The sequence below is a fragment of the Enterococcus montenegrensis genome (assembly GCF_029983095.1).
GTDB lineage: Bacteria > Bacillota > Bacilli > Lactobacillales > Enterococcaceae > Enterococcus_C > Enterococcus_C montenegrensis.
Map to the genome: position 1 here is coordinate 1,160,343 of NZ_CP120467.1, position 115,343 is coordinate 1,275,685.

Below are 115,343 nucleotides of genomic sequence, written 5' to 3' on the forward strand. Positions count from 1 at the left end.
TTTTTAAAGCGGAAAGTCACAATCATCCGTCAGCTGTTGAACCTTATGAAGGCGCAGCTACCGGGGTTGGTGGAATTATTCGCGATATTTTTAGTATGGGAGCACGTCCGATTGCAGTTTTAGATTCTTTGCGTTTTGGCGAGCTGAATAATTCCCGCACAAAATATTTATTAGAAGAAGTGGTCGCTGGAATTTCAGGTTATGGTAACTGTATTGGAATCCCGACTGTCGGCGGCGAAGTAGCCTTTGATCCTTGCTATGAAGGCAATCCGTTAGTTAATGCTATGTGCGTTGGGTTAATTGAGCACAAAGATATTCAAAAAGGCCAAGCTAAAGGTGTCGGAAATGCAATTATGTACGTGGGGGCCAAAACAGGACGTGATGGTATTCACGGCGCAACCTTTGCCTCAGAAGAATTTGTTGAAGGCCAAGAACAACAACGTTCAGCTGTTCAAGTAGGCGATCCGTTTATGGAAAAATTATTGCTAGAAGCTTGTCTAGAACTAATTTTAGAACACCAAGATATTTTAGTTGGCATTCAGGATATGGGGGCGGCCGGTCTGGTATCTTCCAGTTCAGAAATGGCTTCAAAAGCTGGTTCTGGTTTAAAACTATATTTAGATGATGTACCACAACGGGAAACGGGTATGACCCCTTATGAAATGATGTTATCTGAATCACAAGAGCGCATGTTAATTTGTGTGAAAAAAGGACATGAAAAAGAAGTTGAAGCGCTCTTTAGTAAATATGAGTTAGATGCAGTCACGATTGGTGAAGTAACTGATGATGGTTTATATCGTTTGTATCATCGTGGTGTTGAAGTAGCGAATTTACCTGTCGATGCGCTAGCAGAAGAGGCACCGACCTATCATAAAGCATACGCAGAACCAGCGCGAATCAAAGAATTTGCGAAAATGGCTGATTTTACGCCAGTAGTAGAAGACGCTACGGCTACTTTATTACAACTTTTACAACAACCTACTATTGCTTCTAAAAAAATGATTTATGAAACTTATGATTCACAAGTACGTACGAATACCGTAGTAGCACCAGGAAGTGATGCTGCTGTTTTACGGGTACGTGGGACAAAAAAGGCTTTGGCGATGACGACGGATTGTAATGCGCGCTATTTATATTTGAACCCAGAAATTGGCGGACAAATTGCCGTTGCCGAAGCGGCACGAAATATTGTTGCAAGTGGTGGACAGCCACTTGCGATTACCGATTGCTTAAATTATGGCTCGCCAGACAAACCAGAAGGATTTTGGGAACTATGGACCTCAGCTGATGGAATCAGCGAAGCTTGCCGCACTTTGGATACGCCGGTTATTTCGGGGAATGTTTCTTTATATAACGAAACAGACGGCAAAGCAATTTATCCAACGCCAATGATTGGAATGGTTGGTTTAATTGCTGATAGTAAAAATATTACTACCCAAGACTTTAAGGACGCAGATGACTTAATTTATCTTGTGGGGGAGACGTTTGCTGATTTTAACGGAACTGAAATCCAAAAAATGCAAAAAGGTCTAATTGAAGGTAGACTTATGAATTTTGATTTAGCAAATGAAAAAGCCAATCAAGCTTTGGTTTTAAATGCTATTCAAAAAGGACTTGTAGTCAGTGCACATGATTGTGCTGAGGGTGGTTTGGCGATTGCGTTAGCCGAGTGCACGTTTAAAAATGGTTTGGGAATTTCAGTTGATGTTTCAATGCCAAAAGAAAACTTATTTTCAGAAACACAATCTCGTTTTGTTTTATCAGTGAAAAAGACAGCTCAAAAAGATTTTGAAATGTTAGCAAAAGATAAAGCAACTTTGATTGGGACAGTCACTAATGATGGAAAAATTAAAATTAATGCAAATGACGGCAACATTGCAGTTGCAACGCACACTGCCAAAGAACTTTGGGAGGAAGCAATTCCATGTCTTATGAAGTAAAAAGTTTGAATGAAGAATGTGGCATTTTTGGCGTCTGGGGTCACCCAGACGCTGCGCGTGTCACTTATTTTGGTCTCCATAGTTTGCAACACCGCGGTCAAGAAGGAGCGGGAATTGTTTCAAACGATGCCGGCAAATTGTACGGCTATCGTGAATTGGGGTTATTGTCTGAAGTTTTTAAAGACGATAGACAGCTCGCACAATTAAAAGGAAATGCGGCGATTGGCCACGTGCGATATGCGACGGCCGGTAATGGTAGCGTTGATAACATCCAACCCTTTTTGTTTAAATTTTATGACTGTTCTGTCGGTCTTGCCCACAATGGTAATTTGACCAATGCTTGTAGTTTACGGACAGAATTAGAACGTGATGGCGCGATTTTTCATTCTAATTCTGATACTGAAATTTTAATGCATCTGATTCGGCGGAGTAAAAAAGAAACGTGGTTGGATCAATTAAAAGAAGCGTTAAACCAAGTTAAAGGCGGTTTTGCCTACATTTTAATGCGGGAAGACTGCATGATTGCAGCGCTTGATGCCAATGGGTTTCGTCCTTTGGCCATCGGGAAGATGAAAAACGGGGCTTATGTGGTGGCCTCTGAAACATGTGCTTTAGAAGTTAGCGGGGCAGAATTTGTTCGTGATGTACAACCCGGAGAAATTATCATCATTAATGATGATGGGGTTAAAATCGAACATTTCACTAAAGATACCCAACATGCTATCTGTTCGATGGAATATGTCTATTTTGCGCGACCAGATTCCAATATTGCCGGAGTAAATGTTCACACAGCAAGAAAAAATATGGGGCGAAATTTAGCCAAAGAAGCACCAGTAGCAGCCGATATGGTCATTGGTGTGCCCAATTCTTCTTTATCAGCTGCTAGTGGCTATGCAGAAGCTTCAGGTATTCCTTATGAACTGGGATTGGTGAAAAATCAATATGTAGCCCGCACGTTTATTCAACCAACTCAAGAATTAAGAGAGCAAGGAGTGCGGATGAAATTATCAGCTGTTCGAGGAGTAGTTGCTGGTAAAAAGGTAATTATGGTGGACGATTCGATTGTAAGAGGAACTACCAGCCGCAGGATTGTGGATTTACTAAAAGAAGCTGGTGCCAAGGAAGTGCACGTCAGAATTGCTTCACCACCTTTAAAATATCCTTGTTTTTATGGCATTGATATTCAAACAAGAAAAGAATTAATTGCGGCCAATCATTCGGTAGAAGAAATTCGTCAAGTGATAGGAGCCGACTCGTTAAGTTATTTAAGCGAAGAGGGTTTGATTAACGCCATTGGATTAGATTTTGATGCCCCATATGGCGGTTTATGTATGGCCTATTTTAACGGGGACTATCCAACCCCTTTATACGATTACCAAGAAAAATATCAGGCTTCATTAAAAGAACAAACTTCATTTTTCTAAATAAAAGGAGCGAAAATAAGTGGCCAATGCATATGCAAAAGCTGGCGTTGATGTGAACGCTGGGTATGAAGTAGTAGAGCGAATCAAAAAACATGTGAAAAAAACGGAACGTCTAGGTGTGATGGGTGCGCTAGGTGGTTTTGGTGGTTGTTTTGATTTAAGTAGCTTAGGTGTAAAAGAACCCGTTTTAATTTCCGGGACTGATGGTGTCGGGACTAAACTAATGGTAGCTTTTAAAGCGGATAAACACGACACTATTGGTATTGATTGTGTGGCGATGTGTGTAAATGATATCGTTGCGCAAGGAGCAGAACCTTTGTATTTCTTAGATTATTTGGCAACTGGCAAAAACGAACCTGCTCGCTTGGAACAAGTAGTTGCAGGTGTGGCAAACGGGTGTCTTGAAGCTGGTGCGGCTTTAATTGGTGGTGAAACTGCTGAAATGCCAGGTATGTATGCAACAGATGAATACGATTTAGCTGGCTTTGCAGTAGGTGTAGCCGAAAAAAGTCAAATAGTAACTGGCGAAAATATCAAAGCAGGCGATATTTTGTTAGGATTGCCCTCAACCGGAATTCACTCAAACGGTTTTTCGCTCGTTCGAAAAATTTTCTTTACCGAACATAATTTAAGTGAAGCTAAAAAGATTGCTGCGCTAGGGGATAAACCGTTAGGCGAAGTTCTCTTAACCCCAACTAAAATTTATGTGAAATCAATCCTCCCGCTAGTAAAAGAAAATTTGGTGAACGGCATTGCCCACATTACCGGTGGCGGTTTTGTAGAAAATATTCCGCGGATGTTAAAGGAAAATGTTGCTGTTGAAATTACAGAAGGTACCTGGCCAGTTTTACCAATTTTTGACGTGTTGGAAGATTATGGCAAAATCAATCACGCTGAAATGTTTGAAATTTTCAATATGGGAATTGGTATGGTATTGGCAGTAAGTCCCGAAAAAGTGGAACAAGTTAAGCAGATTTTAGCAGCTTTAAATGAACCTTGTTATGAAATTGGTCGAATTGTCGAAAAAACAAAAGACACGCCTTTACTTACGATCCACGAGGAAAAAAAATGAGGATTGCAGTTTTAGCTTCTGGGAATGGGAGTAATTTTGCTGCTATTGCCGATTATTTTCAAAAAGAAAGCGTAGCAGCGGAAATCGCCTTCGTTTTTAGTGATAAAAAAAATGCTTTTGTGCTGGAACGGGCCCAAAAAATTGGGGTTGCAACGTTTCAATTTAGTCCTCAAGACTTTCCAAGTAAAAAGGATTATGAAAAAGCGCTGTTAGCGTTAATGCAGCAAGAAAAAATTGATTTAATCGTTTTGGCGGGTTATATGCGCATTATCGGCCCCCAACTTTTGGCGGCTTTTCCTAAAAAAATTATTAATATCCATCCGTCATTACTACCGGCTTTTCCTGGTCTTAACGGCATCAAAGATGCCTATGATTATGGCGTCAAAGTAACGGGGGTAACGGTACATTACATTGATGCCGGTGTGGATACTGGTCCGATTATTGCCCAAGTTCCTGTTTTAATTTTAGATGATGATCTGACCAGTTTGGAAGCCAAAATTCACCAAGCCGAGCATCAATTATACCCCACCGTTTTAAAACAAATTGTACAGGGGCAGCAATAAAGACTTGGCAATCGTTACACTTTAATACCTATTACGGAATAAAAATCAATTAAGAGGAGTTTATGAAATGAAAAGAGCTTTAATCAGTGTTTCCGATAAAACTGGTGTCGTAGAACTGGCAGAAGGATTACTACAGGCTGGCTGGGAAATTATTTCGACTGGCGGCACGCAAAATGCCCTTACAAAAGCTGGTATTGCGACAATTGGAATTGAAGAAGTAACTCATTTTCCAGAGATGATGGACGGTCGGGTTAAAACATTACATCCTCTTATTCACGGCGGGCTATTAAGTCGTCGTGATAATACTGAACACGTCAAAGCTATGACAGACCATAATATTCAGCCAATTGATTTGGTAGTGGTCAATCTTTATCCTTTTAAAGAAACTATTTTAAAAGCGGATGTAACGACAAAAGATGCCATTGAAAATATTGATATTGGTGGGCCCAGTATGTTGCGCTCAGCTGCTAAAAACCATGAATTTGTAACGGTTGTGGTTGATCCGTTAGATTACGGGAAAGTTTTAGCCGAAATTAAAGAAAATGGGAAGACAACTTTTGCAACCAGACAAAAATTAGCCGCAAAAGTTTTTCGACATACGGCTGCTTATGATGCGTTGATTGCAGGCTTTATGACAGAGCTTGTGGCAGAAAAAGAGCCAGAAAAGTTAACTTTAACTTATGATTTGAAACAAAATTTGCGTTATGGGGAAAATTCTCATCAAGAGGCGGCTTTTTACGCCGATGCATTACCGGTCAGCTACTCGATTGCGCAAGCCAAACAACTTCATGGTAAAGAGCTGTCTTATAACAATATTAAAGACGCCGATGCAGCAATTCGGATCGTAAGAGAGTTTAAAGAGCCAACGGTAGTAGCGCTAAAACATATGAATCCTTGTGGCATCGGCTCAGCTGATACCATTGTAAAGGCCTATGATTTTGCCTATGATGCCGATCCAGTTTCTATTTTTGGAGGAATCATTGTTTTAAATCGAAAGGTAGATCTGGCGACCGCTGAAAAAATGCACAAATTATTCTTGGAAATTATTATTGCTCCAAGCTTTGCTACAGATGCCTTAGAATTGTTAAGTAGTAAGAAAAATATTCGTTTAATGACACTAGATTTTAGTGAAGTCAATAAAGCTGAATTACCAGAAAAAGTTTCCGTTTTAGGTGGATTACTCCTGCAAGATCAAGATGTAATAAAAGAAGAGGTAAATGATTTTAAAGTGGTCACTAAAAGACAACCAAGTGCCCAGGAGTTAAATGCTTTAGCTTTTGCCTGGAAGGCCGTAAAACATGTAAAATCAAATGCAATTGTGTTGGCAAATGAACATCAAACCGTTGGGATTGGTGCCGGTCAGATGAATCGTGTTGGTTCTGTTAAAATTGCAATTGCGCAAGCAGAAAATGCTGGCAAAATGGACGGTGCAGTTTTAGCCAGTGATGCATATTTTCCAATGGGAGACTCAGTGGAATTTGCCGCAGAGCATGGCATTAAGGCAATTGTACAACCGGGTGGAAGTATTCGTGATCAAGAATCAATTGACATGGCGGATAAATACGGTGTTGCAATGGTCTTCACGGATGTTCGTCATTTCCGTCACTAAGAGAGGATATTAAAATGAAATTATTTATTATTGGTGGCGGTGGTCGTGAACACGCCATTGCTAAGAAATTGTTAGCAGATGAAAAAGTGGAACAGGTATTTTGTGCTCCGGGAAATCCAGGGATGAAGCAAGATGGGATAATAACTGTTGCCATTGCAGAAAACGAGCATGAAAAACTCATTGACTTTGCTAAGAAAGAAAATGTTACGTGGACTTTTGTTGGGCCTGAAGCCCCGCTACAAAGAGGGATTGTCGATGATTTTCAAAAGGCAGGTTTACTAATTTTTGGTCCGAATCAAAAGGCAGCGCAGATTGAAAGTTCAAAAGATTTCGCCAAACAAATTATGGTAAATAATCAGATTCCAACCGCAGCTTATAAAACTTTTTCTGATTATCAAAAAGCGGCGGCTTACGTTGAGGAAAAAGGTGCCCCAATTGTCATTAAAGCTGATGGATTAGCGGCTGGAAAAGGTGTAGTCGTAGCTGAAACAATAGAAGAAGCACTAACGGCGTTAGCCGACATGTTAGAGGGAAATCGTTTTGGTGAAAGTGGTGCTAAGGTAGTCGTCGAAGAATTTTTAGCTGGAGAAGAATTTTCCTTATTGGCGTTTGTTAAAAATGAAGAAGTCTATCCTATGGTTATTGCCCAAGACCATAAACGCGCCTATGACGGAGATAAAGGACCAAATACCGGCGGCATGGGTGCATATTCCCCTGTACCGCAAATCAGTGATGAAATGGTGACAAAGGCAGTTAAAGAAATTTTGGAACCTGCGGCTTATGGCATGGTAAAAAACGGCACACCTTTTACTGGAATTTTGTATGCTGGCTTAATAGCGACAAAAGATGGGGCCAAAGTAATCGAATTTAATGCACGCTTTGGTGATCCAGAAACACAAGTTGTCTTACCGCGCTTAAAATCTAGTTTAGCAGATATTATTACGGCACTTTTAAAAGGGACAAAACCGGTGGTGACGTGGCATGATCAGGCAGCATTTGGGGTAGTCGTTGCCGCACAAGGCTATCCTGGCGATTATCAAAAAGGTATGGTATTGCCACAAACTACAACTGAAAAGACAGAATTATATTATGCTGGGACAGCTAAAAAAGCTGAAAACTTAGTCGCAGCCGGTGGTAGAATTTTCTTAGTCGCAGCCCAAGCTAGCGATTTGAAAACGGCCCGCGATGAGGTTTATGAAGCGCTAGCTCAAATGGACTTGCCGCAAATGTTTTATCGCAAGGATATTGGCGCAAGAGCATTCAAATAAATTCAGAACAACAGCAGGATATATGTTTGTAAAACAGCAGGTGGGACAAAATGTTTGTCTTGTCTGCTGTTTTTATTTGTGGAGGATTTTTTAAATTAAGTTGTTAGCGTTTTCTCTAAGTTGTGTTAAAATTTAACAGGAAGCAATTTTTAATGAATTATATTTGCAAATTTGGAGGTTACAAGATGAAACAAGTTAACTTTGGACCAAATGAATTAGGTGTCTCTAGTGTCGTCTTAGGTTGTATGCGAATTACTGAGGCCAAAGATCCTGTCGCGGTGATTCACGCAGCCGTAGAAAATGGCATCAACTTTTTTGATCATGCGGATATTTACGGGCAAGGAAAATGCGAAGAAATTTTTGCAGAAGCTTTTGCTAAAACCGGCTATAAAAGAGAAGATATGTTTATCCAAAGTAAGTGTGGCATTGTCCCAGGTAAAATGTTTGATTTTTCAAAAGAACATATCATATCTTCAGTAGAAAAAAGCTTGAAACGCTTAAATGTCGACTATCTAGATGCACTATTACTACATCGCCCAGATACATTGATGGAGCCAGAAGAAGTAGCGGCAGCTTTTGATCAATTGGAGTCAGAAGGTAAAGTAAAATATTTTGGGGTCAGCAATCAATACTCACGCCAAATCGAATTGTTAAAAAAATATGTGCGCCAACCCTTAGTTGCCAATCAATTACAATTTGGAATTATGCATACGGGCATGATTGATTTTGGCTTACATGTGAATATGACAGATTCTCGTAGTGTTGATCACGACGATGGTATTTTGGAATTTTCACGGTTGAATGATATGACAATTCAAGCTTGGTCACCTTATCAGTATGGATTTTTTGAAGGGGTCTTTATTGGTAACGAGAAATTCCCTGAATTAAATAAAAAATTAACAGAAATGGCTGAAAAGTATAATACGACACCAACTGGTATTGCGTCAGCCTGGATTTTACGTCATCCGGCCAATATGCAAGTGATTGCTGGTACTATGAATCCGCAACGAATTGAAGAAATCGCCAAAGCTAGTGATGTGGTAATGGCAAAAGAAGATTGGTATGACATTTATTTAGCAGCAGGAAATGATTTGCCATAAATTAATTATAATTTCTGATAATAAATAGCGTGAAAACGATAATCGTTCGGAATTTCCGAACGATTTTTGTGTTTTAAGAAAATATTTACGATTATTCTGTTGCATTTCTGAATAAGATGGGCTAAATTACATAGGGCGCAAAAAATGTGACCCAAATAAACAAATGGAGGCTATTCATTATGTTTGATATGAAAGTTTTTGATTATGAAGATGTTCAACTGATTCCAAATAAATGTATCGTAAGTTCTCGTTCCGAGTGTGATACAACGGTAACCTTAGGGAAGCACTCGTTTAAAATGCCGGTAGTACCTGCTAATATGCAGACGATTATCGATGAAAATATCGCGGAATTTTTAGCTGAAAATGGCTATTTCTACATTATGCATCGTTTCAATGAAGATGCCCGTATTCCTTTTATCAAAAAAATGCAAAGTCGTAACTTGATTACGTCAATTAGTGTTGGCGTAAAACCTCATGAGTACACTTTTGTTGAAGAATTGGCAGCAGAAAATCTAGTGCCAGACTACATTACAATTGATATTGCCCATGGGCATGCTAATGCTGTGATTGAAATGATTCAACACATTAAACGTTTATTGCCAGAGACATTTGTCATTGCCGGTAACGTGGGAACACCAGAAGCAGTTCGTGAATTGGAAAATGCTGGTGCGGATGCAACTAAAGTTGGAATTGGACCAGGTAAAGTTTGTATCACTAAAATTAAAACAGGCTTTGGTACAGGGGGCTGGCAATTAGCAGCTGTGCGTTGGTGTGCAAAAGCGGCCAGAAAACCAATCATTGCCGACGGCGGAATTAGAACCCACGGAGATATTGCAAAATCCGTTCGTTTTGGTGCTACCATGGTTATGATTGGCTCGCTGTTTGCTGGGCATGAAGAATCTCCAGGGGAAACCAAAGTACAAGACGGTGTTGTCTTGAAGGAATATTTTGGTAGTGCTTCTGAATTTCAAAAAGGTGAAAAGAAAAATGTAGAAGGTAAGAAAATTTGGATTCCTTACAAAGGTAAGCTTGCAGATACCTTGGTGGAAATGAAACAGGACTTACAGTCATCGATCTCTTATGCGGGCGGCAAAGACTTAGAAGCAATTCGCAAAGTCGATTATGTGATTGTGAAAAACTCTATTTTTAATGGCGATACGATTTAAGTAGTATTTTAACCACGACTGTCGACAGTCGTGGTTTTTTTCATCTTGTTACAGGTTATGCTAGAATGAAGACGAAGGATTAGATGTTATTTGTGATCGAAATTTATTATTTTTTTTGAAAGAGGGGATAAAATGACAATCAAAGTCATGTCGATTTTTGGTACACGACCAGAAGCGATTAAGATGGCACCAGTTATTAAAGCGCTGGAAAAAGATACGCGTTTTGAATCAATTGTCACTATAACAGCACAGCATCGTGAAATGCTAGATCAAGTGATGGAAATCTTTTCGTTAAAAGCGGATTTTGACTTGGATATTATGAGTAACGGGCAGACGTTGACTGATATTACGACCAAAGTTTTATTGGAATTACAGCCAGTGTTAAAACAAGCACGACCAGATATCGTGTTAGTTCACGGGGATACTACAACAACGTTTGCTGCGGCAACTGCCGCTTTTTATCAGCAAATTCCAATTGGTCACGTCGAAGCCGGATTAAGAACTTATAAAAAATATTCGCCTTATCCAGAAGAAGCCAACCGTCAGTTGACGGATGTTTTAAGTGATCTTTATTTTGCGCCGACTGCCACCAGTGCGGAGAATTTGCAACAAGAGCATCATTTATCTGATCATATTTATATCACGGGTAATACAGCAATTGATGCCATGAAATATACGCTGAAAAAAGAATATGGGCATCCTGCACTTTCAGCAGATAAAAAACAGATCCTAGTTACCATGCATCGACGGGAAAACTTAGGGGATAAAATGGCATCGGTATTTCATGCATTGCGCCGCTTAGCCACGGAATTTCCTGAAGTTTCGATTGTTTTTCCGATGCACAAAAATCCATTAGTACGACAAAATGCACGAAAACAGCTGGGGGATTTGGCAAATGTGGCGTTAATTGAACCACTAGATGTAGTGGATTTTCATAATATTGCTGCTAGAAGTTATTTGATTATGACCGACTCTGGTGGGGTGCAAGAAGAAGCCCCCTCACTTGGGGTACCGGTTTTGGTGTTGCGGGATACAACGGAGCGACCAGAGGGAATAAAAGCTGGAACGTTGCGCTTAGTGGGGACTGATGAAGAGCAAGTTTATGAAGCGGCTAAAAATCTTTTAACCAGTCAAGAGGCATATAAAAAAATGGCTCAGGCGAAAAATCCATATGGCGATGGAAAAGCGAGTGAGCGAATTTTAAATGCTATTGTTGCGTATTTTACAAAAAATAATGAAGGGATATAAAAAGTTTTAACAAATTAGGACCAAAAGCCACCATGGCTTTTGGTCCTAATTTGTTAGGTTGTTATTTTTCAAAAGAGGAAAAATTAAGAGAAATTCCCTTAGGCAGAATGTTTGTGGGCAGTTACTTGTTGTAAAGCCGACTCGATTTTAAGAAAGTCGTGAAAATCAGGTATCGGTTTAATCGTCACGATGGGAAGATGACCAAACATTTCTTGCGGCGAGAAGGTTGAGATGATTAAATCATAAGCTTCAAATTGTTCGTGCATCTTTTGGTGATGTGTATTGACACAGTCGATTAGTTCGAAATCGGTTTGGTTAATAAAATGCTGTTGTAACTTTTTTTGTAAGTAGTGGGGATGTGCTAAAGAAACGTCGGATAAAATTAACGTTCGGGTTTTAAACTGCCAATATTCCAAAACTTGAGGCAGTAAAGTAATGATAAGAAATAGTTGATGGTACATATGGTCAATCGTGATTTGAATGTTGTTTTTAATTCCATAGTCGCCAATAAATTGCTTCAAACCAGCAATAATATGAGGGAACTTTTTCTCGTAATTCAAAACAAAGCCACGCCTTGAATTGGATAAAATCGCAATGAAGTCACTGTTTTTTAAGTAAATATATGATGCAGCTATGAAAAAGCAGCTTGAAATTGATGAAGCACGCACTCAGTTGGCAAACTTCCGCCAGAAAGTGAAAGTTACACTGTTTGATGGCAGCCCAGTGCCTGAGGTAGAGAAGCCAGATGAAAAGCCAGTAGCGAAAGACGGCTTACAAATTACAATTGTGGAGGCAGAATAATATGGGATTATTTGACTTCTTCACTAATAAACAGGCAGAAGCGGAAAAGCTGACTGATCCAGAGTACTTGAAAATGGATGTAGAAATTGCAATCAGATTGAAGAAGCGGTTAACCTCTCTTGAAGGAACTGTGAAGGAAATGAAGGCGCATGAAGCCAAACTGAAACAGGAGTTACAACAGGCTGAAGCATTCAAGTATGGCAGAGAAGAAAAGCCAGATTACACTGGCAAGGGATTTGCAGCCTTTCTGACAGCTTCCGCAGGCTTTGCAGAAGCAAAACACACTGCAAAAACACAGGAACAGGTGCGAACAGAACAGCAGGAGTTTGAGCGCTATAAAGAACAGTTTCTTTCTGAAAAGTTGCGTGAGATTGAAGCAGACTTGCACAAGTTGAAAAGCCAGCAAACTGACAAACTGCGTAAGATTGAGGATACATTTGAGACAGCTGCAAACACAGCGGATATTGATGAACTGTATGTGGCCATCACTTCAGATTATCACAGCTTAATGTACCGCACTAATGCCGTTGCGCAGTATTGCCCAAGGTATTATTTCAGTACCGTCTGGGAGCGCATTGAACGGCATAGTCCGGCGGTGAAGGAAACACTGGCTAAGCAACGGGCAATTAATGATGCTGCTTATGCGGCAAACTACAATGCAGCTCACAGTGGAGGTAAGCAGTGACGTTGCAGAATTTAGTTAACAGCAACAGCCCGACTACGCAACAAAAGCAATTTATTGAGCTTTACACTGACCCAGACGGCCGGGCATCTTTGCAACAAATTGCTGCAGAAGTTGGCGTTTCACGACGTACACTTCACCGTTGGCTGCGGGAGCCAGAGATCCAGAAGGAAATTATTAAGATAGAGCGGATAAGAGCAATGAGTCTCCTGCCAAAAGCTGTGACAGCTGTTGAGGATCTTTTAACTAACGGTGGTGACAGCGCAAGAGCAAAAGCTGCGGCTTTAGTTTATCAAAGTACAGGTCTTCTGGTAAAAGATAGCATTGACGTAACGCTAAAAAAACAAGAGTCTGTCATTGATCTAGATGTGGTAATGAAAAAATATGGCATTGATAACGGTAAGCTTGAAGAAAAAATTGAGGCTAATCAGTTAGAGCCACCTCAAACTTTTGAAGAAAAACGAGGGCTAAAAAAAGGTGAATAGATCAGTTATTATCTTCAGCAGTTTTATAGTACTTTGGCTTTATTGCTGAAAATTATGCTAGCTTCTACAGCTTTGCTTATCTCAGTTGCCGCTATTTTTGTAGTAGCAGTAAAAATAAAGAAGGACAGTAGTTAGTGCAGCCATCTGTTTATGAAGATGGCAGTGCTATTAAACGTTGTTTTTCACAGTTAAACAACAATACTAAAATGCTAAGAATTGAAGCTAAACAACGTTTAATAGTGCTGTTTTCAGCACTATACTGTCATAGTTTTCTTTCCTTTTTTGAATCAGAATAAAAACAGCGGAAATTGCCCCTTGCATTTGCAGCTTATTGCTGCGCCTTGCAGGGGGCTTTTTGTGTTGCAGAAAAAACGGAGGTGTTAGCATGTTTTATTTGGATGGTGAGTTAGTGAAACTGAAATATCCACTACAAAGTTTTTCTGTGGCTGAACAGCAAGGAATTAAGTTGCCTTCTTTGTTTAAGCCGGAAAAATTAGAAAAACGTCATATTTATACGTGGATTTATGTGGGGTTATTGGCAGATTGTTCTTACATTTCAAGAAAGCAAGTTAAACAGAATTTTAAAAAATATAGTATGAATGAACTATTAGAAGCTGTATATACAGCACTTAATGTGAATATGAGAGAAAAAGGTAGTCTCAACAAGCTGGCTGATTATATGGAAGAGGTAAACTAAATCAGATGGCTGTAAGTAGCATCAAATTTGATATAAGAGTAGACACTTCACAAGTGTCTACCGCGCTACAAAACGTAAGTCGGTCAACTAAGCAGACAACAAGCAACTTTCAGCAAGTAGCTAAAGCCAGCCCCTTCTCAAAGCTAACAGGGGCAGTAGGTAATTTTGGCAAGAGCTTGGCAAAAGCAGGTACCTATGGCTTAGCAATCAAAGGCGTTTCTGCAGCAGTTGATATGGTTAAGGGTAGTGTTTCCGGAGCCATATCACGTATAGACACACTGAATAACAGTCAGCGAGTCTTTGAAAATATGGGATTTTCCGCAAAAGCAAGTAAGGCAATGATGGAAGATTTAAGCGGCAGCATTAAAGGGCTGCCTACTAGCTTGGATAGCGCTGTGAAAGGAGTACAACTGTTAGCTTCTAGCACGGGCGACATTGGAAAATCACAGAAACTTTTTGCTGCGCTGAACAACGGCATACTGGGCTTTGGTGGTACTACCGCACAAGTAGAAAACTCTATTGTTCAACTATCCCAAGCATTTTCTAACGGTAAAGTAGACGCTGAGACATGGAATTCAATGATTGATGGCGGTCTTGGGCCTGCGTTGAATGCTTTAGCAAAACAAATGGGCCTTACTACTGGTCAATTCAAGTCAGGTCTATCAGATGGCAGTATTTCTGTTGAAAAGTTTCAGTCAGCGCTGATCAATCTGAACGAAAAAGGCGGCGGAGGGCTAAAAGCACTCAGCACTATTGCCAAAGACTCAACCGCAGGAATTGGCACGAGCATTGAAATCATGAAAACTGCTGTTATACGTGGTGTAGCAGAAGTGATAAAGGGTTTTGACGCATTTATCCAAGGTGTAACAGGCATGGGACTTGCAGACATCTTCGCAAGCATTGGCAGTGGCATGGAAGCGGGACTAAAAGCTATGGTACCGCTATTTGAGAAGCTGACACCAATTGCAAAGACTGCCTTTGAAGCACTGCAAACTGGGCTTTCTGCAGCAGTAGAGTTTTTGCAGCCTGTCATTGCTAAAATTACGGAGTTTGTCGGTGGCTTTCTTAAAACAGAAGAAGCAAGCACAATTTTTGGCGCAGTTGTTGAAGGTATTAAAGGTTATATAGCTGCGTTGGTTGAATATTGGACAGGGATTTTTAGCGGTGATAATTCTGTTTTTAATAGTTTTGTACGGGTTTTTAACGCTATTAAAGATGTGGCCGTACCCATTTTGCAAGATGCAATTACATTTATTCAAAGTATTGTAGGGCAACTAACAGCCTTCTGGCAAGCTAACGGTCAGACAATTATTGAAGCAGTAAAGAATGCGTTTAGCATTATAGCAAGTATTATTGAGTTTATAATGCCGGCGGTTCAAGTGGTGATTCAAACTGTATGGGAAAATATTAAAACAATTTTTCAAGGTGCGCTGAATGTAATTTTGGGTGCCATTAAAGTGTTTAGCAGCCTGTTTACGGGTGACTGGTCAGGTGTTTGGGCTGGAATTAAGCAGATAGCTGCAGGTGCTTGGACGTTTCTCACTGCTGGAATCAGCAATGCTTGGAACGCTATTAGAGCACTTACTTCTGTTGTTTGGAACGGTATTAAATCAGTCACTGTTTCAGTTTGGAATGGCATTAAGGCGGCAATCTCAGGAGCTATTAATGGCGCTAAATCTATAGTTTCATCTGTAGTAAACGGTATTAAGTCAACAGTTTCCAATGTTTTCAATGGTATCAGAAATATTGCAACAAATGTCTGGAATGGCATCAAGTCTGCAATTACTAGACCAATTGAAGCCGCAAAAAATACTGTGCTTAATATTGTTGAGAGAATTAAGAGCGCCTTTATCTTTAAATTAAAATTCCCTTCAATCTCTATTCCGCATATCCCACTGCCACACTTTAGAATCAGTGGCTCCTTCAATCCACTAAAAGGCAAGATTCCAAGTATTGGGATTGACTGGTATGCGACTGGTGGTATCTTCACTGGCCCATCTGTTGTTGGTGTTGGTGAGGCAGGGGATGAAGCTGTTGTGCCACTTTCAAATAAAAGCAGAATGGCTCCTTTTGCCAAGGCAGTTTCTGACTTTATGAAAGATGACAAGGAACCAGTGGAACATAGAGAACGCACAACACCGCAGACTGTGCAGACACATATCTTTTTCAATGATAGAGAAGTTGCTAAAGTTATCACGCCTGCTGTGACTACAGAGCAAGACAGACTATCCGCAAGCAGAAACAGGATGCGAGGCAAGCGTTAATAGAATACAGTATCACAAAGCACAGTCTTTACAGCTAATTACTGTAAGGGCTGTGTTATTTTTTTGTTGTCGGGGCAGTTTTTGCAAGGGTCTTAACCTTGTACGTGTTGTGTCACAATTAAGGGTCACCGTGACATGCTGTAATTGAAGGCAATGCAGATTTTTAACAGAAGTCATTTCAGTTTATAGAAGTATGCTAACTGTTGCTGTAACAATACTTGTGTGCTACTGTTAGTCAGATGATGAACAGAGAGGATACTCTGCAAACATTAAGCAGACACTTTTCTTGTATGGCGCATTTTATAAAAGGATAGCACTGCTAACTGTGGGCATTGCTAGGTTTACTCCGTCTTTAATAGGTTGAATTTATGTGTTATTTAATTGCTGTCGTTCTAACTATGATAAACTGTATAATTAATGCAATGTTATACAATAGATAACAGTGAAGTATCTGTTTATCATAGAGAATAAAATAATATACATAGTTTTGTATTTGATTACAGCAGTAACTACCGTAGAGAATACTGTTACTTGTTGCTGCTAAGCTGTTATAAGCAAGTTTAATCTATTAGCTTCGCATTAGATACATTATGTAAACTAAATAAACATTCATTTTATTGTACTTTGCAATTACGCTCATTCTTCTTTTAACAGTTATTTAACGTTGGGTTCTATTTAAGTGATTTAACTTTCTAAGAGCTGGTCATCATACCCCCCCACAGGGGAGGCACCCCTTTTCTCAGCTACCCCCAAGCAGTTCCACAATACACACAGTAAATTTTGAAAGCTGGTTATGATAGTAAATCATTGTAGCTTAATGCTTTTTATGTGTAGTCAGTAGCAGGCAATAGGATTACACTAGATAATAGTTTAACTGTATTTTTCTATTAAGCTACAATGAAATATAGAGTTAAAATGCGGCATCCTTGCTTATATAAACGTGGTGCCAGAAATAAATACACATTAAATTTTAGAAATGTGTTAGCAAGGTAAGTTGGTTGTTAGTATGCTGTAGATGCTCCCGTAGATATAAAAAAAGCCAGAGTTTCCAACAGACAGGCATTATGCTTGCTGGGGATCACTCTGGCTTATTGTTTTATTGTTCATTCTGTAGTTCCTGGTTTATGAACTCCTGTAATGCTTGTAGCTCTGCTGGGGATAGATCAGCGACATAACTCTGCAAGGCTTCTGCAGAGACTGGCTTACCCAGCAGGTAATCTACTGAAACATTGAAAAGCTCTGCTAGTTGCAGCAACTTGTCAGTAGAGGGCTGCATTTCACCAGATTCATATTTTCTTACCGTTCTCTCTGAAACATCCAACGTCAAAGCAAGCTCTTTCTGAGTAATACCCCGCTTGCCTCTGAGTTTTTTCAATGTGTCTGCAAAAAACATCTTTTCACCTCTTGACAGGACTAAATAGTTCCTCTATACTTTGCGTTGTTTGACAGGACTAAATAGTTCCTGCTGATTATCAAACAAAAAGCCAGAGTGGCGACTCTGGCAATCAAGCAACAGTTAACAGTTGAACTGTCTACTTGTAGTCAAATACAAGATTATTATAGCAGTTCCTCTGTTTGTTGCCAATCACAGGAGGAAGAAAAATGACAACAGCAAGCGATACAGTAGTGAACATGGTAGAGCAGTATAACGTAAGCAATGATTATGAACTTTATTTAAAATTATGGCTTGAACAGTATGAGCATAGCCTAGACGTATTGAAAGAAATTTATAATGAATTACCTGAGTCTTACTGCGACACTGATATGGATGCAATATTTGACTATGCACTGAAAATTACTATTGATGAATGGCAAGACGGTAATGACTCCGCCTTTACTGCAGAGGTAAACAGAAATTTACGCTGTACTGGCCATGGTATTTTATTTGCAGAGCAGCAAAATAAAACAGAGTATTATCCGTTAGAACTTGCTATCCATGAAGTAGTGTCGGACTTAACACAAGATGTGCAAGTGTCAATGAATTGCTTGAATGCTTTCAATCAACAGGAACATGAAATGTGCTTGCTGCTTATTTTTGATGCTATGCCCTATTTATCTGCAAAGGATAAGCAAGAGTCTATGAAATTTTTAGCAAGGACGTTCCTTGTGGCAGACATTGAACTGGAAATAAGTGAAGCACAGAAAGCATTTAAAGCATTCTTTAAGGCGTGGGAAGGTGAAGTGGCGTGAAAATTACATTAATTACATTAGATAAACTTCTTAAACAGTATCAAACAGGAAACAAACTTATTTTCAGTTCAATCTATACTTATGATTGCATTACGCAACAGCGACAAGAGCTAAAAAATTACTTTTTGGACACAGAAAGCTATTGTGATGCTGATTGCCCTTTATCTACAACGCAGATTACTGCCCTGTTGGATTGCGCATTGTTGTATGCTGTAGAAACATGGGAATCAAATAGTAATATGGTAGAAAGTTTTAGTTTATACGCTATGACTTTATTTGACGCAGTTCTGCCAAAAGACAGCACAGCCTCAAATAAAAATTTAAGTGCAATCAAGCAAAGTCTCAAAAAATTCAGCAACATTTCAACACGCTTTGCTGCGTATGCTGCTTTAATAGAGGCTGACTTGAACTTGATAGAAGGTTGCGAGGATTTGGAAACAGAGTTGAAAGAGCTTGCAAGTGCAGGCAATACACTGCAACAAACTGCATGGGCGTTTTTCTGCATGTATCTTAGTGTAAAAGGTAAAAGTATTACAGCCAAGTAGTCATAAACAGTGAAAATATAAATAATAGCTAGAGTTTCCAACTGTTAAATGGTAGAAGGTACTCTGGCTATTAATTTACTGAAAACAGCATAACTTTTAGATGGTAGTTAATTTACGTTAAGGGCGTTTTTGTGAAGTTAACCCCTGCTAGATCAGCATTCCCATTTTTTTACTGTTATATTATTCACCATGCGTTCTCCTGAAAATGCAGCCTTTAGTTGGTAGCAGCAGAAATTTTTTGCGCATTGATTGTTGACAACTGTTGTTGCACTGGGTTATATTAGCTGTAGCTAAGAGAGGAACTTTTAGCTGGTAGACTATAATTAAATATTTGTTAGGTGAGGCTCCTATATGGACACAAGCTGCTGCCGCGAAAGAATCGAGAGACTCTTAGTTGGTAGAACAGGAATGATCGTGAAGGTTATTCATAACGCAGCTGATAGCAGATGCTATCTACGCCCTATAGTGCTAAAGCTCAACATGAACATACGCTTATTAAACGCGTGCTCATTGTTGAGCACGCGTTTTTTCTTTTTGACAAGGCAGTCTTTTTGACAGGGTGGTCTTTTCAAAAATGATGTAAGCAGATTTTTTTGGTTACGCTTTGCCGGCTAAATATTTGAAATAAAGTTCAGAAAGGTTGATTGACATGGAACACCCCAGTCCCTCGCGACAGAAACTAAATAAAAATGGCTAGGGAAGCGGGAGTCTTTCCTAGTGGCAAGGAGAGAAAACATGTTATTTACAAAAAACACAAAAGAACAAGAATTAAAAAAATTAGCACTTTTATCAGAACGAGAATTATTTATGGAGCTGAGAACCTCTATTAACGGGTTATCTTCTGAAGATGCAAGAAAACGGTTAGAAGAGTATGGTGAAAATCGGGTAGATGCGCAAAAACCGACACCTGCTTGGCTCTTGTTTTTAGAAGCCTTTAAAGATCCTTTTGTTTTGGTTTTGGCGGCTTTGGCCATTGTATCATTTGCAACGAGGGATTATGAGGCAGCCATTGTTATGATAGTGATGATTTTAGCTAGTGTCATTATTACCTTTGTGCAAGAATATCGCTCTCAAAAAGCAAGTTTAGAATTAAAGGAATTAATCGAAAATACTTGCGCAGTAACACGAGATGGGCTCACCAAAGAAATTCCGATGGATGAAGTGGTGCCAGGCGATATCGTGACCCTTGCAACAGGTGACATGATCCCAGCTGATGCTGTTTTGATTTGGACCAAGGATTTATTTGTTAATCAATCTTCTTTGACTGGTGAGTCAATGCCAGTGGAAAAATTTGTCGAAGCTGGTGTTAAAAAAGATGAAGATGTTTCTGCACTAGACTTAGATGATTTAGTATTTATGGGGACGGATGTATTAAGTGGTCAAGGAAAAATTATCATTTTAAAAACGGGACAACAAACTTTCTTTGGCGATATTGCCAAAAATGCAACGAGTAAACGTGGAAAAACAGCTTTTGATATCGGTTTGACTCGGGTTAGCAAGTTGTTATTACGGATGGTAATGGTTTTATTTCCGGTAGTCTTTTTTATTAACGGCCTAACAAAAGGAGATTGGACTTCTGCGTTCTTTTTTGCAATTGCCGTAGCAGTGGGCCTAACGCCTGAAATGTTACCGATGATTGTGACGAGTAATTTAGCCAAAGGTGCACTTGCATTATCCAAACAAAAAGTCATTGTAAAAGAGTTGCCTTCTATTCAAAATTTAGGCAGTATGGATGTATTGTGTACGGATAAAACCGGTACAATCACTGAAGACCGTGTAGTTTTGGTGCAACATTTAAATCCAATGGGAAAAGAAAATCAAGCTGTTCTAAACATGACATATCTTAATTCTCACTATCAAACCGGTTGGAAAAATTTGATGGATATTGCCGTTTTAAATTATTTTGAAGAAAATAGTTGCCAGTTGCCTTTTGAAAATGTCGTTAAAATCGATGAAATTCCTTTTGACTTTTCTCGTCGTCGGTTAACTGTCGTGGTAAAAGCTGATAATCATCAAATCATGGTAACAAAAGGTGCTGTGGAAGAGATGGAACAAGTTTGTAAATATGCTGAAATTGATGGTGAAGTTGTTCTCTTAGACGATGAATTAAGAGAAAAAATGCGCAACGTGAATATTAAGATGAACGAACAAGGGATGCGAGTTTTAACCGTGGCGGTGAAAAGAGATGCCCACAGTGATGCGAATTATTCGGTTTCAGATGAAAAAGATATGACCTTAATCGGATTTATGGGCTTTTTAGATCCAGCCAAAGAATCGGCGATTTCTGCCATTAAGTCGCTACATGCACACGGTGTTTCAGTAAAAGTTTTAACCGGCGATAATGCTATCGTTGCCAAAAAAGTTTGCCAAGATGTAGGCATTGGTGTTACCAATATTTTGTTAGGGACAGATGTTGAAGCTTTATCAGATGAAGAATTGATGGCGCAAGTGGATGAAACGAATTTATTTGCCAAATTAAATCCCATGCAAAAATCCCGGCTAATTGAAGTCATTCAACGAAAAGGTCACACCGTTGGTTTTATGGGGGATGGCATTAATGATGCACCAGCGTTAAGAAAAGCTGATGTTGGTATCTCCGTGGATACAGCAGCCGATATCACCAAAGATGCCAGTTCAATTATTTTGTTAGAAAAAAGCCTAAATGTGTTGGAAACAGGGGTCATTGAAGGCCGTCGGGTTTTTTCTAACATGATGAAATACATTAAGTTTACGATCAGTTCAAACTTTGGCAATGTCTTTTCAATTTTAGTAGCAAGTGCTTTTTTACCTTTCTTGCCGATGCTTTCGATGCAATTATTGGTACAAAATTTGATTTATGATATGGCACAATTGACAATTCCTTGGGATAATGTAGATGAAGAAGAGTTAGTAAAACCTGTGCGTTGGGAAATTGGTGATTTGTTTAAATTTACCGTTTCCATCGGTCCGGTTTCTAGTATTTTTGATATTTTGACTTTTTTGGTAATGTGGTTTGTTCTAGGTGCAAATACAGTTGCAGAACAAAGCCTTTTCCAAACAGGCTGGTTTTTAGTCGGTTTAACGACGCAGACCTTAGTTGTTCATATGGTTCGCACTAGAAAAGTACCCTTTATTCAAAGTCGGGCTTCCTTACCAGTTATTTTGACTAGTCTTTTAGCAATTGTAACAGGTTTTGTATTAGTTTTATCCCCATTACGAAGTGTTTTTGATTTTGTGATGTTACCTGCGAATTATTGGGGTTGGTTCATTTTAATCATCATAGGTTACCTGATTGTGATTGAAATTGCGAAACGACTTTACATTAAATTCACTTCTGAGTGGGTATAAAGAAATAAATGCGGCAGTTACTTCTGTAACTGTCGCATTTTTAATATCTTGCTGTATTAGCAATTAATTGGATTTTTGTCAAATGAAATCTAGAATTTTTAAAAGCGCTTCACAAATGTGATGGAATTCACAAAAATAATTTGATATTAAGCTGTTTTAACGAATTTTTATTTCGTGATTTAGTGAGCGTCTTAGTTGTATTTATTTCAGATAAATGATAGCTTAGTGATGTAAGTTTTACGAATTACCTAATACAGAATATTATGCTGTTATACTTAGGGTCATTTATTTAGGAGAGGAATGGATAATAAAATGGCAAAGAATGTAATCGATTTCCAAAAGATTTTGGATGAGATCAATGCTGATTTTCCAACGTATCAGGCATTAGACAAGGACGGTAAGGTGGTTAATAAAGATTTAATCCCTGACTTAAGCGATGATGAATTAGTTGCGTTGATGACACAAATGGTGTGGTCACGCGTTTTGGATCAACGTTCAACTGCATTAAACCGACAAGGGCGTCTAGGCTTTTACGCACCAACTGCAGGACAAGAAGCAAGTCAATTAGCAAGTCACTTTGCTTTTGAAAAAGAAGATCGCCTGTTTCCAGGTTATCGTGACGTACCACAACTTGTGCAACACGGCTTACCATTGAAAGAAGCATTTTTATGGTCTCGTGGACATGTTGCAGGTAATTTATATCCAGCAGATTTACATGCAATGCCACCACAAATTATTATTGGGGCACAATATGTACAAGCTGCCGGTGTTGCCTTAGGTCTTAAAAAACGCAATAGTAAAAATGTTACGTTTGTATACACTGGTGATGGTGGTTCATCTCAAGGTGATTTTTATGAAGCAATCAACTTTGCAGGTGCTTACCACGCTAATGCAGTTTTCTATATTCAAAATAATGGTTTTGCCATTTCAACACCGCGGGAAAAACAAACCGCTGCAAAAACATTAGCACAAAAAGCAGCAGCTGCTGGTATCCCAGGAATTCAAGTAGACGGTATGGATGCACTTGCTGTTTATACAGTTTCTAAAGCTGCTAGAGAATGGGCCGCTGCTGGTAACGGACCTGTTTTAATTGAAACATTAACGTATCGTTATGGTCCGCATACTCTTTCTGGGGACGATCCAACACGTTACCGCTCAAAAGATTTAGACAATGAATGGCAACAAAAAGATCCATTGATTCGGATGCGTAACTATTTGACTGAAAAAGGACTTTGGTCAGAAGCTAAAGAAGAAGAAGTCATTGAAAAAACAAAAGAAGAAATCAAAACAGCTATTGCTGAAGCTGACCGTGTACCAAAACAAAAAGTTTCTGATTTCTTGAAGAGTATGTATGAAGTACAACCTCAAAGTATTAAAGAACAAATTGCATTTTATGAAGCGAAGGAGTCGAAATAGTCATGGCGCAAAAAACAATGATCCAAGCGATCACCGACGCATTGAGTTTGGAATTAGGTGCTGACGAAAATGTCTTAGTATTTGGTGAAGACGTAGGTAAAAATGGTGGGGTGTTCCGCGCAACAGAAGGTTTGCAAGAAAAATATGGTGAAGATCGCGTTTTCGATACACCGTTAGCAGAATCTGGTATTGGTGGTTTGGCTTTTGGTTTAGCTCTTGAAGGCTTCCGTCCAGTCCCTGAAATTCAGTTCTTTGGTTTTGTTTTTGAAGTAATGGATGAAATCGTAGGCCAAATGGCGCGGACACGTTACCGTATGGGCGGGACACGTAATTTGCCAATCACCATTCGTTCTCCATTTGGTGGTGGTGTGCACACACCTGAACTTCACTCAGATAATTTGGAAGGTTTAATGGCGCAATCTCCTGGTTTGCGGGTCGTTATTCCATCAAATCCTTATGATGCCAAAGGTTTATTGATTGCTTCAATTCGCAGTAATGATCCCGTTGTCTTTTTGGAACATATGAAACTTTATCGTTCATTCCGTGATGAAGTGCCAGATGAAGCTTATGAAGTTCCTTTGGACAAAGCAGCTGTAACTCGTGAAGGTAAAGATGTTTCAATTATTACTTATGGTGCAATGGTTCGTGAAGCAATTAAAGCTGCAGACAATTTAGCTAAAGAAAATATCGATGCTGAAATTATCGATCTTCGTACTGTCGCACCTTTAGATATTGAAACAATTATCGCATCTGTTGAAAAAACCGGCCGCGTCGTTGTCGTGCAAGAAGCACAAAAACAAGCTGGCGTTGGTGCTCAAGTTGTTTCTGAAATCTCTGAACGAGCTGTTTTATCTCTTGAAGCTCCTGTTGGTCGCGTTTCAGCGCCAGATACAGTCTTCCCGTTTGGTCAAGCTGAAAATATTTGGTTACCAAATGCTGCGGATATCGAAGCAAAAGTAAAAGAAATCGTCAACTTTTAATTAGACGTAAGCTTATGAATTCTATTTTCAGGAAGGAAAGATTATAAATGGCTTTTCAATTTAAATTACCGGACATCGGCGAAGGTATTGCAGAAGGCGAAATCGTAAAATGGTTCGTTAAACCTGGCGATACAATTAACGAAGATGATACGTTATTAGAAGTACAAAATGATAAATCAGTCGAAGAAATTCCGTCACCTGTTACAGGTACAGTTAAAAATATTATTGTACCAGAAGGAACAGTAGCAAATGTTGGCGATGTATTGGTTGAAATCGATGCTCCTGGGCATGAAGATAATGAAGGTGATAGTGGCGTAGCTGCGACGGAACAAACCCCAGCGCAACCTGCTGCGGTACCTACCGAGCAAACTTCAGCAGCAAGTAGTGGTGTTTATCAATTCAAATTACCAGACATCGGCGAAGGTATTGCAGAGGGCGAAATCGTAAAATGGTTTGTTAAACCTGGCGATACAATCAATGAAGATGATACATTATTAGAAGTACAAAATGATAAATCAGTCGAAGAAATTCCATCACCTGTTACAGGTACAGTTAAAAACATTCTTGTCTCAGAAGGGACAGTAGCAAATGTTGGGGATGTATTAGTTGAAATCGATGCACCAGGACACAATGATGCACCGAAATCTGCACCTGCAGCACCTGTAAGTGAAGCTGCAACTCCTGAAGCTTCACTTACAAGTAGTGTTGTCAAAGCAGCTGATCCGAATAAACGTGTCTTAGCGATGCCGTCAGTTCGTCAATATGCTCGCGAAAAAGATGTTGATATTACACAAGTAACAGCTACAGGTAAAGGCGGACGTGTAACAAAAGAAGATATTGATAACTTCTTAAATGGCAACACTTCAGCTGCAGCTGCCGCAACGACTTCTACACAAGCAACTGACGTACAACAAAGTCAAGTAGCTGCTAAAGCGGCACCGGCACCAAAAGCCTTCACTTCAAACATGGGCGACATGGAAGAGCGCGTTGCTTTAACACCAACACGTAAAGCAATTGCTAAAGCAATGGTTACAAGCAAACAAACAGCACCTCATGTCACATTACATGATGAAGTAGAAGTTTCTGCACTTTGGGATCACCGTAAGAAATTTAAAGAAGTAGCTGCTGAAAATGGCACTAAGTTGACATTTTTACCTTACGTTGTCAAAGCGTTGACTGCTACGGCTAAGAAATTCCCAGTTTTGAATGCTTCTATTGATGATGCAAAACAAGAAATTGTTTACAAACATTACTATAATATTGGGATTGCAACCGATACAGATCATGGTTTATACGTACCAAATGTTAAAAATGCAGATCAAAAAGGTATGTTTGCAATTGCTGATGAAATTAACGACAAAGCCCAATTGGCTCATGACGGTAAACTTGCTGCTGATGATATGCGTAATGGCACAATTACAATCAGCAATATCGGTTCGGTTGGTGGAGGATTCTTTACTCCGGTTATTAATTACCCAGAAGTTGCCATTTTAGGTGTAGGTACAATTGCACAACAACCAGTTGTTAATGCTGAGGGTGAAATCGTAGTTGGCCGCGTTATGAAACTTTCATTAAGTTTTGACCACCGCATCGTCGATGGCGCGACTGCTCAAAAAGCAATGAATAATATTAAACGCTTGTTAGCTAACCCAGAGCTAATGTTAATGGAAGGATGATAGACTCATGGTAGTTGGAGATTTCGCTATCGAATTAGATACAGTTGTAATCGGAGCTGGACCTGGTGGCTATGTTGCCGCCATCCGGGCTGCCGAAATGGGACAAAAAGTTGCCATTGTGGAAAAAGAATACATTGGCGGTGTCTGCTTAAACGTGGGATGTATTCCTTCAAAAGCGTTAATTTCTGCTGGACATCATTATCAAGAATCATTGGACTCTAAATTATTTGGTGTTTCAAGCGAAAACGTGACATTAGATTTTGCTGCTACCCAAGAATGGAAACAAAACGGTGTTGTGAACAAATTGACTAGTGGTGTTGGTTTCTTACTTAAAAAACACAAAGTTGAAGTTTTGGAAGGCGAAGCATATTTTGTTGATGATCACACGTTACGTGTAATGCATCCAGACTCTGCGCAAACATATTCTTTCAATAATGCAATCGTTGCGACTGGTTCACGTCCAATTGAAATTCCTGGTTTCAAATTTGGCGGTCGCGTATTAGATTCTACTGGCGGTTTAGCATTAAAAGAAGTACCTAAAAACTTTGTTATCATCGGCGGTGGTGTTATTGGTGCTGAATTAGGTGGCGCATATGCTAACCTAGGCGCGAATGTCACTATTTTAGAAGGTTCACCACAGATTTTACCAACTTATGAAAAAGATATGGTTAAAATTGTTGAAGATGAATTTAAGAAAAAAGGTATGACGGTTATTACCAATGCAATGGCTAAAGAAGCGGTTGACAATGGGGATAGTGTTACAATTAAATATGCTGTGGATGGTAAAGAAGAAAGCATCACAGCAGACTATGTAATGGTTACTGTCGGTCGTCGTCCAAATACGGATGAATTAGGTTTAGAACAAGCTGGTGTTGAAATCGGCGAACGAGGCTTAATTACAGTTGATAAACAAGGAAGAACGAATGTTTCCAACATTTTTGCTATTGGTGATATCGTTCCTGGAGCCGCTTTAGCGCATAAAGCGAGCTATGAAGCAAAAATTGCTGCTGAAGCAATTAGTGGTAAAAAAGTTGCGGTTGACTACAAAGCAATGCCAGCCGTTGCCTTTACAGATCCAGAACTTGCTTCTGTTGGGATGACGATTGCTGAAGCAAAAGAAGCTGGTCTAGAAGCAAAAGCCTTTAAATTCCCATTTTCTGGCAATGGGCGTGCGTTGTCTTTAGGTAAAACAGAAGGCTTCATCCGCTTGGTAACAACGGTTGAAGATAACGTTTTAATCGGTGCACAACTTGCTGGTGTGGGTGCTAGTGATATGGTTTCAGAACTTGCTTTGGCAATTGAATCTGGCATGAATGCAGAAGATATCGCCTTGACGATTCATCCACATCCATCACTAGGGGAAATTGTTATGGACGCGTCAGAACTTGCTTTGGGTATGCCAATCCATATTTAAAGTAAACTTTAAAACGCTTAAATTGGAGCTGCGCCATATCTGGTGCAGCTCTTTTCTTTGTATCATCTCCTATGCTAAACTAACCTAGAGGTGAAATATATGCGGGAATATCAATATCCTCTTGATTTGTCTTGGACAACACAGGAGATGGTGGTTGTCATGAAAATGTGGGAAACACTAGAAGTTGCATACGAAAAAGGCACTACAGCCGAAAGTTTTTTGGCGGTTTATCAACAGTTTAAAAAAGTTGTTCCAAGTATTGGAGAGGAACGTCGCTTGGGCAAAGAATTTGAAACTTTATCAGGGTATTCCTTATACCATACAGTAAAGGTGGCCAAGGAAAATCCCAAAGGAAAGTTGAAGGTGACCAATTAGATATGGAAGCAATGGTAAATGAAATTAAAACTTGGATTTATGAAGCTGGCGAAGTTATCAAAAAAAGTTTTCAAGCAGATGATTTAGTCATCGATACAAAGAGCGGTCGCACAGATTTAGTCACAAATTTGGATAAAGCAACCCAAGAATTTCTGACACAACGAATTATGAATTTTGATCCTGAGGCAAAAATTTTAGGCGAAGAAAATGGGAAAGATAACCTAGATGATTTTAGCGGGCGTGTTTTTGTCATTGATCCAATCGATGGTACGATGAATTTTGTTTTGGAACAAGAAAACTTTTGTATTATGGTAGCAGTCTATGAAAATGGTGTAGGAAAATTGGGCTTTGTTTATGATGTCATGAAAAATGAATTTTTGTGGGGCGGTCGCGGTATTGGTGTGTATTGCAATGATAAAAAAATCGATGCACCAAAAGATATTGCCTTATCTGAAGGCTTAATTGGCTTAAACCACGTAATGTATCAAAAAGACAGTTGGCACGTGCAAAAGATGGGAGAAATTGCCCTAGGCGTACGTATGACAGGTTGTGCAGGCTATGAGTTAATTGGTCTGGCAATGGGAAGAAGAGCGGCTTATATCTCACGTTTGGCTCCTTGGGACTATGCTGCCGGCGGTGTTTTGATTGAAGAATTGGGACTACGCATGTCTAATATAAATGGTGAAGCCTTAAAACTGGCGGGCCGGGAACTTTTTGTCGCAGCAACTCCCAAAGCTTATGAAAATATTATGGAAATTAAGGGTTGAAAACCCCAGAACACTAGGCTTTTTTTAACAGATTCACAAAACTTAGCGATAAGATTGCGTTTTTTTGAAAGTTTTCACTATATTTCAGAAAGATAATCTGTTATAATGAGCCGTCAGATTATACACAAGATTAAAGGAGCCAGATAAATTGAAATTAAGAAATGATATTCGCAATGTGGCCATTATCGCCCACGTTGACCATGGTAAAACGACACTCGTAGATGAATTATTGAAACAATCCGATACCCTAGACAGCCACACACACTTAGAAGAGCGTGCCATGGACTCCAACGCCTTGGAAAAAGAACGTGGTATTACGATTTTGGCAAAGAATACTGCCGTCGAATATCAAGGTACTAAAATTAACATTATGGACACACCGGGACACGCGGACTTCGGTGGTGAAGTAGAACGAATCATGAAAATGGTTGACGGTGTTGTTTTAGTTGTTGATGCATACGAAGGTACCATGCCCCAAACACGTTTTGTGTTGAAAAAAGCTTTAGAACAACATTTAACACCAATTGTAGTTGTAAATAAAATTGACAAAGACTCAGCACGTCCGGCAGAAGTTGTCGATGAAGTTTTAGAATTATTCATCGAATTAGGTGCAGATGAAGATCAATTGGAATTCCCAGTGATTTATGCTTCTGCTGTAAACGGAACTTCTAGTTTATCTGATGATCCAAGTCAACAAGAACATACGATGTCGCCAATTTTTGACACAATTATTGAGCACATCCCAGCTCCAATTGACAACAGTGATGAACCATTGCAATTCCAAGTTTCTTTACTTGATTATAATGATTACGTTGGTCGTATCGGAATTGGTCGTGTCTTCCGTGGGAAAATCGCGGTTGGTGATCAAGTATCTTTAATTAAATTAGACGGTACAATTAAAAACTTCCGTGTTACTAAATTATTTGGTTTCTTCGGTTTGAAACGTTTGGAAATTAAAGAAGCTAAAGCTGGCGATTTAATTGCGGTTTCTGGTATGGAAGATATTTTCGTCGGTGAAACAGTAACACCGGTTGAACATCAAGATGCGCTACCTATCCTGCACATTGACGAACCAACTTTACAAATGACTTTCTTGGTGAATAACTCACCATTTGCTGGTCGTGAAGGAAAATGGGTAACAGCTCGTAAAATTGAAGAACGTTTGATGTCTCAATTGCAAACTGACGTTTCTTTACGAGTAGATCCAATTGCACCAGATGCTTGGACTGTTTCTGGTCGTGGTGAATTACACTTGTCTATTTTGATTGAAAATATGCGTCGTGAAGGTTACGAGTTGCAAGTATCTCGTCCTGAAGTTATTGAACGTATCGTAGATGGCGTAAAATGTGAGCCTTTTGAACGGGTACAAATTGATACTCCAGAAGAATATATGGGTTCTGTGATTGAAGCGTTGGGTCAACGTAAGGCAGAAATGCAAGATATGATTCACGTCGGCAATGGTCAAATTCGTTTAGTTTTCTTAGCGCCTGCTCGTGGTTTAATTGGTTTTACAACTGAATTTTTATCCATGACACGAGGTTATGGGATTATGAACCATACGTTTGATCAATACTTGCCAATGATTCAAGGTACAATTGGTGGACGCCACCATGGTGCTTTGGTTTCGATGGAAAACGGGAAAGCAACAACTTACTCTATTATGTCTGTTGAAGAACGTGGAACTGTCTTTGTTGAACCAGGTACTGAAGTATACGAAGGTATGATCGTCGGTGAAAATTCTCGGGATAATGACTTAGCGGTTAATATCGTTAAAGCAAAACAAATGACTAACGTCCGTTCTGCAACCAAAGACCAAACTTCTGTCATTAAAAAACCACGTATTTTAACATTAGAAGAATCTTTAGAGTTTCTAAATGATGATGAATATTGTGAAGTAACGCCAGAAAGTATTCGTTTACGTAAACAAATCTTAAATAAAAACGAACGTGAAAAAGCTGCGAAAAAGAAAAAAACTGCAGACAAATAATTTTTTAGCCAAACCTTTTCTTGAGGTTTGGTTTTTTTGTGGAAAAGTTTTTGGTGTTAAAAGTTAATTTAACAATGTTTTTGCGTATATTGTTAGATTAGGAAGTTTATTATTCGGTTTTTTGTTCCACAAACAATCATTGTTTCACGATGTGTGAGATTAGAAACGACGAAGAGAGTTTTGCGGAAAATGTTCGGCTTTATCATGGCTTTCGTGAAAATTTTACGAAGCTTTCCAGTATTTTGTCCCAATCAATTGGGGATTATGCTATAATAATGAAACTAAGAAAGAAAGGTTGGATTAGAGATGGATTCAATTTCTCATGAATTTGCTTTGGAATTATTGATGCAAGATGCCGACCGCATTAAAAAATTAATTCGCAATCAAAAAAATAGTTTATGTATTTCTCAATGTAAAGCTTTTGAGGAAGTGGTTGATACACAAATGTACGGCTTGTCTCGTCAAGTAACCTTCGCGGTGCGCCTAGGCATCATAAAAAGTGATGAAGGGCATCAGTTATTGAGTGATTTGGAAAGAGAATTAAATCGCTTATATTCTGAGGTTTACGAAGATCAAAAGACGAACAAGGAGGCGTAAGCCTTGCCACAAAAAATAAAGAAACGTCACCTGTTGGATTATAGTATTCTAATTCCTTACCTCATTTTATGTGTTTTGGGTTTGGTGATGGTATTTAGTTCAACTTCTTATCTTTTAGTTGAACAAGGTCAGAATTTTATGAGTTCGGTCATCAACCAAGCTGTTTTTTGGCTTTTAAGTTTGGTGGCCATCAGTTTTATTTACAAGATGAAAACAGATGTTATTCGCAATAAAGCATTTGCCTCCATGGCAATGATCATTGTGATCGTATTACTTTTAGTCGTTTTAGTAATTGGTAAAGAAGTTAATGGTGCAAAAGGTTGGTTGTCTTTTGGTCCGGTTAATATTCAGCCAGCAGAGTTTTTTAAAATTACAACGATTTGGTTTTTAGCGTTGAAGCTTTCAACGCGGCAAAAAACTATTCAAGGTCAGACTTTTTTAAACACAGTTTTTCGACCATTAGTCTATGTTATTTTCGGGTTGCTTTTAATTGCCCTATTGCCTGACTTTGGGAATGCGGCTGTCATTACCCTGATTGCTTTTTCTGTCATTATGGCAAGTGGGATTAACTACTTGTATACATTAGTTTTAGGAATTGTTGGTGTAGTGGGCTCTTTTGGTGTGATTCAGTTGATTAATTTGACTAAAGGTAAATTAATCCCAGCACATGTTTATAGTCGCTTTGCGATTTATCAAAATCCCTTTAAAGATGAGTTTAATTTAGGGCATCAAATGGTAAATGGTTATTATGCCATTTATAATGGGGGACTTTTTGGCCGTGGTTTGGGCAATAGCATTCAGAAAAAAGGCTTTTTGAAATTTGCCCACACCGATTATATTTTTGCAATTGTAATAGAAGAATTAGGTTTGATTGTAGCGTTGTTGGTTTTAGCCTTGTTGTTTTACATGATTGCGCGGATTTTTCTAGTGGGAATCCGCTCAAGTGATGCCTTTAATTCGATGATGTGTATTGGGATTGGCTCACTATTTTTGATTCAGGTTTTTGTTAACTTAGGGGGAATTACCGGTATCATTCCTTTGACTGGGATTACTTTTCCCTTTTTAAGTCAAGGGGGATCATCGCTTTTAATGCTTTCTATCTGTGTTGGTTTTGCACTAAATATTAGTGCGGATGAAAAGAAAAAGCAGTATGGTATTACAACAAGTAAGCCGATGAAAAAAAGGTTACCGCAAAAAAATGAGTTAAGCTGATTTTCAGCTAACAATAGATTAAATCTCAAGGAGTGGTTTGATGAAAAAAATTCTCGTTGCTAACCGTGGTGAAATTGCCATTCGTGTTTTCCGTGCCTGCTCAGAATTACAAATAGGGACGGTGGGTATTTATGCTGCCGAAGATGAATACTCAGTTCATCGTTTTAAAGCTGATGAAGCTTATTTAGTTGGCAAGGGGAAAAAACCAATCGATGCGTATTTGGATATTGAAGATATTATTCGAATTGCAAAAGAATCCGGTGCAGAAGGAATCCACCCAGGTTATGGCTTCCTTTCTGAAAATTTAGCATTTGCCAAACGTTGTGCCGAAGAAGGATTGGTATTCATTGGGCCAAGCGTTCACCATCTTGATATTTTTGGTGACAAAATTAAAGCCAAAGAAGCAGCGATTGCGGCTGGTATTCAATCGATTCCTGGGACTGATGGACCAGTAGCTTCAATTGATGAGGTTTTAGCGTTTGCTGCAACTCATGGCTATCCGATTATGATTAAAGCTGCTTTAGGTGGCGGCGGTCGTGGAATGCGGGTAGCTCATGATGAAAAAGAGGCAAAAGATGGCTATGAACGAGCAAAAAGTGAGGCCAAAGCCGCTTTTGGTAGTGATGAAGTCTATGTTGAAAAATATATTGGCAATCCTAAACATATCGAGGTTCAAATCTTAGGAGATAATCATGGCAATATTGTTCATTTATTTGAACGGGATTGTTCTGTTCAACGACGCCATCAAAAAGTAGTAGAAGTAGCACCATGTGTTTCTTTAAATGACGCTAAACGTGAAGAAATTTGTCAAGCAGCTGTGCAGTTGATGAAACATGTTGGCTACATTAATGCTGGGACAGTTGAGTTCTTAGTTGAAGAAGATCAATTTTATTTCATTGAAGTTAACCCTCGTGTTCAAGTTGAACACACCATTACCGAGATGATTACAGATATTGATATTGTCACATCTCAAATTCTAATTGCAGAAGGTAAAAATTTGCATACAGAAATTGGAATTCCAAAGCAAGAAGCAATCACTTATAAAGGTGCAGCGATTCAATGTCGGATCACAACAGAAGATCCGGTTAACAATTTCATGCCCGATACAGGTAAAATTGATACGTATCGTTCTCCTGGTGGTTTTGGCGTGCGACTTGATGTAGGCAATGCCTATGCTGGTGCGATTGTTACGCCTTACTTTGACTCGTTATTGGTGAAAGTCTGTACACACGCTAGTACTTTTGAACAGGCAATTCAAAAAATGCAACGTTGTTTGCGGGAATTTCGGATTCGCGGTGTGAAAACCAATATGCCTTTTATGTCAAATGTCATTAACCATCCTGAATTTCAAAGTGGTGATGCGAAAACGACCTTTATTGACAATACACCGGCATTGTTTATTTTTCCTTCAACACGAGATCGTGGGAATAAAACAATGAAGTACATCAGTGAAATTACCATCAATGGTTTTCCTGGTATTGAAAAAAATAAAAAGAAATATTATGGAGAAGCGAGACTTCCCCATAAATTGATTGAACCTAAAAAAAATATTTTAAGTGCCAAAAACATCTTAGATGACAAAGGCGCGGATGCTGTCGTTAATTGGGTTAAAGATCAAAAGAAACTATTATTAACGGACACGACTTTTCGAGATGCTCATCAAAGTCTTTTAGCAACGCGGGTAAGAACCCATGATTTTGAAAAAATAGCAGCTAAAACCCAAATTGCTTTACCAGAATTGTTTTCTGCAGAGATGTGGGGAGGCGCTACTTTTGATGTCGCCTACCGCTTTTTAAATGAAGACCCTTGGGTACGCCTAAAAACATTGCGCAAATTAATGCCAAATACATTATTTCAGATGTTGTTTAGAGGCTCCAATGCGGTCGGGTATTCTAATTATCCAGATAATGTTATTGCTGAATTTATTAAAGAAGCCGCTAAGCAAGGAATTGATGTTTTCCGGATTTTTGATAGCTTAAATTGGTTGCCGCAAATGGAAAAAAGTATTCAAGCAGTCCGCGACAATGGCAAAATTGCTGAAGCTGCGATTTGTTATACAGGGGATTTAAACGATCCAAGCCGTGCTAAATATAATGTGGATTACTATAAAAATATGGCCAAAGAATTGGAGCAGGCCGGAGCGCATATCATTGCAATCAAAGATATGGCGGGCTTGTTAAAACCACGAGCAGCTTATCGTTTAGTCAGTGAATTAAAAGCTACCGTTTCTTTGCCAATTCATTTGCATACGCATGATACTAGCGGCAATGGTATCATCACATATTCGGCTGCGACACAAGCCGGCGTTGATATCGTGGACGTTGCCACCAGTGCAATGAGTTCTTCAACTAGTCAGCCAAGTATGAACAGTTTGTACTTTGCTTTAGATCAAGATGAAAGACAGCCAGAAATCAATATTGACAATGCCCAACAGTTAAATCATTACTGGGAAGATGTTCGCATGTTTTATAAACCTTTTGAAAGTGGCTTAAATGCACCACAAACAGAAGTTTACAAACATGAAATGCCAGGAGGTCAATATTCCAACTTGCAACAACAAGCAAAAGCAGTTGGTTTAGAAGAGCGCTGGGATGAAATCAAAGAGATGTATCAAACCGTTAATTTAATGTTTGGTGATATCGTGAAAGTAACCCCATCTTCAAAAGTTGTAGGGGATATGGCGTTATTCATGGTACAAAATAATTTAAGTGAAAAAGATGTTTATGATCGTGGTGATGAATACAACTTCCCAGAATCAGTGATTACGTTTTTCCAAGGGGAGCTTGGGCAACCAGTTGGTGGATTCCCAGCAGAGCTGCAAAAAATCATCTTAAAAGGCCGGCCAGCCTTCACAGTACGTCCAGGATCATTAGCTGAACCTGTCAATTTTGAAAAAGTCAAAAAAGAATTAGCAAAAAAAATTGGCTATGAACCAAAAAATGAAGAAGTATTGAGTTATTTAATGTATCCGCAAGTTTTTCTAGATTACCGTTCTGCTTATGAAAAATTTGCTGATATTACGGTTTTAGATACACCAACATTTTTCCAAGGCATGCGCTTAGGAGAAACAATTAATGTCGAAATTGAAAAAGGTAAAATTTTAATCATTCGCCTTGATGAGATTGGTGAACCAGATATTGAAGGAAATCGTGTTTTATTCTTTAACTTAAACGGACAACGCCGGGAAGTAGTGGTTAAAGATACATCAATTATCAGTTCAGTCCAAACCAAACAAAAAGCAGAACCAACCAACAAAGAACAAATTGGGGCTACGATGCCTGGTTCGGTGTTAGAAGTTCTAGTGAAAAAAGGCGATAAAGTGAAACAAGGTGATACCTTATTGATTACAGAAGCCATGAAAATGGAAACGGCAATTGAAGCCCGTTTTGATGGTGTCGTCAAGCATATTTATGTGTCTAGTGGCGAGCCTATCGCCCAAGACGATCTATTAATTGAAATTACTGAAAGTTAGAAAGTAGGACTTGCTGTGAAACGAAGACTTATCTTTTTATTGCTATTGTTTATAGCAATACTTGTAGTCTATTTACAACCGGTCTTCTTTCCACGGCAAGCTCCCGCCTATGATAATCAGACAAACAAAGATGTGAGTCAAACGAGTTTGAAATATGAGCCGATTAAAGTTTCGGGTTATGCTAGTTTAATTGGTAAAAATTCAAGCGAATTAACGAATATTTTAGGTAAGCCACTGGTTAGTTATGACAGTGGCTTTGGCTATCGTGTGAATACGTATAAGACCGAAAATAAAACCAGCTACATCGCGGCCAATATCCGTAATGGTAAAGTTGCGGCAGTTAAAGTTGCCGGTAATGATGATAAGCATACCACACCGTTTAAATCAGGAATGACCATGAATGATTTAACCAAGGTGACGATGTTATATCCTAATTTCTCACTGGACTATAATGGCGAGAAAATTCAGTTTGAATTGATGGAAGAAGATATGAATTATCGTCCCTTAGTCGCTTTTACCAACGATACCTTTGCTATTCTTTTTTTCAATCAAAAAAAATCACAGCTGATGGGAATTACCTATCTGGATAAACAAATGCTACTAGAGTTAGCTCCATATACGTCCATTGATGGACAACTTCCCAAAGTTCACAAAACGCAGCTAACAGATTGGGATGAAGTTAATCGCTTAAAGGAGACCTCGGCTTTTGAATTGTTAAACGTCTTGCGGCAATTAGAAAGTCGCTCTATCTATACAACCAACTTTACATTACAAGGTCGCGCCGACGATATTAATGCCGACTTTTTAAAAGAGCCCCGCAAATATTTGAATGAAGAACGTTTTAAACAATTTGAACGTATGAAAGATGTTACAAATCCACAACCTTTTTTAATTGTTAGTGATGAATTTGATCAAATGTTAAAAAAAATGAAGATTCCGGCTGTTGCAGGTTTTTATTATCGTCCCATGATGGATACGATGTTTCAAATTATGTCCTTTTATAGCGATCCATATTTGCATACGCGCTTTTTAAGTGAAGGGCAACAAAAAGTTGGGGTTGGCATTGCAGAAGACAATATGGTAATCTTGTTAGAGGATACTGAAGAAACTGAGGATAGTGAATAACGTGATTTACGATGAAACAACCTTACATTTAGTACAATTGTGTGAGAATTTAAGTGATAAGATTTGTCAAAGTCTTATCTTTCAACAATATGAGCAAACCCGTAGTGAGATGCAACAAGATGAAAAAGCTATTGCTGCTAGAAAAACTTTTCAAAAAGCAAAAGCAAGTTATGAAGAATTAAGTCGTTTTGGCTCCTATGCGCCAGGGATTAAAGAACAAACAAAAACACTCTATCAAAAAAAAAGGCAGCTAGATATGTGTGAAACAGTGGCGGACTTTCGCCAAGCTGAAACCCAATTGCAAGCATTACTTGATGGTGTTTGCCAACAAGTTGCCAACAGTTTTTCTGAAGAGATTAAAGTAGCATACGGAAATCCCTTTTTTGAAACTAGAAAGTCTGATTGTGGAGGAAATTGTCATGCAAGTTGATACAACAATTGAATTTAAACCAAAACAAAGACGTGGTCTGATCGTTTGGGTCTATAGCTTGCGTCAATTAAAAAATTTGAAACGCTATGGCTTGGTGCATTACGTTTCCCGCAAACTAAAATATGTTGTGCTATATTTAGACGAGGCAGGTTTTGAAGAAACCATGGCAAAAATCGAACATTTGCATTTTGTTCGTAACGTTGAGCCATCTTATCGACCAGATGTTGAAATGAATTTTGCTGATAAAATTGGGACTAAAGCTGCTTACCAAGTCGCCGATGATGATGGTTTTGACGTAGAAGAATTGAATACAACCATTCGTTTAGCTGAAAATGTCTAAAACTTTGTGCTACCTTTTAAAGGTAGCACTTTTTTTGTGCTAATTTTTCGATTATCACGAGTTTTGCTGTTTTATTAGGCTAACGCTACAGATTTATTCATACGTTTAAACAGTTTTAAAAATAGTGTGGCAGTTGTAAGTTGTAGGAGTCAATACTTGTCAATTATGGTAAAATATTGTGGATATGATTGATGAGGTGAAATAATATGAGAGTCGTGGCAGGAGAATATGGTGGCCGAAAATTAAAAAGTTTGCCAGGGGATAATACACGTCCCACAACAGATAAAGTGAAGGGCGCTATATTTAATATGATTGGACCTTTTTTTGATGGTGGCACTTGTCTGGACTTATATAGTGGTAGTGGCGGTCTGGCGATTGAAGCGATATCCCGTGGAATGGCGCATGCTTATTGTGTCGAGCGTAATTTTAAAGCAATGCAAGTCATTAAAGATAATGTCGCAATTACCAAAGAACCAGAAAAATTTACCCTCTTAAAAAAAGATGCCAAACATGCTTTGGACCAATTTATTGCAGAAGAAAAACAATTTGATTTGATTCTTTTAGATCCGCCTTATGCCAAGCAGCAGTTGATTGCGGAGCTTGAAGCGATGGTCAAAAATAATCTATTGACCAATCAGGCAGTAGTGGTTTGTGAAACAGCAAAAGAAGTTATTTTACCAATTCAAATTGCTAATTTAAACCAAATAAGACAACAAAATTACGGTATCACTAGCGTAACAATTTATAGAAATGAGGCGTCTCATGCGTAAAATAGCATTATTTCCTGGTAGTTTTGATCCTTTTACCAATGGGCATTTAGATACAATTGAACGAGGATCTGACCTTTTTGATGAAATTATCGTTGGTGTTTTTGTGAACACAAATAAAAAGAGTTTGTTTACCCCAAAAGAACGTAAAGCTCTGGTTGAAGCTTCGGTGGCCCATCTGCCTAATGTGCGTGTGATGGAACAAGATAGTGAACTAACTGTAACCAGTGCGAAAAAATTAGGTGCAAATTTTTTATTACGAGGAATTAGAAGCGTAAAAGATTATGAGTATGAAAAAGAAATTATGACGATGAATCATCATTTGGATAAAAAGATTGAAACGGTATTCTTATTGGCTCGCCCTGAGTATACCCATATCAGTTCCAGCATTTTAAAAGAAGTCATTGCTTTTGGCGGTGATGTCAAAGAATATTTGCCAAAACCAGTATTTGAAGCATTAGTGAAGAAGAGTGATCATTATGAAGCGTAAAGTGCCAATAAAACGCCTTTTACTTTTATTGTTGGCGTTAGTTTTAATGGCCTGTGTTGCATTACCGATTCCGTATTATATCGAAGCACCAGGCTCAACGATTAAGTTAGATACATTGGTGAAAGTTAACGGCCAAAAAGATAAGTTTAGTGGCTCGTTTTCCCTGACGTCAGTTGGGATCAGGCAGGCAACTGTTGCTACCGCATTATTTGCTAAAACGCAAACTTTTTCTGATTTAGTGACAAAAGAAGAGCTGATGGGCACTGCCAGTGATGATGATTATAATAGAATTCAAAACTTTTACATGGAAAGTTCCCAAAATAATGCGATTACAGCAGCACTTTATTTAGCTAAAAAGCCTTTTAAAATGGATTATCTTGGTGTCTATGTTTTAGGCATAGAGGAAAGTTCTGCTTTTTATGGCAAAATTAAAATTGGTGATACCGTTGTAAAGGTTGATTCAAAACCTTTCAAAAGTAGCGATGATTTTATGAAATACGTTCAGAGTAAAAAAGTTGGCGATCAGGTGACGATTACCTATTTGCAAGACGGTAAAGAAAAAACGGCGCAAGGTGCATTGATTAAGTTGCCAAGTAATAACAAAGCAGGAATCGGCATTACACTGACTGACCACACACAGGTGAACAGTCAAGAAAAAGTTCAATTTGATGTTGATAATATAGGGGGTCCTTCAGCGGGCTTAATGTTTACCTTGGAAATATACCAACAATTAATGAATCAAGACTTACGAAATGGTCATGAAATTGCAGGTACGGGAACTATTGATAGTCAAGGTAATGTTGGCCAAATTGGTGGTATTGATAAAAAGGTCGTTAGTGCTTCTGAAAGTGGAGCAGAAATCTTTTTTGCACCAGCTGATTTAGAAAAAGGTGATACGAATTATCAAGAGGCTAAAAAAGCGGCTGCAAAAATTAAAACAAAAATGAAAGTGGTATCCGTAAAAACAGCACAAGAGGCAGTGGATTATTTAAAAAAACATGTCACAAAATAAGTTTTTAGGCGCAGATGACCCCAAGTAATAGTAAGTTGTAAAAATCAAAAAAGCATATGCTATACTAAATAACAAGAAATGTATTAAAGGAGGAACAAGAGTGGAAATTAAACGTCAAAAACCAGTGGTAGCTGCTTATCACTATGATCAACCCAATCCCGAACAAGCTTATGAAACGCAGTTGCAAGTAGGATTTACCCCATTAAATACAGAAGATCCCAATTATCCAAAAGAAAATTCAATTATTCGGTGTATTTTAGATTTTCGTTTGGTTTTTGAAGAATATGTGATTTCTGGTCGTGTCAGTCAAATTAACCATGTCGTTGACCGTAAGATTGCAAGTCAAGCAGATGTGACCGAAGAAGAGGTTAATGAAATTGTGGCCCCGTTGTTTGATATCGTAAAGCGGATGACCTATGAAGTAACTGAAATTGCAACTGACGAACCTGGATTAACCCTTAATTTTCAAACAGAAGCATAGGAGAAAATGATGTTTACAGAAGATATTCAAATTATGTTATACGTTGATGATGTCCAAAAAGCGGTGGCATTTTGGCAAGCCTTGGATTTTGTCATCCTTGAAGAACAAGCAGTAGATGGTACCCGGGTCGTTGAAATTGCAGCCGCAAAAGATGCAAAAGCACATTTTGTCTTATATGATCGTGAGTTTATTGAAAGCAATTCACCTGAAGTTGCCACCAATTCACCATCCCTGATGTTTTTTAGCCAAGATATTTACCGTCTTTATAAAAAAATCGGTGAACTTGACGTTCCACTAGGAGAAATGATTTCATTGGGGGATCGAGAAGTCTTTAATTTTGCAGACCCTGATGGTAATTATTTTGCCGTTTCAAGTATCTAAGAAAAAGGATGTGACAAAACAGTAAAGTTTTGTCACATCCTTTTTCATGCTGTCTTATTACTTGCGGTAAGCGCTTTTTTTCACTTTTCGTAAACGGCGGAAAAAAAGCAACCTCTGCGACAATAAGTTGAAATTCACCAAAAATTTGGAAAACAATTTTAGGTAATCTTATCTTATTGCTTGTGGCTAAGCACTTTTTTTCTCTTTTCGTAAACGGCGGAAAAAAAGCAACCTCTGCGACAATAAGTTGAAATTCACCAAAAATTTGAGAAACAATTTTAGGTAATCCCATCTTATTGCTTGTGGTTAAACGCTTTTTTTCCGCCTCTTTTATTAGCCTTTATCCCGGGCGATGGCACCGGTATCTAGGGCTTCTTTCAAATCTTTTTTAAACTGGTGGAAAAATTTTGACAACTTATTCATAACGCAAGGCCTCGATTGGATCTAGCCGTGCTGCTTTGCGGGCGGGATATACACCAAAGAAGATTCCGATTGCACTGGAAAATAGTAGCACAAAAGCAATTGAGCCTAATGAAAAATGTGCGGTAATATTTAAAGCATTGGCCACAATCAATGCCAGTGATGCCCCTAATAGTAACCCAATCAGGCCACCGATTAAGCACAAAATAACTGATTCTGTAAGAAATTGGAACAAAATATTGTTGTTTGTCGCACCTAATGCTTTTCTGGTACCAATTTCGCGGGTTCTTTCGGTCACGGAAACTAACATAATATTCATAACCCCAATGCCACCAACTAGTAATGCAATTGCAGCAACTGCAGCAATAAAGTTAATAAATAAACCTAAGACATTGTTTACTTCATCTAACGCTTGCAAAAAGTTGGTTGCAGTATAAACTTTATCGCCAACGGCATCGTGGCGTACGGATAAAATATTAACAATTTGTTTTGAAACTGTATCGATGTCATCTTTTGAATTGGCAATTACAGTTAATTCGCTCATTTTTGTTGCATCTGTTTGTAGTGTCACAGCAGTTGTTAGTGGCATTGCCAAATAGCCAGGCATTTTTTCACTATCAAAAGCTCCCATCATATTTTCCATGGTACCTTTGGTAACACCAAGAACACGCAATGTGACTTGGCCGTTTTGATTTTTAACCGTAATTTTTTCACCAACAACATTATCGCGCCCATTAAAGAAGTAGCGAGCAGTATCAGCACTGATAATGGTTACTTTGGCATTTTCTTCGTATTCCGTTTGATTAAAGTAGCGACCGTAAAGCAGTGTCTTATCCATCATTTGATTGGTGTACTGCAAATCGGGCATACCTGCAATTGCCATCCCAAATTTACTTTTGTCGTTTGCAGTGAAATTTGCTTGGATAGTGGTAACAGGAGAGATGTGGGCGATATTTGGAATACTGCGTTTTAAAGCTACTACATCTTGACTCGTAATTTTTTGACTGTCGCTTGCCTCTTGGCTGGTTGAAACGGAGATAGTCGAGGCCCCCAAATCACTAAAAGTTCCGTTTATTTCTTTTGTTGCGCCATTTCCTACCGCTAAAATTGCAATAACGGCACTAATGCCAATAATAATTCCCAACATGGTCAAAAATGACCGCATTTTATTGGCTAAGATACTATCTAAGGCCATTTTAAAGCTTTCGCTGATTCCCATTTTTGACCCTCCTTATAGTGTTTTTCGTTTTTTTACAGAATTATCGGCAATAATTTGGCCATCTTTAAAGGAAACGATTCTTTTGGTGTATTGGGCAACATCTGGTTCGTGGGTAACCATAACCACAGTTGTCCCTTTATCGTTTAGGTCTTGGAAAATTTTCATAATTTCTAATGTTGTTTTGGAATCTAAATTTCCAGTTGGTTCATCGGCCATTAAAACCACAGGATCATTGACAATTGCCCGTGCGATAGCAACCCGTTGTTTTTGCCCACCAGAAATGGCATTGGGACGATGGTGAACGCGATCAGCTAAACCTACTTGTTCTAGTGCCTTGAAGGCTCTAGTTTTTCGCTCGGATTTAGCAACGCCGGCATACACCAATGGCAGGGCAACATTTTCTAATAGTGTCATCCGGGGCATTAAATTGAAAGACTGAAAGACAAACCCGATTTCTTTATTGCGTACTTTGGCACTTTCTACATCAGTCAGATGGGTGACGTTTTGTCCATTTAAAAGATAGGTGCCATCATCAAAACGATCTAACAAGCCAAGAATGTTCATCATAGTCGACTTACCAGAGCCGCTTGGGCCCATAATTGAAGTGAACTCACCTTCAGCAATATGAAGATTGACATTTTTTAAAGCTACCAGCTCTTCGCCGGCAGTACGATAAATTTTTACCACGTTTTTTAAATCAATCATTTCATCACCTACTCTTTAGTAACGGCACTGCCGTCTTTAAGGCTAGAAGTAGGGGATAAGATGACTTGATTACCGTCAGTTATTCCCTTTTTAATCACGATAAATTGGTCAGATTGAATGCCCGTTTCTACTTTTGTAATTTTTGCTTTGTCATCTTTTATTTCATAGACGATGGGCTCATTTTTGTCGTTATACGTTAAAGCTTCAATTGGAATTGCTAGCGCATTTTGCTCAGTTGCAATGGTAATGTCTACATCAGCTGAAAAGCCAGCATATAATTTTTCTGGTTTATCATCAAAAGTTACAACAGCACCTAATGCGGCGCTCGTTGTTGCTTGCGTGGAAGTAGCGGTAGGATCTTTTTCGGTGACTTTGCCAGCATAATTATGACCACCAGAAGAAATAACTGCTTTTTGATCCACGTTAACTTGACGAGCCTCGGAATTTGATAAAGCGAGTTGAACTTTTAAATTATTCAGGTCAGCAACAATAATAGAAGCCTTACCTTGTTGGGCAGCTGTATCGGCTTGTCCTTTTTTTATATTGACTTCCGTTATCGTCCCGTCTATTCCTGCCGTTAAGCTTAGGCCGCTATCGTAGTTGGCTAATACTTGATCTTTTTTTACTACGTCGCCAACTTTTACATTTAAATCTGTGACATTACCAGTGCCAACTAAATTTTCTGTATTATTTGGAATCAAAGTTCCAGTTGTGCTTAAAGTTTCTGTGACAGTCATTTTTTTGGCAGTTGCACTGCGAATGGTGATGGTGTCATCTTTTTTAGTACTATTATTAAACAAAGCAAAACCGATAGCACCCACGACAACGACGCCTGCTAATAATATCCCAATTGTTTTTTTCTGCATTATCTTCACTCTTTTCCACGTAGATTGTGACATGGTGTCGTGTTCATTCTAAAGCTTTTTATACTTGGTGTCCAAATATAGCATTTGAAAGTTTTGTGAAGATTTTTGGTATACTAGCTATGAGGTGAGTGTGATGAAAAAATATGTTTATGCCATTGGTGATATCCACGGAGAATATGAGTTGTTTAAAAAACTTTTAGCATATTTTGATTCCAAACAACATCAACTTGTGTTAATGGGTGATTTAAATGACCGCGGTAAACGCAGCAAAGAGTGTCTTTTACTAGGAAAAAATTTGGTAGAAACATTTGGGGCTATTTATTTGCGAGGTAACCATGAAGAATACTTTTTACAATTTTTAACCAAGCCAGAAGAATGGTTTGCTTCTTATTTACACAATGGAGGAAAAGAGACAATTGAAAGTCTTTTGCATAAAGGGGCTTGTGAGGAGTATTCGCCAACTGAAATTGCTATGATGATTCGTAGTCGTTATCGTGATTTAGTCGATTTTTTAACACAACGACCTTTGTATTATGAATGGGAAGATTATATTTTTGTTCACGCCGGGGTGGACTTAACTAAAGAAGATTGGCATGATACTGCTCCTGCTGATTTTATTTGGATTCGCGAACCTTTTCATAATGGAAAAAATAAGACTGGCAAAAAGATCGTCTTTGGGCATACCATCACACCAATGCTTCACGGGGACATGATGACAACGGACTTGTGGCTTTCAGATAATAAAATTGGAATTGACGGCGGCGGTGTCTTTGGGGGTTCCATTCATGGGGTCGTTTTTGGTAAATCGGGTATTGTCCAAGATATTGAATATCAGAATTTATCAGGACCTTGGCAACCTGATTTTTAAGTGTTTGAATAAAAAAGACGCGATACTTGTTTTCTTTTATAGTAAAAAAGGGTAGTAAAAATAAGTTGATTTTTTATGAAACTTTAAAAAGATTTTTTAAGGTTGTTTTATTAATAAAAAAGGCTGGGATCTATAGGATTCCAGCCTTTTTTTGCGGCTAAACGGTGGACAAGAAGTAGCATTTTTTAGGATAAGCAAAAATTTTGGGAACACCAAAAGTAGACCTAAACAGCAACATTACAAGCAGTGTATTGTTGAGTCATTTGGATAATTTCTGGCTTATTGCTGTGAGATAGGCGATAGCTGATGTAAAAGAGACCTGTCTGCAGTTCAAAGCACACCACTTCTGCTTCAACTTTTTTTCGAATTGAATAGTATTTTCTATGTTAAAATAAATGGGGTCAAAAGAAAGGTGAGATGACATGACAGCCGCAAATCAAGATTTATTAATGTTATTGCAAGCAGAGCTTACAAATTATTCCAAAAAACAAATGCAACAAGTTTTGGACTTGTTATTAGACGGGAATACTGTTCCATTTATTGCCCGTTACAGAAAAGAAGCCACTGGTAATTTAGATGAGGTTCAAATTCGTGAAATCGAAGAACGTTACCAATATTTAGAAAATCTGGAAAAACGCAAAAGCGAAGTGCTACGTTTAATTGAAGAACAAGAAAAACTAACGCCAGAACTTGCTGCCAGTATAAAAGCTGCCAGCAAAATGCAACAAGTAGAGGACTTGTATCGCCCTTATAAACAAAAACGTCGTACCAAAGCGACGATTGCAAAAGAACAAGGGTTAGAACCGTTAGCAAAATGGTTGTTACGTTTTGCCGATGAAGCTGTGGCGACCAAAGCGACAGAATTTATAACCACAGAAGTTCCCGATGTCACAACAGCTTTAGCTGGTGCCCATGAAATATTAGCCGAATTTTTTTCTGATTCAGCTAAGTTTAGAACTTGGATTAGACAGAAAACATTTGATAAAGGAATTTATACCAGCGCAGGAAAGAAAACAGAAAAAGATGAAAAAGGCGTATATGAAATGTATTATGCCTTTGAAGAGCCCGTTAAAAAGATGGTTTCTCACCGGATTTTAGCCACAAATCGGGGCGAAAAAGAAGATATTTTGAAAGTTAGTATTTTAGCACCAGAAGATGAAATTTTAAATTATTTAAAGCGCCAAATTATAAAAGGTCAAGGTGAAGCGGTGAGTTACGTTACTGCGGCCTATGAAGATGCCTACAAACGCTTTATTGCACCGGCAATTGAGCGGGAGATTCGCAATGAATTAACAGAAAATGCCGATGAACAAGCTATCGCGGTTTTTGGTGAAAATTTACGCAATTTATTATTACAGCCACCATTAAAGGGAAAAGTGGTGTTAGGCTTTGATCCTGCTTATCGGACTGGGTGTAAATTAGCTGTTTTAGATGCCACAGGAAAAGTCTTGGCGATAACTGTTATCTATCCCCACAAACCAGCGCCGCAAAGTAAAAGAGAAGCGGCTGGTCCAGCATTCCAACATTTAATCAAAAAATACGGTGTACAAATGATTGCCATTGGAAATGGAACGGCTAGTCGTGAGTCTGAGCAATTTGTTGCTGAGCAAATTCGCAGCTTAAATGAAGAAGTTTATTATGTAATTGTCAATGAAGCAGGAGCTTCTGTGTATTCAGCCAGTGACATTGCCAGAGGTGAGTTTCCTAATTTACAAGTAGAAGAAAGAAGTGCGATTAGTATTGGTCGGCGCTTACAAGATCCTTTAGCTGAATTAGTAAAAATTGATCCTAAAGCGGTGGGCGTTGGACAATATCAACACGATGTTTCCCAAAAGCGCTTGGCTGAACAGTTGGATTTTGTCGTTGAAACTGTGACAAACCAAGTAGGGGTAGATGTTAATACTGCCAGTCCACAACTTTTACAACATATTGCTGGGCTGAACAAAACGACAGCACAAAACATATTTAATTATCGGGAAGAAAATGGGGCCTTCACTAAACGCAATCAATTGAAAAAAGTGCCGCGTTTAGGGCCAAAAGCTTACGAACAAGCAATCGGCTTTTTACGAATTCCAGGTGGTAGCGATATTTTCGACAATACTGGTATTCACCCAGAAAGTTATGGCGTGGCCAAAGAAATCTTGACACGGGCTGACCTTAAGTTAGACCAACTTGGGACAAAAGAAGCTAAAGTTCGTTTAGAAAGCCTAAACCCAGAACAAGTTGCTGCTGATTTAGATTCTGGAACGGCAACTGTGGAGGATATTTTAAAGGCGCTTTTACAACCTGGTCGAGACATGCGGGATGAAATGCCAGCTCCGCTTTTAAGAAAAGATGTTTTAACCATGAGTGATTTAAAACCCGGGATGGAATTAAAAGGAACTGTCCGCAATGTAATTGATTTTGGTGCTTTTGTTGATATTGGGGTAAAACAAGATGGTTTAGTTCATATTTCAAAACTAAGTCGCCGCTTTGTAAAACAGCCAAAAGATGTGGTGGCTGTTGGAGATGTTGTCACGGTTTGGGTGGAACAAGTTGATGAACAAAAAGGGCGCATTAGTTTAACCATGTTAGACCCTACTGGAGAGTAAAATGACAGAAGTACAACTGCAACAATTAGTAGAAGAAATTTCGCTGCAATTTTTTAAGCGTCCTTTCAAGCATCGGGCGATTTTTAATAAGCGGCTGAAAACTACTGGTGGGCGTTATCATTTAACAGATCATCACTTAGATTTTAATCCCACCTTGTTTGCGGGGATTTCTCAAGCAGAACAAGCTGGGATCATTAAGCATGAATTGTGCCATTATCACTTGCACCTATTAAAAAAAGGTTACCGCCATCAAGACCGTGATTTTAAAGTCCTATTAGCTAAAGTCGGGGGGAGTCGTTATGCCCCCAGACTACCACAAGTAAAAAACAAGGTTAAACGCCAAGTTATGTACCGTTGTCTTGGTTGTGGTCAAATTATTACCCGCCAAAGAAAAATTAATCCCACGCGTTATGTCTGTGGCAAATGTGGTGAAAAACTGCAATTTTTAAAAATTGTTAGCTAAATCTTGGTGAAATACTTACTAAAAGTAACTAATAGGAGCTTTTCGGATAAAACTCATTGAATTTTTAACGTTTTTGTTAGATAATGAACCTCGTGCAAATTATTAGCTCGTTTTTTGGTAGATTAAAGCTGTGTTTTAATTTGAGAAAAAGACGAATTGGATTAAAAAGGAAAATAAAAACAAAAAAGAGTTTTTACATGATTGATATGGAAGAAAAGAGGCTAAATTAAGATGAATGACAAAGATAAGCTTTATCATTTTGTCGGAATTAAAGGTTCTGGCATGAGTTCACTAGCATTGGTGTTACATGAAAAAGGCTACCGCGTACAAGGATCCGATGTGGACAAATATTTCTTTACACAACGGGATTTAGAAAAAGCTGGAATTACGATTTTACCTTTTAGTGCCGATAATATTAAAGCAGACATGATTGTTATTGCAGGTAACGCGTTTCCGGATACTCATGAAGAAATTGTTCGCGCGAAAGAATTAGGTTGCGAAGTAATTCGTTATCACGATTTTATTGGACGCTTTATTAATGACTACACGAGCATTGCGGTTACTGGTTCTCATGGTAAAACAAGTACGACTGGTTTATTGGCGCATGTTTTTAGCGGTGTTTCACCAACGAGTTATTTGATTGGTGACGGTACTGGACATGGTGTACCAGATGCGGACTTCTTTGCTTTTGAAGCTTGTGAGTATCGTCGTCACTTTTTAGCCTATGCACCGGATTATGCGATTATGACCAATATCGATTTTGATCATCCTGATTATTATAAGAGCATTGAAGATGTCTTTACTGCTTTTCAATCGATGGCTCATCAAGTAAAAAAAGGTATCTTTGCCTATGGTGATGATGTTTATTTGCGTAAATTGGAATCAGAGGCACCAATTTATTATTATGGTTTAAATGATAATGATGATATTCAAGCAAAAAATATCAAACGGACAACTAAAGGTTCTGAATTTGATGTTTTTGTTAAAGACAAAGAAATTGGTCATTTCACCCTACCTGCTTTTGGTAAACATAACATTTTAAACGCATTAGGTGTGATTGGAATTGCTTATTTAGAAGGCATCGACATGGCAGAAGTCGCAGAAGAAATGCGGACTTTTGCAGGAGTTAAGCGTCGTTTTAGCGAGAAAAAAGTTGCAGATATGACAATCGTCGATGATTATGCTCATCATCCAGCTGAAATTAAAGCGACAATTGATGCTGCGAGACAAAAATATCCAGATAAAGAAATTATTGCAGTCTTCCAACCTCATACTTTTACCCGGACGATTGCTTTGATGGATGATTTTGCTGAAGCACTCGATTTAGCCGATAAAGTATTCTTGTGTGATATTTTTGGTTCAGCAAGAGAAGCTAAAGGTGATGTGAAAATTGAAGATTTAGGCGCTAAAATTAAAAAAGGTGGGCAAGTCATCAAAGAAGACAATGTGTCACCATTACTTGATTTTGAAAATGCAGTTATGATTTTCATGGGCGCTGGCGATGTTCAAAAATTTGAAGCTGCTTACGAAAAATTACTAAGCAATACTACTCGTAACCGTTCATAATAAAAAAATTACCCATTAAAAATGTTAAAACTGGTACTTAGTTGTACCAGTTTTTTTGTAATTTTTACTTTTAAAAACACAAAAATTTTACTAAGCTTTCCTGCTAGAAAATTTCAAAACTTGCACTTTTAAAGGGTTCTGATACAATAATGATAAAATCTATTCAAACGATATTAAAACATGGAGGAATCAAGTTTGCAGATCAATCGTGTAAAAAAAATAGGTAAGACCATCGAAGAAATTGAGGAAGGCGATTCGTTATCCTTAACAGAGTCGATTGAAGATAATCAGCTGTTGTTATATCTAGGACTGACTAATGATGCCAATCCTTTATATATTCAACATGATTATGCCCAACAAACCGCATATCAACGTCCAATTGTTCCGTCTGTCATGTTAATGGGGATTATTACCAGTGCCATTTCAAAGCACTTGCCTGGACCAGGATCGCATGTGGTGAATTTTTCGGTGAATTTTATCGAACCAGTCTATCATTATGAAACACTAACTTTTGCTTTTGAAGTGATTAAAGTGGATAAAATGAAAGATGTGGTGACGATTTCTGTGGAAGCAACCAATGCAGAAGAAGACCGTGTTTTAGACGCTGTCGTGATGGTGCAACCTCCAATAATTGAAACAGAAAGCGTAGGGGATATTCATGAATAACTATCAAACACCCGTTGTGGAAAAAGATACATTAAATCGTTTTTATGCTAAAGTTTATGCCTTTTTTGCGGTTGGACTAGGGATTAGTGGTGTTGTTTCTTATTTTTGCGCGACAACATTTCTACCACAAACCATCCGTTTTGTTAATGGCTTTCCGTTAGGATTTTTAGGGCTATGGATTGTCCAATTGATTTTAGTCTTTGTTTTAGCAGCTAAAGCCAAGAAAAATCCTGCTATGACCATTGCCGGATTTCTGATCTATTCCTTATTAAATGGGTTAACGTTGACTGCAACGCTACTACATTACGATATTAATACTATTTACGTTGCTTTTGGTGCAGCGACAGCAACCTTTGCAGCGACAGCACTCTTTGGTGTCTTTACGAAAAAAGATTTATCTATGGTAGGTAGAATTGGTTTTATAGCTTTAATTGGGATTATTGTGACGATGTTGTTAAATGGTTTTATTTTACACAGTGGTCCAATGGAGTATTTGCTTTCAATTGTGACCGTGTTTGTCTTTGCCGGTTTGACAGCTTATGATCACCAAATGATTAAAGCTTATTACAAACAAAGTCGTGGAACAGAAAATACTGGTATTGCAGTTTTTGTAGCCTTACAACTTTACTTAGACTTTATTAACTTGCTGCTAGCCTTCTTACGTATTTTTGGTCGCGACTAGTTTTATAAACGAAAAAAGAATTTGCGGCATTTTGCTGCAAGTTCTTTTTTTTAAAAGAAATTTTAAGTCTTACGAGAAAGTTTGCTTTTAGTGTTCAAAGATTAAAGAGATTTCATCAGACTTTCCTATTTCAAAATTATCGCTTTTTAGGTGCTTTGATTTTTAAATTACTAGTCAATAATCATCGCTAGTTTACTGGAACTTTGTTAGAATAAAGAGGAACTTTTGTGGGATTGCAATAAAATGTTGCTAGAAAACCAACGAGATAAGGAGAATTTCCATGACGAAGAAAAAACTTTTATTAGTGGATGGCAATAGCGTGGCTTACCGAGCTTTTTTTGCGTTGCATAATTCGCTGGAGCGTTTTAAAAATAAGAATGGCTTGCATACTAATGCGATTTACGCTTTTAATACAATGTTTGATAATGTAATGGCCAAAGAAAAACCAACGCATGTTTTGGTGGCCTTTGATGCAGGTAAAACGACATTTCGAACTGAAATGTATCAAGACTACAAAGCCGGACGAGCAAAAACTCCAGGTGAATTTCGTGAACAACTTCCTTATATTCGTGAATTAATTACAGCTTTAGGGGTCAAGTATTACGAGTTAGAAAATTATGAAGCTGATGATATTATCGGCACTTTGGCGACACAAGTGGACAAAAATGAATTTGAAGTCGTGGTGTTATCTGGTGATCGCGATTTAACACAATTAGCCAGTGATGATGTGACGGTTGATATTACAGTAAAAGGGGTCAGTGAAATTGAAGCCTACACACCTGCGCATATTGCTGAAAAATATGATGGTTTAACCCCTAAGCAAATTATTGATATGAAAGGTTTAGCTGGCGATACCTCAGATAATATCCCCGGTGTAACCAAAGTGGGGGAGAAAACCGCCATCAAGCTATTAAAAGAGTATGGCTCAGTTGAAGGAATTTATGAAAATATCGATAAAATAAAAAAAAGTAAAATGAAAGAAAATCTGATTCATGACCAAGAACAAGCCTTTTTATCAAAAAAATTAGCTACAATTGATACCGCAGCGCCAGTGACGATTAAAATTGAAGAATTAACATATGCAGGCAAAGATTTGGATAAATTGGTGCCATTTTATAAAGAAATGGACTTCAAACAATTTTTAAGTAAGTTAAATATCGTAGAAGACCCAGCTGATTTGGCAGAAATTATGTTTGAGGTGGTGGATGAATTTACCGCTGAAATGTTTCAAGCAGACATGGCCCTATATCCCGAGATGTTATCTGATAATTATCATTTGGCTGATATTGTGGGGGTTGCTTGGGGAAATGGGCAGAAAATTTATGTGACTGATAATTTAGCTGTGTTTGAAAATCACGATTTTCTAAATTGGCTTGAGGAAAAAAACAATAAAAAGACCTATGATGCCAAACGTACCTATATTGCTTTAAACCGTTATGCCAAACGACCACAAGGTATTACGTTTGATGTTTTACTGGCTGCGTATTTGTTAGATACAAACGATAGTAACAACGATATCGCAGGTGTAGCCGAACATTATGGTTTTACTGACATTCAAACAGATGAAGCTGTTTATGGCAAGGGTGCTAAAAAAGGGCTGCCTGAAAATATGGAAGATTTTTATGCCCACTTGGCCCGTAAAGTAAAAGCAATTTTGTTTTTAAGTGAAAAACTAGATGAAGATTTAAAAGAAAAAAATCAAAGTGATTTATTTTATCAGATGGAGTTGCCTTTATCACAAATTTTAGCTGAAATGGAAATCGCTGGCATCACAGTCGATAGCAAACGCCTTTTGGATATGAAAGGCGAGTTTGCCACACGCCTTCATGAAATTGAAGAAAAAATTTACGCAGAAGCCAAAGAAGAGTTTAACTTAAATTCGCCAAAACAATTAGGTGTTATTCTTTTTGAAAAAATGGGGCTTCCGGTGATCAAAAAGACAAAAACAGGCTATTCAACAGCTGTCGATGTTTTAGAGCAATTACAAGACCAAGCGCCGATTGTGGCGGATATTTTAACGTATCGTCAGATTGCTAAAATTCAGTCGACCTATGTTGAAGGCTTATTAAAAGTCATTCAACCGGACCAAAAAATCCATACGCGTTATGTTCAAACCTTGACTCAAACGGGCCGCTTAAGTTCGGTTGATCCTAATTTACAAAATATTCCTATTCGCTTAGAAGAAGGGCGTAAAATTCGACAAGCCTTTATTCCCCGAGCTAAAGACTGGGTGATTTATTCCTCTGACTATTCGCAAATTGAACTACGGGTATTGGCACATATTTCAGATGATGAGCATTTAAAAGAAGCCTTCTTAGAAGGTCAAGATATTCACGCCAGCACAGCAATGCGGGTTTTTGGGATTGAAAAGGCTGAAGATGTGACGCCAAATATGCGTCGTCAAGCAAAAGCGGTGAATTTTGGAATTGTTTATGGTATATCTGATTATGGTTTATCACAAAATCTAGGAATTTCCAGAAAAGCAGCACAACAATACATTGATACTTATTTTGAAAAGTATCCTGGGGTTAAAAAATATATGGAAAGTATCGTTCGGGATGCAAAAGATAAAGGGTATGTTGAAACCCTGTATCATCGTCGCCGCTATCTTCCAGATATTAATGCTCGGAATTTTAATGTGCGCTCTTTTGCAGAACGCACCGCAATTAACACTCCTATTCAAGGAAGTGCCGCTGATATTTTGAAAATCGCCATGATTGACCTGGCAAAACGGTTGCAAGAAGAAAGTTTATCAGCTGTTATGTTACTGCAAGTCCATGATGAGTTGGTTTTTGAAGTGCCAGAAAATGAACTAGAAAAATTGGATAAACTAGTCAAAGATGTCATGGAAAATGCCGTGGCATTACACGTACCCCTTGTCACAGATAGTAGTTGGGGCAAGACGTGGTATGATGCCAAATAAGAAGGTGAAAAAATGCCAGAATTACCAGAAGTTGAAACAGTCAGAAAAGGGTTGTTACAACTTGTTTTAAATAAAGAAATTGCAACTGTAACTGTTTTTTGGCCCAAAATTATCGCAGCGCCAGAAGTTGAGATTTTTAAAAGCGAATTAGTCGGACAAAAAATTGAAACGATTGGGCGTAGAGGAAAATATTTAATTTTTGAACTTTCCGATTATGAGTTGATCTCCCACTTGCGAATGGAGGGGAAATACGAGTTCTTTTCATCAGACACAAAAGCACTCGTGACAAAACATACCCATGTTATTTTTCACTTTACCGATGGTAGTCAATTGCAATATCGGGATGTGCGTAAATTTGGTCGAATGGCACTTGTTTTAAAAGGTGAGGCCCAAAATTTTAAAGGGATTGCCCAGTTAGGTCCTGAACCAACCCCGGAAACGTTTAAGCTAGCCCAGTTTAAATCAGATTTGAAAAAAACTAAACGGGAGATTAAACCGGCTTTATTGGATCAAAAAATGGTGACAGGCTTAGGCAATATTTATGTTGATGAGGCGCTGTGGTTAGCAAAAATTCATCCCATGCAGCCTTGTGATAGCTTAAATGATGCCCAGATTAAACGTCTGCGCCTTTGTATTATTGATGTTTTAAACAGAGCAGTGGCAGCTGGTGGAACGACTGTACGCACATATTTAAACGCATTAGGAAAAGCGGGAAGCTTCCAATTGTCTTTAAACGTTTATGGTAAAGGGGGCCAGCCGTGTCCACGGTGCCAAACTCCGATTGAAAAAATTAAAGTGGCGCAAAGAGGAACGCATCTATGTCCCCACTGTCAAAAACTAATCTTGAGGTGATGAAGATGAGTTTTGTTTTAGGCATTACTGGTGGCATTGCCAGTGGCAAAAGTACAGTTGTGAATGTCTTTAAAGAAAAGGGCTTTCCCGTGGTCGACGGGGATGTCGTAGCTAGAAATATTGTTGCCCCTGGGCAACCTGCACTGGCAGAAATCGCAGCTACTTTTGGTTTAGAGATGATACAAGCTGACGGAAAACTAAATCGCAAAAAATTAGGGGCGCTCATCTTTCAAGATGACAAGAAACGACAACAACTTGATAAATTAATGAATCCTTATTTGCGGCAGCAAATTAAAGCTGAGATTGCAGCTGGTAAAAAGACAAGTCCATTAGTCGTGGCAGATATCCCTTTGATGTATGAAGGTCATTATGATCATTACATGGATGAAGTTGCCGTAGTTTATGTGGACTTTTTAGAGCAAAAAAAAAGATTGATGGCCCGTGATTTGATTGATGAAAAAACAGCAGAAGTTAAGATAAAAAGCCAAATGCCGCTAATCGAAAAAAAGAAATTAGCCGATACCGTTTTTGATAATACCGGCAGTAAAGCAAAAACAGTTCAGCAAGTATTAAATTGGTTAGCTGTTCATTTCAAAAATGAATCATGAGTTTTTATAATGAATAAGTCTGAAAGCTTTGGGATAAATAATCCTGAAGCTTTTTTGCAAGCAAAAGTAAGATTGCCACAAAAAATAAATCACGTTACAAAGATAAGCCTATAAAGCTTTTTTTATGACACATTTTATGCACCAACGTTTTTTTTAATAAATTATCAGGCGCTAATTTGGCACTGAAATGTGATAGTTTTTTAAATTATTCATTCAAAAGCAGACAAACACAGTCTTTTCTTAGGTACAAGACAATACAACACAATTTTTTTCTGTTATAATATAAGCAAAATTCCTAGAAATTAAATGAGGTGAGAAGATGCGTTGTCCAAAATGTCACCATAATAGTTCCCGAGTTGTTGATAGTCGTCAAACCGATGATGGGCGTACGATTCGAAGAAGAAGAGAATGTGAAAACTGCGGCTTTCGTTTTACGACCTTTGAAAAAATAGAAGCAGCACCTTTATTGGTTATTAAGAAAAATGGTGAACGAGAAGAATTCAACCGTGAAAAAATTTTACGTGGGTTAATCCGTTCGGCAGAAAAACGGCCTGTTGCAATGGAGCAAATGGAGCAAATCGTGGATCATGTGGAAAATCGTGTCCGCTCTTTAGGTGAAAATGAAGTATCGACGACTTTAATTGGTGAATATGTGATGGAGGATTTAGTGGATGTGGATGAAATCGCCTATATTCGCTTTGCCAGTGTTTATCGTCAGTTCAAAGATATGTCGGTTTTCTTAAAAGAATTACAAGATATTGTCGCCAAAGCAAATGGCAAGGACACAACAGAATAAAATTGGAGGCTGCATTTTTTGGAATATGCCTATGAAGCCAACTTACAACCAAAAGCAATTTATGAAGTGAAAAAAAGTTTGCCTTTAACTCGTGACGCAGAGAAGTCTTTAGTTAATTTGTATCAGCCGATTATTGGGGCCGATGCGCTAGCTTTATATTTTTGCTTATTACAAGATTTTGAAGATACACAAGAAAATTATACCCATTTGGAGTTGCTTAATGCCTTAGATATGGGATTATCAGCACTGAAGGCAGCCAAAAAACGCCTAGAAGGTATCGGATTGTTAAAAACTTACTACAGGGAACAACCCGAAGTTCGTTTTTTATATGTCTTAATGGAGCCGTTAGCTCCTCAAGACTTTTTGGCAGATGAATTAATGTCTTTTTTACTTGTAGTAAAAGTAGGACAAAATAAGTTTCGACAATTAAATCGACGCTTTAAGCCGGAAAGTGTCAATACGGCTGGTTATCAAGATGTAACGACAAAGTTTGGTTCGGTATATAGTTTTTCTCAAAATGAATACCAAGCCAATCAACCAGTTATTGAAGCGGCCGTAAAAGAGGCACCGCAGGATGTGGCGCAGTTACCGCTAGCTGAAAATCAGTTGAACTGGACTTTATTACGAGATTTAGCTACCAAAAAATTTATTAATCCAACCCAAATAACCGACACCTTAAAAGATAGTCTTACGCTATATCATGAGATGTTTGGTTACGATGAACTGCAATTGACAAATTTAATGGCTGAAGCTGTATCTTTAACCGACGGCACAATTGATGTACGAAAATTAAAAAACGTCGTTTATAAACAAAGTCAAGATCTTTTACCGGAAAAAAAAGCAGTTGTCTTAAATTACAACAGCGACACACAACTTCGCCGCAAAAATACGCTATTGGCTCAAGGCTTTACTGAAGCTGATTGGTATCGGATTTTAGACAGCGAGGCCTTAGCACCGATGGAATACTTGGTGAAATTAAAAGCTGCTAAAGGTGGCTATGTGACCAAAAATGAAGAGTGGCTTTTAACCGATTTGGTACAAAAGTCACCATTGCCAACGTCAGTTATTAATATTTTATTGAATTACTTGTTAGTAACACAAAATAAAGCCCAATTGCCGCAAGCTTTAACCAATCAAATTGCTAATGATTGGTCGCAAAATAAAATTAATACACCAGAAGCGGCCATTAAGTATGTGCAAACGACGGTAAATGAAAAGCAAGTTGCCAAAGAACAACGGCAAAAAAATGGTGGGAGAGTACAAAATATTGTCAAAAAAGAAGACGTCCCCGATTGGTCAAAAAAACAGTCGACGAGTGATCCAAGTCGTAAAGCTGAAATTGACAAGATGATGCGGGAATATTTCAATGATGAAGAAGGTGAAAAATAATGGAAGATGTCGGCAAAGGTGTCAACGAACTATTTGAACGGCGGAATTTTCAGCAAAAGTATGATGAAATGATGCAAGAAGTTTTGGCTGATCCAACTGTTAAAAAGTTTTTGGCTGAAAATAAAGATAAGTTAACACAAGCAGATGTGAAAAAAAGCTATCCAAAATTGTATGAGTTTGTCCAAGAAAAACGCAAATTCACATTAAATGATCCCACCATGATGGCCCCAGGTTATGAGCCGCGCTTGGTTTTGAACTTTCATTATATTGACGTCGCCTATGTCCCCACTGAAGACTTATTGGAGCGCCGTAAACAAGAGGAGATTAAAAATCGGGTCAGTACGATTGATATCCCAAAAGATATTCGTAACGCGAATATGAAAAATTTCGACAAAACAGATGCCCGCGAGGAAGCTCTGTTTGAAACGATGAAGTTTGTTAAAAACTATACAGAAAATGCGCAGGTTTTCCATAAAGGACTGTATTTAGCTGGCGATTTTGGTGTGGGCAAGACATATTTATTAGGTGCGATGGCAAATGAGTTGGCAAAACGCGGCTATACTTCAATGATGGTGCATATGCCAACCTTTACTTCGATGATGAAAAGTTCTGTAGCCGATAATACGGTCGCAGAAAAACTAGAAAATGTGAAAAAGCCTAAAATTTTAATTTTGGACGATGTCGGGGCAGATGCGTTAACAGCTTGGACGAGAGACGAAATTTTCGGTGTTATCTTGCAATATCGCATGCAAGAACAATTGCCGACTTTCTTCACTTCTAATTTCACAATGGATGGTTTGGAGAATCATTTGCGCCTAACCAAGACCGCAGATGAACCATTAAAAGCCAAACGGATTATGGAACGTATTCGTTATTTAGCAAAAGAGATTATCATGTCAGGACCTAATCGCCGTAATGAATAAAATGAATTGACACGAATTTTCTTTTGCAGAAATTTTGTGTCAATTTTTTCGAAATAAAAATCAATGATGCGCAAATTTTTTTAAAGGAGAACACAACATGAACGAACAAGAACTGTCACAACGCCTGACAGTCGTGGGCAATGCAGTCCCTAAAGGCGCACGCTTAGCTGATATTGGCTCAGATCATGCTTATCTGCCAGTTGCATTAATGCTAGCAGGGAAAATTTCTTATGCCGTGTGTGGAGAGGTAGTAAAAGGTCCTTTTCATTCGGCACAAAAACAAGTCGCCAAAAGTGGTCTAAACAATCAAATTGTTGTACGTTTAGCCGATGGTTTAGCAGCTATTGAAGCTGCTGATGAAATTGACACCATTACCATTGCGGGTATGGGGGGGACTTTAATTGCCAGTATTTTAGAAGATGGGAAAACAAATGGGCAATTAAGCGGAAAAGAACGGCTTGTTTTACAACCAAATGTGGGGGAACAAAACGTGCGGCGTTGGCTACAAAAAGAAGGCTATGAGATTTTAACAGAAAGTATTTTAGCTGAAAATGATAAGATTTATGAAGTTATTGTTGCCAAAAAGACAGCTGTTAAAAAAGAACTATCCCCAATTGAAATTTTCTTTGGACCGCATTTATTAGCTGAAAAAAATAGTGTCTTTTTAAAAAAATGGCAACAAGAACAACAAGCTTTAGAAAAAGTGTTAGGGCAACTGCAAAAAGCGAAAGTAGTACCAGAAAAAAAAGTTAACGAAATTAAACAAGAATTGGCATGGATCAAGGAGGCGTTGACATGTTAGCAAAAGACTTTATTAAACGTTTTGAAGCGTATTGTCCCTTATGGCTAGCAGAAAAAGGCGATCCAGTAGGTCTACATATTGGAACCCTTGATAAGCCAATTAAGAAAGTGATGATGACATTAGATGTGCGACCAGAAGTCGTACAAGAAGCAATTGAAAAAGATATTGATTTAATCATCGCGAAACATCCGCCGATTTTTCGACCGATTGAGCGTTTAACTGCAACAAATCCTCAGACTAAAATGTATCTGGAGCTAGTGAAACACGATATTGCAGTTTATGCAGCCCATACGAATATGGACATTATCCCCGATGGACTAAATGACTGGTTTTGTGAAATGTTGCAAATAGAAGTTGCTGACTTTATGACAGAAACCCATCAAGTAAAGTTTAAAAAATTAATTGTTTACGTTCCAATTGAAGCCGCTGCAAAAATGCGGCAAGCTTTAGGTGAAGCTGGTGCAGGTGAACAGGGCAATTATCAGTTTACCAGTTTTCAATCAGTAGGTATGGGACGCTTTATTCCAACTGCGGGTGCTAAACCTGCCATTGGTAATATTGGTGAAAAAGAAAGTGTGCAAGAAGCAAAAATAGAAGTTTTGTTACCAGAAACAATTGAGGCACAAGTTTTAAAAGCAATGTATGAAACACACCCTTATGAAGAACCGGCTTTTGATCTAATTAGCTTAGATAATGAGCCAATAAAATACGGGATCGGTCGCGTTGGCAAGCTAGCACAACCCATGGCACTTGAAGACTTCACCCAAAAAGTGAAAGAAGTTTTTGAATTAGATGGTTTGCGGTTAGTTGAACCTGTTTTTCAGCCCAAAAAAATGATACAAAAAATTGCCATCTGTGGTGGCTCTGGCGGTAATTTTTATCCGGACGCAATAAAAAAGGGCGCCGATGTTTATATTACAGGAGACGTGTATTACCATACCGCTCACGATATGCAAGCAAATGGATTGACGGTAATTGATCCAGGGCATAACATAGAGCGTGTCTGCATTCCCCGCTTTATTGAAAAAATGAATCAATGGAAAAAAGAAGAAAATTGGGAAGTAGAATTTATTCCTTCAACAACCAATACGAATCCATTTCAATACCTTTAAAAATTAAACTGTGTTTTTTAAACACTTGGGAGGAACTATGATGTACGAAAATTTATTACCCCGCTTTTTACGCTATGTTAAAACACAAACACGTTCTGATGCTACGAGTAAAACAACACCCTCTACACAAACGCAAGTGGCTTTTGCCCATGAACTAAAAAAAGAATTAGAAGAATTAGGCTTACAAGATGTACTTTATAATGAAAATAATGGCTATGTCATCGCGACGTTGCCAAGTAACAGCGATAAACCAGTCAAAACAATTGGTTTTATTGCTCACATGGATACTGCGGACTTTAACGCTGAAAATGTAAACCCGCAAATTATTGAAAATTATGATGGACAATCGACAATCAATTTAGATCCAGCAGGGAAATATACCTTAAATACGAATGATTTTCCAAATTTAAAAAATTATGCTGGCCAAACGCTCATTACAACCGACGGGACAACGCTATTGGGTGCAGATGATAAAGCCGGGATTGCTGAAATTATGACGGCTTTAGAAATTTTAATTAAAAACCCTGAAATTAAACACGGTACAATCAAAGTCGGCTTTGGTCCAGATGAAGAAATTGGCGTTGGCGCTGATAAATTTGACGTTGCCCAATTTGGGGCTGATTTTGCTTATACGATGGACGGTGGGCCTGTCGGTGAATTGCAATATGAAACATTTAATGCCGCCGCCGCAGAAATTACAATTCATGGTAAAAATGTTCATCCAGGGACTGCTAAAGATACAATGATTAATGCATTACGTTTAGCCATTGCATTCAATAATCAGCTACCACAAACTGAAATTCCAGAAAAAACGGCAGGCTACGAAGGCTTCTTCCACTTGATGGCCATTAACGGCAATGAAGAAGAAGCAAAAATGAGCTACATTATCCGTGACCACGATCATGAAAAATTCGAAGCCAGAAAAGCATTGATTACAGAAATTGCAGACAAAATGAATGGGCAATTTGATGAAAAGCGCATTGATGTGAATATGTACGATCAATATTACAATATGAAAGAAATAATTGAAAAAGACATGAGCATTGTAGAAATTGCCAAAGAAGCGATGTTGGCTTTAGAAATTAAACCGATTATCGAACCTGTGCGTGGTGGGACCGATGGCTCTAAAATTTCACAATTAGGCACACCAACGCCAAATATCTTTGCCGGTGGGGAAAATATGCATGGTCGTTTTGAATTTGTATCCCTTCAAGCAATGGAAAAAGCGACAGATGTTATTGTGAAAATCGCTGAATTAAATGCTGAAAATGCATAATTTATTCAAAACTTTCTAGTATACTTGTTATAATGAAGCGAGAGGCCTACGCTTGGCGTAAGTAATCTCGCTTTTCTTTTTTTAAAATAATTTGTAAATAAAGGAGTTTTGTTTTTGTTTAACGAAAACCCGTTATGGTTTTATCTAATCTTAGTGAACGTATATGTTTTCTTTTTAATGTATTACGACAAGCGGCAAGCAGTAAAAGGCGGTCAGCGAATTTCTGAAAAAAACCTCTTATTTATGGGCATGGTCGGTGGTGGCTTAGGTGGGCTACTTGCTCAGAAAATCTTTCACCATAAAACCCGTAAGAAGAAATTTTATCTTTGCTTTTTAATCGGAATTGCCGTGTGTTTATTGCTTATTGTTTATTATCACTAGTAGTTTAAAGGAGGTTTTATGAAAATTAATTCAAAAACGAAATTACTCTTGAATATTGTACTACTGGTTGTAATTTTAGGGGTAATGTTTTATTTGTTGCAAAATTCCTTTGGTGAAATTTTGGAAGAGTTAAAAAGTACGACTGTTTATGCTTTAATCACCGTTTTTGCCTGTGGAACACTCTACTTGATTGCCGAAGGTATCAATATTAAAACCTTAGCCGAACCCTTTACTTCTGATTTTACCCGGCGCGATGGTTTTTTTGCTGTTTGTTATTATACTTTTTATCGTGTGGTTACCTTTGGGGCAGGGACTCTCATTTCAGAGGTGAATTATTATCGGCGTAAAGGATTGAGAGTTTCTGATGGGGTAGGCGTGACTGCTCTTCACATGGTGATGTATAAACTGGCATTACTGGTCTATGCCCTCATTGGCTTACTTATTCAATTTTCTTTGTTTTATGATAAAGCACCAAATATGATCCCGTTAATTTTAGCAGGTATGGTTGTGACTTTTTTGATTATTGCAGCTCTCTTGCTTCTTTCCTTGAGCTTGAAATTGCAAGTTCTTTTTGTCAAGATAACCAATAAATTATTCAAATCACAAAAATTGCGGGAAATGGTGGATCAGGCGAATTTGCAAATATATTCGTTGCGTTTGGCAGTGAATGGTATCTTACAAGAACGTCCGCGAATTTTTAAAATCTTTTTGCTAAACTTATTGAAAATGGCAATCTGGTATGTGCTACCTTATTTTCTGTTGGTGGAGAATCATCCGTCGCTAGACTTTTTACTGACCTTTTCCCTGATTAGTTTTACCGTTATTTTGGCTGGGGTGATTCCAACACCTGCGGGAATTGGTTCTTTTGAGTTTGTGTATTTATTGTTGTTTAAACCCCTGGTTGGTACAGTCGATGCCGTATCTTCTATGTTGCTGTATCGCTTTGCTACCTATATTTGGCCTTTTGCCTTGGGTTTTGTTTATGTTTTATGGGATAAACGCAAAGCAATTAAAGGCGAATTGAAAGAATTAAATCAAAGTAGTGAAAAGACAAACTAGAAGCTCATTTCTGGTTTGTTTTTTTGTTTCTAAATTTAAAATTAGAATATCATGATAATAATAATCTTCCTTAATTGTAAGCTGCGTTAGACTTTTTTCATTCCATTATTAAAGTAAAAAATACAATAAAAGCGATAATATCAGTGGATAACGAACGTATTTTTCAGTCAACTTTAACAAGATTTTTTTATGTTTTTAACGATAAAGATGAGTTTTATATATTATATAAATAAGAAAATGATAAGAATATGATTATACCAAGGCGTTTGCCGGAATAAATAACAGCACTTTCTCAATTATCTTGTTAGTGCAGGATTTTACAACTTTTTGAAGAAAAAAATTAAGGTTGGTACAATAAAGTTGTAAGAATATGATGAGGATAATGAGGAGGGGCGAATATGACGAAACGGAAAAAAATTCTAATAGTTGTAGTTGTTGTTGCGATGTTGCTGCCCCTTTTAGAAGGTCTGTTTTCGATTTCTTCCATTTGGCGAACATCTGCGAATGAACCCAAAGCAAGTGAAGTTGTTAAAACTGATTTTCTAAAAGTGGATTATGAAGTAAGTGACTCGAGTGAAACCAATGGTCTAGTAGAATGGCTGATTAACTATCATTATGATATGAAAAGCAATTCTGATTTTGAAGAAGGAAAATTTAAGTTTAAAGTTGATGGATTAGATACTAGTCAACACGGATTCGTCCCTCCGGAAAATCGGTTTGTCAAAGGTGTTACAGAACAAAATGAACCAACCGGATGGTACGAAGAAGATGAATTTGGAACAGAAAAATCGGGGACGATCAAAATTCAAGCGCCAAAAAATACCAAAATGTCTTTAAGTGTTCAAATGGATGGACGCAATGAAATGATTCCAAATGATTCAGAAGAATCGGCACTATCTGAGGCTCAAGAAGAGGTACAAAAGAACATTCAATTTGATGAAAAAATAGATATTTTAGATGATGCAATCACGGGGCCTTTTGAGATGGTAGCACCTAAAACAGTCCCAAATAGTAAAAATTCAGGAAACTTAGATAATTCAAAACAAGGTACTAACCAGACAAGTAGTAATAACGCTGAAGGAAAAAACGCAGTAATACCTTCTGCGAAACCCGCGATGTTACGAAATACTAAAGGAACTATTATTACTCGAGGTTCAGAGCTAATGATTGGCGAAGATGCATTTAGTGATAACTTTACAATTGAGAACATAAATCATGGGAAAGATGGAACTAAAGCTGTAACTATTGAGACTAAAACAAAAACCTATAAGGATAGTAATTCACCATATTCACCTGCAACTTCTGCAGATGTACTGAAAGAGAATAAAGTTTATACATTGTTTCCGAAAAAGACAAACGTTTCTAAGTCAATTGGAATTCGTTTTAAAAATGCTGATGGTAATAAAGCAACTCCAACAACACTAACTGGTACCAATTTTGATTTAGTTTACGACTTTGTTGGCTATGTAAATGTTGGAACTAAAACTACGCCACAACTAATCCCAGTTGGAGCAAGAGTAAATGTATCAAATATTGTAATAGGCCGAACGGCTAAGACATCAGGAGGTATGCCGGCTAATGGGGATAATATGCCTTGGATGGAATTTTCTAACAATTTGTATTCTGGTGTAGTTTATGGTTTTACAAAAAAGATGGAACTTAACTTCCAGTTTTATGTAGCTGATCCTACGACTAAAAGTTTGACTAATCAAACTATTGATTTTGGTGACAACACTGATGTTAACAATGCGCAATTAACCTTTGCTTCACTGAATGGATATGGGAATGAACAGTCTGCAATTAAGGATGGAACTAAAGCTGGTGTTACTCCGACTGGAGCAGTTGCTAATCGCCACGAGTTTGCTGGAAAACTGACTGATGATGGTAAAGATGATACAACAGGATTGGGAACTTTATCGGCGGATACTAAACTTAGTTATCATAAAACCGGAACAGCTGGGCATACTTATGATGCAGGAACTTACTATAGCTCATCTGTGTACGAGTTTGACGATAAGGTTGGTGGGGTAGACTACCAAATTAGTGCGGTAAGTTTTCCACTCAGCGGGACAAGTAATAAGTTCAAGTTGGGTACAACTTATGGACGTGCGTGGAACTCATTTATCAGCTCTGCTGTACGGCCAACTACTCACGAGGCTCCAACTAAAACCGTTCACCCCACCTCCAATGCTGGCTTTTCCAACCGTTATTTTAATGATTTAGATCGTTTTGATTACGAGCAAGGTAAAGATTGGGAACTACCACAACATAAGCGTGTACCAGGACATGATGCAGATAACGCTAGCGGGTTAGCTACCGGAATAGCTAAAAAAGAAAATAGATATGTGCAGACTGGTCAATCTCATTATTACTTTATTAATCAAGATACAATTAACATGGTAGCAGGTGGATTAATTAGCCCAATTAGTTATGAAATCACAGATAAATTACCTGTAGGAGTTGAATACGAGAGTGCAACGTTATACGATTTGAAGGGTAATACTCTAACTGATGGCTTTAGTATTAATAATAATAACGGAAGCTTGACATTTAAAATTCAAGGAAACGCAGCGAGTAAGATTAATACCCAATCGCGACAAGTTGGGTATTACGGAAAAGATTTCTCGATAAGAGTTAAGGTGAAAGTCACCAAGGCATTTTCTTGGCAAGGAGAAACTACTTCCAATAATCAAAACGTAATGTATAGTAGTTCTGGCAATTGTCGGAGGATTAGGCGCCTTTTATGTTTATCGTAATAAGAAAGGAGGCGCTTAAAATGAAAAAGATTATGACAAGCTTACTAGCACTGTTACTGCTATTACCTTTAGTCCTTACTTTTACTAGTAATGGCGAAACCATCGCAGAGGCCGCCGATAATCCTGAAGAAGTGACAATTTATTTGCACAAACGAATTTTCCGTGATCTTCGTTGGAAAAATAATAAAGAGCTGGAAGATTGGGAGTATCAAAATGATGGTCTGCAAATTGTGGGTGAACAATTAACAGAGCAAGATAATACGTTACTAGAAAATTCACTACCGTTAAATGGTGCGATGTTTGATATCTACGATGCAACCCCTTGGTATAAAGATGTCAAAGAAAAAGGGCAACTGCCAAATGGAGTCAAAGTTTCTTCCCAAAAAGATTTTGTTGACTATATCGCAACTCTAGCCCGAAAAGAAGCAATTAAAATGGCGGAGGAGTCAAATTTAACTAAAGTAAACGCGCAAGCGATTGTTTCACAAAAAACGGAAATGCCAGATGGCCGAACGTTAGAAGGAATTGCAACATTTCCTAAATTACCAGTTAAAAGTGGCGATGAAGAGGCAGCCTATTTGATTCTTGAAACAGGTCTGACAGAGAAAAAAGATTTAAACGTGGATATGGAAAAATTAGGTCGACCACTTTTAATCAGCCTACCAATTTATGTCAATGACGAAAGTCTAACGCAAATTCATCTTTATCCTAAAAATGTGGGCTATGTCCGTGATCCGTACTTCTTTAAATTTGGGCAACAAGCAAATGGTGAAGATTTAGGACCAATTGCCGGCGCGAAATTTGCAATATATCGTGAAGAGGATGGCAAGAAACTTTATCTGGACATGAGTGATGTTAATGACTTGAAGAACAAATGGGTGGAATCAGAAGATCCGCTTTATGATGATCGTGTTAATATTTTTGAGTCTGATAAAGATGGTTTGGTAAATACGGGTGCACGCTTTTTACCATCGGGAACCTTCTACTTTGAGGAATTGGAGAGTGCTGAAGGGTTTGTAATCGGCAATAAAGAAAAACGAATCAAAATTGAAGTTCCAGAATCTTGGTACGATGAAGATGGCAATTACTTGCCAGTATTAATTGATGGACAACCAATGTTGGAAAATCCAGACGGTGAAGTTCCAGCGCAAGCGATGGAAGAAAAAACGCCTCGTGTCTATAATACGCAAGAAGAACCACCAACTGAATCATCAACACCAGCAGAACCAACGAGAACTCGTGGTCGACTACCACAAACACTTGGCGAGTTGGTTGATACCGTTGCAACAACAGCGCGACGGATGTTACCAAGAACCAACGAAGGCAAAGCAGCCTTCTCATTATTCGGCGTTATATTAGCCGGTGGTGCAGTATTCTTATGGAAAAAGAAAAACGATAAAGACGATAAATAGCATACTGCAAAAAGATCGGAGGAATTTTCCTCCGATTTTTTTTGACATTATCTTTATTTTTTTCGTTGTTAAAGTGAGGGGAAGTGATCGAGGTGTATTTAGTCGTGAGTCCAAATCAATTAGGTTATTTTAAAGCAGAGACAACGGCAAGACGTTTGAAAGTTTTTCTAAAAGAAACCAAAGATGAAAGACGCTTTTTAACGTATTTACGTTTTATTGATGTTTGTAGTAAATTGTTTGTTAAGATAGCGCCTTTACGTCTTGAACTATATCAAGCAGAAGTCATTGCGATTTATCAAAATAAGCATTGGAACCACTTTATGATTGCTCATTTACATTATTTTCGAGCGCTTTTTTCAAATATTCAATGGTTTTATATGCTGCACAAATTACGGCAATTTCAGCGACTGCTTCTCATTGCAAAAATAGGGGAAAAGGCCATTCCTCATTTAGCTGAAATGATTGTTCCAGCGGGCACAAGTTTAAATAAAAATGGCTTGCAAGTGGTCTATGATTCCAGTTAGAAAGATCGGTCATTTTGTTAGTATTTCATAAATAATTTGCTAAATTTGAGAGCATTTCGTTTGACCATTACTGACCAAAGGCGTATTATTATATTGTGAGTAAAGGAACAATACTACGACATTCGTGCCAAAAAGGTGAGATAGTAGTATGATAAAAGTAGTTGAGCTCACAGTAAATTAAGACTTTAGGAGGAATGGCAAATGAATATTGAAAAAATGACGACAACTTTACAAGAAGCTATCGCAGAAGCACAGCAAGTTGCGGTAACACGTCATCATCAAGAAATCGACATTGCTCATTTATGGAAAATTTTCTTACAACCAAATCATTTTGGACGTAATTTTTATACGGATGCTGGTGTAGATGTTGCATCTTTTGAAAGAGAAGTCGATCAGGCAATTGATGAATACCCAAGTGTAGCTGGCGGAAATGTAGCTTATGGTCAAAGCATGAGCCAAAATTTATTTAATCTATTAAATAAAGCAGACCAATTACGGGAAAGTTTCGGAGACGAATTTTTAGCCACTGAAATCGTAATTTTAGCATTAATGAAATTAAAAAATTATCGTTTGACGAAATATTTGGTGAACCAAGGAATTACGGAAAAAGAATTACGCCACAATATTGAAGTAATGCGTGGAGGAGAAAAAGTGACCTCAAAAAATCAAGAAGAACAATATAAAGCATTGGAAAAATACGGTGTCGATTTAGTGCAACAAGTTAAAGCTGGTAAGATGGATCCTATTATTGGACGGGATGAAGAAATTCGTGATGTCATTCGGATTTTATCACGAAAAACAAAAAATAATCCTGTTTTAATCGGGGAGCCTGGGGTTGGTAAAACGGCTATCGTAGAAGGACTAGCCCAACGGATTGTGCGCAAAGATGTTCCAGAAAATTTAAAGGATAAAACGATTTTTTCTCTTGATATGGGTTCATTAATTGCCGGCGCTAAATTCCGTGGCGAATTTGAAGAGCGACTAAAAGCGGTTTTAAAAGAAGTGAAAAAAGCAGATGGGCGCATTATTCTTTTTATTGATGAAATTCACAACATCGTGGGGGCTGGCAAGACCGAAGGCAGCATGGATGCCGGAAACTTATTAAAGCCGATGCTTGCCCGTGGTGAATTGCATATGATTGGTGCTACAACATTAGATGAATATCGGCAATATATGGAAAAAGATAAGGCGCTAGAACGCCGGTTCCAAAAAGTTTTAGTCGCAGAACCAACAGTGGAAGATACAATCTCGATTTTACGGGGACTAAAAGAAAGATTTGAAATTCACCATAGCGTTAATATTCACGATAATGCTTTAGTTGCTGCTGCGACGCTTTCTGATCGTTATATTACCGATCGATTTTTACCAGATAAAGCGATTGACTTAGTCGATGAAGCAAGTGCGACAATTCGGGTGGAAATGAATTCTATGCCGACAGAATTAGACCAAGTAACCAGACGTTTAATGCAACTTGAAATTGAAGAAGCAGCGTTGAAAAAAGAAAGCGATGACGCATCGAAAAAACGTTTAGAAATTTTGCAAGCAGAGTTGGCTGAACTTAGAGAAGAAGCAAACGCCATGAAGATGCAATGGGAAACTGAAAAAGAAGAAGTGAACCAGATTACCAATAAACGTTCTGAAATCGATAAGGCTAAGCACGAATTAGAAGATGCTGAAAATAATTATGACTTAGAACGTGCAGCCGTGCTCCGTCATGGAACCATTCCTCAATTAGAAAAGGAATTGGAAACACTAGAGGAAAAAGGGACCGACGATCATGTGCGCTTAGTACAAGAATCGGTTACAGAAGAAGAAATTGCTGCTGTTGTCGGTCGTATGACCGGAATTCCCGTAACGAAATTAGTTGAAGGAGAACGGGAAAAACTAATGAAGCTAAACGAAACACTGCATAAACGGGTCATTGGTCAAGATGAGGCCGTCAATGCGGTAAGTGATGCGGTAATTCGTTCTCGTGCGGGTTTACAAGATCCCAATCGTCCATTAGGTTCTTTCTTGTTTTTAGGACCAACCGGCGTTGGTAAAACAGAATTAGCAAAAGCGTTAGCTGAAAACTTGTTTGATTCAGAAGACCATATGGTGCGAATTGATATGAGTGAATACATGGAAAAGCATGCGGTCTCACGTTTGGTTGGTGCACCTCCAGGCTATGTCGGCTATGAAGAGGGTGGCCAATTAACAGAAGCTGTTCGTCGCAATCCCTATACCATTGTTCTTCTAGATGAAATAGAAAAAGCACATCCGGATGTCTTTAATATTTTATTACAAGTTTTAGACGATGGTCGCTTGACGGATTCAAAAGGACGGGTGGTAGACTTTAAAAATACAGTCATGATTATGACAAGTAACATTGGTTCACAGTTTTTATTAGAAGGTGTGACAGAAGAAGGCACGATTAAAGAAGATGTGAAAGAGCAAGTCATGAATTTATTACGGGGCCACTTCAAACCAGAATTCTTAAATCGGATTGACGATACAATCTTATTTACACCACTAAGCCTTGAAGACGTAAAAGGAATTGTCGATAAAATAATTGCACAATTGTCCAAGCGCTTAGAAGATCAAGAAATCGTCCTAGAAATTAATGAAGCTGCGAAAGTTTGGATTGCTGAAAATGCATATGAACCAGCATATGGTGCGCGGCCTTTGCGACGCTTTATTACCCGTGAGGTGGAAACGCCACTGGCTAAAGAAATTGTGTCTGGTCGAGTTTTGCCAAAGACCAAAGTTACTATCAGTCTTTTAAATGACCAATTGGTTTTTCAAAATGAAGCAATGGCAGAAAAATAAGAAAAAAGATAAATTGTGTTAAATGGAAAGTGTCATTTACAAAAAGGGAACCAGACTGTGATGTCTGGTTTTTTTTCTTTTGCAGGTGACGAATTACTAGGTGAAAAATCCATTCTCCACTATAATTAGAAAAAAGAGGATAAAAGGAGATAGTCAAATGGAAATAAAAACGCAGATTGTACCAGAAGTGTTGTTGTTAGAAAAAGAACAAGAAATCGATGCGGAGGATTTTGGTACAGCATTGGCAGATGCCTATGAAGAAATGGCGACAGCCCTTCTTAGTGCGGGTGTGGCAGTCAAAGGAGAACCTTTCGTTCATTATTTAGCAGTCGAAAGTAAAGGTGAAATTCACACTGACCCTTTAAAAGTCGGATTTTGTTTGCCAATTGAAAAAGAATTTTCTGTTGCATCACCTTTAAAAATCAGAAAACGGCCAGCTTTTAATGCTGCCGTAGCCAGCTTTTTAGAAGATGATAACGATAGTGAACTAATTTATCGCTTGCTTTTAGAAGAAATAGAAAAAGAAAAAGGCACATTTACCTATGAAAGCTATGAGTATTATGAAGAAGTTGCAGGAAAAGCAGAAACCATTATTCAATTACCCTATCTGTAAAATCGATAAGAGTAAAAGTTGCCCAGTGTAAAATGCATCTGTAATTTGCAAATGGACCTGTGATAAGCTGATAAGCCTATCACAGGTCCATTATTACAAATTAAAAGGGTTCCATAAGTAGCAGATTACGTTTATTTTTTTAGCGTAAATAAGTACCACGTATTTTTTTGTTTAGAAATAATCACTAAAGTAAGCTTCCATGTCGGGGATAATTTGCTCTAATAAATGAATTGTTTTCTTGCTAGCGGCTTGTAGACGTTCAATGCGGTATAAATAAGAAGCGCGGCGATAATTCATTAAAAGACAGCTTAAAGTTTGAATATCAATTGTGACACTTGGGCCTATAGCAACACCTTTTTGAATTACAACTTCATCATCTTTACTCATAACAGAAAAAGTATCATTGTTCCAATCCGCAATGGGATCGGTTACGACAAAGTGAAAAGCACCGTCAAAAGATTCAAAAGGAAATCTTTTTAAAAACTCTGCAACATCCACAATTCTAGCCATGTAATAAGGTTCGATTGTTTCCGTAATCTGACTATCTTCTAGTAAAAAGGCCAATGGTTCGTTTTTATAAATATCTCCTTTTACCCAATAAACCATCGAAAAATGCGCAGAAATAAAATTCCATAAGCCGTTGCGAGCTTCTTGATTTAAATAAAACATTTCTTTAACATGAAAAATTTCTTCGGCGACCCAATAAAATAAAACGCCCGTTGGCTTACCAGCGCCGTCATAATAAATTGCGGCAGTCCGTTCCTCTTCATTTTCATAACGCCAGTATTCTTCCCAATGAAAATGACTGCGTTTTAAAGCACCATGATTTTGCTTGGCAAAAGTATCGTAAACAGCAAAAACATCGGGATGATCTACGTTTTGACGTTCTACCATTCCAGGGACATCTACTTGTTTGGGTAATTGGGTGTCACGAATTTTAAACGTCAATTTGTCTGACATAATTTCCCAACCTTTACGGCGATAGTAGGGGATGTTATAAGGATAAAGGTATGAAATCCATTGCTTGTCTTCGCGCATTGTTTCCAATGCTTTTTTCACTAAATCTTGCATTAGCCCGTGACCGGCATATTCTGGATAGGTGCCAACACCTGTGATGCCTCCCATTTTGTATGCAGCACCATGAATATTTACTTCACAAGGATAAATGGCAATTTGAGAGATCAACTGCTCTTTGTGAAACCAGCCGAATACTTTTGATAACTCTAAAATCGGCTTTTTTGATTTGATCATTTCTTTTTTACTATCAAAGCCGCTTTCTTCAATATCTGATTCTGTGATTTGAAAAACATAACTTAATAACTCGTTAAATTGATCAACATCTTTTTCTTCCACCGGTAGAATTTGTAATTCGTCGCGAAAGTGTTCCTCCATAATTTCAACTCCAATTTTTGTTCTTAGTTTTAGTATAACAAAGATTGGCAAATTTGTTGTTTTTGAGATGGGGAAAACTCTTTAAATATCTAAGTTTCGTTGGTATAATGAAAAGGCTGAAGTTAGCAGACCGCAGGGATTTTGTCGCGGTAATAAAGAAATGAGGGTATATATGAATCTAGCAGAAATGAAAAAAAGACAGGAAATGATTCGGAATTTCTCCATCATTGCCCATATTGACCACGGAAAATCCACGTTGGCAGACCGTATTTTAGAGCAAACCCATACGGTGACGAGTCGGGAAATGCAAGATCAATTGCTAGACTCAATGGATTTGGAAAGAGAACGTGGTATAACGATCAAATTAAATGCCGTTGAATTAAATTACACAGCAAAAGACGGTCAAACGTATATTTTCCACTTGATTGACACGCCCGGACACGTCGATTTTACTTACGAAGTTTCCCGCAGTTTAGCTGCTTGTGAAGGTGCTGTTTTAGTAGTCGATGCCGCACAAGGGATTGAAGCGCAAACTTTGGCCAATGTTTATTTGGCATTAGATAATGACTTGGAGATTTTACCGGTTATTAATAAAATCGATTTACCTGCTGCTGATCCAGAACGCGTGCGCCAAGAAATTGAAGATGTTATCGGTATTGATGCCAGTGAAGCAGTTTTGGCTTCAGCCAAAGCCGGCATTGGCATTGAAGAAATTTTAGAGCAAGTCGTTGAATATGTTCCTGCTCCAAGTGGCGATTTAAACGCACCATTAAAAGCGTTGATTTTTGACTCGATTTACGATTCATATCGTGGGGTCGTTTTAAATGTGCGGGTAATGGACGGTGTTGTTAAACCAGGAGATAAAATTCAATTAATGAGTAACGGTAAAACATTTGATGTAACAGAAGTCGGGGTCTTTTCACCAAAAGCGATTGCCCGAGATTATTTAATGGTAGGAGACGTAGGGTATATCACCGCCGCAATTAAGACCGTACAAGATACCCGGGTTGGTGATACGGTTACCTTAGCGAAAAATCCTGCCACTCAAGCTTTAGAAGGCTATCGTAAGATGAACCCAATGGTATTTTGTGGGTTGTACCCAATTGATACGTCACGTTACAACGATTTGCGGGAAGCGTTGGAAAAATTGCAATTAAATGATGCTGCCTTACAATTTGAACCCGAAACCTCACAAGCTTTAGGTTTTGGTTTCCGTTGCGGATTCTTGGGCTTATTACACATGGATGTTATCCAAGAACGTTTGGAAAGAGAATTCAATTTAGAGTTGATTACGACAGCGCCTTCTGTTATTTATCACGTCAATAAAACAGATGGCACTCAAGTTATTGTCGATAACCCGGCTGATTTTCCAGATCCTGTCTCCATTCAAAGTGTGGAAGAACCTTATGTGAAAGCCCAAATTATGGTACCAAATGATTATGTTGGTGCAGTGATGGAATTATCACAAAGAAAACGTGGTGATTTTGTCACGATGGATTATTTGGATGATTATCGGGTTAATGTCGTTTATGAAATTCCATTGTCTGAAATTGTCTTTGACTTTTTTGATAAGTTGAAATCCAGCACCAAAGGATATGCCTCATTAGATTATGAAATGTCTGGTTACCGCACAAGTAAGCTAGTGAAGATGGATATCTTATTGAACGCTGAAAAAGTCGATGCCCTAAGCTTCATTGTTCACCGTGACTTTGCCTTCGAACGTGGGAAAGCCATCGTTGAAAAACTGAAAAAATTAATTCCTCGTCAACAATTTGAAGTGCCAGTTCAGGCTGCAATCGGACAAAAAATTGTTGCGCGGTCAGATATTAAAGCACTCCGCAAAAACGTATTGGCCAAATGTTACGGCGGGGACGTCTCCCGAAAACGTAAATTATTGGAAAAACAAAAAGAAGGTAAAAAACGAATGAAACAAATTGGTTCTGTCGAAGTCCCACAAGAAGCCTTCATGGCTGTTCTGAAAATGGACGATGATGAACCTAAGAAATAGCAAGGGATTCTTGAAAACGAAATTTAAAATGACGTGAATTTTCATGATTTGCCTACGATTTGCCGACGTAAAAATTATGTCGTCGGCAAATTTTTTTATTTTTGGCTTCCCGTTGCTTTTGTAAAGATGTCAATTGTTTCATTTTTCATCTTCTTCGTAACATGAGCGTAGGTGTCTAATGTTGTAGAAATTTTACTGTGACCCAGCCGTTCTTGAACAGATTTAGCGTTTGCTCCATGCTCAAGTAAAAGGGTGGCATGCGTGTGACGTAGACCGTGAAAATTAAATCGGAACCCTAATGCTTTAGAAATTCTTGTACAATTCCATTTAATTGAATTTGGCGTTACTGGCTCGCCATTTTCCTTTGTGCAGACGTAAGGGCTGTCGAAGTAAAATTGACCATATCTAATTTTATTTTCCATTTGTCGTTTCCGATGTTCTTTCAGTGTGCGCAATAAACCTTCGTCAATATCAATCGTTCGATAACTCGATTTTGTTTTTGGAGTACCCATTTTAATTCCGTACTTATCTTGTAGCATATTTCTTTCAACTTTAATTGTTTTTTCCTCAAATGAAACATCACTCCAATATAATCCGCAAACTTCACCGCGTCTCATTCCAGTTCCCCATCCAACTTCAAGTGGAATTCGGAAAGAAGAGGCGATAGGAGTAATATTCAATATTTCCTGGTACTGCTCGATTGTTATGATACCTAAATCTTTCCGTGTCTTTTTATTACTTTCATCATAAGTAGGTGGATCACAATATTGCATAGGGTTTTCTTTAATGAGTTTGTATGGGAAAACCGCACGCTTTAAACCACCACCGATAACTGTAATTATAATTTCAACAGTGTGTTTAGCTAGACGTGTTCCGTTTTGATTAAAATCAGGTAGAGAATCAACAAATTTTTGAAGTTTATCAGGTCCAATTGATTTTAATTTGTATTTTCCTATCCCCGGTTTGATGTACTTATCAATTATGTTTCGATAATTTTTTTGTGTATTATATTTCAATTTACGTTCAACATAATCTTTAAACCAGTAGTCAAAATAATCTGCAACACTAATATTTGTTAAATCAATAGTATCTCCGTTCTCATAGAGTTTCATCGCTTCACGCATCTTTGCTAACGCTTCTGTTTTTGTATTTCCTCCAACTCGTTCTATACGTTTTCGTTTTCCTCCTATAGAAGCAGCTTCGAAAGAATAGTACCATTTCGAACCTCGTTTTCTTACTGATCCCTCCATAATTATCATTCCTTTCTAATTTTGTATATCTCAACATACTAATATATACAAACGTATGTTCGTTTTGTGAGTAAAAAGAAAAGGCCGAAGCCTAATCTTTATTTTTTAATTTAAATTAATACGCTCTGTTTCAGTTCCCCAAACACCAGTTTGGACTTGTATTTGTGTAGATGGATCGTTGATTGTTTCTTCATTCACGTCAAAAACAACTTTACCAGTCAAACTGCTTTCTGGATTCAATTCTTGATAGAAAAAATCTAGACCGGTACTGCCGGATTCTTGATTAGCTGCAATTGATGCAGATGAATCAGTTTTGAACTCGGTTTTACCTTTGTACAATTTAAAAAAATCATCTGCAATTGTAATGGCCTTATCGCCGTTATTTGTGATAGTTACGTCGAGTACGATATATTTAGCCTTAGCATTTTGAGCGGTATATTCACCGCCTACTTGATCTTTTACTTCTTTGCTATTAATTACATACTCAACAGTGCCAACAGGAACTTTATCACCGATTTTATATACTTTTTCTTCCTTAGGAGCTTCATTAGCTTTAGTACTTTCTTTTGTTTCTTGTTTATTTGAGTCTGCTACATTGGAAGAACTATTTGCTTCTTTGACAGCATTGTTTTCATCATTGCCGCTACCAAGAGCGCCACCGATACCAGCAACAACTATGACTACTAGAATCCAAAACCAAACTTTCTTATAGAATGGTTTTTTCTCCTTCATTACATAAGTTTTTCCATCTTCCCCAGTTACTTTTTTCTTTGCCATACCAAAAATCCTCCTACACTTTTCATTTTTTGCTCCCACTTAATGGCAGGTAGTATGTCGCCATATTAACTAAATAAATGATTTAAAAACTCCAATAGTTCCGTTTGGCTTAAACAGAATAGTATAGTTGTTTTCTGTTTTAATCCCGTCCCATTTTCTTGCATACCATTTGATTGCATCTTTAAAAGTTTGCTCAGTTATTTCTAAATGATTAGCGCATTCCCAAACCGATACACATCCAGTTTCAAAACAATTAATAATATCAAAAGGAGTGACAAGGATAGTCGCTCCGACATCTCTAGCTTTACGTTCTTGCTTGCGCTTCTCATTTGTATCTTGCTTAGTAATATCACATACCCCTGTTAAATAATGCCCTATTTCTTCTGCTACAGTACAGTTTCTTTGAGGATAAGATTGATTAGGATTGTAGTACACTTTTTTACCGACGATAAATCCTTTTTGCTTTTTCGGCATTTCTGGATCTTCGATATATGTAAGCTGAGAATACTCAGCCATTAATTTTTCGTCTATTTGCATTAAAACACCTACTTTTTAGGAAGTGGATTATTTTTTCTATATTCGATGTAGCGTAGTATATCCTCCATATCTTGCTCGCTAACATCATCATCGATATGCGCGGCCACTAATAAATTTGGATCGTCTTGCGATTCATCGATACCAAGAAGGTAATCGGTAGTCACCCCAAATATCTTCGCAATTTTTACTAAAGTATCTTTGTCTGGACTACGAGTGTCATTCTCATAACCCGAGATAGATGCCTTTGTTACATTAAGTTTTTCTCCTAATTGACTCTGAGTTAAACTGCGTTTATTTCTAAGGCTTTTTAATCGTTCTCCAAAAGTCATGTTTACACCTCGTTTCCTAAATATATTTTATCGTTTACATATAGTAAACTCAACTGTTATAAATAAAATCAACAAATTGTTGATTAATTAGTTGACAGTTTACAATACGTGTACTATACTGAGTTTACAGTTAGTTGACAGAGAGGAGAGAAACTAAATGATTGAACAATTAAAACAAATTCGAGAAATGAACCAATTAACTGCTCAAGATGTTGCTGAAAAAGTAGGTATTACAAAAGGCTATTATTCTATGATTGAAAACGGAAAACGAGGCCTTAGTTATCCAATCGCAGTCAAAATTGCTGAAGTATTTGATATGAAACCTGATGATATTTTTTTTACTCACGAGTTTACAAATGAGAAACATTTTGGCAAGGAGGCTGCAAAATGACACGACAAGAGAAAATTCAAATCATATTAGATGCACGGCCTCGATTAGTTCATATTATCAAATGTGCTAATGACGAACAGCTAGATCGTTTAATTCAAGAAGTCCAAAAAGACTTGCAACGCGAATTAGATGAAGCGTCATTTGCTTAATAACAGTTTATGGCAGTTTAACGGTGATGAAAATTGACAATTAAATACAAAAGGAGTGATGATTATGCCTTTATCACAAATGGAACAGAAAATAGCGACAATATTTAGAAGCGAAGTAGACCGCCAGGAAATAAATCAACGAGCCATGGCGATTGATTTGCACGATTCGCCGCAAAACGTTTCACATAAGTTAAATGGAAGAAGGCGCTTAGGTTTAGATGGCGTGGTCAACATGGCAGAGTACATCCAAGCCCCAGAATTAGATTTTGAGGTAGCTGCTGCAATGTTCCATACACCGAAGCCATTGAACCGAAAGCGGAGAGATGGGCATCCATTGTCGAAAATGGTCGGACAAGATAAAGAAGAAATAGAGCGTATAGAGATTGAAAAGAAGTTTGAAATCTGGGATTTGCTTAGTATACCAGCCGAAGAAATAACTTTTGAAGAAAAAGAAGAAATTGAGCAGTGGTTAATAGAACTTAAAGATGAAATATCTTCTGAAATTGCTGTATTTATCGCTGTCTGTAATCGATACAGCTTTAACAGTCGCAAAGTAATCGAGTTGGCTGAAAAGAGAGAAAGGAATGATTGAGAATGGCACTTGTATACACGTTGCCCGAATTAGCTGCCGAATATAAGACTTCAAAAGATAAAATCTACATTTTAGAAGAACTTGGCGAGATAAAAAGTATTAGCTTTAGTTCAAAAAAAGTGGTGAGCGTTTTTGAAGCCGAACGATTTTTAAAAGAAAATGCCGGACGAGATTTTGATCAGACCATTAAAGAAGCGAAGAAACGCAAGGAATTGGAGAAATTAAACACTAATGTCATCAGAATGAAGGAGGCATAGCATGAAACAACTAAACGCAATCATATTCTTCTTGATGCCGATAATTATGCTGGTAATCGCATATATCGATATAAGATTTCTATTCATACCAGCGGTCACGTATTACCTTTGGTTTTTTAGTGAGTATGACGACTTAGTTTACAGTAGAAGACATAAAAAAATAGGTTACCGCCCAACCGTCGAAAGTAAGCGATAACCTGCATGCAATTGATATTCGTGAAAAATATCTTTGCCCTATTTTAACATGAAAGGGAGTGTAAGAACAATGTTTGATTATGACAAAGCAATGTCTGATCCAGACAATTGCATTTTTACTAATGTAAATCATTCTTGGTTACCAGATGAAGCTGAAAGAGAGGACGAAGAGAATGACGAATGAAATAGTCGTACCAGAAATTAAGTTTGAAGTGGCTTATGAGCCAAGCATCATCGAAATTAAGAATGAAGAATACTTGAAACAACTTGTTGATGAGATTGTAGAAAAATATAGTGTTTTAGTTTTTACGGAAGATAACATTTCCGAAGCCAAAAAAACACGTAGTGAATTAAATAATTATCGAAAGTTGTTAGACGACCAGCGCAAGGCAATAAAAAAAGAATACAACGAACCTTTAAAAGCTTTTGAAGAAAAAATTAAAGGCTATGTAAAACAAATTGACAGTGTCAACGATGAGATTAAAGATCGCATTGCTGATTACGACTTCAAACAAATGCAGATACGTAAACAAAAGGGGGTCAGAAGAATGAATGAGAAAAAGAGTAACGTAAAAAAGTTATGCAGAATTTTGTTCCTTCTCTGGCTTACCTTTTCAGGATTGGTGTTAGCACCTAACTCTGTAGTAGCAGCTACAGATACGATGACCAATAAAACGACACTTGTAATATCTGATAAGAGCCAGCATACATCTAATGGTGATAATACTTTAGCTAATGGAAATTCCAGAAAACTTTATCCCAAGACAAATGAAATCCAATCTTTTGCATTTTCATTTTTAGGAACGCTATTGCTCGCAATCTTGTTTCTTCTATGTAAAAGAAGGAGGGAAAAAGATGCGTAAAATGAAGAAAATCATCCCTATTGCTATGATTGGACTGTCCTTATTTCTTTTTCCGTTAGATGTTTTAGCAGCAGAAGGAAAGACAAGCCGGTATAACGGTAAAGCTGAAGAACACCCAACCGGTAAATATTAGTAAAGTGCACATGATTGGGAAGATATATAAAGAGGAAGATCAAAAAAATCCGGTTATTTCTAGAGAAATTAAAGATGGTGGCATAGCACCTTCCTCTTCGTTTACGATTAATTTTTTTAACGGTACTGTTGGTGCGACTAAGCCACTTGATGCCGGTAAATATCTGTTGAAGTTAGATTTTACAGATGTTTTTAATAAACAATGGCATTTTGAACAGAAATTTGATATTTCAAAAAAGGAAGCACAAACTGTTAATACAAAAGTATTCACGGTTAAAAAAGATAATACCTTGCTTTTTATAATTATTGGAATTCTCGTAGCGTTACTCGTTATGATAATAATTTTCCTAATCATCTATTTTGTAAAAAGAAAAAGAAGAGAGCAATAGCTATTTATGAAGCGGCAGTAAATTTCAGGTGTTTTAGAGATGATCATTAGCGATTGTTAAATGAATAAGGTGGTTTTTTAATATGGAAGTAATAAAGATAGTCAACGATAGATTTCACCGAGGGGTAAGAAGGTATACTAGCGATTTTTTTAATTGCGGGGATCGATTAATCTACAAAGTAGGAACTACAACCAGACTTGTAGAAGTAAGGATGATAGATGGTCCGAATAATCGGGGGATGTCTAAGTTAGATTGTGTGATTCTTGGAAAATATTTTGGCAAAGTGAAAGTATCGCGACTCATGGCGATAAAAATAGTCTAAATATCAAGGGGGATACCAAAAAGTATTATCCCTATTATTGAAGGAGTAATTTTGCTAGTTTTTTTTATTACCAATGAACAATGGTATTTTTTGTTTTGCTCGCAATTGTTTTATCGCACTTTTATTTAGTGGAAGAAGTAGCGGTCTTATTTTACTTTGTAAGAAATTGGTAAGTTATCTTCTTACCAATTTCTTACGTTGCTTGCTTTAAATAATATCTTTGGTATGGTGGATAAATAAAGAGCGTTACTTTATTTATGATTAGAGGAGGGGATAGTCTTGCAAGCTGAATATTCGACGGTAGGCTATTGCCGTCATAATAGAATAATCATAAATTAAGGAGCAAGCAAAATGTATATTATTTACGGTAACCAAAGAAAAATTAGTCATGTTTGGAATCATATAAAAAAACAACATACAGGTGAAAAAATCGCAGTCGTAGGATTTCCTAAAAAACTGCCAGAAAACTATTTGCGGAATAAGCAAGTGACGTTTTATGAAAGTCTGACGATTAAGAATAAATGGTTGAAACAAGCAGAAGCGTTTTTAGCAAAGTTTGAAGACCAGTATGATGGCGTGATTTTTTATGTTGATTGTTCAAAAAAAGAGGCAGAACAACTAAAAAAAATTGCAGCAAAATATCGCAGCTTAGTTACTGTCACTGTAGCAAGTGACACCGCTATAACAATCGAAGATTACCCTTTAAAGCAGGTGGCTTAAATGTGGCGTCCAGTCATTTCAGAAAAGGTTGTTAAGAGTGGTGTTTTAACGAGTGGTTTACGCTTAATGCAAAATTCGCATTGGCGTGTGAATAAAAATCAGCAAGAAATAATGAAATTGGGCGCTCAAATTTCTCATATCATGGCGATGCATATGGTTTCAGACGAATTAATTGTAGGTATTCCTATCAATCGCCAAGAAGTTAAATTGATTGAGGTTCCCCGTCAAAAAGAAGAACAAGGTTTCCATGTTTTAAGACAAATCAGTGAATCAATCGATGGTTATTTTATCCGAATAGAAAAAATTGCGTAGCAAAAAAGTTAAGCAAACTTCATTCCGTTATCAGTAAAAGAGCGATATTTTCGGAAAAATATTGTCCTTATTCTTGAAGAGTTGTTTTGCGAAACGGGTCTGCTAGAAAGGCCTCATACTCGGAGTGAACTCTCTACGATAAGATGGAATCTTGATAAATTGCCTTTAAAATTTTTTGAAATTTCGACTTAAGATAAAAGAAAGTTAGTTCGTAAAATTAGACATATAGGCCTGATATAAAACGATTTGTCCCTCCTTATAGTTAGAAAAAAACTGGTATTGATGTCTTGCTGACGTTGATACCAGTTTTTTTGCATAATTTGTATACAAGATGATAGAAGTATATTTTTGAAAATTGATATGATTTTGAGAAACAATTTCTATTAGGTTGCATTTGTGGTCAAAATAGAGCTTTTTTTCTTTTTTTATAAGCGAATTAAGTTGAAATAATCAAAGGTTCAGATTTGCACATGCTTGCATTATTCTTTACTCTAATAATAAGAATAACTGTTATAGCGAGGTATATGCTGGATTAGAAACTATAGGCTTTTTTACTAAGGAGGACGGATATGAAAAAAATCGCGATTATTGGGGCGGGGCCATTTGGTTTGATTGCCTTGTCAAAGCTTATAAAGAGAGCCGTGGAAAGTAAAGAAGCATTTGAAATTTTTATTTTTGATCCGTATGGGCCAGGAGGAAATGTCTGGCGTAGTGATCAAAGTAAAGCTGTTATCATGAACACCGTGTTGCAACATGTAACGTTATTTTCTGAAGATGAAGGTCCTAATCTAGGGGAATGGAGTCAAAGGGAGGCCGCCGCTTTTTTAGCTACGTTAGATCGAACAGAGCAAGAAAAATTTATGTCAGAAACCAGATTAGCTAAAAACGACTATTGTTCTCGCCGCTATTACGGTATTTATCAACGGTGGTTTTATGCAGAAATTTTAAAGAAAACCACAAAAAAAATACAAGTACACTTGGTTAAAGAAAAAATTACGGATTTAACGTTAAAAAAAGAAAAAATCAGTCTAATTGGCTCAAAAGAATATCTCGTTTCTGATGTGATTTTGGCAACGGGACATTCACAAAATGAAGCCAGTGAAGAAGAGTGCGAAAATCAGAATTTTGCCCAAAAAAATAACTTGTTTTATCAAAGACCGGGAAATCCAGCCAATACACCATTAAAAAAATTAGTTAATGGACCAATTATTATTCGAGGGTTGGGTTTGAGTTTTTATGACTATCTGCCGTTACTAATTGACAAGTGGGGCGGGAAATTTATCGAAAAGGAGGGGAATTTGCGTTACCAGCCTTCAGGTAAAGAAGCAAAAATAATTGTTGGCTCAGGTCGCGGTTTGCCTTATCATGCGCGTCCTATTAATCAAAAAGAACCTGGCGAAGACGCTAAGCCTGAGATTTTGACGCCGCATTTTATGTCTCAATTTCAAGGATCAGTAAAAGAATTAGTCACATTAGTAAAAAAAGAAGCCGAATTAGTCTATTATCAAAAGATTTTAAAGGATGTTAAATTTGATTTGACTAACTTTCTAACAGAATATCGTTGTAAAGATGCTGCTGCCGTTTTAAAAAAATATCGTGTACCCAAAGAACTACAATTAAATTGGGAGCAGTTATTACAGCCGGCAGGAAATATTTCACCAGAACATTTCCCTAGTTTTGTTCTTGGATATTTAAAAGCAGATATAAAATCAGCTGAATTAGGCAACAAAACAGGAGCTATTGCCTCGGCGATTGATACATTTAAAGAACTGCAGGCACCTTTTGATTATATGTTAGATCATGAAAAATTTTCTGAAAGAGAGTACTATGAAGATTTCTGGGGAGATTTCAATCGTAGCTATAGCTTTCTAGCTATCGGTGCACCTGTTGTACGACAAAAACAATTAGCGGCGTTAGTAGAAGCGGAAATTGTCGAATTTCTAGCTCCAGAGATGACGGTAACAAAACAAAACGGGCAATTTGTTGCCTACAGTAAGCAAGATGAAAAGCGAAGATTTAATGGAAAAAATTTGATTGAGGCGCGTTTACCGCAACCAAGTTTTGCAACGACAAAGAATCCTTTATTAAAGAATATGAGAGAAAAAGGTTATCTAGCCCCACATAAGGTAACTTTTGACGCTAAAAGCCATGCAACAGGGGCAATCTTGGTTAGTCGCAAAACACACCAAATCATTGATAACAATGGGCAAATTCAACCGCATCTTTTTTGTTACGGCATTCCGCTGGAAGGATTAGATTGGCTCAACGCTGCCTCACCGCGGCCCAAAAGTGATGATCGCGTTTTTTATTTGGCTGATCAAATAATTGAAACAATTTTTGCAAAGAAGCGCTAAGACGCTTCTTTTTTATCAGGCAAGTGATCAGCCAAATTTGGCTTTTCTTACTAGAAACTAAATATGTTTCGGCGGGTAGAGACTTTTTTCAAATTCAATCACGATTTGAGGTTTGCCTAAGACACTATATTTTTTTACAACAAATTGTTTACGAGCGTTATAATGACCAACAACGCTGATTGTACTATTAACAGCAACGTCAGCTAAAAAATTCAATGCGTGAGTAGCGATTAAACAGTGATGTTCATTCAATTGAAAGTAAACTAGGGGATGATCAGACATTTTCAATACTTTGATTTGAGAAATAGTACCCTTTAAATTAATCATCATTATTCCTCCAATGCAGACCATTTGGCAACAGTTGTAAAGGTGACACTGCGGATTTCGTCGTAATCAATTTTTTGATTGGCAATATAAATCCCTAATTCATCATAGCCTTGTATTTTCCCAACAATATCTGGGAAATAGTGGCCTTCAGCATCTACTTCTTCTTTTTGAAGTGCAATACTGCGCTCTTTTAAGCGCGCTTCACATAAAACTTGTGCGATAGCTTCTTTATCCATTATCGGTTTGGCGGGCCAAAGAAAAGCTTGCGCAGCTTTGGTTTCAGCCATTTGACGCGTATGTTCAGATAAGTAAAAGCCATTCCACTTTAATAATTTGCGATCTTGATAAGAAGGTGGGATACGCATAAAATCACTTCCAACTTTTTGATACTCTTATTATACGAACGTATGTTTGTTTTGTAAAGAGAGAAGTAAAAAAATCTGCTAAAATGGACAATAGCCCTCTCTATTACTAGAGAAGGCTATCTAACTAATCAATATTATTATTTAAGGTTGGATCAAGACTATTACTAAAATTCATGTTATTTCTCGTTTAAACGATGTATTCCCTAACCTCTAATACATCCATGTAACTCCTAAGTTACGCCAGTTTGATTAAATTCAACGAAATAAATCAATCTATCGCATAACAATATTTTTCGCGTAGGAATAAGTATAGCACAATTTCTATCTTAAAATGATTGGACAAAGGAACTTATGAAAAAGTTAAGAACTTTTAAAAGCTTGAAAAAATTAAATCATTGGCACCGGTAAAGTTTAAAATATAAAGAAACAAAACGATGGCATTAATCAAAAAAGAGAAGATGATAAGGGCATACCGAATTGTTAAATAAGAATAACCGGCTGGCCGATAATTACTATAACGTTTACCGTGATAGGCAATCATTAAGATCAGTAGTAAAATCGTCATAATTCCTTGAAAGATTAGGCCTAAAAAACGTAATGTACGCGAATCATTATTCAACTGCAAAAAATACGCTCCCAAGGTCAAGACATCAATTAAAATCGCAATAAATGGCATAAATTTGCTCCTTGTCAATTTTTGAGTAATAAAAATGCGGAGTAAGGGATTTGAACCCTCACGCCTATTATAGGCATATGCGCCTGAAGCATACGTGTCTGCCGTTCCACCAACTCCGCCAAAAAAGTATCATGCTTTATTTTATGCCAATGAAATTTTTATTTCAAGAAAAAGGGCTGGTGACAAGCATTTGACGAAAATGAAAAAGTAGGCGATCTGAGCGTATTTCTACTTGTTTTCAAGAAGGCCATTTGCTAGGGTATAAAGGTAGATTAAATTTACAGAAAAGAAGGAAAAAAATGGATACTGTTTTAATATTAGGTGGTCTATTGGGGATAATTATTGGAATTGTTACCTTAATTCAAGCTACGACCAAACATCGCAAGAAAAAGCCAAGCTTCATTTTGGTGGCCGCATCAATTGCAGCCGTATTATCTGGCAGTGGGTTATTAAACACTGAAAATCTTCAATCAATAGCACCCAAAGATAACCCAAATACTACGGCGGCCAGCACTACTTTGCAATCTGGAGCTTCAGAAGAGAAAAGCAGTAGTAATCATAGAGAAGATGAGGGAGCAACAGAAGAAAAAAGCGCAAGCCCCTTGCAAAGTGACGCTAAACTGACAGCTTTAAAACAAGAACTAGCCCAATTAAATTATGCAGGAAAACAAACGATTGAAATTAATCAAGGAAAGCCAACTTTTTCAAAAGCCGAATTAGCTACGACAAGTGGGGCATGGGAAAAGTATTATCCCCTAGATGCACTAAATCGGGCCACAGGTGCGGAGGCATTATTGAATCAAAGTTTAATGCCCAAAGAAAAACGCGGCAGTATTTCAAGTGTTACCCCGACTGGCTGGCGCAATAAAAAAATTGGTGGTAGCTATTTGTATAATCGCTCCCATTTAATTGGCTTTGCATTAGCAGGTGAAAATGCCAATTGGCAAAATTTAATTACCGGCACACGCCAGTTGAATAACCCTGAAATGTTACGTTTTGAAATGGATATCAAGTATTATTTAGAGCAAGATAAAAATCATTTTGTTCGTTATGAAGTTACACCAATCTTTCGCAATGATGAACTTTTGGCGCGGGGTGTCCATTTGATGGCACAGTCTGTAAATAGTGAAGCAATTAAATTTAATGTTTATATTTTCAATGTTCAAGATAATGTGAAATTGAATTATGCTGATGGCACAAGTCAAATATTGAAAAGCGGAAATTCTGCTGAAAAATAAGCAGCAATAGATGAAAAAAACACCCAACTAACTAGTTGGGTGTTTTTGGTCAATTGTCAAGAAAGTATAAAACTTTCACACAAACAAGTTCGAAATATTTTGGCTTATTGCGCAAAAGCTAAAAGACTTTGTTTTGCTTTTGTTAACTTAAAGCGAGTAGATTGATGGTTTTTTGATAGTGATTTAATTGTTTATCGACTTTGTCCAAACGTCTTGTGATACGTTGTAACAATTCTTTGGGCGCATGAATTTTTTCCTGTGCTCTTTTAGCTAGGAGTAAAATACACCGTTCTTTGTCCAAGCGGTTTTGCGTGTGATACAACGTAGCCAAACGTTCGCTGTATTCATAACGTTGATAATGGGTCCCTTCACAAAGGTAGATTAGTAAATCTTCGGCTTGATCATACTGTTTTAAGTAAAAATAATTTAACGCTTCGCGATAAAGTTTTAATTCAAAGTCTTCTTTAGTCGCGTCAAGAGGATGATTTTCCAGCCATTCTTTCACGGAGACTTTCCGTAAGATCTGTCCGTTTTTGTCTTTGACGATAATTACTGGTTGCTGTTTTAGTTGGCTTTTTTCAATTGGCATATTTCCACCTCCTCATACTTCATTGATAACAAAAGTATTATAAAGGGAAATGATTAAAAAAAGCGACGGAAATCTTTAAAAAGATTGTCATAATTAAAACTTTAAATATTTCTTAAACGAAAGAAATCAACTAAACGAGAAACACCCAAGACAACTAACAGGCCGCCAAAAATTTGGAAAACTAATAAAACACTACGGAAAGGATTAAATAGGAGTAACGCACCGGCTACAATCATTAAGATACTAAAGACAAACCAACCCGTACGTGCTGTGCCGTCTTTTTTTAATTGCAATTCCTGTAACAACTGGGTAATTCCACTAATTAAAATGAATAAGCCCAGGAAAAAGGGAATAATAGACACAATTCCTTTTGCAAAAATCAAAATCAGCAAAGCTGCGGCTAAAAGTAAAATTCCAGTTGTTAATTGGGAACCAGAATAGCCACGCTTTTGTGCTCGGTAATGGTTCACTAAGTTAATAATTCCCATAACAAAAAAGAAAGCAGCAAAAATATAAACAATCATATTGAAGAAAGGTTCAGGTTTAATTAAAATCAAGATTCCCAAAATACCGTAGGCGACGCCACTTAATAATAAATTTTCACGAAATGTTTTAAAAAAATTATCCATAATCAAAACTCCTCTATTTTTCTATTCTCTTCTTTATTGTAACGAAATTTGAGGAATAAAGAAAATACTTGGTTCGCTTTTGCAACGGTAAAAGACACTACCAATTTGGCTGATAGCGTTTTTATGGTAAGATGAAGAAAAGGAGGGGGAAAAGTATTTGTCGACATTTACCATTTTGCTGTTAATTTTTGTACTGGTGCTTTTTGCCTATTTATTCTTGATCGAAAAAGAAATTATTTTCAAGTCTCGCCGTAAGTCCACCAGTTTTTATTTGATTTTAGCTTTAGGAGTGGGAACAATTGTGCTGGTTGGTTTAAACCCTACAACCTTAGACGAGAACGTCCGGGGTATTTTGGCAGGGTTGATTATCTTAAGCTTTTTAATTGATGCCAAAGGTTTTGCGGAAAATCATATTAGTATTAATGCAATGGATAAAAAAGGAATTCCCTATGCTGAGGTAGATCGTATTGTTTTATTAAAAACCAAGAATCAAGTGAAGGTGAATTTTTTTCGCCGGGGCATGCGCGGACCGCTATTTGTTTTGAATGAACCGCTAGAAGAAATTGTGGCGTTTTTGGCAACACATTTAAAAGAGGGAACACCGATTGATATTTTATTAGATGAAAAAAAATAGGCTAGCGCCAAACAACAGTTTAGCAGCTAGTCTATTTTTGTGTTCAAATTATTTAAAAGTTAAGAAACGTTCGTCGTCACTTAAGAATTCTTTTTCGCCAGCTTCAGCTTCTTTTGAACCGAATACTAATTGTGAACGCAATTGCCAGTTTTCAGGAATATTCCATTCTTTTGCAACAGCGGCATCAATAACTGGATTGTAATGTTGTAGGTTAGCACCAAGTCCAGCTTCTTCTAAAGCAGTCCAAGTATTTGCTGTTGCAATACCATTTGATTGTTCTGCCCAATCAGGGAAGTTATCAGCATATAAAGCAAATTGTTCTTGTAAAGTTTTCACTGTATCTGTGTTTTTAAAGAATAAAACTGTACCAAAACCAGCTTTGAAACCAGCTAATTTTGCTTGGGTATTAGGGAATGCTTCTGGAGGAGTTAAAGGTTTTAATGCTTCTTCTGTCATTTCCCATAATTTTTCATGTGCTTGGCCAAATAAGATGACAACACGTGGAGATTGCGCGTTAAATGCTGTTGGGCTATATTTAACAGCTTCTTTAATCAGGCTTTCAATTTCAGTTTCCTTAAGATTAACGTTGCGTCCTAATGCGTAGATTGAACGACGGTTTTTGATTGCTTCTAAAAAGTTTGACATGTAAATAACCACCTTTGTTTAATTAAGTAACATCGTCAGTATACATACTTACAATTAGTTAGTAAACTAATATGCTCATTTAAATTTTTCTTATTACTAGTCGCAAACTTTGGTGAAAAAAAGACTCTATGGTACTATTAATGTATGAAACTTTGAGGAAGAAGGATAAAACGCTTGAAAGATAAAAATTATGAATGGCTTAAATCGGCACTTTTTCTAATCGGCTTAGTTGTAGTATTAGTAGCAGTGCGTCTATTTATTTTCACCCCGGTAGTCGTTAAAGGCGATTCTATGGATCCCACCTTACAAGATGGTGAAAGAGTGATTGCCTTATTGAATACAAAAGTAAAACGCTTTGATATTGTAACTTTTCCGGCCCCAGATGAACCTGATAAATATTATATTAAGCGCGTGATTGGACTGCCAGGAGATACGGTCAGTTATCAAAATGACCAATTGCTGATTAATGGCAAAAAGGTGGCGGAACCTTATTTAAATGAATATAAAAAAGATTTAACCGATGGTATGCCGTTAACTTTAAGTCCAAATCAAGAAGCAAGTTTTAAATTTGAAAAAGTGCCCGCCGGCAAAATTTTAGTTTTAGGGGATAACAGGCGCATTTCAAAAGATACGCGCTCGATTGGCTTTATCGATGAAAAGACAGTTTCTGGTGATGTGAAATTTGTTTTTTGGCCTTTAAAAGAAATTGGTTTTATTAATAAATAAGTAAAAGTTTAAGAATGAAAATAAAGTTGGTAAATGAACCGCTGCGTTCAATTTATCGACTTTTTTTTGTTATACTATGCTAGTAACAAGATAACTTCAATTGCTTTTTTTGAAGGAAGGAGTTTGAGATGACTTTACAATTTTTAATTGGCAATGGTGCTTTAGATCATCGCCAAACTTATATAAAAAAAGCACAAGCATGGCTTGAGCAAGACGCAGAAAATCAAGTTTTTTTTCTAGTCCCTAACTACAATAAATTTGAGCAAGAACAAGAAATTTTAAAAGCGCTGAAACCTGAGAATACGTTATCTTTTTCCACGATTCGTGCCCAAGTTTTTAGTTTTTATCGTCTGGCTTGGTTTTATTTACAAAAAACAGGTCAATTGGCCAATCAAACACTTTCAGAGGCTGGAAGTCTCATGCTTTTACAAAAAGTATTGGAAGAAAGTAAAGAAGATTTATTTCTGTATCGTGGTGAAGTGGAAAAATCAGGTTTTTGTGGAAAATTATTAGGTTTATATCAAGAGTTAAAAGTAGGTAATTTAACACCAGAGGACTTAGTAGCTACTTTATCCAAAGAAAGCGTGAACGCTGATCAAAGCTTAAAGTTTGCCGAATTGCGTTTAATCTTGACCCGCTATGAGACAGAACTTGCAAAACGCCAATTACAAGTGGTAGATCCATTAGCCTTATTGACGAGTTATTTGAGTGGTGATGCGAGCAGTCTTTTTGCGCCACCTAATTTAAGTAAAACATTATTTATTGCGACTGATTTTCAAGAACTTTATGCCCAAGAGCGTTGCCTTTTGACGACTTTGGCCAAAAATGGCCATGTTTTATTGGATTTGGTGTTAGACAAGGCTTATGTAACAAATCCCCCTGAAGCATTGGATCTATTTCACGATACCGGTAAAATTTATTACCAACTCTTGCAAACAGCAAAAGAGAACGGAACGAAAGTTTTAGTTGATTTAACGGCTGCGCCGTTACCAGAAGCTACTTTACAAGTTGCAGTAGAAAGTTTTTGGCGTCAAACACAAAATGCAGGCAATGCGTCTGCTGCGGCTTTACCAAAAGAAAGTATCCACTTATGGCAAGCATTAAAACCTACCGATGAGGTCAATTACATTGCAACAGAAATTCGCAAACTGGTGGCTAGTGGGCAATATCGTTATCAAGATATTCAACTCTTAACAAACGATTTAGAGACTTATGGGCATTTGATCCCACCGGTTTTTAACGAGTTAGCAATTCCGTTTTATCTGGATCAACAGATTTCGATGGCCCAACATCCTCTTGTTGAATTTTTACAAGCGTTATTTGCTTTAGGCGAATACCATTATCGGCTTAGTGATATCATGCGGCTATTGAAAACAGAACTATTCATTCCCGCGTATTTTTTTGAGACTGATAATCCACTACAAAACTATCGCAATATCGTGGATCAGACGGAAAATATTGCTTTGAAATTCAATTTTCAAGGAAGTTTTTGGACACGAAGAGAAGATTGGCAGATCATTCAATATGATTTTGAAAATGAAGAACAAGAAGATGCTGACCAACTGTCACAAGATAGTAATCGACTGCGTCGGGCTTTTGCGACAGAGATTGCAGATTTTTTACAAAATCTGCAAAAAAGTAAAACAGCAAAAGAAGCTGTTAGTAAGCTGTATCAATTTTTAATGACGATTAAAGCTGACGAGCGCATCAAAGATTGGCGCCAAAAAGATATTGCAGCAGGTGACTTGGAATTAGCGCGTAACCACGAACAGACGTGGTCAGCACTGATGGACTTGATGGATGACTACGTTGAAATTTATGGAGAAGATTCGTTTAATTTAACGAATTTCAGTTTGCTTTTTACTACGGGATTGGACAATACCTTTTATGGTAAAGTTCCTTCTGCAATTGACCAAGTCCAGTTAAATCAGTTAGGCCTGGCTCGAATTGGGCAAGCAAAGATTACCTTTGCCATGGGCCTAAATGATAAGAATTTTCCCGCTCCGGTTTCAGACGATAGTTTGTTAACAATAGAAGACAGGGAAGTATTAAACATAAGCCTAACGGATGAAAAACAATTACGGGATCTTCGAACAGAGAGCGTAGCAAAAGCACCTTTTGTTGCCTACAAAGTTTTTTTATCAGCTTGTGATGAACTCTTTTTAAGCTATGCGGCTAATCATGACACAGAGCAAAACTTACGCATTTCGCCGTATTTGCAACGTTTTGTCACTCAAGGAAATTTAAAAGTAATCCCTCTAGAGGAGCTATCTTTAACAAGTGAACCAGAAAATTTTGTGGCGACTTATCGTAATTTGGTGGGCCAGCTGAATTTATTGTATCGGAATGCAAAAGATGAAAAGTTAACCGTAAACGCAAAATGGCGCGCTTTAGAAGAGATGTTGCTGGCCTCTTCTTATCGTAATTTGGCACAACGCGCTTTTGCCAGCCGAGAGTACCTGAATGTGCCAGTAACATTACCAAAGGAAGTCGCAACAAAACTTTACGGCAAAGATTTGTATTCATCGATTTCCCAGATGGAAAGTTTTTATCAGTGTGGGTACCGTTATTTTGCTAATTATGGCTTGCGCTTAAAAGAGCGGGAGTTATTTGGTCTTGATGCACTTACAACTGGAACGCTTTTTCACGATGCGTTGGATTTGTTTTTGCAAGCTGTTTTTGCGAAACAAAAATTATTGGTGGAATTAGATGAAAATGAAGCTCAGCAGTTAATCGATACTGTTTTACAGCAAATTTTTGCGGAACCGCGCTTTATGATTTTACAAAGTTCTGCCCGCATGCATTATTTGCGTTATCGTCTTGGCAAGACGATTAAAAAAGTGATTTGGGCGTTGCATAAGCAAAGTAAGCGCACTAAAATGACCCCGCTTGCAACTGAAATTGTTTTTGGTCAGTTAGCTGGAACTAGTGGTATTAAAGGTATTGAAGAACCTTTATCAACCGGCGGCCACTTAGCCGTACGAGGAAAAATTGACCGACTGGATATGGCCCAAAGTAGCGAGCACACTTGGCTTGCAGTGATCGATTACAAATCAGGTGTAAAAGATTTCAATTTAACTGACGCTTATTTTGGTTTGGCGATGCAATTGTTGACCTATCTAGATGTTGCCTTAATAAACGCGGCTGAACTAGTAGGAACAACTGATGTTAAGGCTGCCGGGGCGTATTATATGCGCATTCATGATCCAGTTTTAAAAGCAGAAGAGGCAAGCTTGGCTGAAGTTTTAAAAGCTTATAAATATAAAGGGATTTTTGCAGAAGATAGTGAATTATATCCCTTGTTAGATGACACATTGGAGGTAAAAGAGCGCTCTTTTGTTTATCCAATTTTAAGTAATAAAGATGGTGTTTTGGCTAAAGAAAGTAATTCAAAAGCTTTTTATCAAGGAGAGGAGTTGGAGCTTTTAAGGCAACATAATCGCCATTTAATGAAAAATGCAGCAGAAAATATTGTCACCGGTGAAATTTTCTTAAATCCTTACAAGAAAAGTAGTGGGGAAAAGGCGTGCAATTTTTGTCCTTTCCGCAGTTTGTGTGGCTTTGATGTCATGCTTGCACAAAATGATTATCACGAAATTCCCAATTTACCAAAATCAGAAATTTTAAATGAAATCAAGGAGGAAAACGGCGATGTCTAAAACAAATCCAGTTATTCCGGTAAGGCCGGAAAACGAACGCTTTACAGACCGACAATGGCAAGCCGTTTTTGACGGCGGGGATAATCTATTGGTTTCTGCTTCAGCAGGTTCTGGTAAGACCACTGTCCTAGTCAGACGCGTCATTGAAAAGTTAAAAAGTGGGGTCGATATTGATCGTTTATTAATTGTAACCTTTACAGAAGCTGCTGCTAGTGAAATGAAAGAACGAATTGAAAAAGCGCTGCGGCAAAGTATTAATGAAGAAGGAAATAGTAATTTACGCGCACATTACGTGAAACAGTTAGTGTTATTGCCACAAGCCAATATCTCCACCCTCCATGCTTTTTGTATGACAGTGATTAAACGCTTTTATTATTTGATTGACCTTGATCCGGTTTTCCGTCTCTTAAGTGATGAAACTGAAAAATTATTGTTGCAAGAAGAAGTTTGGACGGGTTTAAGAGAAGATTATTATGCCAATGACGACGAGGATTTCTTTAAATTAACGGAAAACTTTGGCAGCGATCGTTCCGATGAGGGGTTAACGGATTTGGTTATGCGTTTGTATCAATTTGCTTGTGCAGCCCCTGATCCAGCTTATTGGCTAGAAGAGTTACCCAAAAATTATCAAGCGCAAGATGGTTTCCAAACAACTGCATTGTACCAATCAGCAATCAAGCCTGCTGTAGTGGCAGAGTTAGAATTAGCAGTAGCAAACTATGAGCAGGCAATCGCTATTTGCCAAAATGAAGAGAAGTTGACAAAAGATGTTGCATTGTTAACAACACAGCTAAATCAGGTGATGCGATTGCAAGCAGCGCTTGTAGCAGACGATATGGCAGCTCTTTTTGCCCAAATTGAAGGACTCGATTTAAAAACGAATGTCCGAAAAAAAAGGGGAGAGCTGGCGGATCTTTCTGTGAGTGTCAAAGAATTTCAAGGAATCGCAAAAGAAAGTGTAGCCCAAGTGGTGACTTATTTTCCTTATCCTGAGGCTATTATGAATGATTTATTGGTGAAGTCCCATGCGTTAGTTGCAAAAATGAGTGAAGTCACGCAAGCTTTTAGTCAAGCCTATACTAAAAAAAAATTGGCGAAAGGTGTTTTAGACTTTAATGATTTGGAACACTATACACTGGCAATTTTAAAGGCAGAAAATAGCCCTGCTACCACTTATTATAAGAGCAAGTTTACTGAAGTGATGGTGGATGAATATCAAGATGTCAATCGTTTGCAAGAAGCGATTTTAAGTTATGTTAGAGACAATACAGAAAGTGCCGGAAATATGTTTATGGTAGGGGATGTAAAGCAGTCTATTTACGCTTTTCGTTTGGCAGATCCTACATTATTTATTGAAAAATACAATGACTATGGTAATGAGAAAAATGGCCGCAGAATCGTTTTAGCAGAGAATTTCCGCTCCCGCAAAGAAGTCTTGGATTTTACCAATTTAGTTTTTGAACAATTGATGGATCAACAGGTCGGGCAAATCGATTATGACCAAGCAGCGGCGTTAATTCCTGGTTTTCCTAATTTTCCAGCAAGTGATGCGTTTAAGACGGAATTACTTTTGTTTGAAAAAGGGACAAAAGATGATGTCAAGCATTTCGAGACACGTCAAGCTGGTGAAATTCAAATCACAGCATTAAAAATCAAAGAATTAATTAGCCAATCTTTTCAAATTTATGATAAAGACAAAAAAATGATGCGAAAACTTGAATATGGCGATATCGTGTTACTTACCCCAACAAGGGGAAACAATCAAGTTATTGTCGACACTTTTTACGACTTAGGTATTCCACTGGAGATTACGGATGCCGAAAGTTATTTTCAAGCAACTGAGATTCAAACTATTATTAGCTTGTTAAAAATTATTGATAATCCTTATAACGATATACCGCTGGCTTCTGTATTACGTTCGCCAATTGTAGGGTTACTAGAAGATGAACTGGCGCAAATTCGCCTGCAAAATAAAAATGGTTTTTATTATGAAGCTTTAAGTGACTATAGCCTTTATGGGGAAAAAGAAGAGCTAAAAGAAAAGATCAATCTTTTTTTAAGCCAATTAGAAAGTTGGCGGGCCTTCTCAAAACGCAACGCTTTACCGGATTTAATTTGGCGTCTTTATGAAGAAACAGCCTATTTGGATTATTGTTTGGGCTTACCAAACGGAATTCAGCGCCACGCAAATTTGATTGCTTTGGTAGAACGGGCAAAAAATTATGAAAAAAGTAATTTTCGCGGTTTATATCAATTCATCAGTCTGATTGAAAAAATGCAGGAAAAAGATTTAGATTTGGCTGAACCTGCGACAAAATCAGTGGAAAATGCGGTGCGGGTTATGACCATTCACGGTAGTAAGGGGTTGGAATTTCCAATTGTCTTTTTATTAGATATGGCCCGCGATATCAATCGTTTGGACTTTAACCGCAATTATATTTTTGAAGAGCATCTAGGGGCAGGCATTAAATATGTGGACCAAGAAAGACAAGTCAGCTATGAAACTATGCCCTACAAAGGCATTAAGCAAGTTCGTTTAAACAAAGCTTTTTCAGAAGAAATGCGTAAACTTTATGTTGCTTTGACGCGTGCCGAACAAAAATTGTATTTAGTTGGCTCTTATGAAAACAAAGAAAAAGCATTGCAAGCGTGGCAAGGAGCCCTAACACAAGAAAAGAAAGTGTTAAATCCTGCCTTGCGTTTAAAAGGTAGCCATGTTTTACTAAATTGGGTGGGGATGACATTGATGCGTCATCCGGATATGGAAGCTGTTTTTAGTGAAGCAAAAGATCGCAGCTATACCGTGCAAAGTCCGGCCCAGTTCACCATTTATTGGTTTAACCAAGCCGATGTGAAAGCCTGGCGCGAAAATTATGAAGAAAATGTAATTGCGCCTATGGACGAGAAAATAAAAGAGCAAACCCAAGCAGATTTAACAACAGTCAAAAAACGCTTAGATTTTATTTATCCTTATGAAAAAGCAACACAAACGACAAGTTATCAATCCGTAACAGAGATTAAGCGGGTTTTTGAGGACCCAGATAATACCCAAGAAAATCGCTTAGATTGGCAAAGTAGTTTGGAAAAACAGGCGACTGGTAACCGTTATACAGCTGAAACTTTAGCGACACCGAAGTTTATGGCTGAAACAAAACGTGATGCCGCTAGCATTGGAACGGCTACCCATACGGTGTTGCAATTGTTAGATTTAAACAAAGCTCCCACTGAAACGCAATTGGAGCAATTTATTGCTAAACTTGTCACGGAAGGAATTTTAACTACAGAACTTGCCGCAGAAGTAGTTGTACCAGATATCCTTTGGTTTTTTGACACTCCCTTGGGTCAAAAGCTGATCGCCCAACAAAGCAACGTGCATCGAGAAGAACCTTTTGCCATGTTGCAAAAAACAACGACAATTTTTAACAACTACGATAATGAAAATGATGAGTTGCTTATTCATGGGATTATCGATGGATATATTCTAGCAGATGAAATTTTACTTTATGATTTTAAAACCGATCATTTAACAAAAGAGAATGAAGGACAACTTATAAAACGTTATCAAGGTCAGATTAACCTTTATAAAAAAGCATTAACAGAAACGTATAACCGTCCTGTTACAGAGAGTTATCTGATTTTTTTAAAGGGACGTAAAATAATTTCTCTTTTGTAATCTTTTGTGCTTACAAAATGTAAGAAGCGTGCTATAATGTGTCAAAAGAGGTGACCGAAAGTGGAACAAGTTGTAGAAACAGAATTTTGTTTGTGTCCAAAATTTGAAAAAGCTTTTTCGATTTTGGGAAAAAAATGGAACGGTTTGATTCTCGATGTTTTATTAGAAGATGGGGCCCAACGTTTTGTTGATTTGGCAAATAAAATTCCCGAAGTAAGTGATCGCGTATTGGTTGAACGTTTGCGGGAGTTAGATGCTGAGGGAATTGTCGCCAAAGAAGATAATTTATATCAATTAACAGCAAAAGGCCATGATTTAGAAACCAGTTTGATTGCAGTCAAAGATTGGGGCAACAAATGGATCGATGCTGCAGAATGCAGTTGATTTTCAGCCAAAAGTTTTGTACACTAAATACAATTGGATAAAAAGCAATGATGGAAACAAGTAATTTGGCTGATTCGGAAAAAGGGAGTCCTGTCATAGACTGAAAGCAGGGGCCGCAATCGAAAAATGAAATTCACTTCCTAGCTTGCTTGGTGAAAGCCAGGCCGGTTGTCTAGCAATCGTTATTAAAATTAAGTGCGTCATATTTTGACGAATTAGGATGGTATCGCGAGACCTCGTTCCTTTAGGGAATGAGGTCTTTTTTTTATCGTTAAAGCCAAAAGTCCAGCTACCGCATTTTAAATTCCAAGTAATGAATGGGGTAAAGTTGAACTTTTTTAATTAAGGAGGAACAAGTATGTCTTTACAAGCCAAATTGGAATCATTGAAAAATGAAACCATGGAAAAAATTGACAACGTCAATGATTTACAGGCGTTAAATCAAATTAGAGTGGAAACACTTGGAAAAAAAGGCCCAATTACAGAAGTTTTGCGGGGAATGAAAGATTTATCGGCAGAAGAACGTCCTAAAGTCGGAAGTTTTGCCAATGAAATTCGCGATGAGTTAACACGCGCACTTGAAGAAAGAAAACAAGTATTAGAAGAAGCTGCACTAACCGCTGCTTTAGCGAAAGAAAGCATTGATGTAACGTTACCAGGACAACAAGTTCAAAAAGGAAATCGTCATGTGTTAACACAAATTATGGAAGAGATTGAAGATATCTTTGTTGGCATGGGCTACCAAGTTGTAGAAGGTTATGAAGTTGAAAGTGACCATTATAACTTTGAACGGATGAATTTACCAAAGGATCATCCAGCCAGAGATATGCAAGACACGTTTTATATTTCAGAAGATATTTTAATCAGAACCCACACTTCGCCAGTACAAGCGCGGACGATGGAAAAACACGATTTTTCTAAAGGACCACTACGCATGATTTCACCAGGAAAAGTTTTCCGTCGGGATACCGATGATGCCACGCATAGCCATCAATTCCATCAAATTGAAGGCTTAGTTGTCGATAAACATGTAACGATGGGAGATTTAAAAGGTACTTTGGAAGTAATGATGCAAAAAATGTTTGGGGAAGATCGTAAAATTCGTTTACGCCCAAGTTATTTTCCTTTCACGGAACCTTCTGTTGAAGTCGATGTTAGTTGTTTTAAATGTGGTGGTGCAGGTTGCAATGTCTGCAAATATACAGGTTGGATCGAAATTCTAGGAGCGGGTATGGTGCATCCTGACGTCTTAAAAATGTCTGGAATTGATCCAGAAGAATATGCTGGGTTTGCATTTGGGATTGGCCCAGATCGTGTCGCAATGTTGCGTTACGGTGTGAATGATATTCGGAACTTCTATCAAAATGACTTGCGCTTTTTAAGTCAATTCAAAGGAGAGTAAAAATTTATGTTAGTTTCTTATAAATGGTTAAATGAATATTTAGACCTTACTCAAATTTCTCCCAAAGAATTAGGAGATAAAATGTCTGTAACCGGCATTGAAGTAGAAGGTATTGAAGTCCCTGCAGCAGGGTTAAAGAAAATTGTCGTAGGGAAAGTAGAAAAGTGTGTTCCGCATCCTAACTCTGATCATTTGTCTATTTGCCAAGTGGATATTGGTGAAGAAGAATTGTCTCAAATTGTTTGTGGTGCACCTAATGTCAAAGAAGGTATTAAGGTTATTGTGGCACTGCCAGGAGCACGGATTGCCGGCAATGTGAAAATTAAAAAAGGAAAAATGCGCGGTGAAGTTTCAAATGGTATGATTTGTTCTTTACAAGAACTAGGTATTTCTGAAAATGTCGTACCAAAAGAATTTGCTGACGGTATTTATTATTTACCACAAGCTGCAGTTGTGGGCGAGTCTGTTTTTCCTTATTTGGATTTAGATGACAGCATCATCGAATTATCCATCACACCAAATCGTGCCGATGCCTTATCTATCAGAGGTGTTGCCTATGAAGTGGGGGCTATTTATAATCAAAAACCGCACTTTGAAAATGAAGAATTGATTGAAGAAAGTACAGCTGCTCGTGACAAAATTAAAGTCGTGGTGACAGATGAAAAAGATGCACCGGCTTATCAAATTCGGATTATAGAAAATGTGAAGATTGCGCCATCACCACAATGGTTGCAAAATCGTTTAATGAATGAAGGTATTCGTCCAATTAATAACGTTGTGGACATTACCAATTACATTTTGCTTTTATTTGGTCAACCGTTACATGCCTTTGACTATGGGAAATTAGATAGTCAAGAGATTTTAGTTCGTCGTGCCAATGAAGGAGAAACGCTTGTGACCTTAGATGGTGAAGAGCGAAAATTAACGCCAGAAAACATCGTGATTACAAATGGGGTAAAACCGGTAGCTTTAGCTGGTGTGATGGGTGGCTTAGATTCTGAAATTACAGAGCAAACAACCACCGTAGCATTAGAAGCGGCACTATTTGATCCATTGTCAATTCGTTTAACATCAAAACAATTCAATTTGCGCAGTGAATCTTCTGCCCGTTTTGAAAAAGGCATTAATAAAGGTGATATTAACGAAGCCTGTGAAGTAGCTGCTGCTATGATTGCTAAACTTGCTGGCGGCACTGTTTTAAAAGATGCTGTAGTTGGGTCAACAGTCGCAGTAAAAGACGAAGAAGTAAAGATTACTTTGGCTAAAATTAATCGTTCGTTGGGAACGAATTTAAGTGTATCAGAAGTAGGTGCAGTTTTTAACGCGTTACAATTTTCATACACAGAAAGTGATGAAGAATTTTCAGTGACAATTCCACCGCGACGTTGGGATATCCACATTGAAGCAGATATCATTGAAGAAGTTGCCCGTATTTACGGCTATGATAAAATTCCAAGTACCTTACCAAGTGGTGAGACTGTTGCAGGTGCATTAACCAAAGAACAACTAAAAACACGAGAAGTGCGTAGTGCTTTAGAAGGTGCAGGTGTAACCGAAGCAATTAGTTATGCTTTGACAACAGAAGAAAAATCTCGTCAATTTATGATGCGTGAAAGTAACATTACTCGTTTGGATTGGCCAATGACAGAAGATCGGGCAGTTTTACGCATGAACTTAATCAGCGGCTTACTAGACGATGTTGCCTACAACACGGCCCGTAAAAACGAGCAGATCGCCCTTTATGAAATTGGTCGTGTCTTTTATCAAGACAGTGATCCTTTAAAAAACTTGCCGCTAGAAGAAAATCATGTTGCTTTTGCGTTAGCTGGCTTATGGCAAACCAAAGATTGGCAGCAAGCTGGAAAAAAAGTTGATTTCTTTTTAGCAAAAGGTATTGTTGAAATGCTCCTAATAACTTTAGGTGCCAAAGATATTTCTTACGTGAAAACGTCGGCTATGAAAGAAATGCATCCTGGCCAAACTGCTGAAATTTATTTAGGCGATGATAAGATTGGTTTTGTTGGTCAAGTTCATCCGACAATTGCCAAAGCTTATGATATTGGGGCAACTTTTGTAGCAGAGTTGAACTTAGCTGCGCTATTAGCTGCCGAAAAGACACCACTTGTGTATCAAGCAGTTTCTAAATTCCCGGCAGTAAGTCGCGATATCGCCATGGTAGTAAGTGAAGAGGTTGCCAATCAAGACGTTGTGGCGGCAATTAAAGCTGCTGCTGGCAAGTTTTTAAATAAAGTTACGTTGTTTGATGTATACCAAGGCACAAACATCAAAGCAGGTTCTAAATCATTGGCCTATAGTTTAACATTTGTCAATCCAGAAGCAACCTTGACAGATGAGGAAATTAATAAGGCGATGGAAAAAGTAACGAAAAACTTGACGGAAGAATTAGCAGCGGAAATTCGTTAATTATCGGTTGGAAAAGTTTAGGATTATGAATAAAAAATACGCGGCTCTCATTAGTTTGTTCGATGAGAGACGCGTATTTTTTAATTCTCTTTAGTGTGGAGGATAAACAGTGGGATTACTAGGACAACTGCTGACACGATAATTGTAGCTGTGCCTAAGCGATTGCCTAAAAGGCTATTTAAAGTAGCGCCAGTAACAAAACTTAAAATAACAATAGCAGTATCATTGAATTTGGCTTTAGCTTTTTTATCGTGATGAATAAAGGCATCCCAAGATGTTTCCCCTAAGGTACGTAAATTTCCCGTCATCATCAAAGAGGTAAAAGGTCCAGCATGAAGTTTACGGAATTCTTGTAACTGCGCAGCCGCAGCAAAAGAAAGTAATGCACTAGCCAGTTTATCAGAAATATAAGGAGATAAAAAAGCAGTAAGGAGCATTAAAATAATTTCAATAACTAAGACTAATTTTTGCCGACTGCGTAAACTGGTTTCATCTTTTAAGTGATGTTGCAAAAAACGTGTGGCAACACTACCGATAAAAAAAGCACTAATCGGCACAATAAACCGAAGCAATGCTCCAAAATTACCGTGACCTAGATTTAAACCTAATAAAATGAAATTCCCTGTTTGTAGACCTGCAAAAACTTCACCGTGAAAAAGGTAAGTATAGGCATCTAAACCACCAGCTGCGGCGGCTAAAAAAACACCAATGATCAATCGTTCGTGTAAAGGATATTCTTTATCCTTCATTTTTATCACCTCATTATCTTTGCCATACATATTAAATTTAGCCCCACTTCGGGCATTTGACAACTGATTTGACTTAGAAAAAATTGGTGAAATAAAAGTGATACGATCTAAATTTGAAAGCAGAAAAGTTCAAAGGGAAAATTAAAATCTGTACTTTTTGCTGAGAAATTTATGCGTCTACAAGGCAAAAAATAAAAAAGGCTTTGCAGAGGTACTTAACTTTTGAACAATAAGAACGAAATATTTAAACATTGCGTCGCAAATGTTTAATATTTATTTATTGTAAGTAAAGTGCTTTTGCAAAGCTAGACATGGATAATCTTTTGTAAAACAATTTAACCATGTAGAAATTTTAGATGTTTTTTATAGTACAGTCGACAAAAAGTATTTTAGCTGAAATAAGCAATGCCCATTGCTTCTTTGACTTGCGCTAATGTTTGGGCAGCAACCATTTCTGCTTGTTGGGAGCCTTTTTGCAAAATTTCCATAATAGCAGCAGGGTCTTTTGCTAATTCTTCCCGTTTGGTTCGGATTGGCGCAAATTCTGCTTCTAAAACATCAATCAAATAACGTTTGATTTTGACATCGCCCAAACCGCCGCGACGATAGTTATCTTTTAATTTTGCAATATATTCTTTATCGGTGCCAAAAACATCTAAATAGGTGAAAACCATATTGCCTTCAACTTGGCCAGGGTCTTCCACATGGATGTGATTGGGATCTGTGTACATACTCATAACTTTCTTTTTGATTACATCGGCAGAATCTGCGATATAAATTCCGTTACCTAAGGATTTACTCATTTTGCCATTGCCGTCAATCCCTGGTAGTCGTCCCATTCCTTTTGGCGGTAAAACAGCTTTTGGTTCAACTAAAACAGGTTTGTAGATATTGTTAAAGCTATGAACAATTTCTTGTGTTTGTTCTAACATTGGTTTTTGGTCCTCGCCAACAGGAACAAGGTTGGCTTTGAAAGCTGTAATATCGGCTGCTTGGGAAACTGGATAAATGAAAAATCCTGTTGGTACACCTTCGCCGAAATTCTTTTGCTCGATTTCACTTTTGACTGTTGGGTTACGACGGACCCGTCCAACAGAAACGAGATTCAAAAAGTACATGGTTAGTTCTGCTAATTGCGGAATTTGCGATTGGATAAAAAGGGTTGTCTTACTTGGATCTAAACCTACGGCCAAATAATCCAAGGCCACTTCCAAAACATTGGAAGAAACTTTTTCTGGATTTTTAGCATTATCCGTTAAAGCCTGCATATCTGCAATCATGATATAAAGTTCGTTGTTGGGATCTGCTTGCATTTCCACGCGTTTTTTTAATGAACCGACATAATGGCCTAAGTGTAATCTGCCAGTGGGGCGATCCCCTGTTAAAATGGTATTTTTCAAGAGTTGTCACCTTTTTCTAAATTCTATTCTCACATATGTCAGTGTACCTTTTTTTAAACTTTCCGGCAACTGCCAAAAAGGCAAATAACTGGAAATTGAAAAGTAAAACTGGGAAAATAAGAAAATAGCTGAAAAGTAGTTTTTTAGAATTGGAAAACGCATACAACTTACATCTCTATGTCAGGAAAGTTCTCAAAATTCTCCGTTGTTATTGTCAGAAAAGTTAGTCAATTCTAATTTTTTTTGCGAAAAAACTTTACAAACGTTTTTTAATTTGCTTATAATACTACTTAAACTAAAACATCAATAGATTTTAAACTTAAAACAGGAGTGACGCCAATGTCTATGATCGAATTTCAAAACGTGGAAAAATACTACGGTAAATTCCATGCGCTAAAAAATATTAATTTAAATTTCGAAAAAGGTGAAGTAGTCGTGGTTATCGGACCTTCTGGCTCAGGAAAAAGTACGATGCTGCGCTGTATCAACGGTTTAGAACGTATTTCTTCTGGTCATTTATTGATAAATGACCACGATCTTTACAGCAAAAATAGTAAACTGACAGAAATCAGAAAAAACATCGGGATGGTTTTTCAACACTTTAATTTATATCCCAACAAGACAGTGTTAGAAAATATTACATTAGCTCCCATTAAAGTTTTGAAACAAAATGAACAAGATGCCATCGCCCTTGCAGAACGCTTGTTAGATCGTGTCGGAATGTTAGATAAAAAGGATTCTTATCCGTCAATGTTATCTGGCGGACAACAACAACGTGTTGCTATTGCCCGTGGTCTTGCAATGCAGCCACAAATGCTTTTGTTTGATGAACCGACCTCAGCATTGGATCCAGAAATGATTGGTGATGTGCTAAATGTCATGAAAAAAATCGCCAAAGATGGAATGTCCATGATTGTAGTTACCCATGAAATGGGCTTTGCCAAAGAAGTGGCTGACCGGGTCGTCTTCATGGCTGATGGTGAAGTGGTTGAAGAAAGTCGCGACGTTGAGAACTTCTTTAATAATCCGAAAACGGACCGAGCAAAACAATTTATCAGTAAAGTTATCAATCATTAATATTGTTTTGGTTTTGTTTGTTTTGCAATCGTAAGGATCGGAGGAAAGTTAATGAAAAAAATCTTTTCATTTGTGTTTGGGCTTGCAGCAGTACTGCTTATATTAAGTGGTTGTGGGAAGAGCGTTGCAGACCAAGATATTTCAAAAGTTAGTAAAGAAAACAACCAGATTATTTGGGGCGTAAAATATGATACCCGTCTGTTTGGTATGATGGATGTCACAACCAATGAAGTAAAGGGGTTTGATATTGATATTGCCAGAGCTATCACAGAAAAAATTCTTGGACGGGACGGCAATGCAATTTTTGTGGAAGTAACTTCTAAAACTCGGATTCCCTTGTTAAAAAACGGAAATATCGATGCGATTATTGCTACTATGACGATTACAGAAGAACGTAAAAAACAAGTGAATTTTTCCCAAGTCTATTTTGATGCTGGCCAATCTTTACTGGTACCAAAAGATAGTAAAATTACCGGAGTGGATAGTTTAACTGGTGATGATACAGTACTAGCAGTTAAAGGTTCCACGTCTGCCGTGAATATTCGGCAACATGCTCCAGATGCTAAAATTTTGGAGTTGGAAAATTATGCCGAAGCTTTCACTGCTTTACAGTCAGGACAAGGCGATGCTATGACGACTGATAATGCTATCTTGTTGGGGATGGCCTCTGAAAATAAAAACTATAAATTAACGGGTAGTACATTTACAGAAGAACCATATGGTATTGCCATTAATAAAGGTCAAGACAACTTTTTAAAAGAAGTAAATAAAGCACTAGATGAAATGCATCAAGATGGCACGTATGATGAAATTTATAGCAAGTGGTTCCCAAATGACAACACTGGGAAAGTAAAATAAAGGAGGCCAGTTATGCTGACATTATTTCAAGAATACAGCGGTATGTTTTTTGAAGGGTTCAAATTTACAATTTATTCCAGTATAATTGCCCTTTTCTTTAGCCTGATTATCGGTACGTTAATGGCAATTTTACAATTGTCCAGCAATCGCGTGATAAAATTTTTGGCACAGGCTTATGTTGAGTTTTTCCGGAATATTCCATTATTGATTATTGCGATGTTTTTCTTTGTCGTAGTTCCGCTATATTGGGTGCAAATTGATGGATTTCAAGCCGGGACGATTGGTTTGATTATTTATACATCAGCTTTTATTGCCGAAACGGTACGTTCTGGTATTCAAACGGTGCCAAGCGGACAGACAGAAGCGGGACTTTCACAAGGCCTAACTTATAGTCAAACGATGCGCTACATTGTGTTACCACAAGCTTTCAAAATCGTAGTGCCGCCATTAGGCAATCAGTTTATTAATTTAGTGAAAAACTCTTCTGTCTTGGCAATGGTAGCTGGTCTTGATTTGATGTATCAAGGGGACCTGATTGCCAGCACGACGTTTAATACTTTTGATACGTATATCATTGTTGCACTATTTTATTTGGTTTTAACATTGCCACTTTCATACTTAATGAATCACTTAGAGAAAAAATGGGCCATAACAGGCTAGAAAGGAGCGGATTAAATGAACTTTTTTGATGCATTTTCATTTGTTAATATGCGTTTTTTAATGGATGGGTTACGAGTAACGGTTGAAGTTTCGGTGCTATCGATTATTTTTAGCTTTATTGTTGGTGGCTTTATCGGCGTGATTCGTTTTAGTAATATCCCATTTTTATCCAAAATTTTGGGGATAGTGATTGATGTTATTCGAAATTTACCGTTGTTACTCATTATTTTCTTCACGTATTTTGCTTTGCCGCAAATTGGTATCCGCTTTGATATTTTCTGGTCAGCTGTGGTGGCATTGACTATTTTTGAATCTGCGATGCTGTCAGAGGTTTTTCGGGCGGGGTTAAATGCAGTTCCAAAAGGTCAGATGGAAGCAGGGCTATCCACCGGTCTAACCTATGTTGAGACAATGCGGTCGATTGTTATTCCTCAGGCGTTCAAATCAATGATCCCTGCAATTGTTAGTCAGTTAATTTCTTTGATTAAAGATACTTCCTTGGCCGTAATTATTTCATTACCTGAGCTGACACATAATGCTAAGATTATTTACGGTCAAAATGAAAATTATGTTTTACCAATGTTCTTGGCGATGACAATTGCATATTTTATCGTCTGTTACGCATTGTCCCTTGTTTCAAAATATTTGGAAACAAGACAATATAATTATTAAGTCTTCATTGCCAGTCTTTTTTTCTTAAGTGAACTTTAACGCTTAAGAAAAGAAGACTGGATTTTTTGTCGCAAAATAAGTTGCTGCTATTTTTAGAAAACTTAAATGGCTTTTTGGCGGGCAAAGAGACAGGACTTGAAAAAAAACTTAAAAAAAGCGAAAATAGAGACATTGGAATGAAATAAACCAGTTTGAAATATCTTGCTTATTTCAAACATCAAAGGATGAAGAGTATGGGAAATAAGCACGCAATCGGTCTAATTGATTCCGGTGTGGGCGGATTGACCGTTTTAAAAGAAGCATTAAAACAATTACCAAATGAAAACTTGATTTATCTTGGTGACACCGCGCGTTGTCCTTATGGTCCAAGGCCCGCTGATCAGGTAATTGAATTTACAAGACAGATGACACAATTTTTGGTTCAAAAAAATATCAAATTACTCGTAATTGCTTGTAACACCGCTACTGCGGTTGCTTTAGATGTTATTCGCCAAGAGATCGCTATTCCAGTAGTCGGTGTTATTCTACCGGGAACTAGGGCGGCTGTGAAAACTACCCAAAATCATCAGGTTGCTGTGATCGGAACAGAAGGGACCATTAAAAGCGCTTCTTATCAAAAGGCAATTCAAAGCAAAATGCCAAATGTTAAAGTATATAGTTTAGCTTGTCCCAAATTTGTCTCCTTGGTGGAAAGTAATCAATTTTTATCACCCGTAGCAAAAAAAGTGGTCGCTGAAACATTATTACCTTTGCAATATAGCGGGATGGATACCTTAATTTTAGGCTGTACACATTATCCTTTATTGCGGCCGATTATTCAAAACGTGGTGGGCAGTCAGGTGCATTTAATTGACTCTGGTGCGGAAACAGTAGGAGAAGTTAGTGTTTTGTTAGATTATTTTGAAATTGCCAATAGCATTGACAATAAAACGCCAAACTATGAATTTTATACGACGGGTTCAACTAAAATGTTTGATGAGATTGCCAATGAATGGTTAGACAATATTTCGGTAAAATCAAAACATGTAGATTTAGAAGGGGATTAATAAAATGAGACATGACGGACGTGGGGTACAACAAATTCGCCCCGTAACAATTAAAACCAATGTATTTAAACATCCAGAAGGTTCAGTGATGATTTCATTTGGTGATACACAAGTTGTATGTTCTGCCACAATTGAAGAGCGAGTGCCACCTTTTTTAAAAGGTACTGGCAAAGGTTGGGTAAATGCGGAATATAGTATGTTGCCTCGCGCGACCCAAACTCGCAATCGCCGTGAAAGTGCCAAAGGCAAACTTTCTGGTCGAACGATGGAAATTCAACGTCTCATTGCCCGTTCGTTACGTGCAGTTGTGGATTTAGAAAAGCTGGGAGAACGGAGTATTATCGTTGACTGTGACGTTTTACAAGCCGATGGCGGCACTAGAACCACAAGTATTACGGGTGCCTTTGTTGCTTTACGTCTAGCAGTAAATAAGCTGCTTCAAAAAAATGAACTAACGGAAGATCCGATTAAAGAACATTTAGCTGCAATTAGCGTGGGCATTTTAGCCGATGGCACTTGTGTCACGGACTTGGATTATAGTGAAGATTTTAAAGCTTGTGTTGATATGAATGTTGTGATGACAGAAAGTGGGCAATTTGTCGAGCTACAAGGAACCGGTGAAGAAAGTACTTTTAACGGTGAAGAATTAAATGAAATGCTAGTTTATGCAAAACAGGCAATTCATGATTTGGTTGCCTTTCAAAAAGAAGCGCTATTAGGAAACGCTGAACTTGAAAATGTCCTTGCAAAAGACGATGCCAAATCAATTGTAATTGCCACTAAAAATCCCGGTAAAGCAAAGGAATTTGAAGCCCTTTTTAGCGACTATCAAGTTAAAACATTATTAGACTACCCGGAAATTCCTGAAGTAGAAGAAACCGGGCACACTTTTGAAGAAAATGCGCGATTAAAGGCTGAAACAATTGCGCAATTATTAAATCGCCCTGTGCTAGCAGATGATTCTGGCTTAGCAGTCGACTCCTTAAATGGTATGCCAGGTGTCTATTCAGCTCGTTTTGCCGGTGAAATGAAAAGTGATGCAGCCAACAATGCTAAATTGTTACATGAATTAACCAATGTTCCCGATGAAGATAGAAATGCGCATTTTCACTGCACTTTGGTTTTTGCTGCCCCTAAAAAAGAAAGTCTGGTCGTTTCGGCTGACTGGCCAGGGAAAATTGGTCGAATTCCAAGAGGCGATCATGGCTTTGGTTATGACCCGCTATTTATTCCTCAAGGGATGAAAAAGACAGCTGCCGAATTAAGTGCTGCTGAAAAAAATGCGATTAGTCATCGTGGGCAAGCACTGAAAAAACTGCAAAAGAGTTGGCAGACATGGTTAGAAGGATAAAAAATCTTTTTAAAGTTTTTCAAAACAAACAAGAGGAGCGCAATATGAAATATTTAGTAGTCAGTGATAATCACGGGGATCGTGAAATTTTAGTTGATATTTTGCAGCGTCGCCGTGATGAAGTGGATTATTTCTTTCATTGTGGGGATTCAGAGTTACCAAGTAATGATGAATTGTTTCAAACTTACAATGTCGTGACAGGCAACTGTGATTTTGATCCTGGTTTTAAGTCCCGTTTAGTTATGAAGACACCCCTAGACACGATTTATATGACCCACGGACATTTATCTAATGTTCGCTTTGGCTTAACCCAGATTTCTTTAGAGGCTAAAGCCGAAAATGCTGATATTTGCCTTTTTGGTCATACGCATCAAATTGGTTGCGAAGCAGTTAAGGGATGTTTGTATTTGAATCCGGGTAGTATCTCACAACCAAGAGGTCCCATTCAAATTCAAAGCTATGCGATTATCGAAAGTTCAGTTGATAGTTGGGAAGTGCAATATTACGACCGCACCCATGCAGCCGTTAGTGATTTGCATTTCCACTTTAAAAAGTAATCTGTAAGATTTTCATAAGGCGCGTAAGACAAGATGTTTCCCCTTACAATTTTTTGTACAATAAGGTTGTATGTTGGGTGGAAATGGAGGCAATCAATTTGATAGGAACCACTGTCCAAGAACTTTTGTTAGAAAATCAAGATAATTTTTTAGTACCAGCAGAAAACGTTGCATCTTTAATGTATTCCAATCCGTTAGATCACGCATTGTTAGTTTTATCAAAAGTCGGCTATTCAAAAATTCCGGTTTTAGATAAAGATGATCGTTTTGTCGGTTTAATCGGCTTAAATGATATAGTCGGAAAAATGATTGATTTAAGAAGAATTGATACCGATAATCTAGCAGGGTTAACGGTGGCAGACGTGATGGAAATTGGCGTAGATTATGCCAGAGAAGATGCTGATCTAGAAGATATTTTACATCTCTTAGTGAATAATGCTTTTTTACCAATTGTAAACAGTGAACGCATTTTTGTGGGAATTATTACCCGCAAAGAAGTTTTAAAAGCTACGAATCATTTGGTTCATGAACTAGAAAAGCGATATGAATTGGTGGATAAGACAGAAAAAAAGAAAGATAAACTCTTTGTCATTTAAAGACGGAAAGTTAACAATAACCCGTCAACAATGTCTGATTAGGCATTGTTGACGGGTTGTTGTTTTAAAAACGTAGTTAGAATCGATTAATTTGAAACTTATTTTGCTGCAGGTAAAATTGGTGTTGCAGGAATGGATAGGTTAGCTGCATTTAATTCATTAATGGCGGCTGTTAACAGATCTTCTTTTATTTTGAACTGTTGACCATTTAAAACATAAAAAGTAGTGCGAATCGCATAATTACTATTGCCTAAATCAACCAAGCCGAAAATAGTGGGTTCGGTTTGAATTTCTTCTTGATAGGTTTTTGCAATTTGATCATTGGCACGTTTTATAGCAGTTTTGATTTTATCTAAGCCTTCGTTGGGGTCAATTCGAACATCGACAATGACTTGCATATTAGAGCGGGAATTATTACTGATGGTAGTAATATTACGGTTGGGAATAAAGTGAACAGTTCCATTAGCCGAGCGTAGTTCTAACGTGCGAATGCCGACAGAAGTAACCGTTCCTTCAATAGCTAAATTACTTAAAATAATATAGTCGCCTACATCAATTTGCTGTTCCATGATGATGAAAAAACCGGTAATAATATCATTCATGAAGCCCTGTGCCCCAAGACCAATAGCTAAACCGGCAATTCCTGCCCCAGCTAGTAGTGAGCCAACAGGAACACCAAGAGTAGAAAGTAGGGAATAGATGAAGAAAAAGCCTAATGTGTAATGAATGACATTGCGGATTAAAGTATTCAATGTATTCATCCGGCTTTCGCTGAATTTTTGTCTTTTTTGATAGGATTGATAGCTGCGTTCTACTAAAAAATCACAAAGACGCAATAAGACGCTAAATAAAATGATCAAAAAGATAATCATTAGTCCTTTTGAAATGAGCAATCCGGTGACATTCTCCCAATTGATAGTTCCCCACCAACGTTGAAAAGCATTCAATTGTCGGACTGCTGGCTCTGTAATACCTGAACTGGTAGAGTCGGTTGTTTGTGCTGCAATGTGTAACATCAAAATCCTCCCTTAAAATTCGTTGTTCCGATTCTAATAAATCTTCTGTACTATTCATCTTAACAAAAAGGGCATAAAAAAACTGCCAATTTGCTGGCAGTTTTTTATTTTTTTAATTGTTTGGCTTAGTTATTCCAAAAGCGCTCTTTAGATATCGTCTGTTTGTTGCAAATAAGACGCGGGAGCTTTAAAGCCGTATACATTTCCCAAAATATATTTGGCAATATGCAACGTACGGTCACTGCTTCGTTCTAGGTTTGAACTGATATCAATAAACAAAACACTATCAGCAGCCCGGCCATCGCCTTTACTCATTAAACGGAAATATTTTTTCCGCAATAGGTCAACTAACTCATTTACTTCTTTTTCCCGTGAAAGAATTTTAGTTGCAAGGTTGTGGTCGTCAGTCTCCAAAACGAAAAGTGCATCGCGAATATTTTTTAAAACTTTATCAAACAATGAAATTAAATCTTCATCATATAAAATGAGAGTAGTGCGCGTAGTTTTCACACCGTTGCCATTGCGTTTTTCCTTATTCCGCTGCTTTTGTTCCAATTGACAAGCTTCTTCAATAAAACCGATGATATTTTTACAGTGGTCCCCGATCCGCTCGAAGTCTTTGGTAAATTCTAGCAACATTGCTTGTTCTTGGCTTTCTGTTTGTGAAAGTTCTACGGTGGCAGTTTTAGCCAAGTAGTCAGTTAATTCAACGTCAAATTGATTGATGGCCTCCTCATATTGTAAAACATCATCTTTTTTGTCGTCTGTTGGTTTAATGTAGAAATCCTTAGTGGCAGAAAGTGCCCGAAGTGCATAATTTCCCATTTGAATAACTTCGTTTGAAGCTTGACGCAGTGCAATGCTTGGTGAGGTATATAAAAAGTCTTCGTTTAATTCCACGGCACGAATATCCAAAGATTTATCGGTACCAGGAATAATTTTTTTGACTAACATTTCAATTTGAGGGATAAACCAAAATTGAATGGCTAAGTTTGAAATATTAAAAAGTCCGTGGGCAAAGGCGATTTGCATGCTAGGGTTCAAGTTTAAAACATCTGTCATCATAATAACCACGTGCGTAAAAGGGGTTAGCAGTAAGGTGAATATCACTGCTCCCACCAGATTAAAGACTACGTGGGCTCCGGCAGTTCGCTTGGCAGCGATACTAGCGCCTAACGCAGCAATAACTGCGGTAATCGTAGTCCCGATATTATCGCCAAATAAAATTGGGAGTGCAGCCCCCAAAGCTAAGCTGTTTTGGGCATAAAGTTGTTGCAAAATTCCAATGGTGGCACTAGAACTCTGTAAAACCATTGTTAAAAGCGTTCCAATCCCAACACCTAAAATAGGATGATGAGAAACACCAATCATCAAGTCGTTAAATTGGGGTAAGTCTTTTAATGGTTCCATACTGGTGCCCATTAATTTAAGGCCAAAAAATAAACAACCAAAACCAAATAAAATTTGACCGATATTTTGAAACAATTTTCGTTTGGTAAAAAATAAAAGAATGGCACCAATCCCAATGATAGGCAGGGCGTAGGCACTTAAATTAAACCCAATTATAAAGGCGGTTACCGTCGTTCCAACATTGGCTCCCATAATGACCCCAATTGCTTGGCGCAACGTCATAAACCCAGCGCTAACTAGCCCGACTGTTAAAACTGTCGTGCCAGAGCTACTTTGAATTAGTCCTGTGACAATAATACCCGCTAAAACAGCCCGTAAAGGTGTTGAAGTGAATTTATTTAAAACTTCTCGCAGCCTGTCACCGGCGGCTTTTTGCAGACCATCTCCCATATATTTAATCCCAAATAGGAAAATTCCCAGACCACCTAAGAAGCTAAAGAGCATTTCTTGATACGACATACAATTTCCTCCAGCAAATATTTTAACCAATTAAAGTCAGCATAGCGAAAATACGAAAGGATGTAAACGATTTTTTTGTATAATAACAAAATCAGTTGTTACTAAAAACGACGACACATTCAGTTAAAAGAAATAAGGGATAAATGTAATAAAAGTTAATTTACGTATATTATTTTTGACTTTGGTAAAACGTGATTGCCAGATAAGGGGAGTACTTCATATAACGATATTTTGATTTACCTTAGAAATTGCTGTTAAAAAAAGATCGTTGCAATAAAGCGTCTTTTAAAGTCTAGCGAAAAGCTAACTTTAAATCGCTTCAAAACAACGGTCTTTTATAAAAGTGGGTGTTCTAAGATAAATGAACGCCCTTATCGACAAAAATAACTTCTCCAATAATCCCACTAGAAGCCGGGCTGATTAAAAAGGCGCAGGTATTACCGACTTCTTCAATGGTCACCCCAACATTGTCTGGTGTTCTTTCTTCAGATAATTGAATTAATTTTTGATAGTCTTTAACCCCTGTTACAGCTAAAGTCTTAATGGCACCAGCAGAAATTCCGTTTACCCGAATGCCTTCAGGGGATAATTCGGCAGCTAAGTAACGAACGGCAGCTTCTAAGGCGGCCTTAGCAATTCCCATCATATTATAATTTGGTACTGCTCGTTGGGAACCCAAGTAGCTCATAGTTACAATCCCACTGTTTTGAGCTAAAATATTTTTTGCATAGCGGGTAACTGCAAGTAATGAATACGAGCTGATATCTTGTGCTAATGCGTAACCCTCTCGTGAAATATCGACTACGCTACCAGATAAATCTTCTTTATTGGCATAAGCGACAGCGTGGACAACGCCGTGGATTTCACCGGCATAATTCCCGATTTTTGCAAAACATTCTTCAATACTTTCATCACTGGCAACATCGCATTCTACTTTGAATGCTTCAGTGCCAACTAATTTTTCTAATTGTTTGGCCATGCGGTCGTTTTGGTAAGTATAAATAACTTCTGCACCTTGATCACTTAATGCTTTGGCACAGCCCCAGGCGATTGAGCGCTTATTGGCGACGCCCATAACGACAACTTTTTTTCCAGCTAATAAACTCATGTTTACACTCCTTGAATAATCAAAATAAATAATTTCATTTTTTGCTCCGTATGATTTCTTATTATTAGATAAAATTGTTTGATTGTCAAACTATTTTTTCTTACGGATTATAAATTTGCAAGAAAATTAGAGATATGATACTTTGATAATCAAAATAGATTGTTTTGTCATCTATTTTATTATCAGCAAAAAAACAAGGAGGGTTCTTATGAGCCAAACATTGACCGTTGCAAACGTTAAAGAGCTGATCCCAAATCGGTTCCCAATTTTATATATTGATAAAGTTACCTCGCTTTTAGCTGGTAAAGAAATTATAGCGGAAAAACAAGTCACCTATAACGAAGATTTTTGCCAAAGCCAGCCAGATAATCCCCACATGCCAGGAACTTTAGTGTTAGAGACTTTGGCGCAAGCAGGTTCAATTTTAATTTTAAAATCTCCAGAATTTTTGGGCCAAACAG

The 115,343-nt window shown here is 37.7% G+C and carries 106 protein-coding genes, 1 tRNA gene, 1 riboswitch and 1 other annotated feature (2 of these 109 cut by a window edge); of the genes, 85 read left to right on the forward strand and 22 right to left on the reverse strand.

What is annotated here, in order from left to right; translation table 11 throughout:
* From purL to wecB, 9 genes are all read left to right on the forward strand, one after another.
* Window positions 1–1,940, forward strand: the 3' portion of a protein-coding gene (purL, locus tag P3T75_RS05720; protein WP_282462429.1) for a phosphoribosylformylglycinamidine synthase subunit PurL. It extends 283 nt beyond the left edge of the window; only the last 1,940 of its 2,223 coding nucleotides appear in the window; its start codon lies beyond the left edge, outside the window; the stop codon is at window positions 1,938–1,940.
* On the forward strand, window positions 1,925–3,364 hold the full coding sequence (purF, locus tag P3T75_RS05725) for an amidophosphoribosyltransferase (protein ID WP_282462430.1): 1,440 nt from the start codon (window positions 1,925–1,927) through the stop codon (window positions 3,362–3,364). The genes purL and purF overlap by 16 nt, the downstream gene beginning before the upstream one ends.
* 19 nt (window positions 3,365–3,383) lie before the next feature.
* A complete protein-coding gene (purM, locus tag P3T75_RS05730; protein WP_282462431.1) occupies window positions 3,384–4,436 on the forward strand; it encodes a phosphoribosylformylglycinamidine cyclo-ligase in 1,053 nt (350 codons plus the stop codon).
* Entirely contained in the window at window positions 4,433–4,999 is a 567-nt protein-coding gene (gene purN, locus P3T75_RS05735) for a phosphoribosylglycinamide formyltransferase (protein ID WP_282462432.1), read from the forward strand. The genes purM and purN overlap by 4 nt, the downstream gene beginning before the upstream one ends.
* A gap of 67 nt (window positions 5,000–5,066) precedes the next feature.
* Window positions 5,067–6,608, forward strand: coding sequence for a bifunctional phosphoribosylaminoimidazolecarboxamide formyltransferase/IMP cyclohydrolase (purH, locus tag P3T75_RS05740; protein ID WP_282462433.1), 1,542 nt, complete (start codon window positions 5,067–5,069; stop codon window positions 6,606–6,608).
* 14 nt (window positions 6,609–6,622) lie between these two features.
* A complete protein-coding gene (gene purD / locus P3T75_RS05745) occupies window positions 6,623–7,876 on the forward strand; it encodes a phosphoribosylamine--glycine ligase (protein WP_282462434.1) in 1,254 nt (417 codons plus the stop codon).
* Between the two features lie 185 nt (window positions 7,877–8,061).
* Complete coding sequence (locus P3T75_RS05750; RefSeq protein WP_230710585.1) at window positions 8,062–8,976, forward strand: aldo/keto reductase; 915 nt, start codon at window positions 8,062–8,064, stop codon at window positions 8,974–8,976.
* Window positions 8,977–9,164: 188 nt separating this feature from the next.
* Window positions 9,165–10,142 (forward strand): GMP reductase, encoded by a 978-nt coding sequence (gene guaC / locus P3T75_RS05755; protein ID WP_282462569.1) that lies wholly within the window; start codon window positions 9,165–9,167, stop codon window positions 10,140–10,142.
* Window positions 10,143–10,274: 132 nt separating this feature from the next.
* Entirely contained in the window at window positions 10,275–11,390 is a 1,116-nt protein-coding gene (wecB, locus tag P3T75_RS05760) for a non-hydrolyzing UDP-N-acetylglucosamine 2-epimerase (protein WP_282462435.1), read from the forward strand.
* 98 nt (window positions 11,391–11,488) lie between these two features.
* Here the strand turns inward: wecB and P3T75_RS05765 are convergent, their stop codons facing one another.
* Window positions 11,489–11,950 (reverse strand): PTS sugar transporter subunit IIB, encoded by a 462-nt coding sequence (locus P3T75_RS05765; protein WP_282462436.1) that lies wholly within the window; start codon window positions 11,948–11,950, stop codon window positions 11,489–11,491.
* Between the two features lie 73 nt (window positions 11,951–12,023).
* Here P3T75_RS05765 and P3T75_RS05770 point away from each other — a divergent pair, with 73 nt between their 5' ends.
* The 5 genes from P3T75_RS05770 (at window position 12,024) to P3T75_RS05790 (ending at window position 16,319) form a co-directional block, all read left to right on the forward strand.
* Window positions 12,024–12,191, forward strand: coding sequence for a hypothetical protein (locus tag P3T75_RS05770; protein ID WP_282462437.1), 168 nt, complete (start codon window positions 12,024–12,026; stop codon window positions 12,189–12,191).
* A 1-nt stretch (window position 12,192) separates the two neighbouring features.
* Window positions 12,193–12,876, forward strand: a complete 684-nt coding sequence (locus P3T75_RS05775) for a hypothetical protein (protein ID WP_282462438.1) — start codon at window positions 12,193–12,195, stop codon at window positions 12,874–12,876.
* Complete coding sequence (locus P3T75_RS05780; RefSeq protein WP_282462439.1) at window positions 12,873–13,358, forward strand: phBC6A51 family helix-turn-helix protein; 486 nt, start codon at window positions 12,873–12,875, stop codon at window positions 13,356–13,358. The genes P3T75_RS05775 and P3T75_RS05780 overlap by 4 nt, the downstream gene beginning before the upstream one ends.
* 385 nt (window positions 13,359–13,743) lie before the next feature.
* Window positions 13,744–14,055 (forward strand): hypothetical protein, encoded by a 312-nt coding sequence (locus tag P3T75_RS05785; protein ID WP_282462440.1) that lies wholly within the window; start codon window positions 13,744–13,746, stop codon window positions 14,053–14,055.
* A gap of 5 nt (window positions 14,056–14,060) precedes the next feature.
* On the forward strand, window positions 14,061–16,319 hold the full coding sequence (locus tag P3T75_RS05790) for a phage tail protein (RefSeq protein ID WP_282462441.1): 2,259 nt from the start codon (window positions 14,061–14,063) through the stop codon (window positions 16,317–16,319).
* Window positions 16,320–17,415: 1,096 nt separating this feature from the next.
* Here P3T75_RS05790 and P3T75_RS05795 read toward each other — a convergent pair.
* On the reverse strand, window positions 17,416–17,712 hold the full coding sequence (locus P3T75_RS05795; protein ID WP_282462442.1) for a helix-turn-helix domain-containing protein: 297 nt from the start codon (window positions 17,710–17,712) through the stop codon (window positions 17,416–17,418).
* A 209-nt stretch (window positions 17,713–17,921) separates the two neighbouring features.
* Between P3T75_RS05795 and P3T75_RS05800 the strand changes: the two genes are divergently transcribed.
* The 21 genes from P3T75_RS05800 to P3T75_RS05900 all read left to right on the forward strand — a co-directional run bounded on the left by P3T75_RS05800 (window position 17,922) and on the right by P3T75_RS05900 (window position 41,303).
* A complete protein-coding gene (locus P3T75_RS05800; protein WP_282462443.1) occupies window positions 17,922–18,509 on the forward strand; it encodes a hypothetical protein in 588 nt (195 codons plus the stop codon).
* Window positions 18,506–19,054 carry a hypothetical protein gene (locus P3T75_RS05805; protein WP_282462444.1) on the forward strand — a complete coding sequence of 183 codons (549 nt, stop codon included), beginning with the start codon at window positions 18,506–18,508 and terminating at the stop codon, window positions 19,052–19,054. The genes P3T75_RS05800 and P3T75_RS05805 overlap by 4 nt, the downstream gene beginning before the upstream one ends.
* Before the next feature lie 323 nt (window positions 19,055–19,377).
* A riboswitch (M-box (ykoK) riboswitch) is annotated at window positions 19,378–19,548 on the forward strand.
* A gap of 241 nt (window positions 19,549–19,789) precedes the next feature.
* Window positions 19,790–22,381 carry a magnesium-translocating P-type ATPase gene (gene mgtA / locus P3T75_RS05810; protein WP_282462445.1) on the forward strand — a complete coding sequence of 864 codons (2,592 nt, stop codon included), beginning with the start codon at window positions 19,790–19,792 and terminating at the stop codon, window positions 22,379–22,381.
* Between the two features lie 300 nt (window positions 22,382–22,681).
* Window positions 22,682–23,797 carry a pyruvate dehydrogenase (acetyl-transferring) E1 component subunit alpha gene (gene pdhA, locus P3T75_RS05815; RefSeq protein WP_396140026.1) on the forward strand — a complete coding sequence of 372 codons (1,116 nt, stop codon included), beginning with the start codon at window positions 22,682–22,684 and terminating at the stop codon, window positions 23,795–23,797.
* Window positions 23,798–23,799: 2 nt separating this feature from the next.
* On the forward strand, window positions 23,800–24,777 hold the full coding sequence (locus P3T75_RS05820; protein ID WP_173103191.1) for an alpha-ketoacid dehydrogenase subunit beta: 978 nt from the start codon (window positions 23,800–23,802) through the stop codon (window positions 24,775–24,777).
* Window positions 24,778–24,824: 47 nt separating this feature from the next.
* Entirely contained in the window at window positions 24,825–26,453 is a 1,629-nt protein-coding gene (locus tag P3T75_RS05825; RefSeq protein ID WP_282462446.1) for a dihydrolipoyllysine-residue acetyltransferase, read from the forward strand.
* 7 nt (window positions 26,454–26,460) lie between these two features.
* Window positions 26,461–27,867 (forward strand): dihydrolipoyl dehydrogenase, encoded by a 1,407-nt coding sequence (gene lpdA, locus P3T75_RS05830; RefSeq protein ID WP_206903702.1) that lies wholly within the window; start codon window positions 26,461–26,463, stop codon window positions 27,865–27,867.
* A 99-nt stretch (window positions 27,868–27,966) separates the two neighbouring features.
* The gene (locus tag P3T75_RS05835; protein ID WP_206903701.1) at window positions 27,967–28,242 is read left to right on the forward strand and encodes a UPF0223 family protein; all 276 of its coding nucleotides are present in this window, start codon (window positions 27,967–27,969) and stop codon (window positions 28,240–28,242) included.
* 2 nt (window positions 28,243–28,244) lie between these two features.
* Window positions 28,245–29,009 carry an inositol monophosphatase family protein gene (locus P3T75_RS05840; protein WP_282462447.1) on the forward strand — a complete coding sequence of 255 codons (765 nt, stop codon included), beginning with the start codon at window positions 28,245–28,247 and terminating at the stop codon, window positions 29,007–29,009.
* Window positions 29,010–29,157: 148 nt separating this feature from the next.
* The gene (typA, locus tag P3T75_RS05845) at window positions 29,158–30,996 is read left to right on the forward strand and encodes a translational GTPase TypA (RefSeq protein ID WP_173103186.1); all 1,839 of its coding nucleotides are present in this window, start codon (window positions 29,158–29,160) and stop codon (window positions 30,994–30,996) included.
* A gap of 306 nt (window positions 30,997–31,302) precedes the next feature.
* Window positions 31,303–31,593: a YlaN family protein gene (locus P3T75_RS05850; RefSeq protein WP_206903699.1), complete on the forward strand. Its 291-nt coding sequence runs from the start codon at window positions 31,303–31,305 to the stop codon at window positions 31,591–31,593.
* A gap of 3 nt (window positions 31,594–31,596) precedes the next feature.
* Window positions 31,597–32,805 (forward strand): FtsW/RodA/SpoVE family cell cycle protein, encoded by a 1,209-nt coding sequence (locus P3T75_RS05855; RefSeq protein WP_282462448.1) that lies wholly within the window; start codon window positions 31,597–31,599, stop codon window positions 32,803–32,805.
* Window positions 32,806–32,845: 40 nt separating this feature from the next.
* On the forward strand, window positions 32,846–36,277 hold the full coding sequence (locus P3T75_RS05860) for a pyruvate carboxylase (RefSeq protein ID WP_282462449.1): 3,432 nt from the start codon (window positions 32,846–32,848) through the stop codon (window positions 36,275–36,277).
* A gap of 15 nt (window positions 36,278–36,292) precedes the next feature.
* Complete coding sequence (locus P3T75_RS05865; protein WP_282462450.1) at window positions 36,293–37,402, forward strand: CAP-associated domain-containing protein; 1,110 nt, start codon at window positions 36,293–36,295, stop codon at window positions 37,400–37,402.
* A complete protein-coding gene (locus tag P3T75_RS05870) occupies window positions 37,395–37,832 on the forward strand; it encodes a YlbF family regulator (RefSeq protein WP_230710610.1) in 438 nt (145 codons plus the stop codon). Before P3T75_RS05865 ends, P3T75_RS05870 begins: the two co-directional genes overlap by 8 nt.
* Window positions 37,822–38,172, forward strand: a complete 351-nt coding sequence (locus P3T75_RS05875; RefSeq protein WP_230710612.1) for a YlbG family protein — start codon at window positions 37,822–37,824, stop codon at window positions 38,170–38,172. Before P3T75_RS05870 ends, P3T75_RS05875 begins: the two co-directional genes overlap by 11 nt.
* Before the next feature lie 206 nt (window positions 38,173–38,378).
* Window positions 38,379–38,942, forward strand: coding sequence for a 16S rRNA (guanine(966)-N(2))-methyltransferase RsmD (gene rsmD, locus P3T75_RS05880; protein WP_206903694.1), 564 nt, complete (start codon window positions 38,379–38,381; stop codon window positions 38,940–38,942).
* Entirely contained in the window at window positions 38,935–39,429 is a 495-nt protein-coding gene (gene coaD / locus P3T75_RS05885; RefSeq protein WP_206903693.1) for a pantetheine-phosphate adenylyltransferase, read from the forward strand. Before rsmD ends, coaD begins: the two co-directional genes overlap by 8 nt.
* The gene (locus P3T75_RS05890) at window positions 39,419–40,441 is read left to right on the forward strand and encodes a SepM family pheromone-processing serine protease (protein WP_282462451.1); all 1,023 of its coding nucleotides are present in this window, start codon (window positions 39,419–39,421) and stop codon (window positions 40,439–40,441) included. The genes coaD and P3T75_RS05890 overlap by 11 nt, the downstream gene beginning before the upstream one ends.
* Before the next feature lie 100 nt (window positions 40,442–40,541).
* Window positions 40,542–40,922, forward strand: coding sequence for a DUF1149 family protein (locus P3T75_RS05895; RefSeq protein WP_206903691.1), 381 nt, complete (start codon window positions 40,542–40,544; stop codon window positions 40,920–40,922).
* A gap of 9 nt (window positions 40,923–40,931) precedes the next feature.
* Complete coding sequence (locus P3T75_RS05900) at window positions 40,932–41,303, forward strand: VOC family protein (RefSeq protein ID WP_206903690.1); 372 nt, start codon at window positions 40,932–40,934, stop codon at window positions 41,301–41,303.
* A gap of 415 nt (window positions 41,304–41,718) precedes the next feature.
* On the opposite strand, the gene P3T75_RS05905 is transcribed toward P3T75_RS05900, so the two are convergent.
* Genes P3T75_RS05905 through P3T75_RS05915 form a run of 3 tightly spaced genes read right to left on the reverse strand, consistent with a single transcriptional unit; the run spans window position 41,719 to window position 44,513 of the window.
* Window positions 41,719–42,942: an ABC transporter permease gene (locus P3T75_RS05905; protein ID WP_282462452.1), complete on the reverse strand. Its 1,224-nt coding sequence runs from the start codon at window positions 42,940–42,942 to the stop codon at window positions 41,719–41,721.
* 12 nt (window positions 42,943–42,954) lie between these two features.
* Window positions 42,955–43,647: an ABC transporter ATP-binding protein gene (locus P3T75_RS05910; RefSeq protein ID WP_282462453.1), complete on the reverse strand. Its 693-nt coding sequence runs from the start codon at window positions 43,645–43,647 to the stop codon at window positions 42,955–42,957.
* Between the two features lie 8 nt (window positions 43,648–43,655).
* Window positions 43,656–44,513, reverse strand: a complete 858-nt coding sequence (locus tag P3T75_RS05915; protein ID WP_230710620.1) for an efflux RND transporter periplasmic adaptor subunit — start codon at window positions 44,511–44,513, stop codon at window positions 43,656–43,658.
* A 133-nt stretch (window positions 44,514–44,646) separates the two neighbouring features.
* Between P3T75_RS05915 and P3T75_RS05920 the strand changes: the two genes are divergently transcribed.
* The 22 genes from P3T75_RS05920 (at window position 44,647) to P3T75_RS06025 (ending at window position 71,583) form a co-directional block, all read left to right on the forward strand.
* Window positions 44,647–45,381 (forward strand): metallophosphoesterase, encoded by a 735-nt coding sequence (locus P3T75_RS05920; RefSeq protein ID WP_282462454.1) that lies wholly within the window; start codon window positions 44,647–44,649, stop codon window positions 45,379–45,381.
* A 422-nt stretch (window positions 45,382–45,803) separates the two neighbouring features.
* Window positions 45,804–47,972 carry a Tex family protein gene (locus P3T75_RS05925; protein WP_282462455.1) on the forward strand — a complete coding sequence of 723 codons (2,169 nt, stop codon included), beginning with the start codon at window positions 45,804–45,806 and terminating at the stop codon, window positions 47,970–47,972.
* Window position 47,973: 1 nt separating this feature from the next.
* Window positions 47,974–48,435, forward strand: a complete 462-nt coding sequence (locus P3T75_RS05930) for a SprT family protein (protein WP_282462456.1) — start codon at window positions 47,974–47,976, stop codon at window positions 48,433–48,435.
* A gap of 231 nt (window positions 48,436–48,666) precedes the next feature.
* On the forward strand, window positions 48,667–50,001 hold the full coding sequence (gene murC / locus P3T75_RS05935; protein ID WP_230710623.1) for a UDP-N-acetylmuramate--L-alanine ligase: 1,335 nt from the start codon (window positions 48,667–48,669) through the stop codon (window positions 49,999–50,001).
* Between the two features lie 180 nt (window positions 50,002–50,181).
* A complete protein-coding gene (locus P3T75_RS05940) occupies window positions 50,182–50,667 on the forward strand; it encodes a MaoC family dehydratase (protein WP_396140019.1) in 486 nt (161 codons plus the stop codon).
* On the forward strand, window positions 50,660–51,349 hold the full coding sequence (locus P3T75_RS05945) for a Bax inhibitor-1/YccA family protein (protein ID WP_206903681.1): 690 nt from the start codon (window positions 50,660–50,662) through the stop codon (window positions 51,347–51,349). Before P3T75_RS05940 ends, P3T75_RS05945 begins: the two co-directional genes overlap by 8 nt.
* 280 nt (window positions 51,350–51,629) lie before the next feature.
* Window positions 51,630–54,272, forward strand: coding sequence for a DNA polymerase I (gene polA / locus P3T75_RS05950; protein ID WP_282462457.1), 2,643 nt, complete (start codon window positions 51,630–51,632; stop codon window positions 54,270–54,272).
* A 12-nt stretch (window positions 54,273–54,284) separates the two neighbouring features.
* Window positions 54,285–55,124: a DNA-formamidopyrimidine glycosylase gene (gene mutM / locus P3T75_RS05955; RefSeq protein ID WP_282462458.1), complete on the forward strand. Its 840-nt coding sequence runs from the start codon at window positions 54,285–54,287 to the stop codon at window positions 55,122–55,124.
* Between the two features lie 5 nt (window positions 55,125–55,129).
* Complete coding sequence (gene coaE / locus P3T75_RS05960; protein WP_282462459.1) at window positions 55,130–55,732, forward strand: dephospho-CoA kinase; 603 nt, start codon at window positions 55,130–55,132, stop codon at window positions 55,730–55,732.
* 319 nt (window positions 55,733–56,051) lie between these two features.
* The gene (nrdR, locus tag P3T75_RS05965; protein WP_206903677.1) at window positions 56,052–56,528 is read left to right on the forward strand and encodes a transcriptional regulator NrdR; all 477 of its coding nucleotides are present in this window, start codon (window positions 56,052–56,054) and stop codon (window positions 56,526–56,528) included.
* A gap of 18 nt (window positions 56,529–56,546) precedes the next feature.
* On the forward strand, window positions 56,547–57,917 hold the full coding sequence (locus tag P3T75_RS05970; protein ID WP_282462460.1) for a DnaD domain protein: 1,371 nt from the start codon (window positions 56,547–56,549) through the stop codon (window positions 57,915–57,917).
* On the forward strand, window positions 57,917–58,840 hold the full coding sequence (gene dnaI, locus P3T75_RS05975) for a primosomal protein DnaI (protein ID WP_282462461.1): 924 nt from the start codon (window positions 57,917–57,919) through the stop codon (window positions 58,838–58,840). The genes P3T75_RS05970 and dnaI overlap by 1 nt, the downstream gene beginning before the upstream one ends.
* A gap of 97 nt (window positions 58,841–58,937) precedes the next feature.
* The gene (locus P3T75_RS05980) at window positions 58,938–59,642 is read left to right on the forward strand and encodes a tRNA (adenine(22)-N(1))-methyltransferase (protein WP_282462462.1); all 705 of its coding nucleotides are present in this window, start codon (window positions 58,938–58,940) and stop codon (window positions 59,640–59,642) included.
* Window positions 59,636–60,754, forward strand: coding sequence for a Nif3-like dinuclear metal center hexameric protein (locus tag P3T75_RS05985; protein WP_282462463.1), 1,119 nt, complete (start codon window positions 59,636–59,638; stop codon window positions 60,752–60,754). The genes P3T75_RS05980 and P3T75_RS05985 overlap by 7 nt, the downstream gene beginning before the upstream one ends.
* Before the next feature lie 40 nt (window positions 60,755–60,794).
* The gene (pepT, locus tag P3T75_RS05990; RefSeq protein WP_282462464.1) at window positions 60,795–62,030 is read left to right on the forward strand and encodes a peptidase T; all 1,236 of its coding nucleotides are present in this window, start codon (window positions 60,795–60,797) and stop codon (window positions 62,028–62,030) included.
* Window positions 62,031–62,144: 114 nt separating this feature from the next.
* On the forward strand, window positions 62,145–62,411 hold the full coding sequence (locus P3T75_RS05995; RefSeq protein WP_230710652.1) for a DUF1294 domain-containing protein: 267 nt from the start codon (window positions 62,145–62,147) through the stop codon (window positions 62,409–62,411).
* 18 nt (window positions 62,412–62,429) lie between these two features.
* Window positions 62,430–63,470 carry a lysylphosphatidylglycerol synthase transmembrane domain-containing protein gene (locus P3T75_RS06000; RefSeq protein WP_282462465.1) on the forward strand — a complete coding sequence of 347 codons (1,041 nt, stop codon included), beginning with the start codon at window positions 62,430–62,432 and terminating at the stop codon, window positions 63,468–63,470.
* Window positions 63,471–63,868: 398 nt separating this feature from the next.
* Complete coding sequence (locus tag P3T75_RS06005) at window positions 63,869–66,226, forward strand: hypothetical protein (RefSeq protein ID WP_282462466.1); 2,358 nt, start codon at window positions 63,869–63,871, stop codon at window positions 66,224–66,226.
* 20 nt (window positions 66,227–66,246) lie between these two features.
* On the forward strand, window positions 66,247–67,638 hold the full coding sequence (locus P3T75_RS06010) for a pilin N-terminal domain-containing protein (protein ID WP_282462467.1): 1,392 nt from the start codon (window positions 66,247–66,249) through the stop codon (window positions 67,636–67,638).
* Between the two features lie 104 nt (window positions 67,639–67,742).
* Window positions 67,743–68,162, forward strand: coding sequence for a hypothetical protein (locus P3T75_RS06015; RefSeq protein ID WP_282462468.1), 420 nt, complete (start codon window positions 67,743–67,745; stop codon window positions 68,160–68,162).
* Between the two features lie 201 nt (window positions 68,163–68,363).
* A complete protein-coding gene (clpB, locus tag P3T75_RS06020; protein WP_282462469.1) occupies window positions 68,364–70,970 on the forward strand; it encodes an ATP-dependent chaperone ClpB in 2,607 nt (868 codons plus the stop codon).
* A 157-nt stretch (window positions 70,971–71,127) separates the two neighbouring features.
* Entirely contained in the window at window positions 71,128–71,583 is a 456-nt protein-coding gene (locus P3T75_RS06025) for a hypothetical protein (protein WP_230710662.1), read from the forward strand.
* Between the two features lie 171 nt (window positions 71,584–71,754).
* On the opposite strand, the gene P3T75_RS06030 is transcribed toward P3T75_RS06025, so the two are convergent.
* The gene (locus P3T75_RS06030) at window positions 71,755–72,975 is read right to left on the reverse strand and encodes a GNAT family N-acetyltransferase (protein WP_282462470.1); all 1,221 of its coding nucleotides are present in this window, start codon (window positions 72,973–72,975) and stop codon (window positions 71,755–71,757) included.
* A 172-nt stretch (window positions 72,976–73,147) separates the two neighbouring features.
* Between P3T75_RS06030 and lepA the strand changes: the two genes are divergently transcribed.
* On the forward strand, window positions 73,148–74,983 hold the full coding sequence (lepA, locus tag P3T75_RS06035; RefSeq protein WP_282462570.1) for a translation elongation factor 4: 1,836 nt from the start codon (window positions 73,148–73,150) through the stop codon (window positions 74,981–74,983).
* 95 nt (window positions 74,984–75,078) lie between these two features.
* On the opposite strand, the gene P3T75_RS06040 is transcribed toward lepA, so the two are convergent.
* From P3T75_RS06040 to P3T75_RS06055, 4 genes are all read right to left on the reverse strand, one after another.
* On the reverse strand, window positions 75,079–76,233 hold the full coding sequence (locus P3T75_RS06040; protein WP_282462471.1) for a tyrosine-type recombinase/integrase: 1,155 nt from the start codon (window positions 76,231–76,233) through the stop codon (window positions 75,079–75,081).
* Between the two features lie 105 nt (window positions 76,234–76,338).
* Window positions 76,339–77,010 carry a DUF4352 domain-containing protein gene (locus P3T75_RS06045; protein ID WP_282462472.1) on the reverse strand — a complete coding sequence of 224 codons (672 nt, stop codon included), beginning with the start codon at window positions 77,008–77,010 and terminating at the stop codon, window positions 76,339–76,341.
* 69 nt (window positions 77,011–77,079) lie between these two features.
* Window positions 77,080–77,547, reverse strand: coding sequence for an ImmA/IrrE family metallo-endopeptidase (locus tag P3T75_RS06050; protein WP_282462473.1), 468 nt, complete (start codon window positions 77,545–77,547; stop codon window positions 77,080–77,082).
* Between the two features lie 8 nt (window positions 77,548–77,555).
* Window positions 77,556–77,876 carry a helix-turn-helix domain-containing protein gene (locus tag P3T75_RS06055; protein ID WP_282462474.1) on the reverse strand — a complete coding sequence of 107 codons (321 nt, stop codon included), beginning with the start codon at window positions 77,874–77,876 and terminating at the stop codon, window positions 77,556–77,558.
* A gap of 157 nt (window positions 77,877–78,033) precedes the next feature.
* On the opposite strand from P3T75_RS06055, the gene P3T75_RS06060 reads away from it, so the two are divergent.
* The 10 genes from P3T75_RS06060 to P3T75_RS06105 all read left to right on the forward strand — a co-directional run bounded on the left by P3T75_RS06060 (window position 78,034) and on the right by P3T75_RS06105 (window position 84,552).
* Window positions 78,034–78,267 carry a helix-turn-helix transcriptional regulator gene (locus P3T75_RS06060; protein WP_282462475.1) on the forward strand — a complete coding sequence of 78 codons (234 nt, stop codon included), beginning with the start codon at window positions 78,034–78,036 and terminating at the stop codon, window positions 78,265–78,267.
* Entirely contained in the window at window positions 78,264–78,416 is a 153-nt protein-coding gene (locus tag P3T75_RS06065) for a hypothetical protein (protein WP_282462476.1), read from the forward strand. Before P3T75_RS06060 ends, P3T75_RS06065 begins: the two co-directional genes overlap by 4 nt.
* Window positions 78,417–78,480: 64 nt before the next feature.
* Window positions 78,481–79,008, forward strand: a complete 528-nt coding sequence (locus P3T75_RS06070; RefSeq protein ID WP_282462477.1) for a hypothetical protein — start codon at window positions 78,481–78,483, stop codon at window positions 79,006–79,008.
* Between the two features lie 2 nt (window positions 79,009–79,010).
* The gene (locus P3T75_RS06075; RefSeq protein WP_282462478.1) at window positions 79,011–79,265 is read left to right on the forward strand and encodes a hypothetical protein; all 255 of its coding nucleotides are present in this window, start codon (window positions 79,011–79,013) and stop codon (window positions 79,263–79,265) included.
* Between the two features lie 368 nt (window positions 79,266–79,633).
* Window positions 79,634–80,323, forward strand: coding sequence for a DUF1351 domain-containing protein (locus P3T75_RS06080; RefSeq protein WP_282462479.1), 690 nt, complete (start codon window positions 79,634–79,636; stop codon window positions 80,321–80,323).
* Window positions 80,316–80,456, forward strand: a complete 141-nt coding sequence (locus tag P3T75_RS06085) for a hypothetical protein (RefSeq protein WP_282462480.1) — start codon at window positions 80,316–80,318, stop codon at window positions 80,454–80,456. Before P3T75_RS06080 ends, P3T75_RS06085 begins: the two co-directional genes overlap by 8 nt.
* Entirely contained in the window at window positions 80,452–80,844 is a 393-nt protein-coding gene (locus P3T75_RS06090; protein WP_282462571.1) for a WxL protein host-binding domain-containing protein, read from the forward strand. The genes P3T75_RS06085 and P3T75_RS06090 overlap by 5 nt, the downstream gene beginning before the upstream one ends.
* A gap of 673 nt (window positions 80,845–81,517) precedes the next feature.
* Window positions 81,518–81,886, forward strand: coding sequence for a hypothetical protein (locus P3T75_RS06095; protein ID WP_206902679.1), 369 nt, complete (start codon window positions 81,518–81,520; stop codon window positions 81,884–81,886).
* The gene (locus P3T75_RS06100) at window positions 81,887–82,198 is read left to right on the forward strand and encodes a hypothetical protein (RefSeq protein WP_206902680.1); all 312 of its coding nucleotides are present in this window, start codon (window positions 81,887–81,889) and stop codon (window positions 82,196–82,198) included.
* A 569-nt stretch (window positions 82,199–82,767) separates the two neighbouring features.
* Window positions 82,768–84,552, forward strand: a complete 1,785-nt coding sequence (locus P3T75_RS06105) for an FAD/NAD(P)-binding protein (RefSeq protein WP_282462481.1) — start codon at window positions 82,768–82,770, stop codon at window positions 84,550–84,552.
* 57 nt (window positions 84,553–84,609) lie between these two features.
* Here P3T75_RS06105 and P3T75_RS06110 read toward each other — a convergent pair whose 3' ends face one another.
* The 4 genes from P3T75_RS06110 to P3T75_RS06125 form a co-directional block, all read right to left on the reverse strand.
* Window positions 84,610–84,879: a hypothetical protein gene (locus P3T75_RS06110; protein WP_206902682.1), complete on the reverse strand. Its 270-nt coding sequence runs from the start codon at window positions 84,877–84,879 to the stop codon at window positions 84,610–84,612.
* A gap of 2 nt (window positions 84,880–84,881) precedes the next feature.
* Entirely contained in the window at window positions 84,882–85,244 is a 363-nt protein-coding gene (locus tag P3T75_RS06115; RefSeq protein ID WP_282462482.1) for a hypothetical protein, read from the reverse strand.
* Between the two features lie 370 nt (window positions 85,245–85,614).
* The gene (locus P3T75_RS06120) at window positions 85,615–85,920 is read right to left on the reverse strand and encodes a hypothetical protein (RefSeq protein WP_230710707.1); all 306 of its coding nucleotides are present in this window, start codon (window positions 85,918–85,920) and stop codon (window positions 85,615–85,617) included.
* Window positions 85,921–85,955: 35 nt separating this feature from the next.
* Window positions 85,956–86,039, reverse strand: a tRNA-Leu gene (locus P3T75_RS06125).
* 180 nt (window positions 86,040–86,219) lie between these two features.
* On the opposite strand from P3T75_RS06125, the gene P3T75_RS06130 reads away from it, so the two are divergent.
* Window positions 86,220–87,158 carry a DNA/RNA non-specific endonuclease gene (locus tag P3T75_RS06130; protein WP_407649834.1) on the forward strand — a complete coding sequence of 313 codons (939 nt, stop codon included), beginning with the start codon at window positions 86,220–86,222 and terminating at the stop codon, window positions 87,156–87,158.
* A gap of 142 nt (window positions 87,159–87,300) precedes the next feature.
* On the opposite strand, the gene P3T75_RS06135 is transcribed toward P3T75_RS06130, so the two are convergent.
* Both P3T75_RS06135 and P3T75_RS06140 read right to left on the reverse strand, forming a co-directional pair.
* Window positions 87,301–87,747, reverse strand: a complete 447-nt coding sequence (locus tag P3T75_RS06135; RefSeq protein ID WP_282462483.1) for a hypothetical protein — start codon at window positions 87,745–87,747, stop codon at window positions 87,301–87,303.
* Between the two features lie 101 nt (window positions 87,748–87,848).
* The gene (locus tag P3T75_RS06140) at window positions 87,849–88,376 is read right to left on the reverse strand and encodes an HdeD family acid-resistance protein (RefSeq protein ID WP_230710709.1); all 528 of its coding nucleotides are present in this window, start codon (window positions 88,374–88,376) and stop codon (window positions 87,849–87,851) included.
* A 157-nt stretch (window positions 88,377–88,533) separates the two neighbouring features.
* Here P3T75_RS06140 and P3T75_RS06145 point away from each other — a divergent pair, with 157 nt between their 5' ends.
* Window positions 88,534–89,010: a hypothetical protein gene (locus P3T75_RS06145; RefSeq protein ID WP_230710711.1), complete on the forward strand. Its 477-nt coding sequence runs from the start codon at window positions 88,534–88,536 to the stop codon at window positions 89,008–89,010.
* A gap of 48 nt (window positions 89,011–89,058) precedes the next feature.
* Here the strand turns inward: P3T75_RS06145 and P3T75_RS06150 are convergent, their stop codons facing one another.
* The gene (locus P3T75_RS06150; RefSeq protein WP_206902689.1) at window positions 89,059–89,655 is read right to left on the reverse strand and encodes a nitroreductase family protein; all 597 of its coding nucleotides are present in this window, start codon (window positions 89,653–89,655) and stop codon (window positions 89,059–89,061) included.
* Window positions 89,656–89,829: 174 nt separating this feature from the next.
* Between P3T75_RS06150 and lepB the strand changes: the two genes are divergently transcribed.
* The 6 genes from lepB to pheT all read left to right on the forward strand — a co-directional run bounded on the left by lepB (window position 89,830) and on the right by pheT (window position 101,923).
* A complete protein-coding gene (gene lepB, locus P3T75_RS06155; RefSeq protein WP_206902690.1) occupies window positions 89,830–90,381 on the forward strand; it encodes a signal peptidase I in 552 nt (183 codons plus the stop codon).
* Window positions 90,382–90,509: 128 nt separating this feature from the next.
* On the forward strand, window positions 90,510–94,040 hold the full coding sequence (locus P3T75_RS06160) for a PD-(D/E)XK nuclease family protein (RefSeq protein WP_282462484.1): 3,531 nt from the start codon (window positions 90,510–90,512) through the stop codon (window positions 94,038–94,040).
* The gene (gene addA, locus P3T75_RS06165; protein WP_282462485.1) at window positions 94,033–97,713 is read left to right on the forward strand and encodes a helicase-exonuclease AddAB subunit AddA; all 3,681 of its coding nucleotides are present in this window, start codon (window positions 94,033–94,035) and stop codon (window positions 97,711–97,713) included. Before P3T75_RS06160 ends, addA begins: the two co-directional genes overlap by 8 nt.
* 60 nt (window positions 97,714–97,773) lie before the next feature.
* On the forward strand, window positions 97,774–98,097 hold the full coding sequence (locus tag P3T75_RS06170; protein WP_206902693.1) for a winged helix-turn-helix transcriptional regulator: 324 nt from the start codon (window positions 97,774–97,776) through the stop codon (window positions 98,095–98,097).
* 38 nt (window positions 98,098–98,135) lie between these two features.
* Window positions 98,136–98,344: a binding site (T-box leader), on the forward strand.
* Window positions 98,345–98,455: 111 nt separating this feature from the next.
* Window positions 98,456–99,499 carry a phenylalanine--tRNA ligase subunit alpha gene (gene pheS / locus P3T75_RS06175; RefSeq protein WP_206902694.1) on the forward strand — a complete coding sequence of 348 codons (1,044 nt, stop codon included), beginning with the start codon at window positions 98,456–98,458 and terminating at the stop codon, window positions 99,497–99,499.
* 6 nt (window positions 99,500–99,505) lie between these two features.
* Entirely contained in the window at window positions 99,506–101,923 is a 2,418-nt protein-coding gene (gene pheT, locus P3T75_RS06180; protein WP_282462486.1) for a phenylalanine--tRNA ligase subunit beta, read from the forward strand.
* Between the two features lie 80 nt (window positions 101,924–102,003).
* Here the strand turns inward: pheT and P3T75_RS06185 are convergent, their stop codons facing one another.
* Both P3T75_RS06185 and trpS read right to left on the reverse strand, forming a co-directional pair.
* The gene (locus P3T75_RS06185; RefSeq protein ID WP_230710721.1) at window positions 102,004–102,672 is read right to left on the reverse strand and encodes a YoaK family protein; all 669 of its coding nucleotides are present in this window, start codon (window positions 102,670–102,672) and stop codon (window positions 102,004–102,006) included.
* A gap of 389 nt (window positions 102,673–103,061) precedes the next feature.
* On the reverse strand, window positions 103,062–104,072 hold the full coding sequence (gene trpS / locus P3T75_RS06190; protein WP_206902697.1) for a tryptophan--tRNA ligase: 1,011 nt from the start codon (window positions 104,070–104,072) through the stop codon (window positions 103,062–103,064).
* Between the two features lie 339 nt (window positions 104,073–104,411).
* Between trpS and P3T75_RS06195 the strand changes: the two genes are divergently transcribed.
* From P3T75_RS06195 to cbpB, 8 genes are all read left to right on the forward strand, one after another.
* Window positions 104,412–105,149, forward strand: coding sequence for an amino acid ABC transporter ATP-binding protein (locus tag P3T75_RS06195; protein ID WP_277988633.1), 738 nt, complete (start codon window positions 104,412–104,414; stop codon window positions 105,147–105,149).
* Between the two features lie 51 nt (window positions 105,150–105,200).
* Entirely contained in the window at window positions 105,201–106,007 is an 807-nt protein-coding gene (locus tag P3T75_RS06200) for a transporter substrate-binding domain-containing protein (protein ID WP_206902698.1), read from the forward strand.
* 12 nt (window positions 106,008–106,019) lie between these two features.
* Window positions 106,020–106,667, forward strand: coding sequence for an amino acid ABC transporter permease (locus P3T75_RS06205; protein ID WP_206902699.1), 648 nt, complete (start codon window positions 106,020–106,022; stop codon window positions 106,665–106,667).
* Window positions 106,668–106,682: 15 nt separating this feature from the next.
* A complete protein-coding gene (locus P3T75_RS06210) occupies window positions 106,683–107,339 on the forward strand; it encodes an amino acid ABC transporter permease (RefSeq protein WP_206902700.1) in 657 nt (218 codons plus the stop codon).
* A 233-nt stretch (window positions 107,340–107,572) separates the two neighbouring features.
* Window positions 107,573–108,385, forward strand: a complete 813-nt coding sequence (racE, locus tag P3T75_RS06215) for a glutamate racemase (RefSeq protein WP_282462487.1) — start codon at window positions 107,573–107,575, stop codon at window positions 108,383–108,385.
* Between the two features lie 4 nt (window positions 108,386–108,389).
* Window positions 108,390–109,736 carry a ribonuclease PH gene (gene rph, locus P3T75_RS06220; RefSeq protein ID WP_206902702.1) on the forward strand — a complete coding sequence of 449 codons (1,347 nt, stop codon included), beginning with the start codon at window positions 108,390–108,392 and terminating at the stop codon, window positions 109,734–109,736.
* A 44-nt stretch (window positions 109,737–109,780) separates the two neighbouring features.
* A complete protein-coding gene (locus P3T75_RS06225; RefSeq protein WP_282462488.1) occupies window positions 109,781–110,293 on the forward strand; it encodes a metallophosphoesterase in 513 nt (170 codons plus the stop codon).
* Window positions 110,294–110,391: 98 nt separating this feature from the next.
* On the forward strand, window positions 110,392–110,889 hold the full coding sequence (cbpB, locus tag P3T75_RS06230) for a cyclic-di-AMP-binding protein CbpB (RefSeq protein WP_206902704.1): 498 nt from the start codon (window positions 110,392–110,394) through the stop codon (window positions 110,887–110,889).
* A 98-nt stretch (window positions 110,890–110,987) separates the two neighbouring features.
* Here cbpB and P3T75_RS06235 read toward each other — a convergent pair whose 3' ends face one another.
* The 3 genes from P3T75_RS06235 to fabI form a co-directional block, all read right to left on the reverse strand.
* Window positions 110,988–111,905, reverse strand: coding sequence for a mechanosensitive ion channel family protein (locus P3T75_RS06235; RefSeq protein ID WP_282462489.1), 918 nt, complete (start codon window positions 111,903–111,905; stop codon window positions 110,988–110,990).
* A 147-nt stretch (window positions 111,906–112,052) separates the two neighbouring features.
* Window positions 112,053–113,774, reverse strand: coding sequence for a Na/Pi cotransporter family protein (locus P3T75_RS06240; RefSeq protein ID WP_282462490.1), 1,722 nt, complete (start codon window positions 113,772–113,774; stop codon window positions 112,053–112,055).
* A 352-nt stretch (window positions 113,775–114,126) separates the two neighbouring features.
* A complete protein-coding gene (gene fabI / locus P3T75_RS06245; protein WP_206902707.1) occupies window positions 114,127–114,882 on the reverse strand; it encodes an enoyl-ACP reductase FabI in 756 nt (251 codons plus the stop codon).
* Window positions 114,883–115,090: 208 nt separating this feature from the next.
* Between fabI and P3T75_RS06250 the strand changes: the two genes are divergently transcribed.
* Window positions 115,091–115,343, forward strand: the 5' portion of a protein-coding gene (locus P3T75_RS06250; RefSeq protein WP_206902708.1) for a 3-hydroxyacyl-ACP dehydratase FabZ family protein. Its footprint extends 182 nt past the window's final position; 253 of the gene's 435 nt are visible here — the first part of the coding sequence; its start codon is at window positions 115,091–115,093; its stop codon lies off the right edge, out of view.

What these genes read in the sequence shown, in the direction of transcription:
- purF (WP_282462430.1), top strand. Translation starts at nt 1,925, where the DNA reads ATGTCTTATGAAGTAAAAAGTTTGAATGAAGAATGTGGCATTTTTGGC.
- purN (WP_282462432.1), top strand. Translation starts at nt 4,433, where the DNA reads ATGAGGATTGCAGTTTTAGCTTCTGGGAATGGGAGTAATTTTGCTGCT.
- purH (WP_282462433.1), top strand. Translation starts at nt 5,067, where the DNA reads ATGAAAAGAGCTTTAATCAGTGTTTCCGATAAAACTGGTGTCGTAGAA.
- purD (WP_282462434.1), top strand. Translation starts at nt 6,623, where the DNA reads ATGAAATTATTTATTATTGGTGGCGGTGGTCGTGAACACGCCATTGCT.
- P3T75_RS05750 (WP_230710585.1), top strand. Translation starts at nt 8,062, where the DNA reads ATGAAACAAGTTAACTTTGGACCAAATGAATTAGGTGTCTCTAGTGTC.
- guaC (WP_282462569.1), top strand. Translation starts at nt 9,165, where the DNA reads ATGAAAGTTTTTGATTATGAAGATGTTCAACTGATTCCAAATAAATGT.
- wecB (WP_282462435.1), top strand. Translation starts at nt 10,275, where the DNA reads ATGACAATCAAAGTCATGTCGATTTTTGGTACACGACCAGAAGCGATT.
- P3T75_RS05770 (WP_282462437.1), top strand. Translation starts at nt 12,024, where the DNA reads ATGAAAAAGCAGCTTGAAATTGATGAAGCACGCACTCAGTTGGCAAAC.
- P3T75_RS05775 (WP_282462438.1), top strand. Translation starts at nt 12,193, where the DNA reads ATGGGATTATTTGACTTCTTCACTAATAAACAGGCAGAAGCGGAAAAG.
- P3T75_RS05785 (WP_282462440.1), top strand. Translation starts at nt 13,744, where the DNA reads ATGTTTTATTTGGATGGTGAGTTAGTGAAACTGAAATATCCACTACAA.
- P3T75_RS05790 (WP_282462441.1), top strand. Translation starts at nt 14,061, where the DNA reads ATGGCTGTAAGTAGCATCAAATTTGATATAAGAGTAGACACTTCACAA.
- P3T75_RS05795 (WP_282462442.1), bottom strand. Translation starts at nt 17,712, where the DNA reads ATGTTTTTTGCAGACACATTGAAAAAACTCAGAGGCAAGCGGGGTATT.
- P3T75_RS05800 (WP_282462443.1), top strand. Translation starts at nt 17,922, where the DNA reads ATGACAACAGCAAGCGATACAGTAGTGAACATGGTAGAGCAGTATAAC.
- mgtA (WP_282462445.1), top strand. Translation starts at nt 19,790, where the DNA reads ATGTTATTTACAAAAAACACAAAAGAACAAGAATTAAAAAAATTAGCA.
- pdhA (WP_396140026.1), top strand. Translation starts at nt 22,682, where the DNA reads ATGGATAATAAAATGGCAAAGAATGTAATCGATTTCCAAAAGATTTTG.
- P3T75_RS05820 (WP_173103191.1), top strand. Translation starts at nt 23,800, where the DNA reads ATGGCGCAAAAAACAATGATCCAAGCGATCACCGACGCATTGAGTTTG.
- P3T75_RS05825 (WP_282462446.1), top strand. Translation starts at nt 24,825, where the DNA reads ATGGCTTTTCAATTTAAATTACCGGACATCGGCGAAGGTATTGCAGAA.
- lpdA (WP_206903702.1), top strand. Translation starts at nt 26,461, where the DNA reads ATGGTAGTTGGAGATTTCGCTATCGAATTAGATACAGTTGTAATCGGA.
- P3T75_RS05835 (WP_206903701.1), top strand. Translation starts at nt 27,967, where the DNA reads ATGCGGGAATATCAATATCCTCTTGATTTGTCTTGGACAACACAGGAG.
- P3T75_RS05840 (WP_282462447.1), top strand. Translation starts at nt 28,245, where the DNA reads ATGGAAGCAATGGTAAATGAAATTAAAACTTGGATTTATGAAGCTGGC.
- P3T75_RS05850 (WP_206903699.1), top strand. Translation starts at nt 31,303, where the DNA reads ATGGATTCAATTTCTCATGAATTTGCTTTGGAATTATTGATGCAAGAT.
- P3T75_RS05860 (WP_282462449.1), top strand. Translation starts at nt 32,846, where the DNA reads ATGAAAAAAATTCTCGTTGCTAACCGTGGTGAAATTGCCATTCGTGTT.
- P3T75_RS05875 (WP_230710612.1), top strand. Translation starts at nt 37,822, where the DNA reads ATGCAAGTTGATACAACAATTGAATTTAAACCAAAACAAAGACGTGGT.
- rsmD (WP_206903694.1), top strand. Translation starts at nt 38,379, where the DNA reads ATGAGAGTCGTGGCAGGAGAATATGGTGGCCGAAAATTAAAAAGTTTG.
- coaD (WP_206903693.1), top strand. Translation starts at nt 38,935, where the DNA reads ATGCGTAAAATAGCATTATTTCCTGGTAGTTTTGATCCTTTTACCAAT.
- P3T75_RS05890 (WP_282462451.1), top strand. Translation starts at nt 39,419, where the DNA reads ATGAAGCGTAAAGTGCCAATAAAACGCCTTTTACTTTTATTGTTGGCG.
- P3T75_RS05900 (WP_206903690.1), top strand. Translation starts at nt 40,932, where the DNA reads ATGTTTACAGAAGATATTCAAATTATGTTATACGTTGATGATGTCCAA.
- P3T75_RS05905 (WP_282462452.1), bottom strand. Translation starts at nt 42,942, where the DNA reads ATGGGAATCAGCGAAAGCTTTAAAATGGCCTTAGATAGTATCTTAGCC.
- P3T75_RS05910 (WP_282462453.1), bottom strand. Translation starts at nt 43,647, where the DNA reads ATGATTGATTTAAAAAACGTGGTAAAAATTTATCGTACTGCCGGCGAA.
- P3T75_RS05915 (WP_230710620.1), bottom strand. Translation starts at nt 44,513, where the DNA reads ATGCAGAAAAAAACAATTGGGATATTATTAGCAGGCGTCGTTGTCGTG.
- P3T75_RS05920 (WP_282462454.1), top strand. Translation starts at nt 44,647, where the DNA reads ATGAAAAAATATGTTTATGCCATTGGTGATATCCACGGAGAATATGAG.
- P3T75_RS05925 (WP_282462455.1), top strand. Translation starts at nt 45,804, where the DNA reads ATGACAGCCGCAAATCAAGATTTATTAATGTTATTGCAAGCAGAGCTT.
- P3T75_RS05930 (WP_282462456.1), top strand. Translation starts at nt 47,974, where the DNA reads ATGACAGAAGTACAACTGCAACAATTAGTAGAAGAAATTTCGCTGCAA.
- murC (WP_230710623.1), top strand. Translation starts at nt 48,667, where the DNA reads ATGAATGACAAAGATAAGCTTTATCATTTTGTCGGAATTAAAGGTTCT.
- P3T75_RS05940 (WP_396140019.1), top strand. Translation starts at nt 50,182, where the DNA reads ATGGAGGAATCAAGTTTGCAGATCAATCGTGTAAAAAAAATAGGTAAG.
- P3T75_RS05945 (WP_206903681.1), top strand. Translation starts at nt 50,660, where the DNA reads ATGAATAACTATCAAACACCCGTTGTGGAAAAAGATACATTAAATCGT.
- polA (WP_282462457.1), top strand. Translation starts at nt 51,630, where the DNA reads ATGACGAAGAAAAAACTTTTATTAGTGGATGGCAATAGCGTGGCTTAC.
- mutM (WP_282462458.1), top strand. Translation starts at nt 54,285, where the DNA reads ATGCCAGAATTACCAGAAGTTGAAACAGTCAGAAAAGGGTTGTTACAA.
- coaE (WP_282462459.1), top strand. Translation starts at nt 55,130, where the DNA reads ATGAGTTTTGTTTTAGGCATTACTGGTGGCATTGCCAGTGGCAAAAGT.
- nrdR (WP_206903677.1), top strand. Translation starts at nt 56,052, where the DNA reads ATGCGTTGTCCAAAATGTCACCATAATAGTTCCCGAGTTGTTGATAGT.
- dnaI (WP_282462461.1), top strand. Translation starts at nt 57,917, where the DNA reads ATGGAAGATGTCGGCAAAGGTGTCAACGAACTATTTGAACGGCGGAAT.
- P3T75_RS05980 (WP_282462462.1), top strand. Translation starts at nt 58,938, where the DNA reads ATGAACGAACAAGAACTGTCACAACGCCTGACAGTCGTGGGCAATGCA.
- P3T75_RS05985 (WP_282462463.1), top strand. Translation starts at nt 59,636, where the DNA reads ATGTTAGCAAAAGACTTTATTAAACGTTTTGAAGCGTATTGTCCCTTA.
- pepT (WP_282462464.1), top strand. Translation starts at nt 60,795, where the DNA reads ATGTACGAAAATTTATTACCCCGCTTTTTACGCTATGTTAAAACACAA.
- P3T75_RS06000 (WP_282462465.1), top strand. Translation starts at nt 62,430, where the DNA reads ATGAAAATTAATTCAAAAACGAAATTACTCTTGAATATTGTACTACTG.
- P3T75_RS06005 (WP_282462466.1), top strand. Translation starts at nt 63,869, where the DNA reads ATGACGAAACGGAAAAAAATTCTAATAGTTGTAGTTGTTGTTGCGATG.
- P3T75_RS06010 (WP_282462467.1), top strand. Translation starts at nt 66,247, where the DNA reads ATGAAAAAGATTATGACAAGCTTACTAGCACTGTTACTGCTATTACCT.
- clpB (WP_282462469.1), top strand. Translation starts at nt 68,364, where the DNA reads ATGAATATTGAAAAAATGACGACAACTTTACAAGAAGCTATCGCAGAA.
- P3T75_RS06025 (WP_230710662.1), top strand. Translation starts at nt 71,128, where the DNA reads ATGGAAATAAAAACGCAGATTGTACCAGAAGTGTTGTTGTTAGAAAAA.
- P3T75_RS06030 (WP_282462470.1), bottom strand. Translation starts at nt 72,975, where the DNA reads ATGGAGGAACACTTTCGCGACGAATTACAAATTCTACCGGTGGAAGAA.
- lepA (WP_282462570.1), top strand. Translation starts at nt 73,148, where the DNA reads ATGAATCTAGCAGAAATGAAAAAAAGACAGGAAATGATTCGGAATTTC.
- P3T75_RS06040 (WP_282462471.1), bottom strand. Translation starts at nt 76,233, where the DNA reads ATGGAGGGATCAGTAAGAAAACGAGGTTCGAAATGGTACTATTCTTTC.
- P3T75_RS06045 (WP_282462472.1), bottom strand. Translation starts at nt 77,010, where the DNA reads ATGGCAAAGAAAAAAGTAACTGGGGAAGATGGAAAAACTTATGTAATG.
- P3T75_RS06050 (WP_282462473.1), bottom strand. Translation starts at nt 77,547, where the DNA reads ATGCAAATAGACGAAAAATTAATGGCTGAGTATTCTCAGCTTACATAT.
- P3T75_RS06055 (WP_282462474.1), bottom strand. Translation starts at nt 77,876, where the DNA reads ATGACTTTTGGAGAACGATTAAAAAGCCTTAGAAATAAACGCAGTTTA.
- P3T75_RS06060 (WP_282462475.1), top strand. Translation starts at nt 78,034, where the DNA reads ATGATTGAACAATTAAAACAAATTCGAGAAATGAACCAATTAACTGCT.
- P3T75_RS06065 (WP_282462476.1), top strand. Translation starts at nt 78,264, where the DNA reads ATGACACGACAAGAGAAAATTCAAATCATATTAGATGCACGGCCTCGA.
- P3T75_RS06070 (WP_282462477.1), top strand. Translation starts at nt 78,481, where the DNA reads ATGCCTTTATCACAAATGGAACAGAAAATAGCGACAATATTTAGAAGC.
- P3T75_RS06075 (WP_282462478.1), top strand. Translation starts at nt 79,011, where the DNA reads ATGGCACTTGTATACACGTTGCCCGAATTAGCTGCCGAATATAAGACT.
- P3T75_RS06080 (WP_282462479.1), top strand. Translation starts at nt 79,634, where the DNA reads ATGACGAATGAAATAGTCGTACCAGAAATTAAGTTTGAAGTGGCTTAT.
- P3T75_RS06085 (WP_282462480.1), top strand. Translation starts at nt 80,316, where the DNA reads ATGCGTAAAATGAAGAAAATCATCCCTATTGCTATGATTGGACTGTCC.
- P3T75_RS06095 (WP_206902679.1), top strand. Translation starts at nt 81,518, where the DNA reads ATGTATATTATTTACGGTAACCAAAGAAAAATTAGTCATGTTTGGAAT.
- P3T75_RS06100 (WP_206902680.1), top strand. Translation starts at nt 81,887, where the DNA reads ATGTGGCGTCCAGTCATTTCAGAAAAGGTTGTTAAGAGTGGTGTTTTA.
- P3T75_RS06105 (WP_282462481.1), top strand. Translation starts at nt 82,768, where the DNA reads ATGAAAAAAATCGCGATTATTGGGGCGGGGCCATTTGGTTTGATTGCC.
- P3T75_RS06110 (WP_206902682.1), bottom strand. Translation starts at nt 84,879, where the DNA reads ATGATTAATTTAAAGGGTACTATTTCTCAAATCAAAGTATTGAAAATG.
- P3T75_RS06115 (WP_282462482.1), bottom strand. Translation starts at nt 85,244, where the DNA reads ATGCGTATCCCACCTTCTTATCAAGATCGCAAATTATTAAAGTGGAAT.
- P3T75_RS06120 (WP_230710707.1), bottom strand. Translation starts at nt 85,920, where the DNA reads ATGCCATTTATTGCGATTTTAATTGATGTCTTGACCTTGGGAGCGTAT.
- P3T75_RS06130 (WP_407649834.1), top strand. Translation starts at nt 86,220, where the DNA reads ATGGATACTGTTTTAATATTAGGTGGTCTATTGGGGATAATTATTGGA.
- P3T75_RS06135 (WP_282462483.1), bottom strand. Translation starts at nt 87,747, where the DNA reads ATGCCAATTGAAAAAAGCCAACTAAAACAGCAACCAGTAATTATCGTC.
- P3T75_RS06140 (WP_230710709.1), bottom strand. Translation starts at nt 88,376, where the DNA reads ATGGATAATTTTTTTAAAACATTTCGTGAAAATTTATTATTAAGTGGC.
- P3T75_RS06150 (WP_206902689.1), bottom strand. Translation starts at nt 89,655, where the DNA reads ATGTCAAACTTTTTAGAAGCAATCAAAAACCGTCGTTCAATCTACGCA.
- P3T75_RS06160 (WP_282462484.1), top strand. Translation starts at nt 90,510, where the DNA reads ATGACTTTACAATTTTTAATTGGCAATGGTGCTTTAGATCATCGCCAA.
- addA (WP_282462485.1), top strand. Translation starts at nt 94,033, where the DNA reads ATGTCTAAAACAAATCCAGTTATTCCGGTAAGGCCGGAAAACGAACGC.
- pheS (WP_206902694.1), top strand. Translation starts at nt 98,456, where the DNA reads ATGTCTTTACAAGCCAAATTGGAATCATTGAAAAATGAAACCATGGAA.
- pheT (WP_282462486.1), top strand. Translation starts at nt 99,506, where the DNA reads ATGTTAGTTTCTTATAAATGGTTAAATGAATATTTAGACCTTACTCAA.
- P3T75_RS06185 (WP_230710721.1), bottom strand. Translation starts at nt 102,672, where the DNA reads ATGAAGGATAAAGAATATCCTTTACACGAACGATTGATCATTGGTGTT.
- P3T75_RS06195 (WP_277988633.1), top strand. Translation starts at nt 104,412, where the DNA reads ATGTCTATGATCGAATTTCAAAACGTGGAAAAATACTACGGTAAATTC.
- P3T75_RS06200 (WP_206902698.1), top strand. Translation starts at nt 105,201, where the DNA reads ATGAAAAAAATCTTTTCATTTGTGTTTGGGCTTGCAGCAGTACTGCTT.
- P3T75_RS06205 (WP_206902699.1), top strand. Translation starts at nt 106,020, where the DNA reads ATGCTGACATTATTTCAAGAATACAGCGGTATGTTTTTTGAAGGGTTC.
- P3T75_RS06210 (WP_206902700.1), top strand. Translation starts at nt 106,683, where the DNA reads ATGAACTTTTTTGATGCATTTTCATTTGTTAATATGCGTTTTTTAATG.
- racE (WP_282462487.1), top strand. Translation starts at nt 107,573, where the DNA reads ATGGGAAATAAGCACGCAATCGGTCTAATTGATTCCGGTGTGGGCGGA.
- rph (WP_206902702.1), top strand. Translation starts at nt 108,390, where the DNA reads ATGAGACATGACGGACGTGGGGTACAACAAATTCGCCCCGTAACAATT.
- P3T75_RS06225 (WP_282462488.1), top strand. Translation starts at nt 109,781, where the DNA reads ATGAAATATTTAGTAGTCAGTGATAATCACGGGGATCGTGAAATTTTA.
- P3T75_RS06235 (WP_282462489.1), bottom strand. Translation starts at nt 111,905, where the DNA reads ATGTTACACATTGCAGCACAAACAACCGACTCTACCAGTTCAGGTATT.
- P3T75_RS06240 (WP_282462490.1), bottom strand. Translation starts at nt 113,774, where the DNA reads ATGTCGTATCAAGAAATGCTCTTTAGCTTCTTAGGTGGTCTGGGAATT.
- fabI (WP_206902707.1), bottom strand. Translation starts at nt 114,882, where the DNA reads ATGAGTTTATTAGCTGGAAAAAAAGTTGTCGTTATGGGCGTCGCCAAT.